Origin of the sequence: Bradyrhizobium sp. BRP56 (assembly GCF_020194035.1) — a bacterium.
GTDB lineage: Bacteria > Pseudomonadota > Alphaproteobacteria > Rhizobiales > Xanthobacteraceae > Bradyrhizobium > Bradyrhizobium australafricanum.
In genome coordinates, this window is record NZ_JADYVV010000024.1 from 1 (window position 1) to 108346 (window position 108346).

109 protein-coding genes and 1 riboswitch are annotated in these 108346 nt (G+C 64.7%); of the genes, 40 read left to right on the forward strand and 69 right to left on the reverse strand.

Translation table 11 applies throughout. From position 1 onward, the window contains the following. Positions 1 to 300 precede the first annotated feature (300 nt). Positions 301 to 1176 carry a UTP--glucose-1-phosphate uridylyltransferase GalU gene (galU, locus tag I6F38_RS18185; protein ID WP_028334743.1) on the reverse strand — a complete coding sequence of 292 codons (876 nt, stop codon included), beginning with the start codon at positions 1174 to 1176 and terminating at the stop codon, positions 301 to 303. A gap of 223 nt (positions 1177 to 1399) precedes the next feature. Between galU and I6F38_RS18190 the strand changes: the two genes are divergently transcribed. Together I6F38_RS18190 and I6F38_RS18195 are read left to right on the forward strand one after the other, a co-directional pair. Next, positions 1400 to 2779 (forward strand): lytic murein transglycosylase, encoded by a 1380-nt coding sequence (locus I6F38_RS18190; RefSeq protein WP_092086503.1) that lies wholly within the window; start codon positions 1400 to 1402, stop codon positions 2777 to 2779. A 325-nt stretch (positions 2780 to 3104) separates the two neighbouring features. Beyond that, a complete protein-coding gene (locus tag I6F38_RS18195; RefSeq protein WP_225161291.1) occupies positions 3105 to 4814 on the forward strand; it encodes an SGNH family hydrolase in 1710 nt (569 codons plus the stop codon). A gap of 234 nt (positions 4815 to 5048) precedes the next feature. Here I6F38_RS18195 and I6F38_RS18200 read toward each other — a convergent pair whose 3' ends face one another. After that, a complete protein-coding gene (locus I6F38_RS18200) occupies positions 5049 to 5426 on the reverse strand; it encodes a CsbD family protein (RefSeq protein WP_050387227.1) in 378 nt (125 codons plus the stop codon). 59 nt (positions 5427 to 5485) lie between these two features. Then, a complete protein-coding gene (locus I6F38_RS18205) occupies positions 5486 to 6220 on the reverse strand; it encodes an SDR family oxidoreductase (RefSeq protein WP_225161292.1) in 735 nt (244 codons plus the stop codon). A gap of 181 nt (positions 6221 to 6401) precedes the next feature. Here I6F38_RS18205 and I6F38_RS18210 point away from each other — a divergent pair, with 181 nt between their 5' ends. Together I6F38_RS18210 and I6F38_RS18215 are read left to right on the forward strand one after the other, a co-directional pair. Next, positions 6402 to 7181: an SDR family NAD(P)-dependent oxidoreductase gene (locus I6F38_RS18210; RefSeq protein ID WP_225161293.1), complete on the forward strand. Its 780-nt coding sequence runs from the start codon at positions 6402 to 6404 to the stop codon at positions 7179 to 7181. A gap of 101 nt (positions 7182 to 7282) precedes the next feature. Continuing rightward, positions 7283 to 8170 carry a TauD/TfdA family dioxygenase gene (locus tag I6F38_RS18215; RefSeq protein ID WP_225161294.1) on the forward strand — a complete coding sequence of 296 codons (888 nt, stop codon included), beginning with the start codon at positions 7283 to 7285 and terminating at the stop codon, positions 8168 to 8170. A gap of 455 nt (positions 8171 to 8625) precedes the next feature. Here the strand turns inward: I6F38_RS18215 and I6F38_RS18220 are convergent, their stop codons facing one another. Continuing rightward, on the reverse strand, positions 8626 to 9285 hold the full coding sequence (locus I6F38_RS18220) for a YqgE/AlgH family protein (protein ID WP_076824945.1): 660 nt from the start codon (positions 9283 to 9285) through the stop codon (positions 8626 to 8628). A 136-nt stretch (positions 9286 to 9421) separates the two neighbouring features. Between I6F38_RS18220 and I6F38_RS18225 the strand changes: the two genes are divergently transcribed. Next, complete coding sequence (locus tag I6F38_RS18225) at positions 9422 to 10261, forward strand: protein-disulfide reductase DsbD domain-containing protein (protein ID WP_225161295.1); 840 nt, start codon at positions 9422 to 9424, stop codon at positions 10259 to 10261. A 180-nt stretch (positions 10262 to 10441) separates the two neighbouring features. After that, positions 10442 to 11833: an oligosaccharide flippase family protein gene (locus tag I6F38_RS18230; RefSeq protein ID WP_225161296.1), complete on the forward strand. Its 1392-nt coding sequence runs from the start codon at positions 10442 to 10444 to the stop codon at positions 11831 to 11833. A gap of 82 nt (positions 11834 to 11915) precedes the next feature. Here the strand turns inward: I6F38_RS18230 and I6F38_RS18235 are convergent, their stop codons facing one another. From I6F38_RS18235 to cysG, 14 genes are all read right to left on the reverse strand, one after another. Beyond that, entirely contained in the window at positions 11916 to 13097 is a 1182-nt protein-coding gene (locus tag I6F38_RS18235) for an MFS transporter (RefSeq protein ID WP_225161297.1), read from the reverse strand. A 24-nt stretch (positions 13098 to 13121) separates the two neighbouring features. After that, a complete protein-coding gene (locus I6F38_RS18240; RefSeq protein WP_225161298.1) occupies positions 13122 to 14513 on the reverse strand; it encodes an FAD-binding oxidoreductase in 1392 nt (463 codons plus the stop codon). Between the two features lie 203 nt (positions 14514 to 14716). Further along, entirely contained in the window at positions 14717 to 15505 is a 789-nt protein-coding gene (locus I6F38_RS18245; RefSeq protein WP_137476689.1) for a 3-hydroxybutyrate dehydrogenase, read from the reverse strand. A 12-nt stretch (positions 15506 to 15517) separates the two neighbouring features. Further along, the gene (locus I6F38_RS18250; protein WP_092086525.1) at positions 15518 to 16687 is read right to left on the reverse strand and encodes a patatin-like phospholipase family protein; all 1170 of its coding nucleotides are present in this window, start codon (positions 16685 to 16687) and stop codon (positions 15518 to 15520) included. A gap of 106 nt (positions 16688 to 16793) precedes the next feature. Further along, the gene (locus I6F38_RS18255) at positions 16794 to 17291 is read right to left on the reverse strand and encodes a CAP domain-containing protein (protein ID WP_028334729.1); all 498 of its coding nucleotides are present in this window, start codon (positions 17289 to 17291) and stop codon (positions 16794 to 16796) included. Between the two features lie 295 nt (positions 17292 to 17586). Beyond that, positions 17587 to 18636 (reverse strand): sulfate ABC transporter ATP-binding protein, encoded by a 1050-nt coding sequence (locus I6F38_RS18260; RefSeq protein WP_225161299.1) that lies wholly within the window; start codon positions 18634 to 18636, stop codon positions 17587 to 17589. Beyond that, entirely contained in the window at positions 18626 to 19588 is a 963-nt protein-coding gene (gene cysW, locus I6F38_RS18265; RefSeq protein WP_225161300.1) for a sulfate ABC transporter permease subunit CysW, read from the reverse strand. Before cysW ends, I6F38_RS18260 begins: the two co-directional genes overlap by 11 nt. Before the next feature lie 7 nt (positions 19589 to 19595). Continuing rightward, positions 19596 to 20402 (reverse strand): sulfate ABC transporter permease subunit CysT, encoded by an 807-nt coding sequence (gene cysT / locus I6F38_RS18270; RefSeq protein ID WP_028334726.1) that lies wholly within the window; start codon positions 20400 to 20402, stop codon positions 19596 to 19598. Positions 20403 to 20452: 50 nt separating this feature from the next. After that, complete coding sequence (locus I6F38_RS18275; RefSeq protein WP_225161301.1) at positions 20453 to 21442, reverse strand: sulfate ABC transporter substrate-binding protein; 990 nt, start codon at positions 21440 to 21442, stop codon at positions 20453 to 20455. Between the two features lie 204 nt (positions 21443 to 21646). Further along, positions 21647 to 22375 (reverse strand): phosphoadenylyl-sulfate reductase, encoded by a 729-nt coding sequence (locus tag I6F38_RS18280; protein WP_225161302.1) that lies wholly within the window; start codon positions 22373 to 22375, stop codon positions 21647 to 21649. Continuing rightward, positions 22372 to 22884 carry a DUF934 domain-containing protein gene (locus I6F38_RS18285; RefSeq protein ID WP_225161303.1) on the reverse strand — a complete coding sequence of 171 codons (513 nt, stop codon included), beginning with the start codon at positions 22882 to 22884 and terminating at the stop codon, positions 22372 to 22374. The genes I6F38_RS18280 and I6F38_RS18285 overlap by 4 nt, the downstream gene beginning before the upstream one ends. Next, positions 22871 to 24526, reverse strand: coding sequence for a nitrite/sulfite reductase (locus I6F38_RS18290; RefSeq protein WP_225161304.1), 1656 nt, complete (start codon positions 24524 to 24526; stop codon positions 22871 to 22873). The genes I6F38_RS18285 and I6F38_RS18290 overlap by 14 nt, the downstream gene beginning before the upstream one ends. A 12-nt stretch (positions 24527 to 24538) precedes the next feature. Further along, complete coding sequence (locus I6F38_RS18295; RefSeq protein WP_028334721.1) at positions 24539 to 24856, reverse strand: DUF2849 domain-containing protein; 318 nt, start codon at positions 24854 to 24856, stop codon at positions 24539 to 24541. Further along, a complete protein-coding gene (cysG, locus tag I6F38_RS18300) occupies positions 24853 to 26304 on the reverse strand; it encodes a siroheme synthase CysG (protein WP_225161305.1) in 1452 nt (483 codons plus the stop codon). Before cysG ends, I6F38_RS18295 begins: the two co-directional genes overlap by 4 nt. A gap of 247 nt (positions 26305 to 26551) precedes the next feature. Between cysG and cysD the strand changes: the two genes are divergently transcribed. Together cysD and cysC are read left to right on the forward strand one after the other, a co-directional pair. Next, the gene (gene cysD / locus I6F38_RS18305; protein ID WP_225161306.1) at positions 26552 to 27346 is read left to right on the forward strand and encodes a sulfate adenylyltransferase subunit CysD; all 795 of its coding nucleotides are present in this window, start codon (positions 26552 to 26554) and stop codon (positions 27344 to 27346) included. A gap of 41 nt (positions 27347 to 27387) precedes the next feature. After that, on the forward strand, positions 27388 to 29307 hold the full coding sequence (cysC, locus tag I6F38_RS18310) for an adenylyl-sulfate kinase (RefSeq protein ID WP_225161307.1): 1920 nt from the start codon (positions 27388 to 27390) through the stop codon (positions 29305 to 29307). Between the two features lie 128 nt (positions 29308 to 29435). Here cysC and I6F38_RS18315 read toward each other — a convergent pair whose 3' ends face one another. Beyond that, positions 29436 to 30434, reverse strand: coding sequence for an AraC family transcriptional regulator (locus tag I6F38_RS18315; RefSeq protein WP_225161308.1), 999 nt, complete (start codon positions 30432 to 30434; stop codon positions 29436 to 29438). A 79-nt stretch (positions 30435 to 30513) separates the two neighbouring features. Between I6F38_RS18315 and I6F38_RS18320 the strand changes: the two genes are divergently transcribed. The 3 genes from I6F38_RS18320 (at position 30514) to I6F38_RS18330 (ending at position 34035) form a co-directional block, all read left to right on the forward strand. Beyond that, entirely contained in the window at positions 30514 to 30711 is a 198-nt protein-coding gene (locus I6F38_RS18320; RefSeq protein WP_225161309.1) for a hypothetical protein, read from the forward strand. Between the two features lie 23 nt (positions 30712 to 30734). Next, complete coding sequence (locus I6F38_RS18325; RefSeq protein ID WP_346657119.1) at positions 30735 to 31667, forward strand: MFS transporter; 933 nt, start codon at positions 30735 to 30737, stop codon at positions 31665 to 31667. A 205-nt stretch (positions 31668 to 31872) separates the two neighbouring features. Then, positions 31873 to 34035 (forward strand): malate synthase G, encoded by a 2163-nt coding sequence (locus I6F38_RS18330; protein WP_225161310.1) that lies wholly within the window; start codon positions 31873 to 31875, stop codon positions 34033 to 34035. Positions 34036 to 34424: 389 nt separating this feature from the next. Here the strand turns inward: I6F38_RS18330 and I6F38_RS18335 are convergent, their stop codons facing one another. The 3 genes from I6F38_RS18335 to I6F38_RS18345 form a co-directional block, all read right to left on the reverse strand. Then, on the reverse strand, positions 34425 to 34580 hold the full coding sequence (locus I6F38_RS18335; protein ID WP_016842974.1) for a Thivi_2564 family membrane protein: 156 nt from the start codon (positions 34578 to 34580) through the stop codon (positions 34425 to 34427). 112 nt (positions 34581 to 34692) lie between these two features. Beyond that, entirely contained in the window at positions 34693 to 35322 is a 630-nt protein-coding gene (locus I6F38_RS18340; protein WP_225161311.1) for a DUF2865 domain-containing protein, read from the reverse strand. Between the two features lie 27 nt (positions 35323 to 35349). After that, complete coding sequence (locus I6F38_RS18345; protein WP_225161312.1) at positions 35350 to 36162, reverse strand: L,D-transpeptidase; 813 nt, start codon at positions 36160 to 36162, stop codon at positions 35350 to 35352. A 227-nt stretch (positions 36163 to 36389) separates the two neighbouring features. Between I6F38_RS18345 and I6F38_RS18350 the strand changes: the two genes are divergently transcribed. From I6F38_RS18350 to I6F38_RS18360, 3 genes are all read left to right on the forward strand, one after another. Then, positions 36390 to 37502 (forward strand): AI-2E family transporter, encoded by a 1113-nt coding sequence (locus I6F38_RS18350; RefSeq protein ID WP_225161313.1) that lies wholly within the window; start codon positions 36390 to 36392, stop codon positions 37500 to 37502. Between the two features lie 113 nt (positions 37503 to 37615). Further along, on the forward strand, positions 37616 to 37987 hold the full coding sequence (locus I6F38_RS18355; RefSeq protein WP_016842979.1) for a DUF883 family protein: 372 nt from the start codon (positions 37616 to 37618) through the stop codon (positions 37985 to 37987). Positions 37988 to 38152: 165 nt separating this feature from the next. Next, positions 38153 to 38596 (forward strand): hypothetical protein, encoded by a 444-nt coding sequence (locus I6F38_RS18360; protein ID WP_225161314.1) that lies wholly within the window; start codon positions 38153 to 38155, stop codon positions 38594 to 38596. Between the two features lie 136 nt (positions 38597 to 38732). Here I6F38_RS18360 and I6F38_RS18365 read toward each other — a convergent pair whose 3' ends face one another. From I6F38_RS18365 to I6F38_RS18390, 6 genes are all read right to left on the reverse strand, one after another. Continuing rightward, entirely contained in the window at positions 38733 to 39125 is a 393-nt protein-coding gene (locus I6F38_RS18365; RefSeq protein WP_225161315.1) for a hypothetical protein, read from the reverse strand. A 351-nt stretch (positions 39126 to 39476) separates the two neighbouring features. Further along, positions 39477 to 39650: a hypothetical protein gene (locus I6F38_RS18370; RefSeq protein WP_168857994.1), complete on the reverse strand. Its 174-nt coding sequence runs from the start codon at positions 39648 to 39650 to the stop codon at positions 39477 to 39479. A 136-nt stretch (positions 39651 to 39786) separates the two neighbouring features. Further along, positions 39787 to 39969 carry a hypothetical protein gene (locus tag I6F38_RS18375; protein ID WP_225161316.1) on the reverse strand — a complete coding sequence of 61 codons (183 nt, stop codon included), beginning with the start codon at positions 39967 to 39969 and terminating at the stop codon, positions 39787 to 39789. 83 nt (positions 39970 to 40052) lie between these two features. Continuing rightward, positions 40053 to 40979, reverse strand: a complete 927-nt coding sequence (locus I6F38_RS18380) for a DMT family transporter (RefSeq protein WP_225161317.1) — start codon at positions 40977 to 40979, stop codon at positions 40053 to 40055. Between the two features lie 41 nt (positions 40980 to 41020). Beyond that, entirely contained in the window at positions 41021 to 41701 is a 681-nt protein-coding gene (locus tag I6F38_RS18385) for a transglutaminase family protein (RefSeq protein WP_225161318.1), read from the reverse strand. 159 nt (positions 41702 to 41860) lie between these two features. After that, the gene (locus tag I6F38_RS18390) at positions 41861 to 42082 is read right to left on the reverse strand and encodes a hypothetical protein (RefSeq protein WP_225161319.1); all 222 of its coding nucleotides are present in this window, start codon (positions 42080 to 42082) and stop codon (positions 41861 to 41863) included. A 202-nt stretch (positions 42083 to 42284) separates the two neighbouring features. On the opposite strand from I6F38_RS18390, the gene I6F38_RS18395 reads away from it, so the two are divergent. After that, a complete protein-coding gene (locus tag I6F38_RS18395; RefSeq protein WP_092086578.1) occupies positions 42285 to 42539 on the forward strand; it encodes a hypothetical protein in 255 nt (84 codons plus the stop codon). 187 nt (positions 42540 to 42726) lie between these two features. Here the strand turns inward: I6F38_RS18395 and crcB are convergent, their stop codons facing one another. Both crcB and I6F38_RS18405 read right to left on the reverse strand, forming a co-directional pair. Further along, complete coding sequence (gene crcB / locus I6F38_RS18400) at positions 42727 to 43113, reverse strand: fluoride efflux transporter CrcB (RefSeq protein WP_225161320.1); 387 nt, start codon at positions 43111 to 43113, stop codon at positions 42727 to 42729. Beyond that, positions 43110 to 43283: a hypothetical protein gene (locus tag I6F38_RS18405; RefSeq protein WP_225161321.1), complete on the reverse strand. Its 174-nt coding sequence runs from the start codon at positions 43281 to 43283 to the stop codon at positions 43110 to 43112. Before I6F38_RS18405 ends, crcB begins: the two co-directional genes overlap by 4 nt. A gap of 68 nt (positions 43284 to 43351) precedes the next feature. Then, positions 43352 to 43412, reverse strand: a riboswitch (Fluoride riboswitch). Between the two features lie 151 nt (positions 43413 to 43563). Here I6F38_RS18405 and I6F38_RS18410 point away from each other — a divergent pair. Next, entirely contained in the window at positions 43564 to 44031 is a 468-nt protein-coding gene (locus I6F38_RS18410; RefSeq protein ID WP_225161322.1) for an energy transducer TonB, read from the forward strand. Between the two features lie 22 nt (positions 44032 to 44053). Here I6F38_RS18410 and I6F38_RS44000 read toward each other — a convergent pair whose 3' ends face one another. After that, entirely contained in the window at positions 44054 to 44176 is a 123-nt protein-coding gene (locus I6F38_RS44000; protein ID WP_276573497.1) for a hypothetical protein, read from the reverse strand. A gap of 37 nt (positions 44177 to 44213) precedes the next feature. Then, positions 44214 to 44390 carry a hypothetical protein gene (locus I6F38_RS18415; protein ID WP_167350454.1) on the reverse strand — a complete coding sequence of 59 codons (177 nt, stop codon included), beginning with the start codon at positions 44388 to 44390 and terminating at the stop codon, positions 44214 to 44216. Between the two features lie 179 nt (positions 44391 to 44569). Here I6F38_RS18415 and I6F38_RS18420 point away from each other — a divergent pair, with 179 nt between their 5' ends. Then, positions 44570 to 44821 (forward strand): hypothetical protein, encoded by a 252-nt coding sequence (locus tag I6F38_RS18420; protein WP_225161323.1) that lies wholly within the window; start codon positions 44570 to 44572, stop codon positions 44819 to 44821. Between the two features lie 26 nt (positions 44822 to 44847). On the opposite strand, the gene I6F38_RS18425 is transcribed toward I6F38_RS18420, so the two are convergent. From I6F38_RS18425 to I6F38_RS18435, 3 genes are all read right to left on the reverse strand, one after another. Next, positions 44848 to 44988 carry a hypothetical protein gene (locus tag I6F38_RS18425; RefSeq protein ID WP_157347178.1) on the reverse strand — a complete coding sequence of 47 codons (141 nt, stop codon included), beginning with the start codon at positions 44986 to 44988 and terminating at the stop codon, positions 44848 to 44850. Positions 44989 to 45045: 57 nt separating this feature from the next. Next, complete coding sequence (locus tag I6F38_RS18430; protein ID WP_225161324.1) at positions 45046 to 45927, reverse strand: DMT family transporter; 882 nt, start codon at positions 45925 to 45927, stop codon at positions 45046 to 45048. 91 nt (positions 45928 to 46018) lie between these two features. After that, entirely contained in the window at positions 46019 to 46741 is a 723-nt protein-coding gene (locus tag I6F38_RS18435) for a TetR/AcrR family transcriptional regulator (RefSeq protein ID WP_225161359.1), read from the reverse strand. A gap of 115 nt (positions 46742 to 46856) precedes the next feature. On the opposite strand from I6F38_RS18435, the gene I6F38_RS18440 reads away from it, so the two are divergent. After that, positions 46857 to 48068, forward strand: a complete 1212-nt coding sequence (locus tag I6F38_RS18440; protein WP_225161325.1) for a cytochrome P450 — start codon at positions 46857 to 46859, stop codon at positions 48066 to 48068. An 81-nt stretch (positions 48069 to 48149) separates the two neighbouring features. On the opposite strand, the gene I6F38_RS18445 is transcribed toward I6F38_RS18440, so the two are convergent. Then, entirely contained in the window at positions 48150 to 48962 is an 813-nt protein-coding gene (locus I6F38_RS18445) for a response regulator (RefSeq protein WP_016847263.1), read from the reverse strand. 270 nt (positions 48963 to 49232) lie between these two features. Here I6F38_RS18445 and I6F38_RS18450 point away from each other — a divergent pair, with 270 nt between their 5' ends. Then, positions 49233 to 49436, forward strand: coding sequence for a NepR family anti-sigma factor (locus tag I6F38_RS18450; RefSeq protein WP_018269610.1), 204 nt, complete (start codon positions 49233 to 49235; stop codon positions 49434 to 49436). Next, a complete protein-coding gene (locus I6F38_RS18455; RefSeq protein WP_016847265.1) occupies positions 49436 to 49984 on the forward strand; it encodes a sigma-70 family RNA polymerase sigma factor in 549 nt (182 codons plus the stop codon). The genes I6F38_RS18450 and I6F38_RS18455 overlap by 1 nt, the downstream gene beginning before the upstream one ends. An 83-nt stretch (positions 49985 to 50067) precedes the next feature. Here I6F38_RS18455 and I6F38_RS18460 read toward each other — a convergent pair whose 3' ends face one another. Then, complete coding sequence (locus tag I6F38_RS18460) at positions 50068 to 52974, reverse strand: EAL domain-containing protein (protein ID WP_225161326.1); 2907 nt, start codon at positions 52972 to 52974, stop codon at positions 50068 to 50070. Positions 52975 to 53191: 217 nt separating this feature from the next. On the opposite strand from I6F38_RS18460, the gene I6F38_RS18465 reads away from it, so the two are divergent. Next, positions 53192 to 53557, forward strand: a complete 366-nt coding sequence (locus tag I6F38_RS18465; protein ID WP_028334698.1) for a methylamine utilization protein — start codon at positions 53192 to 53194, stop codon at positions 53555 to 53557. A gap of 20 nt (positions 53558 to 53577) precedes the next feature. Here I6F38_RS18465 and I6F38_RS18470 read toward each other — a convergent pair whose 3' ends face one another. The 19 genes from I6F38_RS18470 to urtA all read right to left on the reverse strand — a co-directional run bounded on the left by I6F38_RS18470 (position 53578) and on the right by urtA (position 70825). Beyond that, positions 53578 to 54561, reverse strand: coding sequence for a hypothetical protein (locus tag I6F38_RS18470; protein ID WP_092086697.1), 984 nt, complete (start codon positions 54559 to 54561; stop codon positions 53578 to 53580). Positions 54562 to 55065: 504 nt separating this feature from the next. After that, on the reverse strand, positions 55066 to 56094 hold the full coding sequence (locus I6F38_RS18475; protein WP_225161327.1) for a cytochrome c peroxidase: 1029 nt from the start codon (positions 56092 to 56094) through the stop codon (positions 55066 to 55068). Positions 56095 to 56273: 179 nt separating this feature from the next. Further along, a complete protein-coding gene (locus I6F38_RS18480) occupies positions 56274 to 57935 on the reverse strand; it encodes an HWE histidine kinase domain-containing protein (RefSeq protein WP_225161328.1) in 1662 nt (553 codons plus the stop codon). Positions 57936 to 57939: 4 nt separating this feature from the next. Beyond that, positions 57940 to 58194, reverse strand: a complete 255-nt coding sequence (locus I6F38_RS18485) for a hypothetical protein (RefSeq protein ID WP_225161329.1) — start codon at positions 58192 to 58194, stop codon at positions 57940 to 57942. Positions 58195 to 58335: 141 nt separating this feature from the next. Continuing rightward, positions 58336 to 58974, reverse strand: coding sequence for an urease accessory protein UreG (ureG, locus tag I6F38_RS18490; RefSeq protein ID WP_028334695.1), 639 nt, complete (start codon positions 58972 to 58974; stop codon positions 58336 to 58338). A 183-nt stretch (positions 58975 to 59157) separates the two neighbouring features. Beyond that, positions 59158 to 59895 (reverse strand): urease accessory protein UreF, encoded by a 738-nt coding sequence (locus I6F38_RS18495; RefSeq protein ID WP_225161360.1) that lies wholly within the window; start codon positions 59893 to 59895, stop codon positions 59158 to 59160. After that, a complete protein-coding gene (locus I6F38_RS18500; RefSeq protein ID WP_225161330.1) occupies positions 59876 to 60493 on the reverse strand; it encodes an urease accessory protein UreE in 618 nt (205 codons plus the stop codon). The genes I6F38_RS18495 and I6F38_RS18500 overlap by 20 nt, the downstream gene beginning before the upstream one ends. 7 nt (positions 60494 to 60500) lie before the next feature. After that, positions 60501 to 60800 (reverse strand): putative quinol monooxygenase, encoded by a 300-nt coding sequence (locus tag I6F38_RS18505; RefSeq protein WP_028342270.1) that lies wholly within the window; start codon positions 60798 to 60800, stop codon positions 60501 to 60503. Positions 60801 to 60824: 24 nt separating this feature from the next. Further along, entirely contained in the window at positions 60825 to 61124 is a 300-nt protein-coding gene (locus I6F38_RS18510) for a putative quinol monooxygenase (RefSeq protein ID WP_024581875.1), read from the reverse strand. A 111-nt stretch (positions 61125 to 61235) separates the two neighbouring features. Then, on the reverse strand, positions 61236 to 62951 hold the full coding sequence (gene ureC, locus I6F38_RS18515; protein ID WP_225161331.1) for an urease subunit alpha: 1716 nt from the start codon (positions 62949 to 62951) through the stop codon (positions 61236 to 61238). Between the two features lies 1 nt (position 62952). After that, complete coding sequence (locus tag I6F38_RS18520; RefSeq protein WP_225161332.1) at positions 62953 to 63507, reverse strand: HD domain-containing protein; 555 nt, start codon at positions 63505 to 63507, stop codon at positions 62953 to 62955. Between the two features lie 4 nt (positions 63508 to 63511). Beyond that, positions 63512 to 63817, reverse strand: a complete 306-nt coding sequence (locus tag I6F38_RS18525) for an urease subunit beta (protein ID WP_139480290.1) — start codon at positions 63815 to 63817, stop codon at positions 63512 to 63514. A 110-nt stretch (positions 63818 to 63927) separates the two neighbouring features. Then, the gene (locus I6F38_RS18530; RefSeq protein WP_028334687.1) at positions 63928 to 64230 is read right to left on the reverse strand and encodes an urease subunit gamma; all 303 of its coding nucleotides are present in this window, start codon (positions 64228 to 64230) and stop codon (positions 63928 to 63930) included. A gap of 28 nt (positions 64231 to 64258) precedes the next feature. Then, entirely contained in the window at positions 64259 to 65095 is an 837-nt protein-coding gene (locus tag I6F38_RS18535; protein WP_225161333.1) for an urease accessory protein UreD, read from the reverse strand. A gap of 49 nt (positions 65096 to 65144) precedes the next feature. Further along, positions 65145 to 65840: an urea ABC transporter ATP-binding subunit UrtE gene (gene urtE, locus I6F38_RS18540; RefSeq protein ID WP_057016124.1), complete on the reverse strand. Its 696-nt coding sequence runs from the start codon at positions 65838 to 65840 to the stop codon at positions 65145 to 65147. Between the two features lie 4 nt (positions 65841 to 65844). Beyond that, positions 65845 to 66606 carry an urea ABC transporter ATP-binding protein UrtD gene (gene urtD, locus I6F38_RS18545; protein WP_016842654.1) on the reverse strand — a complete coding sequence of 254 codons (762 nt, stop codon included), beginning with the start codon at positions 66604 to 66606 and terminating at the stop codon, positions 65845 to 65847. Positions 66607 to 66610: 4 nt separating this feature from the next. Beyond that, positions 66611 to 67780: an urea ABC transporter permease subunit UrtC gene (urtC, locus tag I6F38_RS18550; RefSeq protein WP_168858008.1), complete on the reverse strand. Its 1170-nt coding sequence runs from the start codon at positions 67778 to 67780 to the stop codon at positions 66611 to 66613. Continuing rightward, entirely contained in the window at positions 67777 to 69390 is a 1614-nt protein-coding gene (urtB, locus tag I6F38_RS18555) for an urea ABC transporter permease subunit UrtB (protein WP_225161334.1), read from the reverse strand. The genes urtC and urtB overlap by 4 nt, the downstream gene beginning before the upstream one ends. 106 nt (positions 69391 to 69496) lie before the next feature. Next, on the reverse strand, positions 69497 to 70825 hold the full coding sequence (gene urtA / locus I6F38_RS18560) for an urea ABC transporter substrate-binding protein (RefSeq protein ID WP_057016121.1): 1329 nt from the start codon (positions 70823 to 70825) through the stop codon (positions 69497 to 69499). 531 nt (positions 70826 to 71356) lie between these two features. On the opposite strand from urtA, the gene I6F38_RS18565 reads away from it, so the two are divergent. The 3 genes from I6F38_RS18565 to I6F38_RS18575 all read left to right on the forward strand — a co-directional run bounded on the left by I6F38_RS18565 (position 71357) and on the right by I6F38_RS18575 (position 73585). Continuing rightward, entirely contained in the window at positions 71357 to 72775 is a 1419-nt protein-coding gene (locus tag I6F38_RS18565) for a DEAD/DEAH box helicase (protein ID WP_225161335.1), read from the forward strand. 24 nt (positions 72776 to 72799) lie between these two features. Continuing rightward, positions 72800 to 73093, forward strand: coding sequence for a translation initiation factor IF-1 (infA, locus tag I6F38_RS18570; protein WP_016842649.1), 294 nt, complete (start codon positions 72800 to 72802; stop codon positions 73091 to 73093). 279 nt (positions 73094 to 73372) lie between these two features. After that, positions 73373 to 73585 (forward strand): cold-shock protein, encoded by a 213-nt coding sequence (locus I6F38_RS18575; protein ID WP_016842648.1) that lies wholly within the window; start codon positions 73373 to 73375, stop codon positions 73583 to 73585. 221 nt (positions 73586 to 73806) lie between these two features. Here the strand turns inward: I6F38_RS18575 and I6F38_RS18580 are convergent, their stop codons facing one another. The 5 genes from I6F38_RS18580 to I6F38_RS18600 form a co-directional block, all read right to left on the reverse strand. After that, on the reverse strand, positions 73807 to 74454 hold the full coding sequence (locus tag I6F38_RS18580) for a TadE/TadG family type IV pilus assembly protein (RefSeq protein WP_057016120.1): 648 nt from the start codon (positions 74452 to 74454) through the stop codon (positions 73807 to 73809). Beyond that, positions 74445 to 75014 (reverse strand): TadE/TadG family type IV pilus assembly protein, encoded by a 570-nt coding sequence (locus tag I6F38_RS18585; protein ID WP_225161336.1) that lies wholly within the window; start codon positions 75012 to 75014, stop codon positions 74445 to 74447. Before I6F38_RS18585 ends, I6F38_RS18580 begins: the two co-directional genes overlap by 10 nt. A 171-nt stretch (positions 75015 to 75185) precedes the next feature. Then, entirely contained in the window at positions 75186 to 75692 is a 507-nt protein-coding gene (locus I6F38_RS18590; RefSeq protein WP_057016118.1) for a pilus assembly protein N-terminal domain-containing protein, read from the reverse strand. A gap of 196 nt (positions 75693 to 75888) precedes the next feature. Continuing rightward, complete coding sequence (locus tag I6F38_RS18595) at positions 75889 to 77334, reverse strand: hypothetical protein (RefSeq protein WP_225161337.1); 1446 nt, start codon at positions 77332 to 77334, stop codon at positions 75889 to 75891. A 15-nt stretch (positions 77335 to 77349) separates the two neighbouring features. Further along, positions 77350 to 78180 (reverse strand): sterol desaturase family protein, encoded by an 831-nt coding sequence (locus tag I6F38_RS18600; protein ID WP_026192176.1) that lies wholly within the window; start codon positions 78178 to 78180, stop codon positions 77350 to 77352. 280 nt (positions 78181 to 78460) lie between these two features. Between I6F38_RS18600 and I6F38_RS18605 the strand changes: the two genes are divergently transcribed. From I6F38_RS18605 to I6F38_RS18645, 9 genes are all read left to right on the forward strand, one after another. Continuing rightward, positions 78461 to 78625: a Flp family type IVb pilin gene (locus I6F38_RS18605; RefSeq protein ID WP_016842642.1), complete on the forward strand. Its 165-nt coding sequence runs from the start codon at positions 78461 to 78463 to the stop codon at positions 78623 to 78625. Between the two features lie 172 nt (positions 78626 to 78797). Then, complete coding sequence (locus tag I6F38_RS18610) at positions 78798 to 79322, forward strand: prepilin peptidase (RefSeq protein ID WP_225161338.1); 525 nt, start codon at positions 78798 to 78800, stop codon at positions 79320 to 79322. Positions 79323 to 79449: 127 nt separating this feature from the next. Continuing rightward, a complete protein-coding gene (gene cpaB, locus I6F38_RS18615; protein ID WP_225161339.1) occupies positions 79450 to 80244 on the forward strand; it encodes a Flp pilus assembly protein CpaB in 795 nt (264 codons plus the stop codon). 2 nt (positions 80245 to 80246) lie between these two features. Further along, positions 80247 to 81725, forward strand: a complete 1479-nt coding sequence (locus tag I6F38_RS18620; RefSeq protein ID WP_225161340.1) for a type II and III secretion system protein family protein — start codon at positions 80247 to 80249, stop codon at positions 81723 to 81725. An 8-nt stretch (positions 81726 to 81733) separates the two neighbouring features. After that, the gene (locus I6F38_RS18625; protein ID WP_225161341.1) at positions 81734 to 82486 is read left to right on the forward strand and encodes a CpaD family pilus assembly protein; all 753 of its coding nucleotides are present in this window, start codon (positions 81734 to 81736) and stop codon (positions 82484 to 82486) included. Beyond that, positions 82483 to 83751, forward strand: coding sequence for an AAA family ATPase (locus I6F38_RS18630; protein ID WP_018269598.1), 1269 nt, complete (start codon positions 82483 to 82485; stop codon positions 83749 to 83751). The genes I6F38_RS18625 and I6F38_RS18630 overlap by 4 nt, the downstream gene beginning before the upstream one ends. A 24-nt stretch (positions 83752 to 83775) precedes the next feature. After that, positions 83776 to 85239: a CpaF family protein gene (locus I6F38_RS18635; RefSeq protein WP_225161342.1), complete on the forward strand. Its 1464-nt coding sequence runs from the start codon at positions 83776 to 83778 to the stop codon at positions 85237 to 85239. A gap of 11 nt (positions 85240 to 85250) precedes the next feature. Next, positions 85251 to 86228, forward strand: coding sequence for a type II secretion system F family protein (locus I6F38_RS18640; RefSeq protein ID WP_092086635.1), 978 nt, complete (start codon positions 85251 to 85253; stop codon positions 86226 to 86228). Between the two features lie 9 nt (positions 86229 to 86237). Continuing rightward, a complete protein-coding gene (locus tag I6F38_RS18645) occupies positions 86238 to 87212 on the forward strand; it encodes a type II secretion system F family protein (protein ID WP_225161343.1) in 975 nt (324 codons plus the stop codon). Between the two features lie 171 nt (positions 87213 to 87383). Here the strand turns inward: I6F38_RS18645 and I6F38_RS18650 are convergent, their stop codons facing one another. Next, on the reverse strand, positions 87384 to 88181 hold the full coding sequence (locus I6F38_RS18650) for a tetratricopeptide repeat protein (protein ID WP_225161344.1): 798 nt from the start codon (positions 88179 to 88181) through the stop codon (positions 87384 to 87386). A gap of 207 nt (positions 88182 to 88388) precedes the next feature. Here I6F38_RS18650 and I6F38_RS18655 point away from each other — a divergent pair, with 207 nt between their 5' ends. After that, complete coding sequence (locus I6F38_RS18655; protein ID WP_225161345.1) at positions 88389 to 89768, forward strand: leucyl aminopeptidase family protein; 1380 nt, start codon at positions 88389 to 88391, stop codon at positions 89766 to 89768. Continuing rightward, the gene (locus I6F38_RS18660) at positions 89761 to 90603 is read left to right on the forward strand and encodes an NlpC/P60 family protein (RefSeq protein ID WP_225161346.1); all 843 of its coding nucleotides are present in this window, start codon (positions 89761 to 89763) and stop codon (positions 90601 to 90603) included. Before I6F38_RS18655 ends, I6F38_RS18660 begins: the two co-directional genes overlap by 8 nt. A gap of 101 nt (positions 90604 to 90704) precedes the next feature. Here I6F38_RS18660 and I6F38_RS18665 read toward each other — a convergent pair whose 3' ends face one another. The 6 genes from I6F38_RS18665 to I6F38_RS18690 form a co-directional block, all read right to left on the reverse strand. Beyond that, positions 90705 to 92330: an ABC transporter ATP-binding protein gene (locus I6F38_RS18665; RefSeq protein WP_225161347.1), complete on the reverse strand. Its 1626-nt coding sequence runs from the start codon at positions 92328 to 92330 to the stop codon at positions 90705 to 90707. Between the two features lie 3 nt (positions 92331 to 92333). Next, positions 92334 to 93518 (reverse strand): ABC transporter permease, encoded by a 1185-nt coding sequence (locus I6F38_RS18670; protein ID WP_225161348.1) that lies wholly within the window; start codon positions 93516 to 93518, stop codon positions 92334 to 92336. Further along, on the reverse strand, positions 93518 to 94627 hold the full coding sequence (locus I6F38_RS18675) for a microcin C ABC transporter permease YejB (protein WP_225161349.1): 1110 nt from the start codon (positions 94625 to 94627) through the stop codon (positions 93518 to 93520). Before I6F38_RS18675 ends, I6F38_RS18670 begins: the two co-directional genes overlap by 1 nt. 3 nt (positions 94628 to 94630) lie before the next feature. After that, positions 94631 to 96499: an extracellular solute-binding protein gene (locus I6F38_RS18680; RefSeq protein ID WP_225161350.1), complete on the reverse strand. Its 1869-nt coding sequence runs from the start codon at positions 96497 to 96499 to the stop codon at positions 94631 to 94633. A 17-nt stretch (positions 96500 to 96516) separates the two neighbouring features. Next, complete coding sequence (locus tag I6F38_RS18685) at positions 96517 to 98418, reverse strand: extracellular solute-binding protein (RefSeq protein WP_225161351.1); 1902 nt, start codon at positions 98416 to 98418, stop codon at positions 96517 to 96519. Between the two features lie 227 nt (positions 98419 to 98645). Further along, complete coding sequence (locus I6F38_RS18690) at positions 98646 to 99194, reverse strand: cytochrome c family protein (protein ID WP_028342300.1); 549 nt, start codon at positions 99192 to 99194, stop codon at positions 98646 to 98648. 200 nt (positions 99195 to 99394) lie between these two features. On the opposite strand from I6F38_RS18690, the gene I6F38_RS18695 reads away from it, so the two are divergent. Together I6F38_RS18695 and I6F38_RS18700 are read left to right on the forward strand one after the other, a co-directional pair. Then, entirely contained in the window at positions 99395 to 100135 is a 741-nt protein-coding gene (locus I6F38_RS18695; protein ID WP_225161352.1) for a 3-deoxy-manno-octulosonate cytidylyltransferase, read from the forward strand. A gap of 21 nt (positions 100136 to 100156) precedes the next feature. After that, a complete protein-coding gene (locus I6F38_RS18700; RefSeq protein ID WP_225161353.1) occupies positions 100157 to 101017 on the forward strand; it encodes a prephenate dehydratase in 861 nt (286 codons plus the stop codon). Positions 101018 to 101169: 152 nt separating this feature from the next. On the opposite strand, the gene I6F38_RS18705 is transcribed toward I6F38_RS18700, so the two are convergent. Next, positions 101170 to 102189: an LLM class flavin-dependent oxidoreductase gene (locus I6F38_RS18705; RefSeq protein WP_225161354.1), complete on the reverse strand. Its 1020-nt coding sequence runs from the start codon at positions 102187 to 102189 to the stop codon at positions 101170 to 101172. Between the two features lie 391 nt (positions 102190 to 102580). On the opposite strand from I6F38_RS18705, the gene metF reads away from it, so the two are divergent. The 3 genes from metF (at position 102581) to I6F38_RS18720 (ending at position 108241) form a co-directional block, all read left to right on the forward strand. Next, entirely contained in the window at positions 102581 to 103495 is a 915-nt protein-coding gene (metF, locus tag I6F38_RS18710; protein ID WP_225161355.1) for a methylenetetrahydrofolate reductase [NAD(P)H], read from the forward strand. Positions 103496 to 103498: 3 nt separating this feature from the next. Further along, entirely contained in the window at positions 103499 to 107353 is a 3855-nt protein-coding gene (gene metH / locus I6F38_RS18715) for a methionine synthase (RefSeq protein ID WP_225161356.1), read from the forward strand. A 381-nt stretch (positions 107354 to 107734) separates the two neighbouring features. After that, positions 107735 to 108241, forward strand: a complete 507-nt coding sequence (locus tag I6F38_RS18720; RefSeq protein WP_225161357.1) for a glutathione S-transferase N-terminal domain-containing protein — start codon at positions 107735 to 107737, stop codon at positions 108239 to 108241. Positions 108242 to 108346 lie beyond the last annotated feature (105 nt).

Genomic DNA, 108346 nt, shown 5'->3' on the forward strand with positions numbered 1-108346 from the left:
CGGACCGAGCTGCCATTGGCCGATAGGCAGGCAATCTCGCATCGGTCGTCCAGAGAGAGCTGCTTGTAAGTCCGCCCCATGGCAACACCTCCTCAAGGAAGTGTTGCACTTCGTTTGTGAACTCAGGGGACCCATAACCACCGCGTTTGATTGTGAACGGGATCGTGGCTCCAGCTTCGCTCAACAACTGATGGTCAGGGTAATGGGTCCTGGTTTTCGCCATGACGACATCGAATATGTTGCGCGGTCTGCGAATCATACGTCCGCATTCTCGCGGCGAATGACAAGATGAGGCGGCCCCTACTTCTCCAGGTACTTCTTCATCTCGGCGATCAGGCCGTCGCGCAGTTCGGGGCGCTTGAGGCCGAAGGCGATGTTGGCGCGGAGGAAGCCGGGCTTGGAGCCGCAATCGTGGCGCTCGCCCTCGAACTCGACGCCGTAGAACTTCTGCGTCTTCGCAAGACCGATCATCGCATCGGTGAGCTGGATCTCGCCGCCGGCGCCGCGCTCCTGGGTGGCCAGGATGTTGAAGATCTCCGGCTGCAGGATGTAGCGGCCGGTGATCGACAGGTTGGACGGCGCGGTGCCCTGCGGCGGCTTCTCGACCATGCGGTCGACCTCGAAGATGTTGCCGGTGCGTTTGCCGACGCTGCAGATGCCGTATTGATGGGTGAGTTCGTCGGGCACCGCCTCGACCGCGATCAGGTTCGACTTGTCACCAAGCCTGCTCGCGGCGTCGATCATCTGCTTGAGGCAGCCCGGCGTGTTCAGCACCAGCTCGTCCGGCAGCACTACCGCGAACGGCTCGTTGCCGATGATATCGCGCGCGCACCACACGGCGTGGCCGAGCCCGAGCGGCGCCTGCTGCCGGGTGAAGCTCATCGCGCCGGCCTCCGGCTGGTTCTGCGCCAGGATATCCTGCTCGGTCTTCTTGCCGCGCTGCGCCAGCGTGGTGTCGAGCTCGAACATGCGGTCGAAGTGATCCTCGATGACACCCTTGTTGCGGCCGGTGACGAACACGAAATGCTCGATGCCGGCTTCCCGGGCCTCGTCGACCACGTACTGGATCAGGGGCTTGTCGACGATCGTCAGCATCTCCTTCGGCATCGCCTTGGTAGCGGGCAGCACGCGGGTACCGAGACCGGCGACGGGGAATACGGCTTTGCGGATCTTCATGGGATTATCGGAAGCCTTGAAATGGGTGGGACGGCGGCACGAAATGAATCATGCCTTTGGTACCCCGTTTTGCAGCCGCCAACAAAGGCGGATGTGTGGTGCGGCTTAATTCCGCCGTTCCCGTCAGCCAATGCGAGCCGCAACAAAATCTCGCCCTTGTTAAGTTGTTGGAAACCGTGCCGGGGCCTTCTGGAACAGCACGATTTTGACAGGCACACGACAAATGCGCGCGATGGGAACATCAAGGACCAAGCTTTTCGGCGCGAGCCTGATCGCGCTGGCCCTGCTGCTGCCCGGCAGCACGCAAGCCCAGTCGGCGGGCAACGGCCTGACCAACCTGATCGACAGCATCTTTTCCGGACCGAACGCGACGCCGCCGCAGGCCGCAACCGGACAGGACGGCGCGGCACCGCCGTGGAGCGGTGAAGACGGCGCCTCCGGCCATCCGCTGATGACCGCAGCGGCGATCCGCCAGGCCGCGTCGGACTTCCCGAACTGCGTCGCAGCGATGTGGCCAGATGCCGCACGACGCAACATCACCCAAGAGAATTTCGAGCGCTTCACTGCCGGCCTGACGCCCGATCTGCGCATCATGGATCTGATGGATTCGCAGCCGGAGTTCACCAAGGCGATCTGGGATTATCTCGACATCCTGGTCAGCGACACCAGGCTCGCCAAGGGCCGCGAGATCCTTGCGAAATACAAGCCGCAGTTCGACGCCACCGAGAAGGCCTATGGCGTCGACCGCTACATCATCGCGGCGATCTGGGGCATCGAGTCGAACTACTCGACCCAGATGGGCGATCGCAACGTGGTGCAGTCGACCGCGACGCTCGCCTGCATCGGCCGCCGTCAGGCCTATTTCAAGGACGAGTTCCTGTCGGCGCTGGAAATCCTCAACCGCGGCGACCTCAGGCCCGAGCAGATGCGCGGCTCCTGGGCCGGCGCGTTCGGCCCGACCCAGTTCATGCCGACCGCGTTCAAGCGCTATGCCGTCGATGGCGACGGCGACGGCCGCCGCGACGTCGTCGACAATCCGAGCGACCTGATCGCCTCGACCGCCAACAATCTGAAGAAGGACGGCTGGCAGACCGGCGCGAGCTGGGGCTACGAGGTCGTGCTGCCGCAAGGCCTCAATTACATGCTGGCCGACCGCGCCAAGGCCATGCCGCTGTCGCAATGGGAGCATCTCGGCCTCAAGCGGCCGAACGGCCAGCCGTTCCCGCGGCCGTCCGACAAGGCCTATCTGCTGGCGCCGGCCGGCGCCGAGGGGCCGGGCTTCCTGATGCTGCAGAATTTCCGGGTGATCATGAAGTACAACCCGGCCGAGGCCTACGCACTCGCCATCGGCCATTTCGCGGACCGCCTGCGCGGCGGCCAGCCCTTCGCGCAGCCTTGGCCGCGCCAGGAGCGGGTGCTGTCGCGCGCGGAGCGGCTGGAACTACAGCAGCTGCTGGCCCAGCGCGGCTTCTACAAGGGCACGCCCGACGGCCAGTTCGGCGGCCAGACCCGCGAGGCGCTGCGCGGCTTCCAGGTGTCGATCGGGGCACCGGCCGACGGCTTTGCCACCTCCGAGGTGCTGGAGCGGCTCAGGGGGCGGTAGGGCTGAAGCCGCAGGGCTGCCGCCCGTAGCCCGGATGCAGCGCAGCGAAATCCGGGGTTCTCGCCGTGCGGCTGGTCTGGTCCCGGATTACGCTTCGCTCCATCCGGGCTACGGCTCTCCCTCCCCTCGCAAGCGGGAGAGGGGGCACGGTTCCGTCGCCGCGACGGCCGGGCCCTCCACCCCAAAAGTAACCGTGAAATCCGATATTTGCCGCCTGCCTTGACGCCGGCCGGAGGCACCCGATTTATGGTGGAAAAGCTGCCCGCTTGCGGCCCGATTCCGCTAGTATGCTCACGTACTTCCAGATCATTTGCGACCGAACGCGATGCGAGAGCCAAAGTCCTTTTTGCGCATATTCACCGAAGCCGGTCCGCTGGTCGCGCTGACGGTGGCGCTTGCGCTGTTGATCGGCATCGCCCAGCCCGCCTCGGCGCAATTCTTCGGCTTCCCCGGCTTCGGCGGCGGACCGCCGCAACCGCAGCGCCGCGCTCCGCCGCAGCATGGCGGTGGCGGCTGGTTCGGCGGTGATTTCTTCGCGCCGTTCCAGCAGCAGCAACCGCAATCATCGCAGCCGCAGCGGCCGCGCGAGGATTTCTCGCGTGCTCCGGCACCGGCCAAGCGCGAGGCGGCCGCCGAGCGCAACGTGCTCGTCATCGGCGACGCCATGGCCGACTGGCTCGGCTATGGCCTGGAAGATGCCTATTCCGACCAGCCCGACATGGGCGTGATCCGCAAGCACAAGACGGTCTCCGGCCTGATCCGCTATCAGCCCAAGGGCGATCCGGCGGATTGGGCCGCGGCCGCGAAGGGCATTCTCGCCACCGAGAACCCCGACGCCATCGTCGTGATGCTCGGTCTCAACGACCGCACCGCGATCCGCGAATCTGTCGTGGAGAAGAAGGTCGACAAGAAGGACGAGAAAAAGGACGCGCGCGGCAAGCCCGAGGCCAAGCCGGGCGACAAGCCCGATGCCGCCGCCAAAACTGATGGCAAGCCGGTCGAGGCCGAGCCGCCGGCCGACGACGCCGACAATGATCAGCAGGCCGCGCCGGAAAAGACTGCGCGTTCGCCGAACGGCCTCTATGAATTCCGCGACGACCGCTGGGTCGAGCTCTACGGCAAGAAGATCGAGGAGTTGATCAACGTGCTGAAGAGCAAGGGCGTGCCGGTGCTGTGGGTCGGCCTGCCCGCGATCCGCGGCCAAAAGGGCACGTCGGACATGCTGTTCCTCGACGCGCTCTATCGCGACGGCGCCGGCAAGGCCGGCATCACCTATGTCGACGTCTGGGACGGCTTTGTCGACGAGGCCGGCCGCTTCATGCAGAAGGGCCCGGACTTCGAAGGCCAGCCCCGCAAGCTGCGTACCGATGACGGCGTGTTCTTCACCAAGGCCGGCGCGCGCAAGCTCGCGCATTATGTCGAGCGCGAGGTGACGCGCCTGCTTGCCGTGCGCTCCGGGCCGATCGCGCTGCCCAGCGAACCGGCGACGCCGGATACCAGCGCCGAGCCCGGCAAGCCCGCGCCGCGGCCGCTGGCAGGCCCGGTGCTGCCGCTGGTCGCCTCCACGGTCGGCACCGACCAATTGCTCGGCGGACCGGGCTCGCGGCCCGCCGCCGTCGATGCGCTCGCCGCGCGCACGCTGGTGAAGGGCGAGGCGCTGGCGCCGCCCGCCGGCCGCGCCGATGATTTCGTCTGGCCGCGCCGCGAGATGGGCCGCGAGCAAGCCAAGGGCGATGTGCCGGTTGCCGCGACCACGCCGGCCGCGCCGGCGGGCGGACCGGCCAATCCGCCGCCCTCGACCACGGCGATCGCGCCCGACGGCTCGATCATCACCGCGCCGAAGCCGCCAAGGCGCGTGTTCCGTCCGGCTCAGACGCAGGCCCAGCCGCAACAACAGCAGCCGCAGACGCAGCCCTGGCTGCGCGATCTGTTCGGGTTCGGCGCGCCGCAGCAGCGCCCGCTGGTCGCTCCGCCGCCGCGCCCGCCGCGCGGTGTCGGACAGCGGGCCGCGGTGCCCGGGAGTCCGTGGCAGTAAGGATTTCTGCCAGGCTCTTCAGACGACGAAACGGGCAGGCTCCGTCATTGCGAGCAAAGCGAAGCAATCCATCGATCCGCACGCGCGGACAGATGGTTTGCTTCGTCGCTTCGCTCCTCGCAATGACGACAGGTGGGTTTGCAAGTCAGGCGAAGCCGTAACCCGCCGATGTCTTGCGCGGCGAGATGGCGGGTTACGCTGTTGCCAACCCGCTCTGCGATTTCATCGTGTGGCTCAACCGTAATAGCGCCAGCGCGACGGCGGCGGGCGGCGCGGCTGGCGCGTCATCAGGAGCGCCAGCGCAAAGCCGATGCCGCCGGCGATCAGCAGCGATCCCAGCGGGTTCTCCTGCACCGCATGCGCCATCGCCTTTTGTCCGCTGCGAACGGTCTCGCCGCGGTGCTCATAGGCGTCCTTGGCGTAGTTGACCGCGGTGTCGGCGGCGTCGCGCGCGGCGTCCTTGGCCTGGCCGTAGAGATCCTGCACCGAGCCCGCGGCTTCGCGCGCGCGGCCCGAGGCCTGGGTCTGCGCATCGCCGGTCGCGTCGCCGACAGCACCTTCAGCCTTGCCCGCGAACTCCTTCGCCGTTCCGAAAATCCGATCCTTGTCCATCGTCACGCTCCCTGATCTGTCCGGGAGCTAACCGGGAAACGGCGCGCAGGTTCCTGCGGTTACAGGATCAGCCCGCCGTCGACGACGATGGTCTGGCCGACGATGTAGGAGGCGAGCGGCGAGGCCAGGAACAGCGCGGCGCCGGCCATGTCGGCGGGCGTGCCGAGACGCTTCAGCGGAATGCGCTCGAGCGCGCCTTCGAGACGCTTCGGATTGGCCGTCGTCGCCTTGGTCATCTTGGTGTCGACGAGGCCGGGCGCAATGCCGTTGACCCGGATGCCGTTCTCCGCCCAGGCCTCGCCGAGCGTGCGCGTCAGCCCGACGGCGCCGGTCTTCGAGGCGTTGTAGGCCGGATTGCCCATGGTGGAATGATAGGCCGCGGTCGAGCTCACGATGATCAGCGAGCCTTTGCTCGCGCTCAGCATCGCCTGGAATTTGGTCGCGCAGGCCATCAGGCTCATCAGGTTGACCTCGAGCACCTTGCGAAAACCCTCCATCTCGAATTCCCCGCGGCGGTAAATCACCGCGCCCTGCGCCAGCACCAGCACGTCGAGCCGATCGAACGACGGCTTGAAGGCCTCGATCGCCTGCGGGTTGCTGACATCGAGCTGCGCGTAGGCGAGGCCCTCGAGATGCGAGCCCTCTTCGGTGGAATAGTCGCTCGCCTGCGCACGGGTGCCGCAGATCGCGACGCGCGCGCCCCTGGCGCGGAACGCCTGCGCGATGCCGTTGCCGATGCCGCTGGAGCCGCCGACCACCAATACTTGCTTGCCGCCGAAATCGAGCTCGTTCATCGCGCGTTCCTCTCTCGTGCTGTTGTCTTGATTGAGCATGATCCTTCTCGGAAAGCCAACCGGGAAACTTGCGTTAACGCGCTGCGCGCATGCCGATATCGGATCAGTGGTTTGACGTATCTTGCGATCGGTGCCAGCGTTGCCGTCTCTCACAACGCAGAAAATCAACGGGGGGTCCGTCATGTCCGAATACAAGCAGCTCAGCCGTTCGGTGAAGGGCCTCACCGTTCTCGTCACCGGCGCCGCCAGCGGCATGGGCCGCGCCACCGCGCGGGTGTTTGCCGATGAAGGCGCCAATGTCGCGGTCACCGACCTCACCGAAGAAGGCACGCAGACGGTAGCGAAGGAGATTTCCGCAGGCGGCGGCTCGGCGAAGGCCTGGACGCTCGACGTCGGCGATCGCGACGCCATCACCAAAGTCGTCAACGACGTCGCCGCGCATTTCGGCGGGCTCGACATCATCGTCAACAATGCCGGCATCTCGGTGCGGGTGCCGATCGACGATCCCGCGTACGAGGACGCTTGGGCCAAGGGCATCGCGGTGATGCTCACGGCGCATCCGCGCATCATCCGCGCGGCACTGCCATACCTGCGCAAGTCGCGCTCGCCACGCATCGTCAACATCGCCTCGACCGAGGCGCTCGGCGCGACCGCGCTGCACAGCCCCTACTCCGCGGCCAAGGGCGGCGTCACCAGCCTGACCCGCTCGCTCGCGGTGGAACTGGGACGCGAGGGCATCACCGTGAACTGCATCTGCCCGGGCCCGATCCGCACCGCCATCACCGACCGCATCTCCGAGGAGCACAAGACGCTCTACGCCAAGCGCCGCACCGCGCTCGCCCGTTACGGCGATCCGGAAGAGGTCGCGCACATGACGCTGAGCCTGTGCCTGCCCGCCGCATCGTTCCTGACCGGCGCGGTGATTCCGGTCGACGGCGGGTTGATGGCGCGGAATGCCTGACCCGCGCACGGTCCGCGAGCGTTGACAGCGCGCGCGCGTCGAGTAGCCTTCCCGTCAAATGAAGCGGGAAAACCGCCCGCGATAGACGGGGAGATACGCCAATGACGGTCCTGATCCGGCAGCTTCACAAGCATTTCGTCGGCGAGGTTTCCGGCGTCGATCTGCGCAAGCCGCTGACGAAGCAGGAAGCGATCGACATCGAGGCCGGCATGGACAAATACGCGGTGCTTGTGTTCCACGGCCAGGACATCTCCGACGAGCAGCAGATGGCATTCGCGCTGAATTTCGGCGAGCGCGAAGATGCGCGCGGCGGCACGGTGACAAAGAAGCAGGACTACCGCCTCGCCTCCGGGCTGAACGACGTCAGCAATCTCGGCAAGGACGGCAAGCCGCTGCCGAAGGACCACCGCACCCATCTGTTCAACCTCGGCAACTGCCTGTGGCATTCCGACAGCTCGTTCCGGCCGATCCCGGCGAAATTCTCGCTGCTGTCGGCGCGCGTGGTGAACCCGAAGGGCGGCAACACCGAGTTCGCCGACATGCGCGCCGCCTATGACGCGCTCGACGACGAGACCAAGGCCGAGATCGAGGACATGATCTGCGAGCACTCGCTGATGTATTCGCGCGGCTCGCTCGGCTTCCTCGACTACACCGACGAGGAGAAGCAGATGTTCAAGCCGGTGCTGCAGCGCCTGGTGCGGACGCATCCGGTGCATGGCCGCAAGTCGCTGTATCTGTCCTCGCACGCCGGCGCCATCAGGGGCATGAGCATGCCGGAGGCGCGGCTGCTGCTGCGCGATCTGACCGAGCACGCGACGCAGCCCGAATTCGTCTATGTGCACAAATGGACGGTGCATGACCTCGTGATGTGGGACAACCGCCAGACCGTGCACCGCGTCCGCCGCTACGACCAGTCGCAGCCCCGCGACATGCGCCGCGCCACGGTGGCTGGCACCCTGCCGACGGTCGCGCAGGAAGCGGCGGAGTAGCGTGCGCGAAGGCTGTCGTAGCCAAACCACCGCTGTCGTAGTCGAACCCACAGCCGTCGTCCCGGGCAAGCCAACGGGTCGGCGCGAAGCGCCGCCCGATGACAGGCTCCGCGCGACCCGGGACCCATAACCACGGAGCGCCGTTGTTGCGCGACGCTGTGGCCCCAGCGCGGTGCCGCAACTGCATACGGTGGTTATGGGTCCCTGCTTTCGCACTAGGGCATTTACACATCTCTTCGAGGCTAGAAAACCGACTCATCATCAAGGGGTTAGCTACTAGGCGAGAGCCGAAATCGGCGGGCGCAACCCTAGTGCAGATGAGTAAGTTCTCTGCGGTTTTCGGCCAACTCTTTGAGAAGACTCCGGAAAGACTGCGGAGGATATGTATATACGCTAGTGCTTTCGCTGGGACGACACCGTGAATGTGGACAAATCGTCGACGACGTCAGCGCGGCCTACGCGTGGCCCGCGTCGTTTGACAGCATGCCGGCCTCGATGCCGATCTTGCGCAAGGCGCGCGCGTATTTCTCGTCGACGTCGGTACCGAAGATCAATTCCGGATCGGCGTCGCAATGCAGCCAGCCATTGTGCTGGATCTCGTTCTCGAGCTGGCCCGGCGCCCAGCCGGCATAGCCGAGCGCGAGGATCGCGTGCTTCGGCCCGGCGCCCTTGGCGATCGCCTTCAGGATATCGACGGTCGCGGTGAGCGAGATGCCGTCGTCGATGTTCAGCGTCGCATCCTGAATGTAGAAGTCGCTGGAATGCAGCACGAAGCCGCGGCCGGTGTCGACCGGGCCGCCCTTCATCACCTTCATCATCTCGGCATTCTCGGGCAGCTGGATCTGGTCCGACTTCTCGATGATGTCGAGCTGCACCAGTAGCCCGGGGAAATCGATGCTGCCGGCGGGACGGTTGACGATGATGCCCATCGCGCCCTCGGAGGAATGCGCGCACATGTAGATCACGGAGCGTTCGAAGCGGGGGTCGTTCATGACAGGCATCGCGATCAGCATCTGGCCGTCGAGATAGCCACCTTCGGCGGCATGGGCACCGACGGCCGGGCTTCTGCCGGCGGCGGTTTTGCGAGTCTTGCCTGTTTTGCCTTCAGGGCGCATCCGCAAAGGCCTTTCCTGCTGATTTGGCATCCTGATATCGGGTGGCGGTTCTGTCAATCAACCATCGACCGCCGTGCGGCGATGCATCACAAGCAATTCAATGGTTTGCACCGAAAGTTGCGGGTAAAGACGTCTCATGATCGTCATAGTTCCCTTGCGTGCCGCATTTGGCGTTGCCGCCCTGTTTTCCGTCGCATCTATGGCAACGGAGGTCCGCGCCGACGACGCCTCGCCGTGGCAACAGGACACGCATTCGGCGGTGCGGCTGCTCGCCGGATCGCGCAGCGGCGCGGTGCTGCTTGGCGGCATTGCGTTCCAGTTGCAGGACGGCTGGAAGACCTATTGGCGGACGCCCGGCGATTCCGGCGTGCCGCCGCGGTTCGATTTCTCCAGGTCGGATAACGTCGAGGCGGTCACCGTGATGTGGCCGGCGCCGCGGCAATTCGACGACGGCGCCGGCGGCACCTCGCTCGGCTACAAGCACCAGGTGGTGCTGCCGCTGCGCATCGTGGCGAAGAATCCCGACAAGCCGCTGGTGCTGCGCGCCGACATCAACTACGCGGTGTGCGAGAAGCTGTGCGTACCGGTGGAGGCGAAGGCCGAGCTGGCGTTCGCGAGCGTCGCCTCGACCGAGGACGCCGCGCTTTCGGAAGCGCTCAACGCGGTGCCGAAGCCCGCCAATATCGGCGACCCGATCCCGTTTTCGATCCGCGACGTCAAGCGCGACGGCAAGAACAGCGTGCTGGTCGATGTCAGCGCGCCCGAGAGCCGCGACCTCAGCCTGTTCGTCGAGGGGCCGACGCCCGACTGGGCGCTGCCGGTGCCCAAGCTCGTCGAACACGCGCCGCCGGGCGTGAAGCGCTTCACCTTCGAGCTCGACGGCCTGCCGCCCGGCGCCAAGGCCGACGGCGCCGCGCTGAAGCTGACGCTGGTCGGCGGCGACAAAAGCTACGAATTCAATATCAATTTGAATTGAGCCGTAGGGTCATTCCGGGGCGATGCAGCGCATCGAACCCGGAATCTCGAGCTCCCGGGTTCAGTGCTTCGCACTGCCCCGCGACGACCCCGAAGGGGTGCGTCGCCGAACCCAATCTTAACGTTTCGTTGATAGATTGGAGGCCATTGCCGCCACGCGGCGCTTTAGGAATTTTCCGCCTTGGCTGTGATGGAGACACAATCCGCAACCTCTGCGCCATTGGGCCGGGCCGCACGCCTGCGCGGCTTCGCCGCGCGCGCGCTCGGCGGCACCAACGAGGCGTCGGTCACCAAGCGCCTCGCCGGCATGATCTTCGTCATCCGCGTCATCAGCGCCGGCATCGCCTATCTCGCGCAGATCCTGCTGGCGCGCTGGATGAGCGGCTCGGACTACGGCATCTATGTCTATGTCTGGACCTGGGTGCTGCTGCTCGGCAGCACCATGGATTTCGGCATCGCGCCCTCCGCGCAGAAGATCATTCCGGAATACCGCGCGCGCGGCGACCTTGCGGCGCTGCGCGGCTTCCTCTCCGGCGGCCGCTGGGTGGTGCTGGCGACGTCCAGCATGGTCGCGCTGCTGCTCGCCGGCGTGATCCACCTCGCCTCGCCCTGGATCGATCCCAACGCCGTGGTGCCGCTCTATATCGGTTGCCTGACCTTGCCGCCCTTCGTCGTCGCCAACACCCAGGACGGCATCTCCCGCGCGCATGATTGGATGCAGCTCGGCCTGATGCCGCAGTTCATCGTTCGGCAGGGGCTGATCATCGCGCTGACCGCCGGCGCGCTGGCGCTCGGCCTCAATCTCGGCGCCACCGCGGCGATGATCGCGAGCGCGGCCGCGGTGTACATCGCGGCGATCGGCCAGATGGTCGTGCTCAACCGCCGCCTCGCCGCCCATCTCGGGGTGGGTGAGAAGAGCTACGACGTCAAGGGCTGGTTCGCGATCTCGCTGCCGATCATGCTGGTCGAGAGCTTCTATCTGCTGCTCGGCTACACCGACGTGCTGATGCTGCAGCAATTCCGCTCGTCCGAGGAGGTCGGCATCTATTTCGCCGTGGTGAAGACGCTGGCGCTGGTGTCGTTCGTGCACTACGCGATGGCGGCGACCACGGCCCACCGCTTCGCCGAATACAACGCGCTCGGCGACAAGGACCGGCTGTCGGCCTATGTCGCGCACGCCATCAGCTGGACGTTCTGGCCCTCGCTGTTCGCGACCGTCGCCCTGCTGGCGTTCGGCAAGCCGCTGCTGTGGCTGTTCGGCCCGAAATTCGTCGACGGCTACAGCATCATGTTCGTCGCCGCGATCGGCCTCGTGGTCCGCTCGGCGATCGGGCCGGTGGAGCGCCTGTTGAACATGCTCGGCCATCAGAGCATCTGCGCGACCGCCTATGCGGTGTCGTTCCTGATGAATGTCGGGCTCTGCATCGCCCTCGTCCCGCGCTACGGCGGGATGGGCGCCGCAGCCTCGACCTCGCTGTCGCTGACCTTCGAGACGATCCTCTTGTTCTATGTCGTGCGCTCGCGCCTCGGGCTGCACGTGCTGGCGTTCGGCAAGCGGCGGACGGCGCCGTAGCATTCGGCCGGCGCGGCATCATGCGATGCATGACCGCCGCCGGACTGAGAAACCTGCCTGACCGCGTTCAGCCTTGCGCCGGTCAGGCGCGCCTGATGTCCGCCTGCTTCCAAGAGTGGCCGGCAACCATACGGCGGAAGAACCACAGAACGGCCGGGCAAGCCAGCAGCATGGCGGCGCCGAAGTCGAGCGCCGCGCTCGCGGAGCCGACCGTGGTGGAGAGCTTTCCTCCGATCGCAGGTCCAGCCAGCATGCCGGCGTAAAAGACGGTGTAGAATAATCCCATTCCGATCGGCCGCGTCTTCTGCTCGAGCGCGCGCGCAGGCAGGCTCATGATCGGACCGGCAGGCAGGCCGCAGAGGATTCCAAGAGCAATGACGACGGGAAGCACCGTGCCGCTGCGCGACAGAAGCAGTGTCAGGAGCGCGAAGGCGATGCAACCCGTGACCAGGATGACCTCGCCGCGCTTGGTCCGATCGGCGAGGAAGCCGCCCAACGGCACCGAAAGGGCGGCGAGCCAGAGCACGATACTGATGGTTGATCCGGCTGCGGCGCCGGACCAGCCTTGCTCGACCAGCATCGATGGACCGAAACTGAAGATCATCGCAAAGCCGATGTTGTAGAGACACCAGATCAGGCCGGCGGCAATCACGGCGCAGATCGTGTCGGCGGTCAGGCTGCTAGGCTCGCCTTCAACCGCGACGGCCGCATCTGGCGCGCGATAAACCAGAGCGATGAGGCCGAGACCGATCAGGATCACCCCGGCGACGGCGAGATTGACGGCATGGAGCCCGAGCGTGGCTCCGATTGCCGGCAACAGCATGAGAGCGACTGCGATGCCGGCCGGCCATGAGTTGATGAAAATAGCCATCGCGGTGGCGATTTCCCGGCCGGCAAACCAGTCCGCGACCATCTTGGTCATCAGGACATTCAGGAGGACGCCGCCGATGCCGGCAGTCAGTCGGCCTGCGATCTGCACGCTCCACGACGTTGACGTGGTCATCAGCAGTTCGCCTGCCAGCATCATCAGGAGACCGGCAAGGACCACCACCTTGTCGCCATAGCGGCGGCCGATCGCGCCGCCAGGCAAGGCAAGCAAGGCGCCCGGCGCAAAGTAGAGCCCGATCAGAACGCCGATATCGGCCAGGCTCGCGCCCAGACCCTGGCTGAGCTGTGGCGCGATGGCCGCGACGCTCTGAAACTGAAAGGCGATGGTGGCACGAGCGACGAACAGAGCAGCAAGAATGGTCCAGCGGCTTCGCATTTGGATTTTCTCCGATGCCCAGAACTATGTCGTCGGCTTGATGTTCTGGTTCAGGCGGAAGAAATTCGTCGGATCGTATTTGTTCTTGAGTGCGACGAGACGTGCGTAATTTTCGCCGTAGGCGTCGCGCACCCGGTCTTCGCCCTCGTCCCCCAGGTTGTTGGCATAGACACCGCCGGTCGAATAGGGCCTGACGGCACTCCACAGCTCGCGCGCCCAACGCATGTTCGCCTCGTCACCGGCTGGATCGTCCCAGATCGCCACGGGAAAACAGTCGAACGCCGCATCACGGTTTGCGTAAGGCGAGCCCGACACCGGAACCCGTGCGATTGCGCCGCCGACATGCTGGAGAACCAGCAAGGACGAGGTGTTGGGGGCTCTCGCATAGGCGTCGAGCAGCGCGTCGATCGCGCCTGCACCGATCTCGCGCAGAAATAGCGCCTTCCAGTAATAGCGACGTCCCCGCGGAAACAGGGCATCGCCGCCTGACTGAATCTCGAGATAGGGAACGGTTGCGAGGCGCGTCTCGACGGGCGAGCCGAACTTGACGATCGGCGACAGGGCGCGCTCACCGTCATGATGCGAGCCGACATAGCAACCGGAGATATTGAAGAACCGGTCGCCCGACGGCAGCGTCACAAGGGCGGCATCGACGTTGACCTCATCGGCAGCGTTGCGGGCGAATTCATCGTAGAACTGCATGGCCTCGCGCGCCTGATCGTAAGGATAAAGCGCTGACGCGACGGGCAACGACGTGCCGATCGCATGCAACTGGTATTCGAACGCAGTCACGATGCCGAAATTGCCACCGCCGCCTCTCAAGCCCCAGAGCAGGTCGGGGTGTTCGGTCGCGCTGGCCCTTAAAACCTGTCCCTCGGCTGTCACCACTTCGGCGGCAATCAGGTTGTCGCAGGTCAACCCGTATTTTCGCCCGAGCTTGCCGAAGCCGCCGCCAAGCGTGAGCCCGGCGATGCCGGTGTCGCTATTGACCCCCATGGTGGTCGCCAGGCCGTGCGCCTGCGTGGCACGATCGAATTCGCCGAGATCGAGGCCGGCCTCCGCGCGCGCGGTGCGCCTGACCGGATCGACATCGATGCGTTTCATCCGCGACAGGTCGATGACCATGCCGCCGTCACAGACCGAGAGGCCGGCGACATTGTGGCCTCCGCTGCGAACGGCCACCGGGAACGTGCGGGACCTCGCGAACGTCACCGCCTCGACCACATCCCGGGTATCCGCGCAGTAGGCGATCATGGCCGGCCGCCTGTCGACGGCGCCGTTCCAGACCTTGCGCGCCTCGTCGTAACCGGCGCTCCCGGCGAGGACCACCTCCCCCTTGAGCCGTAGCTGGGAGCTGGGCCGAAGCTCGGAATGCGGTTCGCCCATCACCAAGTTATTTGCCTGCCGCTGCTCCATCCGATTTGCTCCTCGCCAGGAATGCCCATGCCATCATCCCACGGCGCGCCAAATCGTCCTGAATCCGATCGGAAAAAGTTGCAAAATTTCGCCAAAAGCGATGGCTCCAGGCGATGGCGACGCCTGCAGCCCCAAAACAAAAGCCGGCCCTGATCCAATCAGGGCCGGCTTGTTTCTTAGGCCGCCAAATCCCGCCGGAAAAATTACTCCGCGGTCCAGCCGCCGTCGATCGAGTAGTTGGAGCCGGTGATCTGCGCGGCGTCGTCGCTGCACAGGAACAGCGCAAGCGCCGCGACCTGATCGGAGGTCACGAACTCCTTGGTCGGCTGGGCGGCGAGCAGCACGTCCTTGATGACCTGCTCCTTGGTCATGTTGCGCGCCTTCATGGTCTCCGGGATCTGGTGCTCGACCAGCGGGGTCCAGACATAGCCCGGGCTGATGCAGTTGCAGGTGATCTTGTGCTGCGCGAGCTCCAGCGCCACCGTCTTGGTGAGGCCGGCGATGCCGTGCTTGGCCGAGACATAGGCCGACTTGAACGGCGAAGCGACCAGCGAGTGCGCCGAGGCGGTGTTGATGATGCGGCCCCAGCCGCGCTTCTTCATGCCGGGCACCGCGGCGCGGATGCCGTAGAACGCGGACGACAGATTGATCGCGATGATCGCTTCCCACTTCTCGGGCGGGAATTCCTCGATCGGCGCAACGAACTGGATGCCGGCATTGTTGACGAGGATATCCACCGAACCGAAGGTCTTCTCGCCGAGCGCAATCATGTCGGCGATCTCGGCCGGCTTGGTCATGTCGGCCGGCGAATGCACGGCCTTGACCTTGAAGTCGGTCTCGATGCCGGAACGCTCCTTCTCGATATCGGCCGGAACGCCCATGCCGTTGAGAACGATATTGGCGCCGGCGCCGGCGAAGGCGCGCGCGATCGCCAATCCGATGCCGCTGGTCGAGCCGGTCACAACGGCGGTCTTGCCTGTCAACGTACCCATTATCGGTCGCTCCTATTTGCTTGCGGGAGGTGTGGGTTCATCCCCCGTGAGGTCGTAAGTCACCATGGTCTCCCCGGACTGCGGCCGTTCTAGCCATTCTTTGTGACGCATCGACAAATGCACGTCGCGGACGCCCGCGCCCCAGTGCTCGACCATCGCAACATGGGAGAAGTCGTAGTCCTTCGAGGAGCTCTCGTAGTTCTTGCTCTTGTAGATCAGGTGAACCACCGTGACGGTGTTCTCCTTGGACGCCTTGCGCAGCAGCTCGACCGACGGATCGTTCTTCAGGTAATCGGGCAGCTTGCCGATCAGGTCGCGCACCGCCATGCGGGCGTTGTGGATCTGCCGGTTCTTGTCGGTGTTCATCCGCGTCCGGCTGGAATAGCGGATATCCTTTTCGCGCTCGGCGGCCTCCAGCAACGTCTCCGGCAACGGCCCGCGCGCGCTGAACAGATCGACCTGGAAGATCAGCAGATCACGGTTGACCTCCTCGTCGAGCACGAAGTCGAGCGGGGTGTTGGAGGCGATGCCGCCGTCCCAGTAATGCTCGCCCTCGATGACGACGGACGGAAAGCCCGGCGGCAGCGCGCCCGAGGCCATGATGTGCTCGGGGCCTATCTTCTTGCCGAGCTTCCTGAACTCGTAATTGTCGAAATAGCGGAAATTGCCCGAGGTGACGCTGACCGCGCCGACCGACAGGCGCGTCTTCAGATCGTTGATGCGGTCGAAATCAACGAGGCGCTCCAGCGTCTTCTTCAGGGGCCCGGTGTCGTAATAGCTCAGCGATTGCGAGCTGCCGGGCGGCCACAGCGGCGCCGGCGGAATCCGCGGCGTGAAGAAGCCGGGCACGCCGAAGGTCGCGATGATGGCGGCGCTGGTCTCGTTGAACAGCGAGCGGGCGCGTTCATGCTTCGAGACCGGATTCCAAGGCACCGGCGCCGACACCATCTCCCAGAATTCCTTCAGCCGCGGCACGCGCTCGGCCGGCTCGTTGCCGGCGATGATCGCGGCGTTGATGGCGCCGATCGAGATGCCGGCGATCCATTCCGGCTCGAAGCCTGCGTGGCAGAGCGCCTGAAAGGCGCCGGCCTGATAGGAGCCGAGCGCGCCGCCGCCCTGAAGAACCAGCACGCGCTGCGCTTGCGCCGGCGTCGAGGCAGGCGCGGTGTCGGAAGTATCCATTCGTAACCGTTCGCTCAAAAACGACTTGAGCCGCAACCGTGGCGACAGTTCGCCGCGGCGTCAATCAGCGAGATTATGGGGTTAGATCACGCGGAATTTATCGAGATCAGGTTGCCGCCAAAATGAGCGTCCAGAACACCTTGTACTTGGTGTTGGGAGCATAGACGGCCGCGATGCCCATTTTTGTGACACCGCTCTTCAGCATATTGGCCTTGTGCGGCGGTGAATCACGCCAGCCCGAAAAGGCTTCCGCCAGCGTGTGATAGCCGGCCGAGATGTTCTCGACCGCGACGGTGGCGGGATAGCCTCCGGCCTGCAGCCGCTTGCCGAGCGGGGCCTTCACGTCGTGGTCCATCTTGTTGCGGGCGGCCATCGCCTGCGACTGCTGCTCGGCGAGCTTGGTCAGGTCCGGATCCACCACGACGGTGCCAAGGCCATTGTTCTGGCGATACTGCGAAAACATGATCGCGGCCGCCTGGCTATCCAGGACAGCGCCGGGTTGGGCCATGTTGAGATACATGGTCGGTTCTTCCGGGATTTTGGTGTCCGTGCCGCAGCCGGCAAGCAGCAGAAGCCCGAACAGGGCGACCGTCGTCCGTTTCACTGTAAGAAAACCCCCAAAGATTGGCCCGCCGTTGTTGCATACCAACCGTGGCTGAATGGTGAACAGGGGCTAACTTTTGGCTGCGAAATGCCGTCATTCCGGGGCGCGAAGCGAGCCCGGAATCTCGAGATTCCGGGCTCGGTCCTACGGACCGCCCCGGAATGACAGGTGGGATTGTTGGCCCCGTAGCCCGGATGGAGCGGAGCGCAATCCGGGGCGGCCCATCCGCGGAGCGAAGTCCCGGATTTCGCTGCGCTTCATCCGGGCTACGGGCACTCCACGCGGGGCTACCTCCCTACTCCTGGGCGGCAAAGATCCGGTAGCGGCGGGGCTGCAGGGAGACAATTTCGCCGGCCTGGAGCTCGCGGTCGCGGGGGGCGTCGATCTCGATCACGGTCTTGCCCTCGCTCCCCGACAGGGCCACCTCGGCGCGCTGGATCGGACCGAATGAACGGACATGCCGGATGGCGCCTTCCAGGGCGCCGGTTCCGGCCGGGCCGACCGCCATGTCGTGGCGGCGGACGAACAGTTTTGCCGCGCCCGATGCCGCGCCGAGCGCCGGAATGTTCAGGGGACGGCCGTCCAGCCGCACCGCATCGCCGGCGACGTCGACCGGCAGCACGATGGATTCGCCGATGAAGCCATGCACGAAGGCGGTCGCCGGATTGTCATAGACCTCGCCGGGCGAGCCGATCTGCTCGATCTTGCCCTTGTCCATCACCACGACGCGGTTGGCGACTTCGAGCGCTTCCTCCTGGTCATGGGTGACGAAGATCGAGGTGACGTGGATCTCGTTGTGCAGCGAGCGCAGCCATTGCCTGAGCTCCTTGCGCACCTTGGCATCGAGCGCGCCGAACGGCTCGTCGAGCAGGAGGATCCGCGGCTCGATCGCGAGCGCGCGCGCCAGTGCGATGCGCTGGCGCTGGCCGCCGGACAACTGGCTGGGATAGCGGTTGGCCAGCCAATCGAGCTGCACCAGGTCGAGCAGGTTCTTGACGCGGGCGCGGATCGTCGCTTCGTCCTTGCGGACCGCGCGCGGCTGCACGCGCAGGCCGAAGGCGACGTTCTCGAACACCGTCATGTGACGGAACAGCGCGTAGTGCTGGAACACGAAGCCGACCTGGCGCTCGCTGGCGCCGCGCGAGAGCGCATTCTCGCCGTCGATCGCGACCTCGCCCGAGTCAGGCCAGTCCAGGCCCGCGATGATGCGCAGCAGCGTCGTCTTGCCGGAGCCGGACGGACCGAGCAGGGCCAGCAACTCGCCGTCGGCGACCTTGAGATCGACATTGTCGAGCGCGGCAAAGCTGCCGAACGTCTTTACGATATTCTTGACTTCAATCGCCATCGGGCACCTCTGCCTCGTCGAGCCGCCGCTCGAGAACGGTTTTCGCCACCAGGGTGATTAGCGCCAGCATCGCAAGCAACGACGCGATCGCGAACGAGGCGACGAACTGATATTCGTTGTAGAGAATCTCGACCAGCAGCGGCATCGTGTTGGTCTCGCCGCGGATGTGGCCGGACACGACCGACACCGCGCCGAACTCGCCCATCGCGCGCGCGTTGCAGAGCAGGACGCCGTACAGCAGGCCCCATTTGATGTTGGGCAGCGTGACGCGGAAGAAGGTCTGCAGGCCGGAGGCGCCGAGCGAGATCGCCGCCTCCTCTTCCTGGGTGCCCTGCTCCTGCATCAGCGGGATCAGCGCGCGCGCCACGAACGGGAAGGTGACGAAGATCGTCGCCAGCGCGATGCCGGGTACCGCGAACAGGATGTGGACATTGTGCGCCTGAAGCCACGGCCCGAAATAGCCCTGCGCGCCGAACAGCAGCACGAAAACCAGGCCCGAGATCACCGGCGAGACCGAGAACGGCAGGTCGATCAGCGTGATCAGGAAGGTCTTGCCGGTGAATTCGAACTTCGAGATCGCCCAGGCCGCGATCACGCCGAACACGAGGTTGAGCGTGACCGAGATCGCGGCGATCAAGAGCGTCAGCTTGATCGCCGCGAGCGCCTCAGGCTCCGCCAGCGCCGCGAGATACGCGCCGATCCCCTTCGAGAAGGCCGACGCAAACACCACGACCAGCGGCAGCACGACGAAGATGCTGAGGAAGGCGATCGCGAGCGCGATGATGATGAAGCGGATCGGGCCGGGCTCGGTGCGCAAATTGCGCTGCGCCGTCCCCGGCTCCGCACGACCGATCTCGAGCCGCGGCGCCGGCGCCGCGACGTTGACATCGGTCGCGGGTGCGTAGGTCCGCAGTTGCGTGGTCGAGGTCACCAATCCCGTCTGCATCGACATCTCGACCTCAATGCACGGGGATGCGGGCTTGCGCCCAGCGTTGCAGCCGGTTGATCAGGAAGATGATCAGGAACGAGGCCACCAGCATCACGACCGCGATCGCGGTGGCATCGGCATAACGGAATTCGGACAGCCGGATCACGATCAACAGCGGCGCGATCTCGGAGACATTGGGCAGATTGCCGGCGATGAAGATCACCGAACCGTATTCACCGATGGCGCGGGCGAAGGCGAGCGCAAAGCCGGTGAGCAGCGCCGGGATCAAACTCGGCAGGATGACGCGAAACACCGTGTGCCAGCGATTGGCGCCCAGGCTCGCCGCCGCCTCCTCGATCTCGGGATCGAGATCGATCAGCACCGGCTGCACCGTGCGCACCACGAACGGAATGCCGATGAAGATCATCGCGATGAAGATCCCGATCGGCGTGAACGCGACCTTGATGCCGAGCTCGGCGAGCGGCGCGCCGAGCCAGCCCTTCTGCGCGAACAGCTGCGTCAGCGCGACGCCGGCGACCGCCGTCGGCAAGGCAAACGGAATATCGACGATGGCGTCGAACAGCCGCCGGCCCGGAAAGCGGTAGCGCACCAGCGCCCAGACGATGACGGTGCCCATCACCAGATTGACGCAGGCGGCCGCAAACGAAAGCCCAAACGAAATCTTCAGGGCGTTCAGGGTGCGGCGGCTGGTGATGATGCCCCAGAACTGGTCGAGGCTGAGCTCGAACGTCTTGAGGAACAGCGCAGCTAGCGGAATCAGGATGATAACGGAGAGCCATGTCAGGGTCAGTCCCATGGTGAGACCGAACCCCGGCAGGGTACTGCGCCGTGCAACTGCTGTGCTCACATATCCCCCTGATAATCCGATCAGTTCTTGTAGATCTGATCGAAGATGCCGCCCTCGGCGAAGTGCTCCTTCTGGGCCTTAGTCCAACCACCGAAAACGTCGTCGATGGTGAAAAGTTCAACCTTGGCGAAGGATTTTTCGTACTCCTTGGCGATCTCGGGATCGCGCGGCCGGTAGGAGTTGCGCGCGGCGATCTCCTGGCCTTCCTTGGTGTACCAGTACTTCAGATAGGCCTCGGCGACGGCGCGGGTGCCCTTCTTGTCGGCCACCTTGTCGACCACGGCGACCGGCGGCTCGGCCAGGATCGACTGCGGCGGGGCCACGATCTCGAACTTGTCCGCGCCGAATTCGCGCAGCGCCAGAAAAGCTTCGTTCTCCCACGCCAGCAGCACGTCGCCGACGCCGCGCTCGACGAAGGTCACGGTCGAGCCGCGCGCGCCGGTGTCGAGCACCGGCACGTTCTGATAGAGATCGGCGACGAACTTCTTCGCCTTGTCCGCCGAGCCGAACTTCTTCTGCGCATAGCCCCAGGCGGCAAGATAATTCCAGCGCGCGCCGCCCGAGGTCTTCGGGTTCGGCGTGATGACGCTGACGCCGGGCTTGATCAAATCGTCCCAATCCTTGATGCCCTTGGGATTGCCCTTGCGCACCAGGAACACGATGGTCGAGGTGTAGGGCGAGGCATTGAGCGGCAGCCGCTTCTGCCAGTCGGCGGCGATCAGGCCCTTGCCCGCGATCGCATCGATGTCATAGGCAAGCGCCAGCGTGACGACATCGGCCTGCAATCCGTCGATCACCGAGCGCGCTTGCGAGCCGGAGCCGCCATGCGACTGCTTGATCTCGACGCTCTTACCGGTTTCCTTCTGATAGGCCGCGGCGAACGCCTTGTTGAAATCGACATAGAGCTCGCGCGTCGGATCGTAGGACACGTTCAGCAGCGAATAGTCGGCCGCAAAGGCCGAGCTCGCCCACAACAATCCCGCGACCAGCGGCAGGATACGACGGATCATTTCTGTCTCCATTCAACCTGAGAAATGTCAGGGAACACGCAAGACATAACTCACGGCGAAGTGGTCTTAAGTCAACGAAACCGGTTTTCTTTGTTTTCGGCGGCGCAGCGCGCTTGTGCTACGAAGTCGCGGCACTGCGAAGGCTTTGTCGCGTCGCCAAATCACGATGAAGACTCATCGCGATCGAGCGCCCTGCTCCATGCCCTATGACATCTTCATCGTATGGATGCCGCATTCCGTCTTGCCCCGGCCGCGCCAGCGGCCGTCGCGCGCATCCTCGCCGGCAGCGGACCGGCTGCTGCAAGGCATACACCCGACCGACTGATATCCCGATGCGACAAGTGGATGCGGCGGCAGCTTGCCGAGCGTGTAGATCGCCTCGATCTCCTCGCGGGAGACGTTGGCGAACGGATTGAATTTCAGCCTGACGCCGTCATCCTCGACAACCGGGATGTCGGCGCGGGCACCGCCCTGGAAACGCTTGCGGCCGTTGATCCAGCCGGCGAACGGCTTCAGCGCACGCGCCAGCGGCTCGACCTTGCGGATGCGGCAGCAGGCGTCGGGATCGGTGAACCACAATTCGCGGTCCGGATCCTGGCGCGACAGCGCTTCCTCATCCGGCTTGATCGAGCGCACGTCGGTGAGGCCGAGCGTCTTGATCAGCGTGTCACGATAAGCCAGCGTCTCCTCGAACAGCCAGCCGGTATCGAGAAACACCACCGGGATCGCCGGATCGACATCCGCCATCACCTTGAGCAGCGCGGCGGACTCGGTGCCGAACGACGACACCAGTGCCACCTTCTCGCGGCCGAGCGTCCTGACCGCGGCCGCGATCACCTCGGCGGGTGACGCTGTGCGCAGCGCGCGATCGAGTGCATCGGCCGCGGGCAATGCGGCCGGCGCCGCCGCGAGCTCTGGTGCAAGCGTGCTCACTGGCCGGCGCTCTCCGAGTGACGCAGCTGCATGCGGCGGTTGAGCGCCGTGACGCGGCCGTCGCCGGTCGGCTGGTAGAACACCGAATAGCGCTTCATGGTCGCGGCAAACGCGTCGGCGTCGGCGTCCTTCTTCACCTCGAAGGCGTCGAAGCCGGCGCGCGTCATGAACACGAACTGGTCGCGCAGGATCTGGCCGGTGGCGCGCAGCTCGCCGTCATAACCGTAACGCTCGCGTAGCAGGCGCGCCTGGCTGTAGGCGCGGCCATCGCGGAAGGTCGGAAACACCAGCGCGACCGAGGCCAGCCGATCGAGATGCGGCACGAGATCGTCGAGGTTGCGGTTGTTCGGCCAGATCACGCCTAGCTTGCCGGGACGGCGCAGCGCCTCCGGATCGGCGAGAAAGCGCTCGGCGCTCACCAGCACCGCGCCGTCGCCTGGCAGCTCGGCGCCGTCGGCGACATGCACGAACAGATCGGTGGTGATTCTTCCCTGCTTAACGAGTGGCATAGACCCGCTCCCTGATAGGCTCGACGCCCAGACGCTTCACCGTATCGACGAACAGTTCCTCGGGACGGTCGCGCAGCGCGAGATAGGCTTCGACAATGTCTTCGATCACATCGGCGACTTCTGCATAGGGAACGGCCGGGCCGATCAGCGTGCCCAACTGCGCGTTCTCGTCGGCGCGGCCGCCGATCGTGATCTGGTAGAATTCCTCGCCGTTCTTCTCGACGCCGAGAATGCCGATGTGGCCGACATGGTGATGGCCGCAGGCATTGATGCAGCCGGAGATGTTGATGTGCAGCCGCCCGATCAGATCGGCGGTGTCGTGGTTGGCGAAACGGCGCGTCAGCTCCTGCGCGATCGGGATCGAGCGCGCATTGGCCAGCGAGCAGTAGTCCAGCCCCGGGCAGGCGATGATGTCGGTGACGAGGTTGACGTTCGGCGTCGCGAGGCCGAGGCGGTCGAGCGCCTTGAACAGTTGCGGCAGGTCGCGCTTGGCGACGTGCGGCAGCGCCAGGTTCTGCTCGTGGCCGACGCGGATCTCGCCGAACGAATATTTGTCGGCGAGGTCGGCGACTGCGTCCATCTGCTCCGCGGTGGCATCGCCCGGAGGGCCACCGACTGGCTTCAGCGACAGCGTCACGATCGAGTAGCCCTGCACCTTGTGCGGCGCGACCGAGTTCTTGCGCCAGCGCTCGAACAGCTTGTCATGCGCGGCCTGCTTCAGCTCGTCCGGCATGTGCGGCAGCTTCTCGTAAGGCGGATAGGAGAAGCGCGAGCGGACCTCCTCGATGGCGGTGTGATCGAGCGTCAGCCCGACATCGCCCATCGCCTTCCACTCCTCCTCGACTTCCCTGGCGAACTTCTCGATGCCGAGCTCGTGCACCAGGATCTTGATGCGCGCCTTGTAGATGTTGTCGCGGCGGCCGTACTGGTTGTAGACGCGCAGGATCGCCTCGATGTAGCTCAGGATATCGCGGCCCGAAACGAACGGCTTGATGGTCTTGGCGATGAATGGCGTGCGGCCGAGGCCGCCGCCGACCAGCACCTCGAAGCCGGTCTCGCCGTCGGCATTCTTGTGCAGGCGCAGCCCGATATCGTGGATCTTGATCGCGGCGCGATCGTGCTCGGCGGCCGTGATCGCGATCTTGAACTTGCGCGGCAGGAACGAGAATTCCGGATGCAGCGTGGTGTGCTGGCGGATCAGCTCCGACCAGATCCGCGGATCTTCGATCTCGCCCGGCGCGACGCCGGCCCACTGGTCCGAGGTGACGTTGCGCATGTTGTTGCCGGAGGTCTGCATCGCGTGGATGCCGACTTCCGCAAGATCGGCCAGCGCGTCGGGCAGCTCGGCGAGCTTGATCCAGTTGAACTGGATGTTCTGCCGCGTGGTGAAGTGGCCATAGCCGCGATCGTAGCGGCGCGCCACATGGGCGAGCCGGCGCAGCTGCTTCGACGACAGCGTGCCGTAGGGGATCGCGACGCGGAACATGTAGGCGTGCAGCTGCAGGTACACGCCGTTCTGCAAGCGCAGGATCTTGAATTCGTCCTCGGTGAGCTCGCCGGAAAGGCGGCGCTTCACCTGGTCGCGGAATTCCGAAACACGCTCGTTGATCAGCGTGCGGTCGAGTTCGTCATATGCATACATGATGGATGAGCCTTACGCCGGCACCTGAAGATCGATCGTGACGCCCTTGGCGCGGATGTGTTCGCGAAGATTGCCCGGCTTGAGCTTGCCGCCGTCCTTGAGCTCGACCGGCGCGATGTAGGGGCCGACCGCGCCGACATCGTCGGCGGTGGCTTCGGCCAAAAGCGCACGTGCGTCGTCGGAGGTGCTGACGACGGCGGAATCGGACAGTTCGGTGGACCAGCCTTGCTTGGCGGTTCGGTACACCACGGCACCATCCCAGGTGCGGTTGGCGGTCACCACCGAGGGGCCCGTGATCCTGATTTTCTTCTGTTCAAGCGGAGAGGTCATTCGGCAGCTTTCAGCAGTTCGGAGAACATCTGGTTGGAGAAGAGTTGGGTGACGTTGGACCGGCTCCACGGCGCGGAATGCGCAACCACGTCGCCGATGATGAGAATTGCGGGACCGCCATCGACCTGTTTGACGAGTTCGGGCAGCCGCGCCAGCGTGCCGACCGCGGCCTTGGCATCCGGCCGGGTCACGCGCGCGAACACGCCGACCGGCGTCTCCGGCGAGCGGCCCGCGGCAAGCATGCCTTCGCGGATCGAAGGCGCCGCGGTCATGCCCATATAGACGACGACGGTCATCTTCTTGTCCGTCAGCACCGACCAGTCGACGACCTCGGCATCGCGCGCCTTGTGAGCGGTGAGGAAGGTGATGCGCAGCGCCTCGTGCCTGAAGGTCAGCGGCACTTCGAATTGCGCGGCCGCGCCCAGACCGGCAGAGACGCCCGGAATGATGGAGTAAGCGACGCCGGCGTCACGCAGCGCCTCGATTTCCTCGCCGCCGCGGCCGAAGATAAAGGGATCGCCGCCCTTCAGACGCACTGCGCGCTGGCCGGACTGCGCGGCCTCGATCATCAATGCATTGATGGCGTCCTGGCCGATGCCGGGCTTGCCGACACGGCGGCCGACCGGGATCCGCGTCGCATCGCGCCGGATGCGGTCAAGAATTTCGGACGACACCAATTCGTCATAGAACACGACGTCGGCATCCTGCAGCGCGCGCAACGCTTTCACCGTGAGCAGATCCGGATCGCCGGGACCGGCGCCGACCAGCGTCACGTGACCGATGGCTTTGCCTTCCGCGCTGGCGCCGGCGAATGCGGCGGGATCGGTGATCGCGTTCAGCGCCTGCTCGGCCTCGTCCTTGCGGCCGGCCAGCACCAGCGCGCCGATCGGGCCGTCGACAATGCGCTCCCAGAAGCGGCGACGCAGCGGAAACTCCTCGATGCGGGCGTGGATCGATTTGCGGACGCCGCCGATGAAGCCGGCGAGATCGCCGATCCGCGCCGGCAGCACCGCCTCGATCTTCTCGCGGATGCGGCGCGCCACCACCGGCGACGTGCCGCCGGTGCCGACCGCGACCACGACATCGCCGCGATCGACGATCGCCGGCATGATGAAGGTGGAGTGCACGAGGTCGTCCATCACGTTGACCGGCAGGCCGATCGCTTTGGCGCGCACCGACATCGCAACACCGATCTCGCCTGCGCCGGCACAGAGGACGGCGATGACATCGGAAAGATCGGCGGTGAGCGGATCGCCTTCGGCGCGCTCGATCCGCGCGGCGTCCTCCGCCGCAAGACCGGCAATGTCATGATCACCGTCGGTCGCGTACCAGCGCACCGCGGCGCCGGCGGCTGCGAGCAGCCGCAACTTGGCGCGCGCGAGGTCGCCCGCTCCAACGAGCAGCACCTTGCCGCTTTGCAGATCCAGAAACACCGGCAGATATCGCATCAGACACTCGCTTCCCCAACTTGGGGGTTGACTGAAATTATTTTCTATTTATCTCTCGATCAAGGCCAGCAAAGAGAAAATTATTTCTTCTCTATTGCAGCGCAACTTTAGAATTTTCAACTCCACAGGCCAAGGCCAAGAGATGCATCTTCTCGACAACGAATCCGTCGCCGCCAGGACGCGGTCCGCAGCGCTTAGCAATGCATCTTCCGTGCCGGGGATTCCCGCCAATCAGGCGCCTCCGTCGATGGATCATCTCGACGAGCTGGAGGCGCAGAGCATCTACATTCTGCGCGAAGCGTTCGCCCGGCTAAAAAAGCTCGCGCTGCTGTGGTCGCTCGGCAAGGATTCCAACGTGATGATCTGGCTGGCGCGCAAGGCATTCTTCGGCCGCGTCCCGTTCCCAGCGCTGCATGTCGATACCGGCAAGAAATTTCCGGAGATGTACGCGTTCCGCGACCGCTTCGGAAGGGAATGGGATCTCGACCTGCGCGTCGAGCCCTGCCCGCCGATCGACAGCGTCGACCCGACCCTGCCGCCGGCCGCACGTTCCGCCGCGCGCAAGACCGAGGGCCTGAAGCTCGCGCTCAACAAGTTCGGCTTTGACGGATTGATCGCCGGCATCCGCCGCGACGAGGAGGCAACCCGCGCCAAGGAGCGCGTGTTCTCGCCGCGCGGCCTCGAGGGCGAATGGGACGTCCGCGACCAGCCGCCGGAGTTCTGGGACCAGTTCAACGCCTCGCCGCCCCAAGGCGCGCACTTGCGCATCCATCCGATCCTGCATTGGACCGAGGCCGACATCTGGGCCTACACCAAGCGCGAAGGCATTCCGATCATCCCGCTCTATCTCGCCAAGGACGGCAAGCGCTACCGCTCGCTGGGCGATTCCGACATCACCTTCCCGGTCGCCTCCACTGCGTCCAACATCGACGAGATCCTCACCGAGCTCGACGGCACCAAGATCCCGGAGCGCGCCGGCCGCGCGCTTGACCACGAGACCGAGGATGCGTTCGAGCGGCTGCGCGTCGCCGGCTATCTCTGATCAACACTTCAAGCAACACCAAGCTTCGTGCGAGCGTTCCGATGAACATGATCCTTCCTACCGCCTCGATCTCGGCAACGCCCAACGGCACGACGCGGCCGCAGGTGCGCATCGTCATCGTCGGCCACGTCGATCACGGCAAGTCGACGCTGGTCGGGCGCCTGCTGCACGAGACCGGCAGCCTGCCCGACGGCAAGCTGGAAATGCTGAAGGCGGTGAGCGCGCGGCGCGGCATGCCGTTCGAGTGGTCGTTCCTGCTCGATGCGCTGCAGACCGAGCGCGACCAGGGCATCACCATCGACACCACCCAGATCCGCTTCCGCACCCGCTCGCGCGACGTCGTGCTGATCGACGCGCCCGGCCACGCAGAGTTCTTGCGCAACATGATCACCGGCGCCTCGCAGGCCGACGGTGCCGTGCTGATCATCGATGCGCTGGAAGGCGTGCGCGACCAGACCAGGCGGCACGGCTATCTCCTGCATCTGCTCGGCGTGAAGCAGGTCGCGGTCGTGGTCAACAAGATGGACCGCGTCGAGTTCAGCGCCGACCGCTTCAAGGAGATCAGCGACGAGATTTCCGCGCATCTGATCGGCCTCGGCGTGACGCCCACGGCGGTGATCCCGATCTCGGCGCGCGACGGCGATGGTGTTGCCGAGCGCACGGCGCGGATCGACTGGTACAAGGGACCGACCGTGGTCGAGGCGCTCGATGCGCTCGAGCCGGCACGCCCGCTGGCCGAGCTGCCGCTGCGGTTGCCGGTGCAGGCGATCTACAAGTTCGACGACCGCCGCATCGTGGCGGGCCGCATCGAGTCCGGCAGCCTGAAGGCCGGCGACGAGATCGTGATCATGCCGACCGGCAAGATCGCGCGGATCAAGACCGTCGAGAGCTGGCCGGTGACGCCGGTGAACGCCCCGCAGGGCGCTGGGCGCTCGGTCGGCATCACGCTCGACCGCGAGCTGTTCCTCGAGCGCGGCGACATCATCGGACATTCCGGGCAGAGCCCGCGCGACACCCGCCGCATCCGCGCCCGGATCTTCTGGCTGCACGACAAGCCGCTGACCAAGGGCGAGCAGATCCTGATCCGGCTCGGCACCAAGGAAAGCCGCGCCACCGTGGTCGCGATCGAGAAGGCGGTCGATCCCGGCGCGCTGTCCAACGAAGAGAACACCGCGATCGCGCGCAACCATGTCGGCGAGATCGACATCTCGCTGGCGCAGCCGGTTGCAACCGATCCCTACACCGACAATCCGCGCACCGGCCGCCTCGTGATCGAGGTCAACGGCCGTATCGCCGGCGGCGGTCTCGTGCTGTCGGTCGACGCCGGCCGGCCGGCGGTGCCGGTCGATATCGTGCCGGTGGAGTCCGCGCTGCGGCCGGACGAGCGCTCGGCGCGCTACCACCACAACGGCGCAGTGATCTGGCTGACCGGCCTGCCCGGCTCGGGCAAGTCGACCCTGGCGCGGGCGCTGGAACGGCGCCTGTTCGGCAATGGCGGCTCGCCGATCCTGCTCGATGGCGACACGCTGCGTGCCGGGCTGAACGGCGATCTTGGCTTCTCGCCGCAAGACCGCGCCGAAAACATCCGCCGCCTCGCCGAAGTCGCGACCCACCTGGCGCGCAACGGCCATATCGCCATCGTCGCCGCGGTGTCGCCATCGACCTCCGACCGTGCGGCAGCTCGCCGCATCGCCGACAGTGCGTTCCGCGAAATCTATGTCGCGACGCCGGCCGAAGTCTGCGAGACCCGCGACCCCAAGGGCCATTACGCCAAGGCCCGCTCCGGCGGATTGCCGTCTTTCACCGGCATCACCAATGACTACCAGCCGCCGACCGGCAACGAACTGACCATCGACACCTCGAACCGTTCGGTCAGCGATGCCACCGACGAGATCGAGCGGATGCTGGCCACGACCGGCATCCTGTTCGACGAACTGACCGACCTGGCGGCGAATATTTAGCTTCTCTTGCTGTCATCGCGCGGCTTGTCCGGGCGATCCAGTATTCCAGAGACAGCAATTATTGAGCCGATAGGCCGCGGCGTACCGGATGCCGCGCTTGAAGCGGGGCATAACGGCGGTGTTGAGGCCTATTCCGCCGCGCGGCTTTCGGCCCCGTGCCGTACCATCCCCGGCGATTGCCCGGTGACACGCTTGAACGCGCGGCTGAACGCCGCCTGTGACGCATAGCCAAGCCGCTGCGCGATCACATCGATCGGCTGGCGTTCATGCTTGATCCACTGTGTCGCGAGACGCATGCGCAGCTCGACAAGATAGCGCAGCGGCGATTGCCCGGTCATGGCCTGGAAGCGCTCGGCGAACAGCGAACGCGAGCAACCCGCCTCCGCCGCCAATTCAGCAACAGTCCAGTTGCGGCCGGGCGCGCGATGCAGCGCGCCGATCGCGCGGCCGAGACGCGGATCACGCAAGGCCTCGAACCAGCCCATGGCGTTGTCGCCGCCGCATTCGACCCAGCCACGCACGATCGACGCGGCGAGCACATCGGCGAGCCGCGCCATCACGCCGACGGAGCCGGCCCGCGGCGTGCAGGTCTCCCGCTCCATGGCCTTCAGCATCGGTTCGATTTCCGGCTGGCGCGCAAGCAACGTGTCGGCCCGCATCACCTCCGGCATCAGCGCGATCAGCGGGCGCATGCCGCCAAGATCGAAATTCATGCAGGCGCTGAAGACCAGGACGGACTCGTCCTGCGGGCATCCTTCAGGGCAGGCCGATGTCACATCGACATTGCCGCACAGCGTCTCGGTCTCGAAACGCTCGACGTCGCAACTCGGCTCATCCGGGGCCGAGACAAGATCATGCGCGCCGCCGCGCGGCAGGAAAATCGCGTCACCGCATCCAAGGGGAAGCAGCGTCGCATCGGCGTAGCGCAGAAGTGCCGTGCCATGTGCAACGAAGTGGAATTGCGCGCGTCCGTACGGCGTTTCGAACCGAAACCCGAAGGGCGCCCGCGTCTCGACCCGACGGTAGTGAACGCCCTCAAGCCGCATGCCGAGCAGCAACTCGCTCACCAGATCGACGGCGGCGTCGGTCGTATCGGCGGTGGACGATCTGGACGAATGATCAAACATTGGAGCGTTTATGGCATAGATCGTCCAAAACCTCCAGCCTATGTCTGCGGCGGTGCAACATAGATGGAAGGTTCGGCCAATGGATCAAGAAGTGGACCCCGCTCTGGCGCACGCCGATGCCGTTGCGCTGATGCCGGGCGACGCCGCACTCAAGGTTGGTGACAAGCCGGCCTCACCGGAAAGGCCCGCCTGGGGCGCCGTCGCGGCCATGATGCTGGGCGTCACCGCACTTCTGACGGCCGAGTTCCTGCCGTCCGGTCTGTTGCGCCGACACTGACGCGCAGGTTCAATCGAAAGCCGGTGCTGCTCAGCTTTTCGATTCTCCTGGTGATCTCCAATCTGCTGGTGGCGCTGGCGCCGAGCATCACGTTCCTGCTGGCGGCGCGGATCGTGCTCGGCCTTGCCATCGGCGGGTTTTGGGCGATGGCGGCAGCGACGACGATCAGGCTGGTACCGCCGTCGCTGGTTGCCCGGGCCTTGTCGATCGTGATGAGCGGCATTCCCGCCGCGATGATCATTGCCGTTCCGCTCGGCAGCTATCTCGGCGAGGTGGCGAGCTGGCGCTCCGTGTTCCTGCTCGCGACGGCATTGGGCGCAGCGGTATTCGTCATCCAGGCACTCGCTCTGCCGCGTTTGGCCCCAAGAGGAGAAGCCGGGCTCGACACCCTGATCGACATCCTGACACGGCCGGGGATCGGCGCCGGCATCTTGGCGGCAACGTTGGTCTTCACCGGACACTTCGGCTATTTCGGCTATATCCGTCCATTCCTTGAAAGCGTGACCGGGCTGGGCGCCGCCGGAGTTGCGGCGACCTTGCTTGTCTTCGGCGTCGCCAACTACCTCGGCTCGTTCGCGAGCGGGCTGATGGCCGAGCGCAAACTCAAGCTCACGCTGATCGCGATGCCGCTGGCGATCAGCGTGATCGGTCTGTTGCTCTCGGTCTTTGGCAAGGACGTCATTCCAGCTCTGGTGCTGGTCGCACTCTGGGGATTTGCCTTTAGTGGCGTACCGGTCGCGACCACGACCTGGATCACCCGCATGGTGCCCGACGAGACCGAGAGCGGGACCGGACTGACCGTGGCCTCGATCTTCCTCGGCATCACCATGGGCGCGGCCGGCGGCGGGCTGGTGCTTGATCTGATGGGCGCAGCCGCTGTGTTCGTAGCGGGCGCAATTCCCCTGGTGCTCGCTGCATTGCTGATCGCCAGCAAGGTACGCACCGGGGCGCCCTGACGGGTCTTTCCGGGAGCGAACCCCGGCGTTTGGAGAATTCAGGGTGACCGCCCGCGTGACGGTGCGCGTGGGGCCGGAAAGGGGGCCTTCTCAGAACCGGGACTTTAGGGCTAAAAGGGCCGTGAACGCGGCCCATTGGCGCGTTTTTTGCTGATTTCTTCTGAAAACAGCCCCTAAACGCCCCATTTCTTTGAGAAAGCCCATCATGACTCGTGTCGATGCCCATGGATTGAAGATCGCCCCTGTCCTGTTCGATTTCATCGCCAAGGAGGCGACGCCGAAAACCGGGATCGCCCCGGATGCGTTCTGGGCCGGACTTGCCGCCATCATCCAGAAGCTCGGACCGAAGAACCGCGAGTTGCTCGCGGTCCGCGACACGCTGCAGGCCAAGATCGACGACTGGCATCGCGCCAACAAGGGCAAGGCGTTTGACATCAACGCCTACACCGCGTTCCTCAAGGACATCGGCTACCTGCTGCCCGAGCCCGCGACCCACAAGGTCGAGACATCAAATGTCGACGAGGAAATCGGCAAGATCTGCGGCCCGCAGCTGGTGGTGCCTCTCACCAACGCCCGCTACGCGCTGAACGCCGCCAACGCGCGCTGGGGTTCGCTGTACGACGCGTTCTACGGCACCGACGCGATCCCGCACGATCCGAGCGAAGCTGGCCGTGGCTACAACAAGGCTCGCGGCGACAAGGTGATCGCGAAGGCGAAGGCCTTCCTCGATGCCGCCGTACCGCTCGCGACCGGAAGCCACACCGACGTCACCTCCTACGCCGTGATCGCGGGCCACCTCTCGGTCAAGCTGAAGAGCGGCAACTCGACCGCGCTGAAGAATGCCGCCCAGTTCGCCGGCTATCAGGGCGACGCCGCCCAGCCTTCCGCGATCCTGCTCGTCAACAACGGCATGCATGTCGAGGTCAAGATCGACCGCAACAACGTGATCGGCAAGGATGACCCGGCCGGCGTCGCCGACATGATCCTGGAATCGGCGGTCTCCACCATTCTCGACATGGAGGACTCGGTCGCCGCCGTTGACGCCGAGGACAAGGTGCTGGTCTATCGCAACACGCTCGGCCTGATGAACGGCACGCTGTCGGCCGATTTCGAGAAGGGCGGCAAGACGCTGACCCGCTCGCTCAATGCCGACCGCGTCTACAAGAAGCCCGACGGCAGCGAGCTGAAGCTGCACGGCCGCAGCCTGCTGTTGATGCGCAATGTCGGCCACCACATGTTCACCGACGCCGTGCTCGACGCCAAGGGTGAGGAAATCCCGGAAGGCATCCTGGATGCCGCGGTCGCCGGCCTGCTCGCGATCCACGACCTCAAGGGCAATTCCAAGGTCAGGAACAGCCGCACCGGCTCGGCCTATATCGTCAAGCCGAAGATGCACGGCCCCGACGAGGTGACGCTGACCTGCGACCTGTTCGCCGAGGTCGAGAAGATGCTGGGCCTGCCGGAGAACACGCTGAAGGTCGGCATCATGGACGAGGAGCGCCGCACCACGGTCAACCTCAAGGCCTGCATCCAGCGCGCCTCCAAGCGCATCATGTTCATCAACACCGGCTTCCTCGACCGTACCGGCGACGAGATCCACACCTCGATGGAAGCGGGTCCGATGATCCGCAAGAACGACATGAAGGCGCAGCCGTGGATCAAGGCCTATGAGGACTGGAACGTCGACAACGGCCTGATCGACGGCCTGCCCGGCCATGCCCAGATCGGCAAGGGCATGTGGGCTGCGCCCGACAAGATGGCCGACATGCTGGCGCAGAAGATCGGCCATCCGCAGGCCGGCGCCACCACCGCCTGGGTGCCGTCGCCGACCGCGGCCACGCTGCACGCGCTGCACTATCACCAGGTCAACGTGATCGCCCGGCAGCAGGAACTCGCCAAGGGTGGGCCGCGTGCAAAGCTCTCCGACATCCTCACCATTCCGGTGTCGCAGTCGAACTGGGCGCCCGACGATGTGAAGCAGGAGATCGACAACAACTGCCAGGGCATCCTCGGCTACGTCGTGCGCTGGATCGATCAGGGCGTCGGCTGCTCCAAGGTGCCCGACATCCACGATGTCGGCCTGATGGAGGACCGCGCCACGCTGCGCATCTCGAGCCAGCACCTCGCGAACTGGCTGCATCAGGGCGTCATCACCAGGGACCAGGTGATGGAGTCGCTGAAGCGCATGGCTGTCGTCGTCGACAAGCAGAATGCCGGCGATGCGCTCTACAAGCCAATGGCGCCGGCGTTCGATGGCGTGGCCTTCAAGGCGGCTTGCGACCTCGTGTTCGAAGGACGTACGCAGCCGAACGGCTATACCGAATACATCCTCACCGCGCGCCGCCGCGAGGCCAAGGCCGCGGGCTGATCCAATAGCCCGACGACAAGCAAAAGCCCCGGCGATCAGCCGGGGCTTTTTTGTGGGCGCCGCGAGTGAAGCCGGAATAGCCGGATGCGATCGCCCGCCGTCGCAAGGGCGCACTGCCAAAATATCGAAAACAACCCCATGCAAAGGTGCCGGCGGCGGCAACTTGACTCGTCGGGCAAATCAGCTCTACATTTCCATTATCCCGAAATCGTGCAGACGCCCTCGCCGTGTCATCACCCGCTCATGCATGCGCGGGTGACGACACCGAGAAGCTGTTTGACAACTTGAATCACGACCACCGTCATTGTCGTCCCTGCCTAGTGCGCAATTGCGCACCAGGCAGGGACGACGATGAGGATGGTTACGCTTCGCTCCTCGCAATGACGAACCTAGAACACCGCCAAATACTTCAGCAGCGAGACGATGCCGATGATGATGACGACGGCGCGCGCGATCTGCTTGGCGCGGCCGTCGAGCGGCAGCATGTTGATGAGATAAAGAACAAGAATAACGACAAGGAAGGTGACGAGTACGCCGACGAGCATGCGGAGCCCCCTGATGGCATCGGTGAATGTGCTGTTCGCCCTTTGCTAACGTGCGGGAGGCAGGCCGGTTCCGCGCCAGGAACCGAAGGCGGCCGCCCGCATGTGATCGACGCTACTCGCGCGCCACCACCGCCGGCCGGCCATATTTGGCGCGGATGCGATCCGGCGCCGGCGTGAAGTTGAGCTGCGCCCCGCGCCGGTCCGGACGGCTCACCGACATCAGCCCGTCCTTGCCGGCGACAATGTCGCCCTTGCGCAAGGTCGGATCGTCCTCGATTTTCACCGCGGCGAGGCCGACAGAGTCCTTGCCGTTGCAGGTGCAGCCCGAGACCAGCTCGTCGCGATAGCGGAACGCGTTCGGCAGCTCGGAATACGGCTTGCCGTCTTCCGTCGCGGCGTTGTCGATATTGCCGCCATAGACCACTTCGGTCGCGCTCGCCGGACAGAAGCTGTTGCAGCTTTCCGCCTTGCTCTGGTTGCCGGTCGCAGCAAGCGGGAAATAGCGGCCGTCGCAGGTCCGCACGCAATAGGCCTGGCCGACGTCATAGCGCGGACGGCGCTCGACCCGCGGCATCACAGGCGGGCCATCGTCGAACGGCATCCGGATCATCGGCGGGCGGCCCTGCATCAAGCCGCCGAACAGTTGCGAGAAGAAATCCTGGGCTTGCGCCGCAGGCGCAAGGGACAGGCCAAGCACTGCCGCGGTCCCGAACGCCCACCGCCTGGAGTATCGCGTCACCATCACCGGCCCTCAGTACAACATCGATCGTCAGTACAACGAGGAAGCCGGCGGGATGTTCATTGCTTGACGGCCGGACGGCAGCGTCGTCACCGCAGGCCGCGGTTGTGCCGGGCGGACCGAGATCTGCGTCGTGGTCGGGCCGATCTCGCGCGCGGCGAGGTGCGGCGCGTTCTTCGGCAGCACCACGACCCTGGTGCCGACGTCGACCCGGCTGAACAGGTCGGAAACGTCTTCATTGGTCAGGCGGATGCAACCGGACGAGACGAACTTGCCGATCGTCGAGGGATCGTTGGTGCCGTGGATGCGATATTCGCTGGAGCCGAGATACATCGCGCGCGCACCGAGCGGGTTGCCCGGGCCGCCGGCCATGAAGCGCGGCAGATAAGGCTGGCGCCTGATCATCTCGGCCGGCGGATGCCAGTCCGGCCATTCGGCCTTGCGGCTGATGGTCTGTGTGCCGGCCCAGGTGAACCCCTCGCGGCCGACGCCGACGCCGTAGCGGATCGCCCGGCCGCCGCCGAGCACGTAATAGAGCGCGGTGTTGCCGGTATCGATGATGATGGTGCCGGGCGCCTCGGTCGTGTTGAGCGCGACGGTGGTCCGGCGCAGCCGCTCCGGCAGCGCGCCGTCCTCGCCGGCCCCACTCGAGGGGTCGTTCATCACCTCGTCGGCGGGAAATGCGCCCGGCTGCGTCGACGCATAGCCGAGCGCGGAAGAACGGACCTGGGCGCTGGCCGACGTGGTGACGACAAACGGCGTCGCAAACAGGACGCTGGCGAGGGCAAGGGTGCGCGCGGCGCGCGACGCAAGCCGGCGGCTGGAAACAGACTGCTGTGTCATGTGCTGCCCCTGGACGGGATGCGCATCGTGGTGATGCGATGCCGGGCCAACGCGCATGGTCGCGAGTCGGTTCCGCCGCGAATCGTCGCGAAGCCGCGATTGTCAACCCGTCACGTCTCACGAACGCGCGACGGAACTTTCCGGGGAGCGGCCCGTTGTCATCGCGCCATTCGACGCGCGGGGCGACCACGCGACGGGTTTGTTCGTCCTCACGCCGGAGGAGTTCGGTGCGCGCCTTTCCAAGTGAAGACCTGCTTGGCAAAGCGCCCGAAGGCACGCCAGTCCCCGACAGCAAGATCGAACTGCCGCCGGTTGTCAGCCGCGCCGAGGCCGTCGCTTTCGCATTGATGGCCCTGCTGGTTATCGTCATTGTCGCGGTGCTCTATTTCGCACGCGCCTTCTTCCTCCCGATCACCATGGCCTTCATCGTCGGCACCATGCTGTCGCCGGCGGCGAGCTTGCTCGAACGCTATCGGATTCCGCGCGCGCTCGGCGCGGTCGTCATCGTGATCGCGGTCGGCGCCGCCGTCAGCTTCATGGTGGGGCTGATCGCCTCGCCGGTGATGGAGTGGAGCTCGCGGCTGCCCGAGCTCGGCGCGATCCTGAAGGAGAAGCTGCACGTGTTCGACCGGCCGCTCGCGCTGTGGCAGGAATTGCAGACCATGGTCGGCGGCTCCGATACGCTGGCTACGCTCCAACTGCCGAAATTCGAATGGGTGCAGCCGACGCTGGAATTCCTGTCGCCAACCTTCGCCGAATTCCTGCTGTTCATCGCGACGCTGATCCTGTTCATCGCAAGCTGGAAGGATCTGCGCCGCGCACTGGTGATGGCATTCAGCGAACGCACGGCGCGGCTGCGTACGCTGCGCATCCTCAACGAGGTCGAGACCCATCTCGGCAATTATCTTCTGATGGTGACCATGATCAATGTCGGCGTGGGCATCGTCACCGGCGCGATCTGCGCGGCAACGGGCATGCCAAACCCGGCCGGGCTCGGAGCGCTCGCCGCGACGCTGAACTTCGTTCCGATCATCGGGCCGATCGCGATGTTCGTCGTGCTGGTCGCGGTCGGCATCATCGCCTCGCCGACCATCGGCGCCGGGCTGATCGCGCCGGCATGTTTTGCGGTTGTGACCTTCATGGAAGGACATTTCGTCACGCCGACGATCGTCGGCCGCAGGCTGTCGCTGAACGCGCTGGCAGTCTTCCTGGCGCTGGCGTTCTGGACCTGGCTATGGGGCCCGATGGGCGCCTTCCTGTCGTCGCCGCTCCTGATCGTGGCACTGATCGTCAAGGAGCATTTGATGCCGGTCAATTCGCCGCAGCTGCCGGAGGAGTAGCAAGGCGTTCTCGAGCGAAGCCGGCACCGTTTGAAAGCCCGGTTTCACGGCTGGAACCATGCACCGCGCGGCGCGTTTTTGTTCCAGCACGCAAGTTCTCCGGGAGCTTTTCGATGTCGAGCACGGACAGCGCATTTGGGATCAAGAACATGACGGACAAAGCGACCTACGAACGCCTTGAAAAGGATGTCACCGCCGTGAAGAACGATATCGCCGCCCTCACCGAACAGATCACCGACGCGCTGAACTCGTTTGCCAACAACGCGGGCAAGCAGGCCCGCCGCCGCTACAAGGATGCGCGCGCCAGTGCGGAAGATACACTCGACGACATGTCGGAGCGCGGCAGCGCGATGATGGGCGCGGCGCAGGATGCCGCATCCTCGATCGAGGAATCGCTGGAAGATATGATCACGCAGCGGCCGCTGGCGACGGTCGGCCTTGCGCTCGGTCTCGGCTTCCTGATCGGCGTCACCTGGCGTCGCTAGGCAATCTGCGGTCTCCGGGGGATGAGCCCCATGGTGGCGATCACGCGGAAACCACCCCTCTGGATGCGATGCGGCGCTGGCGCGCCGCCGCCGCGTTTGTCGACGCGCTCTTCAGGGCAAGGCTCAAGGCAAGATTCAGGGCAAGATTCAGGGCAGGGCTGGTCGATGCTTCAGCGGCTGATCAATGACGTCAAGGATTCCACCGGCAACGCGCTGCGGCTGACGTCGCTGGCCGCGGCCGCCGCGATCGCGCTGTTCATCACCATCGGCTTTCTGTGCGCCGCCGCCTTCGTCTACGTGCTGCAGCATTACGGGCCGGTGGAAGCGTGCCTCGCCGGCGCCGCGCTGTTCCTTGTCGTCACGCTGATCGCCGCCAGCGTCTACATCATGCGCAAGCGCGAGATGCGCCGCCGCGCCGAGAAGGCGGCAAAGGCCGCCGCGGCCAATGTGTTCGCCGATCCGGTGGTGGTCGCCACCGGCCTGCAGATCGTGCGGGCCATCGGTGTGAAGCGGCTGATCCCGATCCTGGCGATCGGCGGCCTCGCACTCGGGCTGATGGCAAGCCGCAGCGCCGCCAGCAGCGGCGAGGCGGACGAGGAGGAGAAGTAGGCTACCGGGCCAGCTACCAAGCTCCGCCGTCATCGCCCGCGACGGCGATCCGGCACGCCGCGCCCTATCGGCTCAATAACGGCTGTCTCTGGAATACTGGATCGCCCGGACAAACAAGCCGGGCGATGACACCTACTCAGGTCACGCAGCGGCCGGGCTGCAGCAGCTTGGCCACTTCGGTCAGCACGCTGACCACGGGCTCGCAGGCCACCTTGCGGGTGTCGCCGGGCCGTGCCCGAGCCGGCACTGCGGGGCGATGGCGCGCCTCTTCCTTGGCCACGGGGACGCGGACCAGCACCGACGTATCGGGAAGCCGCTCGACCTTCAGCGCAACGGTCCGGCTCGGCAGGCCGGTGATTGGAACCGTGGCACGGTCGGTCTTGGCGGCGCGATTGACGGCGCTCTCCGGCGCCAGTGCGGTGGTGACCTGCTGGCGGCCGATGAGATCGTGGCCAGATGCCAGCTGGACGGCGCCAAGCGTCAGCCCAGCCGCCAGCGCAGCGAAAATTCCCATCTGAATCTTTGACATGGTGATGTCCCTCGCCCCATGGAAATTCGCTCGACGATCCCTTGGCGATCCCGGACACAACGCGAACGAAACCCGCGGGGTTCTCGCGTCCGGCCATCACTTAACCGTGTACGAAAATATTTTCGCTTGTGCGGAACGACTCAGGGGGTCTGCGAGTCTTTGGAAGAGCCGGTTATTCCCCCTGCCCCATTGACCGGCGACGTAGGGCGCGACCGTGGTGATGCCGGTCGCGCCCTGCTCTTTTTCTGGTGTGCCGCGAACGATGCGTCAGCCGGCCTGTCGCTCACCGGTCGCAATCGAAAAATCTGAAACCAAAGCCGGTCCTGCCACTCGCGAGAGGACCGTCCCGCGTCAGGCATTGTCGTTCGATGGCATGTCCTGGGATCGAACAACCGTCACTTCACGGCATGACGGGCAACGACCGACGTGAAACTTGATTCCGGTTGTCTGGTCGTCGACGAGCATCAATTCGCTCAAGGGCTCACCGCATTTGCAGGTGACCGTTTTCTGATCGGCAAAGTACATCTGACGTCCTCCATAAGCCTGGAGATTTCTCGTCTTCGGGGCGAGCTTGTTTGCGCCGTGCTCGCCCCCTCGCTTCCGCTCCTTCTCGGTCGATCAGATCCGGGCCATCCGGATTGGTGGGTGTGACTCCAAGCGCTTATTTCGAAGCGGATTTCGTCTTCCGTGACTCCGCGGCTTCGCGCGCCTGCCGCTCGGCCTTGAGGCGCTGGAAGTTGTCGTAGAACGCCTTCTCGCTGGCGCGATGCTCCTTCATCGCCTGCGATGCGTCTTGCTGACGCTGCGCATCACGGTCCTTGCGCTGCTGGGGAGTAAGATTCATGCGACCTCCGACTAAGCTCTTGAATCAACGCTGGATTCAACGCACGAGGCCGGAAAAGGTTGCACCTTGGCAAGGAACTGGATCTATTTGCGCAGGCTCGCCCAGACGCCGCCGAGGATCAAAAGGCCGCCAACCAGATGGATCAGCTTCGGCGGCTCGCCAAGGATGATCCAGGACAGCAGCGCGCTCGCGATCGGTGCGACGTAGAGCACCAGCGAGCTCCGCACCGAGCCGAATCTCGCGCCGAGCCGGGCGAAGCCGGCATAGGCCATCAGGCCGGGCACGAGGCCGGCGAAGACATAGGCCTCGAACGCCCGGGTGTTGAACACCTCCGCCGGCATGGCCCACATCTCCCGGAGCGCCGGCGGCAGCGAGCACAGCGCGCCGGCCGCCGAGAACAGGCTGACCCGCGCCAGCAGCGAAGCGCGCGGCGCGACGCGCGACTGCAGCAGCGTGTAGCCGGACCAGCCGAGCATCGCGCATACCACCAGGAGATCGCCCCAGGCCGCGCTCGATTGCGTCAGCGTTTCCAGATGACCGCCCGAGACGATCAGGAGCGCGCCGCCGAGCGCCAGCGCCGTGCCGAGCCATTGCAGCGGACCGATATGCTCGATGCCGAGCGCCGCCGAGATCAGCAGCACCATGATCGGCGACAGCGCGAAGATCAGCGCGATGTGGATCGCCGTGGTCGTGATGCCGGCGATGTAGACCGGGCCGCCGCACAGGAACATGCCGAGGAAGCCGGCGGCGAAGATCGGCCAGAGGTTCTGCGCCAGCGGGATCTTTCCGTCGCGGATCGCTGCGATCGCAAACGGCGCGAGGCCGATGGCGATGATGCTCCAGCGAAAGAAGGCCAGCGAGAACGGCGGCACCGAGCCGGCAAGCCCGCGCGCCAGAACCTGGTTGGAGGCCTGCCCGACCGCGACCAGGATGAAGCCGGTCAGCGCGACCGCGTCCTCCCAGCCTTTGGCGGGGCGGCTGACCTGCGCTTTCGGCGGTTCCGCATCCATGACACCGCCCCCTGCCGGCGCGCGATCGGCTCACACGTCCGCTACTGCTCGGCCGCCTCGCGCTCCATGTCGCGGCCGGCGAGATCCTCGCCCTGCATGTTGGCGTATTCGCGCGCCATCTCGCGCATCAGGAATTTGGCGGGGACGTCGTGATAGCTGCCGTGGTCGTTGACATACTGCATGTAGGCGCGCCCTTCGCCGTCGAAGGGATGCAGCAGCGCGTCGGCGTGGCCGTCGAAATCGAGCGGCTTGACGCCGAGCTTGGCGCACAGCGTGTCGTTGAAAGTCGGGGTCGCCTTGCGCCAGGCGCCATCGACGAACACGTCGGTGAAGCCGTGCCAGGTGAACAGGTCCGAGCCCATGCTCTGGCGCAGCTTCTCGGTGGTGAGATGGTTGCGCACATCGGCAAAGCCGACGCGCGCCGGGATGCCGTGGACCCGGCAGGCCGCGGCATAGAGCGCCGCCTTGCCGACGCAATAGCCGTTGCCGGCGGCGAGCACGCTGGAGGCCCGGTAGCTCTCGGGCGAGCGCATGCTGACATAGGGGTTGTAGCGGATGCCGTCGCGCACCGCGGTGTAGAGCCGGCGCGCCTTGTCGCGCGCGCTGGCGTCAGACGGAACGGCGGCGCGGGCGAACGCCTCGACGGCGGGATGGTCGCTGTCGACATATTCGCCAGGGTCGGTGTAGAGGCGGCTGATCGTATCGGGGAGATGCTCGGTCATGGCACAAGCTTAGCAAGCCATGTGGGCAGTTCAATGCAGCACGTGCAGCCCGTCCCGCAGCCCTGCCCCGCTCCGATTGAATCGAAACGGGGGCCTGGATTTCAGTTTTGACACGCGTTTTCTTCACGCGAACCGGTGCCCACGTCGCTCGAAAACGCGCTAGTTCTTGAAGTGTTCGTCCAACTGCGGCGGCGGGTAGCTGCGCCGCCTCGCCTTGAAATATTCACGTGCGAAATGGATGCCGATCCCGATCAGAAACGGCGGCGCAAGCGCGGAGGCGATCATCAGCGCGGTGATCGACTTCGGCGTCAGAATGTCCAGCACCATCGACGCCAGCAGCCACAGCGTGGCAGCAATCACCGCGACGTCGACGTGCTTCATTCCCCGGTCTTCCCTTGGTTCCTGGCTGCCATCCGGGTTCCATCCTACCGGCTGGTCCCGGACGCGCCAAGGATTCCGGGCGGCAGACGGTACCTCCGGCCCTTCACTTTTTTGGAACGGCGCTTGCGCCGGCCACGTTGGTGCAGAAGTCCTGGATCCAGGATCAAATCTTGATCCGGATCAGCCGAGCACGGAGGCCGCGATGGGCAACTCCAGTGACATCCACAGCGGCGTCGACCATCCCGCCAGCCGGAACGGCGTCAACGATCCCGTCGACGGCGTCGATGTGAAGCGAACCTTCAACGACAACCAGACGCCGCACGAACGTGCGCAATGGGCCGCCGATGTGCGTGCCGACGCCTCGCCTCGGCGGGGCGAACCGTTCCTGCCCGAAGCGCTGCGACGGCCGCCAACCGCACCGCTCAATCCACGCACCGGCCGCCGCGCGACTGATTAGCGCCTAGCGAGACTGGTATATCCATTCGTCAATTTCGCCCCGTCATCCTGAGGTGCGAGCCTTGCGGCGCAATTGCGCCGCTGGGCGAGCCTCGAAGGATGTACGGCCACTAGCCTGGCCGTGCATCCTTCGAGACGCGCGTTCCGCGCTCCTCAGGATGACGGAAAAGCGACCGCTTAGCTGACCATCAAGTCGTGAACGCCCGCACCAGCAGCAGGCCGCCGAACAGCGCGAGAATCGAAAGCGCAACGGAGGCTGCCATGTAGGCGCCGGCCGGCCATAGCTCGCCCCGCTGCATCAGCACGATCGCATCGAGCGAGAAGGTCGAGAAGGTGGTGAAGCCGCCGCAAATGCCGACGGTGAGAAACACCCGCATCGCCTGGCTGGAATTCCAGCTCAGCGCAAACGCCTCCGCGAAGACGCCGATCAGGAATGAACCCACGATATTGATCACCAGCGTGCCCCAGGGAAATTCCGTGCCGACCAGGCGCCCGGCGCCGATCGCCACCAGATAGCGCGCGACCGATCCCAGCGAACCGCCGATCGCGACCGCCGCCAACACCTGAACGTTCAATGCTCCACCTTTCCGGCTCGCCATTCGACGAAGCCCGCCACCAACCCAAGCACGAAGGTCGCGGCCACCAGTTCGCCTGGCGCGCCGACCAGCAGGGCGACGACACCGACGAGCCAGATCGACCCGACCAGCGACAATGCGATTGAGAGTGAACCAGGAAGACCCGTCATGCGCTGTCCCTTCTCATTCGCGGGACACGGCGGGTCGGCGGTGGCGCATGCTCCTACCGACGCTGTCGCGCCCGGTAGGAGTCATCAGCCTTACGGCGGTTATCGGGGGACTCCATCCCCATCAACGTGGCGATGCTACGGTGCACGGCGGATGCGGGCAAGCTGTTTTCGGGAGCAGATGCTTGATTGATCTCCGGCGCATAACGAGTTGTACGCCTTGCAATCAACCAAAGCGCGAATAGAATGAATTGCTGATTATGAAAGTGGACCAATTCGCTAGATGTTGAGACGGCTTGTTGTTTGTATTGCTTTGCTCGTTGCTGCCACAGCTCCCGCAATCGCTGAGGACAGTGCAGCCCCGCAGGTCACCCCTTCAGTCGCGGCATGGAAGCAGGATATCTCCATCCGTCTGCGCCTGGCCCGGCGTTATCCACCGACACTCGCGCGTGGGCAGGGTGGCACCGCTACAGTCGCCTTCAGGATCGACCGCGCAGGTCATCTCGTGTCGAGTTGGCTTATCGAGAGCAGCGGTATCCCTGTGATAGACGCAGAGGCATTGGCAATCGTTGAACGGGCTCAACCCTTTGCTGCGTTGCCCGCGGATGTGAGAGACGATACTGCCGTTCTGACTGTGCCGTTCAATTTCGGAGCGATGCCGGCGCCCTCCTTGACGGAAAGCAATCCGGTTCCGCCACGGGACGATCCCGCCCTCAAGGCAAAGCTGAATTCAATCTGCCGCGGATGCTGAGCGACCTGCACGGCGCGGCCGCTCACGCCTGTTGCGACAGCATCGCGTTCAGCTCGACGGCTGTTCGCAGTTGCTCGATGCGCGCGACAATCTGCTCGCGCTCGGCTCCGCGCGGCAATTGCGCGAGCTGGCTTTCAAGTCGCACGCGATGTTCCTCGAGGCGCTGCTCGAATGTGTGGGGTTCAGATCGCTTCCGCTTTTGAATCGTCCTCTGCATTATCGACCTTTGGCGGTTGAAGACCGGGGCTGTTGGCCCAGCGGTCCAGTTGCTCGATGACTTTCGCGTGGCTCGGGCGCCGCGGTTTCGGGGCTTCCGGCTCCTCGGACAGCTTGCGGGGAAGCTTGACGTGGTTGGCCATGGCATCTCTCCACCGACATAACGAGATGGGCAGCCGGATCGTTCCTTTATTTTTTATCTAAGTTATTGATTTCATTTGATAATTCTACTAAATTGGCGTTTTTATCTCAACCGATGGAACCCCAGGCGAGTTTGGCAGTTTAGCAAATTACTCAACAAGCTAAGTCTGGGTGTTTTGCGATGAATGAGCTTCGCGCTGAACGGCTTCAGGTCATGCTGTCGCCAGAGGAGTTGGCAGCCCTCGACGATTTCCGCTTCAAGCACCGCATGCCGACCCGCGCCGCGGCGGTCCGCGAGCTGCTCAAGCTCGGTCTGGCCGAAGGTGGCACCGATGGGGCGGCAGGAGTGAAATCGAGCGACTACGGGGTGTTCAACCGGGGGCCGGATGGACATACCCAGAGCGATGCGCCGCAAGAGGCGCAAGAGGATTGACGGCGCGTTGGCGCTGACGTCGCGGTTCAGCCTGCGGCGAACAGGTCGACAATCGCCTTCAGGCTGCAGACCACGAGGGCCGACGTGAACATCGCCGTGCCGAGATCTGCGAGATAAAGCAGTTGCGCCCTCTGCTCCGCATCAAGCCGCGCGATCGCCTTGCGCATGGCCAAGCTCCCTTTTCGGGAGAACGCGATGCACCGATGTCCGTTCCCTGCCTCGCATCAGGCTCGCTGCAGCGCCAGCGTCACGCCGCCGAGCGTCAGTGCCATGGCGCCGATCTCGCGCAGGCCCAGCGGCTCACCAAGAATGATCGCGGCCGACACCACGCCGATGACCGGCACCAGCAGCATGCCCGTTGACGCCGAGGTCGGCGGCAGGCGGCGCAGCGTCTCGAACCAGGTGAGATAGCAGATGCCCATCGGCATCAGCGTCATGTAGGCAAAGCAGCCGAGGCCGAGCGGCGTGATCGCGGCGTAATTCGGATGCTCGAAGAGGATGCCGAGCAGGAGCATCACGAGGCAGCCGATGCCGACCTGCCAGGCCACCACCGCGAGCGGCGGCATCGGCAGCGGCTTGCGATTCAGCACGTTGCCGAGCGCGAACAGGATGGCGCAGGCGAGCGCCAGCGCGATACCGGTGAGCTTGTCGGCGCTGAACGCAAAGCCATTGCCGCCGAGCAGGAGCGCAACGCCGGCGACGCCGAGCACCAGCGCCGCGAGGTCGCGCAATGTCGGGCGGCTGTGCAGCAGCGGCCAGGCAAACAGCATCGCCCAGATCGGCATGGTGTAGGCGAGCAGCGCGCCCTCGCCGACCGTGACGAATTTCATCGCGATGGTGCCAAAGCCCATCCAGGCGAAGACATTGGTGAAGGAGGCAAACAGCAGCCGCGGGATCGCCTCGCGCGGCACGGCGAGCGACTGTCCGCGGGCCAGCGCCAGCGTGGCCAGGATCACCGCCGCGCAGGTGCCGGCAAGCCCACGGGCGAACAGCGGCGGCCATTGCTGCAGCAACAGCTTCATCAGCGGCCAGTTCAGGGCCCAGCCGAAGGCCGTCACCACCAGGCAGAGAAAGCCCACCGTTCGATCGCGCTGCGTCGTATCCATGGGCCGCGCTTAGCAGGCGAACGCACGGGATTCCACATCGCTTCGCGTATGAGGGGCGCGGCGCGTATGCGGGGACGCGCGGCACGCTCCGTCAGGCGAAGGTGCCGATCGTGATCCGCGGCCAGCCGTCGTTTTTCCGAGCGGCGGCAAGCCTGGCCGTCCAGGCATCGATCAGGCTTGCGATGAGCAGGCGGCCGGTGCCGCGCATGTCGGGCAGTTTCATGGTCGGCGTGCCGAGCGTGAGCGCGATCACGCCGTGGGTTGCCGCCAGCAGCGCGGTTGCGAGCCGCTGCGGCAGGCCAGGCGCCGGCTCGGCGCCATGTGCCGCCAGATATTCCCGCACCGAGATCACGAACAATTCGTAGCTGCGGCGCGCAATCTCGGTCTCGCCGAAATAGACACCGTCGGGAAAACGGCGGTCCTCGATCGTACCGGACATCGAGAACAGTGAGCGGAAGTGATCGGGATTGTCGGCCCAGTAATCGAGATAGGTTTCCATCACGCGCCGCAGCCGCAGATCGCTGTCGGCCGTCTCCGCGCGGACCCGCTCGAGGCGTTCGGCGACCGCCTCGAGATTCTGCTGCTTCACCGCGAGCAGCAGCAGCAGCTTGGTCGGGTAATATTTGAGGACGGTGCCTTTCGAATAGCCGATCGCGTCGGCGATCTTCTGGATCGATACGGTCTCCAGCGTGCCGGCGGCGAACTCCTTGCGCGCGGTCTTAAGGATCAGCGCCTTCAGCGTCTCCTTGTCGGCCTCCTGGCGCGCCCTGCGCTGAAAGCGCCGTGCGCCTTTGGCTCGCTCCACGATCGACATCCCCATCTGCCTCGCGCCTCCATGCCGCGCACCCGCCCCGATGGCAACCCCGCCCTTGCAATATGCAAGTTAATTGACTATGGTCAATTAACTCATGACAAGACGGGAGGATCCGATGAGCCCCCTTGCGAGCCCCTTTGCCGGCGAAATGGTCCGCAGCGATTTCGATCCGTTCAGCGCGGCGACGCGGGCCGATCCCTACGGCACCTATGCGGAGCTGCGTGCCGCGGCGCCGGTCATCCGCCTGACCAGATACGACATCTGGGCGGTGCCGCGCTTTGCCGAGGTCAAGACGATCTTCGGGGACCATGTCAATTTCAGCAACGCCGGCGGCGCGGGACTTGCGAACCACTTCAAGGAAAAGCCGTGGCGGCCGCCAAGCATCGTGCTGGAAGCCGATCCGCCGCTGCACACCCGAACCCGTGCGGTGCTGGCGCGGATCCTCTCGCCCGGCGCGATGCGGCGGCTTGCCGACGATTTCAAGTCAACGGCGACGCGGCTGATCGACGGGCTGGTCGAGCGCGGATCGTTTGACGCCATCAGGGACATCGCCGAGGTGTTTCCGGTCAGCGTGTTTCCCGACGCGCTCGGCATCGACCAGGAGGGCCGCGAGAACTTCCTGACCTATGGCGCGATGGTGTTCGCCGGCTTCGGGCCCGAGAACGACTATTTTCGCGATTTGATGCAGCAGGCGCCCCGCGTGCTGCCCTGGGTAGCGGCGCGCTGCCAGCGCGAGGCGCTGCGCCCGGGCAGCTTTGGCGCGCAGGTCTATGAGGCGGCCGACGCCGGGGAGATCAGCGCGGAGGAAGCGCCATTGCTGGTGCGTTCGCTGCTCTCGGCCGGGCTCGACACCACGATCAGCGCGATCGGCATGGCGCTGTACACGCTTGCGCGCCATCCCGGGCAATGGTCGCTGCTTGCGGAAGATCCGTCGTTGTCGCGCGCGGCATTCGACGAGACGCTGCGCTTCGATTCACCGGCGCCGTTCGTGTTCCGCACCACGCCGCATGACACCGAGATTGCAGGCGTCGGGATCGGCAAGCACGAGAAGGTGCTGCTGCTGCTCGCCTCCGCCAACCGCGACGAGACGCGCTGGGAGCATGCCGACCAATTCGACGTCAGACGGCGGCTCTCCGGACACATGGGCTTCGGCGTCGGCATCCACGGCTGCGTCGGGCAGATGGTGGCGCGGCTGGAAGCCGAGGCCGTGATCGCAGCGCTCGCCAGCAGCGTCAAACGGCTCGAGATTGCAGGCCCCACAGCCTTCCGCGACAGCTCGGGCCTGCGGGCACTCAGCACAATGCCGGTCCGCGTGACGCCGAAGTAACGTCGGATCGAAGGCTCAAAAAAAAGCCGGCGCACCTTTCGGCACGCCGGTCTGGATTTTGCTCCCTTGCGTAAACTCAGATCATGCCGATGCCGCGCGCGGCGTGCGGTTGCGCGAGTTGCGCTGGAAGAACAGCGCCTGGCTCGCCACCGCCGACACCATCGCCGGCTGGAACGGCTTGGAGATCAGGAATGCCGGCTCCGGCCGCTCGCCGGTCAGGAAGCGCTCGGGATAGGCGGTGATGAACACCACCGGCACCTCGAAGGTCCGCAGCAACTCGTTCACGGCATCGAGGCCCGACGAGCCGTCGGCGAGCTGGATGTCGGCGAGGATCAGGCCGGGCTTCTTGTTCTTGGCAAGCGCCACCGCGTCGGAATGCGTGCGGGCAACGCCGATGACGTTGTGACCGAGATTCTTCACCAGGCTCTCGAGGTCCATGGCGATGAAGGTCTCGTCCTCAATGATCAGGACGTCGGTGGCGATCTCGGCGGCCATCTCGCGGCCGGCGGCATCGGTGAGCTTCCGCGTCTCGGCGATATCGGTGCCGAGAATGTAGCCGACCTCCTCTTCCGAGAAGCCCTCCAGCGACAGCAGCAGGAAGGCCTGGCGCGGCAGCGGCGTGATGTTCGACAGCCGCCGCTCCGGCGGCAGCGACAGCGTCGCCACGTCGGCATTGTCGTTGTTGTTCACCGACACCGAATTCCAGATCTGGGTGAACAGCCGAAACAGGCCGGCGCGCGGCCCGTGGGTCTGATCCAGCAACGATCCATCCTGCAACAGGGCCTCGAGCATGGCCCCGACATAGGCGTCCCCCGACGCCTGATTTCCGGTCAGTGCGCGAGCGTAACGGCGCAACAGCGGAAGGTGTTCGGCAACGATCTGCGATCGGGACATTCCCACTCCATCCTTGTTCGTGAGGCCTGGCGGCCTGAAACCCGTTGTCTGGGGGCGGCAGAATCCAGTTCTGGGACGACCCCGGTTCCCCTGCATGGCCGACTACGCGCGAAAGCCGAAAAAGTTCCGCGAAATAGTTCCAACATTCCGGAACTTTCTGCGCAACTTTGCATTAGCTCCTGACCGACGAGGCAACGCGGCCAGCCTCTTTTTTCGAGGAAACGACTTGGAAATCAGAGACTTAACTCCCGGGGAAGCGTGGATCACATCATGAAGGAAGTAAAGAAGCAGGGCGGTCTCAACGCCGAGATTCAATCGAGAATCGGCCACCAGCTTCGCGCCATGTACGATGACGTGGTGCGACAGGGCGTACCCGACCGCTTTGCGGAGCTGATCCGCAAACTCGACGGGCCGGAGGCTGCGGCGGCTGCCGTCGCCGGGGGCGATACCGACAAGAACAATGGAGGGGACTAATGCCTCTCACGAATGAACTTCGCGACGATATCCTTGCGTCGGTCCCGAGCCTGCGCGCGTTCGCGATCTCGCTGTCCGGTAATGGTGACCGCGCCGACGATCTGGTGCAGGAGACCCTGCTGCGCGCGATCGCCAACATCGACTCGTTCCAGCCCGGCTCGAACCTCCCCGCGTGGCTGTTCACCATCCTGCGCAACCTGTTTCGCTCCGACTACCGGAAGCGGCGCCGCGAGGTCGAGGATGCCGAGGGCAATTATGCCAAGACGCTGAAGAGCCAGCCTTCGCAGGCGGCGCATCTGGAGTTCGAGGAATTCCGCGCCGCGCTCGAAAAGCTGCCGCAGGACCAGCGCGAGGCACTGATTTTGGTCGGCGCATCCGGCTTCTCCTACGAGGATGCCGCGGCAATCTGCGGCTGCGCGGTCGGTACCATCAAGAGCCGCGTCAACCGCGCGCGATCGAAGCTCTCCGCGCTGCTCTATGTCGACAGCGCCGAGGATTTCGGCCCCGACAACACCGTGCGCGCCGTGATCGGCGGCAATGGCGGCTAAGCGCGACCACGGCGATAAATAGGAAAAGGCGGCCGCGGGCCGCCTTTTTCATGTTGGCCTGCAAGGCCACGCTCAGCGCGCCGTCAGCTGGCCATCGCCTTGACGGACGCCGGCTTGAAGCCGTTTCTCAACTCGAGGATCTTGGCTGCGATTTCGGTCACCGGGACCGGGTGACTGAACAGGAAGCCCTGCGCCTCGTTGCAGCCTTCGGCCCGCATATGATCCAGCTGCTCGACGGTCTCGATGCCCTCCGCGATCGTGGTCATGCCGAGGCTTCTGCCGAGGCTGATGACGGCGCGGACGATCGATTTCGATCCATGCGTCGCGGTCGCATCGCGCACGAAGGATTTGTCGATCTTGAGCTTGTCGAAGGGGAAGCTGCGCAGATAGCTCAGCGAGGAATAGCCGGTACCGAAATCATCCAGCGCGATGCGCACTCCTTGCGCCTTCAGCTTGTGCAGCGTTGCAAGCGTCTCGTTGCTGTTCGCGAGAAAGACGGATTCGGTGATTTCGAGCTCCAGCCGGCGCGGCGACAATTTTGACGTCGCGAGCGCGCCGACGACGACGTCGGTGAAGTCGGCATCGCGAAACTGGACCGCCGAGACGTTGACCGCGAGCTTCATCTCGCTTGGCCAGGTCGTCGCCTGTTCGCAGGCGCGATTGAGCACCCATTCTCCCAGCGGGCCGATCAGGCCGATCTCTTCCGCGATCGGGATGAACTGGTCCGGCGGCACCAGCCCGCGCTTGGGGTGATGCCAGCGCAGCAACGCCTCGAAGCCGCAGATGCGGTCGAGATGGAGATCGTAGAGCGGCTGGTAGAACAACGAGAACTCGTCCTTGACCATCGCCTCGCGAAGGTCGAGCTCGATGGCCCGACGCCGCTGCAGGCTGGCGTCCATCGCAGGCTCGAAGAAGCGCCAGGTGCCGCGGCCTTCCATCTTGGCGCGGTACAAAGCGACGTCAGCGTTCTTCAGCAGCTTCTCGCCGGTGGTGCCGTCACCCGGCGACATCGAGATGCCGACGCTGCATCCGACGACGACGCGATGCCCGTTCAGCTCGTACGGCGCACCCACGCATTCCACGATGCGGCGCGCGAGGCGTTCGGCCTCGTCTCCGCCCTGAACACCGCACTGGATGACCGCGAACTCGTCGCCGCCCAAACGCGCGACGGTGTCGACCTCACGGACGCAGGCGTTGAGCCGGTCCGCGACCGCGCACAGCAATTCGTCGCCGACCGGATGCCCGAGCGTGTCGTTGACCTGCTTGAAATTATCGAGATCGAGGCAGAACACCGCGAAGCCGAGTCCGCGGCCGACCTGCGCAACCGCCAGCTCGATCCGCTCGGCCAGCAACGTCCGGTTCGGCAGCTTGGTCAGGGCATCGTGCCGGGCCATGAACGCGATCTGCGATTCCGCCCGTTGCTGTTCGGTGACGTCCTCGCAGGTGACGAGCCAGCCGCCATCGGATGTCGGCCGTTGCGCGATCGCAATGATCCGTCCATCGCTGAGATGTTGCAGATAGTTGCCGTCGTGCTGGGCCATCGACCGCTCGCGCTCCGCTAGCAGGTCGGTGACGGTCCGCTCGCCGTGATTGCCCGCGGCGATGCTCAGGTCGAGCACCTCTTCCATGGTCATTCCGGGAACGACAAGCTCCGGCGATATATCGAAGATCTCGCAGAACCGGCGGTTGGCGACCTGCAGCCGCGCCTCGCTGTTGTAGAGGCACAACCCTTGCGACATGTGCGTGAGCGCCGCGTCGAGCCGCAGATTGGTTTCATGCAGCTCGGCCTTCTGCTGCTTCAGCGCGGAGATGTCGCTGTAGACGAGGACGACGCCGCCCTCCTGCGTCTCGCTGCGGCTGACGCGCAGCCAGCGTCCATCCGCAAGCTGCGCCTCGCTCGCAAAGCCATCGATGTCACCGTCGGCAGGCGCCAGCCTGGCGGCATCGAGCGGATTCGACTGCAGAAGCTGCGGCGAGAGACGGATGAATTCACTCGCGCGCGAGTTGGCCAGTGCCACCTGGCCATCCGCGTCGAGCAGCACGACGCCCTCACGCGACGTTTCGAGCGCATCGGAAAGCCGTGCCTGCGCCGAGCGGCGTTGCGATACTTCTTGATTGACCATCCGCCGGATGTTGTCGCGCATCGTTTCCATGGCGGTCAGAAGCGTGCCAAGCTCGTCGGTCCCGCCCTTGGGGATGGTCGCGTCGAGGTCGCCGCCGGCGATGCTTCGCGCGGCCCGCGATGCGATCGCGACCGGTCCGATGATGCGGCGCGCCAGCAGCCACGAAAACAAGGCGGACAGAAACAGCGCGATGGTCAGCCCAGCGACGTTGAGCTGCAGGTCCCGCTTGATCGTCGAGAGCGCCTTTTGCCTGAACAGGAAGCCATCGCCGGCCGTATAATTGACCAGCAGCTCGACCTGCTGACTGACGATCTTGGAGTAGCGATCGACATCGCCGACCGTCGCACCTGGTGCGCGCGGATCGGCCGCCGCGCTGCCCTCCGTGGACGATCCGATCGCGCGCCGGTGCAGCGCCATCCAGGCGTCGGCGGCTTCCTGAACCCTTGCGGCGGCCTGCGCTGCGCGCGAGGATTGCGACCGATCGGCAGCAATCGCCAGGTCTTCCGAGAGCGTCTTCCCGAGCTTTTCAATCTGGCCATCGAGATTGGCGCGAATCTCCGGATCCGTGGTCAGCAGGCGTTGCGACGAGGCGACCCGCATCGCGGCGAAATCCGCACCGGCCGCGCGTGCATAGTTGATCGACATCAGGGATTCGTCGAACGTCTTGGCCACCAGATCGCCGGCATGTCGGATGCCGAGGATGGAGTACCCGCCGAGGGCGACCGCAACGGCGCTCATCGCAAGGCAAAAAATCAGAATCTGGCTGCGGATCGAACCCTTGGTCAAGGCAAGACGCGAAAGGCGGCCGGTTGCGAACCGAAAGGCCGCACCGCTCTTTACCTTGAGGTTGCCAAATAGGCTGTCCATGCCCGCGTTTCGCCGTAGTGCTCGATACTCAAGCTACGCAGAAACGCGCAGCACTGCGGAAAATAACTGTCTGCTCAAAATTGCTTTAGTAGTGACTGGAACTCATGCTGAAATCGTTAAGATCAGCTGGCGATAATCACCCTTACAGGTGATCCGGGAGCCACATTTGCAGCCCGGGATAGCCGATATTTGGTGTTCGAGGTTCAGCGGGGGTCTCATGCAGTCAGGCTTGTTGCGCGCCTTGCGCCTGGGCCAGTTCGGCCGCGTGCCGTTTGCGGCGGCGATCGTCACTGGAGCGCTTATTGGTGCAGCTTTGGGCGCAGCCCCTTATGTCATCTCGCAGAAGGATCGTGAATTCAAACCCGCGCAGATCTCGATCAAGCGGGGTGAGGTTTTACGATTCGTTAACGATGACGGCGAACTGCTGCATCACGCTTATTTGAGCACTGATACGTTCAGCTTCGACTCGGGCGACCAGCAGCCGGGCAGCAAGTTCGACGTCACCTTCTCGGTGCCCGGCGACTACACCGTGCTGTGCGGCATTCACCCGAAGATGAAGCTCGCCGTCCACGTCGCCAAATAGCCGCCCCAGGCGGCGGCGATCTAGAGGACCGACGTCTTGAAGATCGCGGCGTGGCCGAAATAGTAGACGAACAAGGTCACCGACAGCGCGGCACAGAGCGCGACCGGGGCGAGCCACGGCGCACGACGGTCGCGCGACAACACCTTGTTGTCGGCGACAATCGCAAGCAGGACAGCGATGATCGCCGAGTGTCCGATCGTGTCGATCTTGCCGAATTCGAAGCACGCGCTGATGAACATCCCCGTCAGCACGGTGGCGGCGCAGCGCCGGATCAGCGGCGTCCAGATCAAGGCAAAGGCAAGCGTGAATTCCACCATGCCGGCGGCGCGCATGTAGAACTCGTTGTCGAAGCCCAGCGTCATCGCGGAATGCTCGATCAGCAGCGGGAAGCTCCACTCCGGATAGGCCCATTTTTCAACCGAGGCCCACATCAACGTCACCGCGGCGGCGTAGCGCATCACGTCGATCGGCCGGACTCCGAACAAATCCTTGTTCAGCCCAACCAGTGCAAAATAGGCGGCAACACCGAGAAAGATCGGATAATCGGCGAGGTGAAAGAGACCGTAATCGCGCACACCGATCCCGAACAGGACCACCATCCCCGCCGCCGACAGCGGCAGCGTGCGTCGTGACAGCATCCCGGCAGCGATCGCAAGCTGCAACGCGCCGACATACGGCGACGTCGTCTTCAACTCGGGCGTCAGCAGGATGCCGCCCACGGCCCAGATCGAGATGAAGAAGAACCCGCACACGGCGCGCATCATCAATTCGGTGCGCAGCCGCAGTCCCTCGGTGACGCGGTCCATGACCCGGATCGTGGCGTCACCCAGCGAGGTGGGCTCGATCAGGCAACCGGCAAACAGCCAGAAGATGGCGACACCGAGCAGCAGCTCGAAATCCAGGCAAAGGACATTCTCGAGTCCGCGGGGCTGGCCGGCGACATCGTAGGCACAAAACCATTTGACATGTGCCTCGGCACTGCGCGCGGCGACGACACAAAACAGAACCGCTGCAAGGCACGTGGCGAAAAAGGAGCGCACCGCCGAGACGGTATCTCGCGCCCATCCACTAAACATTGAACCAACCGCCCACACACTAAAGGACTTGTTTAACTTATATCAAATTTTAAGCTTTGCGCCTGCCGGGACACCCCGTGGTTGCATTGTGGTTAATCGTGGCGGGCGAGCCCCCGGCCTGTCCCTTAGTGCAGTCTTTACAGCCGGTTGCCTCAAATTTTAGCTAATTCCGGCACGGGAGCTCAATTCAACTGTCGTAGTGAAATCCGGACAAATCGGATCGGGAGGCCGGTACAGTGTTCGGAGCGTTGAGCGTCGTAAGTATCGGGGTGGGGTCGGCCCTCGCCTATGTGACAAGATCGTCCGCTGCGCGCACAGCGACCCTCGAGACCTGCGCGGGCGCATTCGTGATCGTGGGGCTCGGCCTCCTGGGCGCGGCGCTGCCGCACCTGTCCTGAAACGAACCTCGTTCTGAACCGCGTTGAGCCGAGGTCAGCGCGGCAGTTTGGGGACGCCTGCCACCGGCGGGGCCGTTGCGGTCAGGGTTTGCAGGAAGGCGATGAGGTCGTTCTTCTCGTCTGCCGTCAGGGACAGCGGCTTGATGTCGGGCGATCGGCTCGGCCGATCGATCCCACCCTTGTTGTAAAGCTCGATGACATCTTCCAGCGTCGCCACCGATCCGTCGTGCATATAGGGCGCGCGACGCGCGACGTCGCGCAATGTCGGCGTCTTGAACGCATATTTCAGCTTCGCCGAGGTCGGAAAGAAACGACCGCGCCCGATGTCATGGCCCTTGGCGGTGCCGATATCCTGGAAGGATCCGTCGGAAAACGACGGGCCGCTGTGGCAAGCCGAGCAACGCGCTTTGCCGTTGAAAAGCTCAAAGCCGTGCTGGGCTGATTTGCTGATGGCGGTGTCGTCGCCCTTGATCCAACGGTCGAACGGAGCCTCGCCTGCAACGATGGAGCGCTCGAAGGTCGCCAACGACGCCTCGATCCTCGGCCGCGTGATCGCACCGTCTCCGAATGCGTGGGCGAAGGCATCGACATAGCCGGGGATCGCCGAAAGTCGCGCGATCAATTCCGGCTCGGTCATGTTCAGGTTCGCCGGACTGAGGATCGGCCCGAACGCAACGGATTCCAGATCCCTGAACTTGCCGTCCCATCCCAGCGGCTCGAAGAAGGCCACATCGATCAATGTCGGCGAGCGGATCGGCAGGCCCTTGGGATCCTCACCGATGGCGCGCGGAAGGCCATCGGCCCATGAAAGGGATGGCCTGTGGCAACTCGCGCAGGAGTGTGTCTTTGACCTCGACAGCAGCGGATCGAAGAACAGCAGTTGCCCAAGCGCGGATTTCGCCTCCGAATAGGGATTGCTGCTCGGGAACGGAACGACGTCCGGCCTCCGATAGCTGGCACGGATTGTCGCAGGGTCGCCGGGCGCCGCTGCCGGAGTCAAGGCAAGCGACAGCCCTACCGGCAAAACTGCCGCGAGCAAGGTCAGGCTGACCCAAAGCCTCATCGGGGTCCTCAGACGGTATCCTGCTCGGTATATGCCCAAGCATGTTCAACGAAGTTTTAACAATCGGTTGCGGTCTATTACTGATAGCGGGCATTGGTCACGATGACGCCGGCGCATGCTTGCGCGCGTGATTTCGATCAATCCGCGCGTCGGCCTGAACACACAACCTGAGGCAGCCGCTACTTCTTCACCGGGCGCAGCGGCGCGGAGAACTGCTCGGTGCGGTCGCGCTCGGTCATGTCGACGACGGTGTCCATCGGCGCGGTCAGTTCATAGACATAGGAGACGTCGGTGAAGTAGCGCTTCGCGGTGCCGCCGAGCGCCTCGGGCGCGACGCGGTCGAGCAGGATCAGGCCGAAATCACTGTCGGCTCGCCGCGTCGCCTGGCTGGTGTTGAACTCTTCCCAGCGGAAATGAAAGACCAAGTCCGCATCCTCGCCGACGACCTCCCAATTGGCGACGATGTGCGGGTGCTTGCCGACCAGCGACAGCCCTTCGTCGGAATGCGAGGCGAGCTCGAAGAACAGCAGCGACAGCGATTGGGCGGCGCGGGCGCTGACCGTGATGTCGGGACCGTTCACCGCGATCCGGTCGGCATGCGGGATCGCGCGCGATTCGAACAGGCCCTTCAGCTTGACGCCCTGCCACTGGCTCTCGCTGAGCAGCGTGACCACGTTCGACATCGCGTGGATGCGCCCGATCAAGAGCTCGCGCGCGACATCGATATCGGCGCCGTGCCGCAGCGTGCGGGTCACGATCGACTGGATCACCGCGAGGATGTTCTTGACGCGATGGTTGAGCTCGTCGATCACGGCGGTCAACCGGCGCTCGAAGCCGATGCGGACCTCGATCTCGCGGCTGAGGCGCAAATTGTTGTAGGCGACATAGCCGAACAGGCCGCAGACGATGCCGGTCAGCGCGAGGCCGATCGCCGCGACGATGGTCGCGGTCTGCTGCGCACGCACCGTGGCGTTGCTCTTGGCGTAATAGTCGAGCGACCAGTCACGGCCGCCGAACGTCACCGTGCGCACCATCGACGGCAGCGGGCCGTCCTGGCGCACCGCGCGCGAGGTGACGATGCCCTGCTCGTTGGCGGTGAACTCGTCGTTGGAGTCGCGCGGATCCTTCAACGCCACCGCGAACAGCGAGCTGTCGTCGTTGGTCAGCATCAGCGACGACAGCTCATAGGAGAAGGTGATGAAGCCGGCCGGCTCGGATGCGCCCTCCTGGAACACCGGCGCGGCGAGCACGACCCCGACCGGGCCGTTCTGCCGCAACAGTGGCACCGGGTCGGAGGCCACGGGCTTGGCGTTGGCCATCGCTCGCGCCAGCATCGGGCCCACCACCGAGTGGCGGTCGAAGGCGCGGCCTGGAATGCTCAAGGTCTCCGGATTGCGCGGCTCGACGTCCATCAACACGTTGATCGGCTTGTCGAGCGCCTTGAGGTCGAGCGCCTGGTCGTCGAAATCCCGGATGGTCGGATTGGTGAAGCCGTTGGCCTTCAGCTCGGCCTCCGCCGCGGCCAGCTCGTCCGGCTTGAGCCGCGCGATCCAGGCGGCGACGACGAAATCGGTCTTGAAGGCGTAGATCGCCGAGCGCAGCGGCTGCAGCATGTTGGCCTTCACCATCGACGGCGCCCGGAACAGCCCCGAGGCGACCCGCGCCAGCAGCTCGCGCTCGGTCAGGCGGTCCTGCACCAGGCTGGCATGGACGTCGATCGCCCGCGCCAGCGCGATGCCGTCGATCGCGAGCTCCTGATCGTGCACCCGATAGGCGGCAAGACCGGAGAGCAGAACTCCGATCAGCGCAATCAAGGCAACGATGAAGCCCAGTCGAACCACACGCTTACTCGGCAATCAGGGGGTGGCGAAAGGGGACGGAAGTCATCTGGCTTCTGCAAGGGCGGCGACAAATCAGGATGCGATGAAAGCCCGCCGCAAAGGAATATGGAATAGCGATCATCGGTCCGCAACAGGAGCCGGTCGGCAGCATTAACGACGACGCCACCCGGCGGTCTTTGGCGGCGCCAAAGGTTGCTAATCGGCAAAGTTGGAAATTGTTCCGGCGATTGCGCAGCTTTTTTGCGGCGGCCAGCGACATCCAGCCAAGTGCCTCACCGTCATCCTGAGGAGCGCGCAGCGCGTCTCGAAGGATGAACGGCCCACCGGTGGCCGTTCATCCTTCGAGGCTCGCTCCTCAGGATGACGGGGATAAGGGTTCGCACCGCCACAATGATTAACGTCAGCCTGCCTTGACCTTGCCCTGCGACCGAAGGCCGCCCTTGGTCTCGATGAAGCTGATGATGCGATCGAGGCCGTCGCTCTTCTTCAGGTTGGTCATCACGAAGGGCCGCTCGCCGCGCATCCGCCTGGCGTCGGTGTCCATCTTCTCGAGCGACGCACCGACATGGGGTGCGAGATCGATCTTGTTGATCACCAGGAGGTCGGATCGCGTGATGCCGGGGCCGCCCTTGGAGGGGATCTTGTCGCCGGCGGCAACGTCGATGACGTAGATCGTCAGATCGGCCAATTCCGGCGAGAAGGTCGCCGCCAGATTGTCGCCGCCGGATTCGATCAGCACCAGATCGAGGTCGGGGAATTTTGCCCGCATGTCGGCGACCGCGGCGAGATTCATCGAAGCGTCCTCGCGGATCGCGGTATGCGGGCAGCCGCCGGTCTCGACACCGGCGATGCGGTCCGGCGTCAGCGAACCGGAGCGCACCAGAAACTCGGCATCCCATTTGGTGTAAATGTCGTTGGTGATCGCGGCGATGTCGTAGCGCTCGCGCATCGACTTGCAGAGCAGGTCCATCAGCGCGGTCTTGCCGGAGCCGACCGGACCGCCGACGCCGACGCGAAGTGGGCCGTGGGAAGTGGGCATATCAATCCATCCATCGTCGTCCCGGCGAAGGCCGGGACCCATTACCACCGAACTGAATTGGTGCGACGCGCTGGGGCCACAGCCCTGCACAACCACAGAAGCCTGTGGTTATGGGTCCCGGCCTTCGCCGGGACGACGGCTGAGGACGCGAACGCGGAACCAGCATCGTCGCTTCACTGCGCCTCATGACCGGAACAGCCTCGTGTATTGCGTCTCGTGACACAGGCTAGCGAGATCGGCGCGAAAGGTCGCGCCGCCGAGATCGTCGAGCGAGGCCGCATTGGCCCGCGCCGCGGTTGCTGCCACGACCGGCTCGAGATCGGCCAGCACGCGCTGACTGGCGGTCTGCCCGAGCGGGATCAGCCGGCTGCCCGCGGAAATCCAGTTGGAGGTCACTGCATGCAGGAAGGCGTGCAGCACAGGCGGAAGCCGAATGCCGTGCGCGGCGCTGACGATGCCGACCGCCACGGGGTAGACGACAGGGCCGTCGCAAGCCGCAATCATCGCGTCGAGGCCGGGCGAATTCCACGCGGCACGGGCAATCTCGATGAAAGCGCGCCCCTGCGTCGTGGTCTCGAGCTGCCGCTCGCGCGACGGCACGAAGGCCGCGGCGAGCTCGGCGACCTCCTCCAGCCCGGCATGATTGGGCTGCAACGCCGCACGAAAACTCTGCGCGAGAAACACAGCGTCGCAAAATCCGCTGCCGTCGGAAAGCATCGCGGCGAGCCAGCCGCGCAGCGACGCGGCATCCGTGATGTCGCCGGCCTCGACCGCCCATTCGATGCCGCTGGAATAGGCGAATGCCCCCACCGGAAAGGACGGCGACAGCCACGTCATCAGCCGGTACAGCGCGGCCGCCTCGTCCTCCGCCATCCCGCCGCGCAGCACGGCGGGATCAGGCTCATTTGTGGTCATGAGCATGGGAGTGATCGTGGTGATGATGAGCATGCTCGCAATGCTCATCATGATGATGGTGGTGATCATGGTCAGGCCCATGATCATGGCCATGGTGATGACCGTGATCATGCGCATGGCTGTCGGCATGATCGTGCCCGGTGTGACCATGCGCGTGCTCGTCGGCATGCGCATGCTCGGCATAGGCGCCGCCCTCGGGATCGAACGGTGCCTCGATCTCGATGACACGGGCCCCCAACCCCTTCACCATCGCCTCGATCACGTGATCCCTGCGGATGCGCAATCCCTTCGGCATGATCTGCGTCGGCAGATGGCGGTTGCCGAGATGCCAGGCGACGCGGATCAGATGATGCGGATCGCTGCCGCGGATTTCCGCCAGCGGCTCGGGAGCTGCGACCACCTCGACGAGGCGGCCGTCCTCCAGCACCAGGGCATCGCCGCCGCGCAGCGCGACGGCGTTTTCGAGATCAAGCAAGAATTCGAGCCCGCGCGTCCCTGACATCACCATCCGCCGCCGGTGCCGGTCGTCGAAATCGAGCACGACGGTATCGGCTGCCGCTTCCGTCCAGCGGTGCTGTCCCAGGACTTTGGTGGCGCGGATCATCGATGCCTCAGAGCTTCTCGACCTTGGCGTCGCTGATGATCTCGATCACCGTCGGCCCGGTCTTCATGTTAGCGGAATATTCGCGCCATACCTTCATGTGCGGCGCCCTGGCATGGCCGTTGAGATCTTCGCGGCTCTCCCAGCGCTCGACCACCACATAGAGGTTGGGATCGTTGACGCTGACATTGCCGTCATAGGAGATGCAACCCTTCTCCTTGCGGGTCTCGACCGTGCAGGCCTTGTGCCCCTTGATGAAGTCGTCCTTGTTCTCCGGCTTCATCGGCGTGGTGGCGATGACATAGATCATGCTGTTGCTCCCGTTCTTCTTATTCTAGCGGACGTCGACCTTCTCGGGCGTGATCACCTCGATCTTCGGCGGCGCGGCCATGCATTTCACCGCGACCCGGCCGAACGTCTTCATGTGCTCGGCGGTGCGATGCGGCACCAGCGCCTCCGCGTTCTCCCACTGCTCGACGAACACCATCTTGCTGTGGTCGGTGACGCTCTCATGCAAATCGTAGGCGATGTTGCCGGGCTCCTTGCGGGTTTCCTTGATGCAGGCCGTCGCGGCGGCGATGAATTCGGCGCGGGTCTCGGGCTTGATGGTCAGCGTAGCAACGACGTAAATCACGGAAATTCCTCCCGGTTTTCTGTTTTGGCTTGAGTCTTGTTTTGACGCGTTTTCTTTCCGCGAACCGGAAATCCACTTCGCTCGAAAACGCTCTGGTTACCGGGAGCGGTTTTAGAACATAAAATAGCGCTGTGCCATGGGCAGCACCTCGGCCGGCGCGCAGGTCAGCAGCTCGCCGTCTGCGCGTACCTCATAGGTCTCCGGATCGACCTCGATCTCGGGCGTCGCGTCGTTGTGGATCATGCTCTTCTTGGAGATCTTGCCGCGTGTGTTCTGCACCGCGTAGAGTTTCTTGGCTGTGCCGAGCTTGCGGGCGAGACCGCCGCTCGCAGCGGCCTTCGAGGTGAACACCACGGAGGAGGCGGTGAGCGACTTGCCGAAGGCGGCGAACATCGGCTGGTAATGCACCGGCTGCGGCGTCGGGATCGAGGCGTTGGGATCGCCCATCGGCGCCGCCACGATCGAGCCGCCCTTGATGATACAGTCCGGCTTGACGCCGAAGAACGCCGGCGACCACAGCACGAGGTCGGCGAGCTTGCCCTTCTCGACCGAACCGATCAGCTTCGACACGCCGTGCGCGATCGCGGGGTTGATGGTGTATTTGGCGATGTAGCGCTTGACGCGGAAATTGTCGTTGTCGTTGCCCTTGTCCTGCGGCAGCGACCCGCGCTGCTTCTTCATCTTGTCGGCGGTCTGCCAGGTGCGGATGATGACCTCACCCAACCGGCCCATCGCCTGCGAGTCCGACGACATCATCGAGAGCGCGCCGAGATCGTGCAGGATGTCCTCGGCGGCGATGGTCTCCTTGCGGATCCGGCTTTCGGCGAAGGCGAGGTCTTCGGCGATCGACGGATCGAGGTGATGGCACACCATCAGCATGTCGAGATGCTCGTCGATGGTGTTGCGGGTGAACGGCCTTGTCGGATTGGTGGAGGACGGCAGCACGTTCTTCAGGCCGGCAATTTTAATGATATCCGGCGCATGGCCGCCGCCGGCGCCTTCGGTATGGAAGGCATGGATGGTGCGGCCCTTGAACGCCTTGATTGTATCCTCCACGAAGCCGGATTCGTTCAGCGTGTCCGAATGCAGCATCACCTGGACGTCGTAATCGTCGGCCACCGAGAGACAGGTGTCGATCGCCGACGGCGTCGTGCCCCAGTCCTCGTGCAGCTTCAGCGCGCAGGCGCCGCCCTTGATCATCTCGACCAGCGCCGCCGGACGCGACGCGTTGCCCTTGCCCGAAATGCCGAGATTGACCGGGAAGGCGTCGAACGACTGGATCATCCGCCCCATATGCCACGGGCCGGGCGTGCAGGTGGTGGCGAAGGTGCCGTGCGAGGGGCCGGTGCCGCCCCCTAACATCGAGGTGACGCCAGACATCAGCGCGTGCTCGATCTGCTGCGGGCAGATGAAATGGATGTGGCTGTCGAAGCCGCCGGCGGTGAGGATCTTTCCTTCGCCGGCGATCACGTCGGTGCCGGGACCGATGATGATGGTGACATTGGGCTGGATGTCGGGATTACCGGCCTTGCCGATCGCCGCGATCATGCCCTCCTTGATCGCGACGTCGGCCTTCACGATTCCCCAGTGATCGACGATCAGCGCGTTGGTGATCACAGTATCGGCCGCGCCCTGCGCGTTGGTCACCTGCGACTGCCCCATGCCGTCGCGGATCACCTTGCCGCCGCCGAACTTCACCTCCTCGCCATAGGTGGTGAGATCCTTCTCGACCTCGATGATCAGATCGGTGTCGGCGAGCCGGACCCTGTCACCGGTGGTCGGACCGAACATGTCGGCATAGACGGAACGCTTGATCTTCACGGACATGTCAGCCCCCAGTTTCAGCCAGCGCGGCCTTGGCGCGCGCAATCGTGTCGTCGAAAATGCGGTCCAGCCGCGGATTGATGCCCCGGCAACCGGCAACGACCTTGTCGGCCCAGGCCGCATAGTCGGCGAGATCGTCGCGCTCGTCCTTGCTTGGGTGCGGCACGATCCGCGCGCCGATATTGCTGATCTTGTCGGCGGCCTTGATCAGCTTTGCACCAGGAGATTTGTGCGGAGCGTCCTCGATCTGCTTTTGCCGGCGGGCAGGCTTTGGCAGGCTCATGTCATCGGTGCACTCGACAACGAGATCGGCAATGCGCGCGGTGAACTTCTGCGCGAGCTCCTCGCGCGTGGTCTCGGTGTCCTCGATGGTGTCGTGCAGCCAGCCTGCCGCCACCAGTTCGGCGTCGGTGCCATCGGTCACCTGCGCGAGCAGGTTCGCGACCTCGGCAAGATGGTTGATGTAAGGCTCACTCCCCCGCCCCTTGCGCGCCATCCCGTTGTGACGGTGCGCGGCAAGCTCGGCAGCTTCGGAGACCATGCGGACAGCGGGAAGCATGGTGCTACAGCTTCCCCTTCACCTCGGCGCGAAAGCCGTAGATCACGCGCTTGCCGGCGAGTGCGACGAGTTGGACGTCGCGGGTCTGGCCGGGTTCGAAGCGGACGGCGGTGCCGGCCGCGATGTCGAGGCGCATGCCGCGGGCCTTCTTGCGGTCGAATTTCAGCGCCGGATTGGTTTCGAAGAAGTGGTAGTGCGAGCCGACCTGGATCGGACGGTCGCCGGTGTTGGCGACCGAGAGCGTCACGGTCTTGCGGCCGGCATTGAGCTCGATCTCGCCGTCCTTGATGAAGCGTTCGCCGGGGATCATTCGTCTCTCCTGTCATTCCGGGGCATGCGAAGCATGAACCCGAAATCTCGATCAACAATCTCTGGATTCCGGGTTCGGCCGCTCCGGCCGCCCCGGAATGACGCTCGTGGCTAGCGGATCGGCTCGTGCACGGTGACGAGCTTGGTGCCGTCGGGGAATGTCGCCTCGACCTGGATGTCGTGGATCATCTCCGGGATGCCATCCATCACCTGCGCGCGGGTCAGGACCTTGGCGCCGGCCTGCATCAGCTCGGCGACGGTGCGGCCGTCGCGCGCGCCCTCGACGATGAAGTCGGTAATCAACGCGACAGCTTCGGGATGGTTCAGCTTGACGCCGCGCTCGAGCCGGCGCCGCGCCACCATGGCCGCCATCGATACCAGGAGCTTGTCCTTTTCGCGGGGAGACAAATTCATGCGAGCACTCTGATCGTTCTCGAAAGGTTTAGTTGAGCCACAGCCGCGGCAGCGGGACCGTGGAGGCGCGGCCGAGCACCGTCATCATGTCGGCGCGCAGCCGGGCCGCATCTTGGGCACAGAAGCGGGCCATTGCAAAGCCATTCCAAGCGGAGATGCCGACCTCGCCGCCGAAGCTTTCCGACGCCTCGCGGATGCGCTCGACCAGGGCTTCGTCGCCCGGCACGATCAGCGCCGTGCCGATCGCGCAGCCGCCGCCCGCGATCGCGGGTTGCGCGAGCTTCTCGCCGATCTCGCCGTCGAGCCTGACGGTCTCGGCAAACACCAACCTGCCGCCACGCCGCATCCGCCAGCGATCGACAAATTCGCCGTGGCGCATGGTCTCGCCCATCGCGGCGCGGCCGAACACCACGATCTCGCAGAGCAGGAGCGAGGCACCCTCGGCAAGGTCGATGTCGAAGCCGCGGTGAATGCGGGCACGATCGAACAGGATGGTTTCCTGCGGCAGCCAGGCGAGATGCGCGCCTGCGGCAACGGTCAGCGCGATGTCGAGCCGTGCCGCCGCTGCCGGTGCACGGTAGACTTTCTCAGCCGCCGCGGTGGTCAGCGTCAAACGCGCGCCCTCGCCGGCCGCGATCGCGATCTCGAAGCGGTCCCCGCCGGCAATGCCGCCGGCGGTGTTGACGAACATGGCCGAGAGACCGTCGTCCTCCGGCGATGGGAAGCGGACGCGCAGCGAGCCGGACTCATGCAGGTCGCCGCGGCGGGTGGCGCCGTCTTTCAGATGCACGCCGAACCTGACAGCACCCTGGGCGCGGTTTGCCGCAAACGTCGCCGCTGCCGCGCCTGCGATCCCGGTCCGCATTCCCCCGACGCTCCCTTCGCGCGCCACAACAGGCGGCGTCACATCCTGTTCACAGCGCCATCTGGCGGCTGATCTCGGCGGGATCGAGGCTTGCGCGGTCGCAGGCATATTTCACCGCACCCCGGTCCATCACGGCAAAACTGTCGCCGAGTTCGCAGGCAAAGTCGAGATATTGTTCGACCAGCACGATCGCGATGTTGCCGAGGTTGCGCAGATAGGAGATGGCGCGGCCGATATCCTTGATGATCGAGGGCTGGATGCCCTCGGTCGGCTCGTCGAGCAGCAGGAGCTTTGGCCGCATCACCAGCGCGCGGCCGATCGCAAGCTGCTGCTGCTGGCCGCCGGAAAGGTCGCCGCCGCGGCGGCCCAGCATGGTCTCCAACACCGGAAACAGCGAGAACACGTCGTTGGGAATGTTGCGGTCTTCGCGCTTGAGCGGACCGAAGCCGGTCTTGAGGTTCTCTTCCACCGTCAGCAGCGGAAAGATCTCGCGGCCCTGCGGCACGAAGCCGATGCCGCGCCGCGCCCGCTCATAGGGCTTTAGCGCGGTGATGTCCTTGCCGTCGAAATTGATCGTGCCGGAAGCGATCGGATACTGGCCGACCATGGCGCGCAGCAGCGAAGTCTTGCCGACGCCGTTGCGGCCGAGCACGCAGGTGACCTTGCCCGGCTCGGCGGTCAGCGACACGCCGCGCAGCGCCTGCGCCGCACCGTAATAGAGATTGATGTTGTCGATCTTCAGCATCGCGCTAGCGCCCCAGATACACTTCGACCACCCGCTCGTTCGACGACACCTGGTCGATCGAACCTTCGGCGAGCACCGAGCCCTCATGCAGGCAGGTCACCTTGACGCCGAGCTCGCGCACGAAGGTCATGTCGTGCTCGACCACCATGATGGTGTGGTTCCTGTTGATCTCCTTCAGGAGCTCCGCGGTCAGATGGGTCTCGACGTCGGTCATCCCTGCGACCGGCTCGTCGACCAGGAGCACTTTCGGGTCCTGCGCCAGCAGCATGCCGATTTCGAGCCACTGCTTCTGGCCGTGCGACAGGCTGCCGGCAAGGCGGTTGCGCGCATCGGTCAGGCGGATGGTCTCGAGCACCTTGTCGATACGCTCGGACTCGGCCTTGCTGCCGCGCCAGAACAGCGTGCCGCGCACGGAATGATCGACATTGAGCGCGAGCAGCAGATTGTCCTGCACGGTCTGGCTCTCGAACACCGTCGGCTTCTGGAATTTGCGGCCGATGCCGAGCTCGGCGATCCGGGTCTCGTCGAGCCGGGTCAGGTCGACTGTGCCGTCGAACAGCACAGTGCCCTCGTCCGGCTTGGTCTTGCCGGTGATGATGTCCATCATCGTGGTCTTGCCGGCGCCGTTCGGGCCGATGATGGCACGCATCTCGCCGGGCTCGAGCGCCAGCGACAGATTGTTGATGGCGTGGAAGCCGTCGAACGAGACATGCACGCCGTCGAGGTAGAGCATGGCCGAGGTGGCGCGGGTGTCCATGACGTTCATCTGCCTACTCCGCCGGGTTCGGTGCGCCGATGCCGTCTTCGCGCGCGGCACTCTCGGCGTCGGGTGAGTTGCGCCGCGCTTTCAGCGGCTCCCACCAGGCGTTGAAGGTACCGACGATGCCCTTGGGCAACAGCAGCGTGACCAGGATGAACAGCGCGCCCAGCATGAACAGCCAGTACGGTGCGAGCGGCCCCGAGGTGAAGAACGTCTTGGCGTAGTTGACGACGACGGCTCCGAGCGCCGCACCGATCAGCGTGCCGCGGCCGCCGACCGCGACCCAGATCACCGCTTCGATCGAATTCGCCGGCGCGAACTCGCTGGGATTGATGATGCCGACCTGCGGCACGTACAGCGCACCGGCGACGCCGGCCATGCACGCCGACAGCGTGAACACGAACAGCTTGTAGGATTCGACACGATAGCCAAGGAAGCGGGTCCGGCTTTCGGCGTCACGCACTGCGATCAGGACCTTGCCGAGCTTCGAGGTCACGATCGCGCGGCAGATCAGGAACGCGATGATCAGCGCAAGGCAGCTCAGCAGGAACAGCGCGGCGCGGGTGCCTTCGGCCTGCACGTTGAAGCCGATGATGTCCTTGAAGTCGGTCAGCCCGTTATTGCCGCCGAAGCCGAAATCGTTGCGGAAGAACGCCAGCAGCAGCGCATAGGTCATCGCCTGCGTGATGATCGACAGATACACGCCGGTGACGCGCGAGCGGAAGGCGAGCCAGCCGAAGCAGAAGGCGAGCAGACCCGGCACCAGCAGCACCATCAGTGCCGCGAACCAGAACTTGTCGAAGCCGTACCAGTACCAGGGCAGCTTGCTCCAGTTCAGGAACACCATGAAGTCGGGCAAGATCGGATTGCCGTAGACGCCGCGGCTGCCGATCTGGCGCATCAGGTACATGCCCATCGCGTAGCCGCCCAGCGCGAAGAACGCGCCGTGGCCGAGCGAGAGGATGCCGCAATAGCCCCAGATCAGATCGATCGAGAGCGCGAGGATGGCGTAGCAGACATATTTGCCCCACAGCGCGACCAGATAGGTCGGCACCTGGAACATCGAGCCCTGCGGCAGCAGCAGGTTCGAAAGCGGGATCAGCACGCCGATCGCGGCGACGATCAGGACGAACGCGGTCGCGGCGCGATCGAGCGAACGGGTGAGGATGTGCGGCGTCATGCTTCCACCGCCCGACCCTTGAGCGCGAACAGGCCGCGCGGCCGCTTCTGGATGAACAGGATGATCAGCACCAGGATGGCGATCTTGCCGAGCACCGCGCCTGCGACAGGCTCGAGGAACTTGTTGGCGATGCCGAGCGTGAAGGCGCCGACCAGCGTGCCCCAGAGATTGCCGACGCCGCCGAACACCACGACCATGAAGCTGTCGATGATATAGCTCTGGCCGAGATTCGGGCTGACATTGTCGATCTGCGACAGCGCCACGCCGGCAATGCCGGCGATCCCCGAGCCGAGACCGAAGGTCAGCGCATCGACGCGCGAGGTGGCGATCCCCATCGAGGCCGCCATGCGGCGGTTCTGGGTCACCGCGCGCATCTCGAGGCCAAGCGCGGTGTAGCGCAGCATCGCCAGCAGGATGGCAAACACCGCGAGCGTGAAGCAGAGGATCCACAGCCGGTTATAGGTGATGGTGATCTGGCCGAGCTCGAAGGCACCGCTCATCCAGGAGGGGTTGCCGACCTCGCGGTTGGTCGGGCCGAACGCGGTGCGCACCGCCTGCTGCAACACCAGCGACAGGCCCCAGGTCGCGAGCAGCGTCTCCAGCGGACGGCCGTAGAGGAAGCGGATGATGGTGCGCTCGATCACGACACCGATCAAGCCGGCGACCAGGAAGGCGAGCGGCACCGCGATCAGCAGCGAGTAGTCGAACAGCGCAGGATAGCGGCTGCGGATCACCTCCTGCACCACGAAGGTGGTGTAGGCCCCGAGCATCACCATCTCGCCATGCGCCATGTTGATGACGCCCATCACGCCGAAGGTGATGGCAAGCCCGATCGCGGCGAGCAGCAGCACCGAGCCGAGTGACAGGCCGTACCACGCATTCTGCACCATCGACCACATCGCCAGATTGCTCTGGATCGAGGACACCGCGCTCGCGGCGGCGTTGGCGACCAGCGGCGGCTGGTCGGCGCCGAGGGCGGTGAGCAGCGCCAGCGCCTCCTGATCGCCGCGCGCCTTGACCACGGCGACGGCGTCGAGCTTGTCGCTGTCGGATGCGTCCGACTTGAACAGGATGATGGCGGCGCGCGCCTCGGCGAAGGCCTGCTTGACCGGCTTGACGCTCTCCTTGGCGAGCGCGCTCTCCACCGTCGGCAGCACATTCTCCTCGTGGCTCTTGAACACCGACTGCGCGGCGGCGAGCCGCTTGGCCGGATCCGGCGACAGCAGCGTCAGGCCGCCGAGCGCGGCCTCCACGGTGCGGCGCAGGCGATTGTTGAGGCGGACGGCGGCGGCGTTGTCGGGCAGCTTGTCGACCGCAGCACCCGTGGCGGCGTCGACGATCTTGCCGTCGGTCCGCGTGATGAAGACCTTCTTGCTGTCGGGATCGGCCGAGAGCCGGCCGTCCTGCAGCGCGCTGATGATGGGCGAGGCCAGCGCATTGCCCGACGCGGCGACCTCACCGATCGCAGCCTCGGTGTCGGAGAACTCGTCATTGGCGAATTTGGCGACCGAATCCTCGAACGGACCGGCCAGCGCCGGCACTGTGAGGCAGCTCAGCAGCAGGATCGAGAGAAACAGCGCACGAAAACGATCAATACAATTGGCGAACACGTCAGTACCCCGGCAGGAGTGTGAGGAGAAGGCGGCGAGCTGTGCCGCCTTCTCCAGGTTCTTGGATGGTTGTGTTGTGTCGTTGATCAGCTCAGGAGCCCTGTTGTCAGGAACCCTGGCCGCCGCACTTGTTGGTCTTGGTGTTGAAGTTGCCGCACTTCTTGCCGACCCAATCGCCGATCAGGTCCTTGGAGCCCTCGAGCTCCTTCGACCAGGCGTCGCCGGCCACCAGGCCCGGGGTCTTCCAGACCACGTCGAACTGGCCGTTGCCCTTGATCTCGCCGATGAACACCGGCTTGGTGATGTGATGGTTCGGCAGCATCTGCGACACGCCGCCGGTCAGGTTCGGCGCCTCGATGCCGGGAAGCGCATCGATCACCTTGTCCGGATCGGTCGACTTCACCTTCTCGACCGCCTTCACCCACATGTTGAAGCCGATGTAGTGCGCTTCCATCGGATCGTTGGTCACGCGCTTCGGGTTCTTGGTGTAGGCCTGCCACTCCTTGATGAACTTCTCGTTCGCCGGGGTCTTGATCGACTCGAAGTAGTTCCAGGCGGCGAGATGGCCGAGCAGCGGCTTGGTGTCGATGCCGGCGAGCTCTTCCTCGCCGACCGAGAACGCGACCACCGGGATCTCGGTCGCCTTGATGCCCTGGTTGCCGAGCTCCTTGTAGAACGGAACGTTGGCGTCGCCGTTGATGGTCGAGACCACCGCGGTCTTCTTGCCGGCCGAGCCGAACTTCTTGATGTCGGCCACGATCGTCTGCCAGTCGGAGTGACCGAACGGCGTGTAGTTGATCATGATGTCGTCCTGGGCGACGCCCTTCGACTTCAGATAGGCTTCCAGGATCTTGTTGGTGGTGCGCGGATAGACGTAGTCGGTGCCGGCCAGCACCCAGCGCTTCACCTTCTCTTCCTTCATCAGATAGTCGACCGCCGGGATCGCCTGCTGGTTCGGCGCCGCGCCGGTGTAGAACACGTTGCGCTCGGACTCCTCGCCCTCATACTGTACCGGGTAGAACAGGATGTTGTTCAGCTCCTTGAACACCGGGAGCACGGATTTGCGCGACACCGAGGTCCAGCAGCCGAACACGACCGCGACCTTGTCCTTGGTGATCAGCTCGCGGGCCTTTTCGGCGAACAGCGGCCAGTTCGAAGCGGGGTCGACCACGACGGGCTCGAGCTTCTTGCCGAGCACGCCGCCCTTCTTGTTCTGCTCGTCGATCAGGAAAAGGATCGTGTCCTTCAGCGTGGTTTCGCTGATGGCCATGGTGCCCGACAGCGAGTGAAGGATGCCAACCTTGATGGTGTCGTCGGCCGCTTGCGCGGGCGCGAGGGACGAGGACGCAGCCAGGCCCAAAACCAGGCCGGCCGTCGCCGCGAGCGCGCGGCGGCGGGTCATCGTCGTTATTTTGTGAGAAAGCTGAGTAAGCATGAAATGTCGTCTCCCTGACGCAGGCGTGGAACGCTGCGAACGGCCGCTTGGCCGCCTGCGGTTAATGGAATCGCAAGAACTGTGCCACGGTGCGCGGGCACCGTAAGCCGATGAACCGGCTGGATAATTTCATCGGTTCCGGGCAAATACGGAAGCCGACTGCTCAATCATTGAGCCGCCAACTTGACTGCCGAAAGAGCAATCAGATTATTTTGTAGGCAAAATCGCCGTCTTGGCTAAATTTACGGCATCGATTTGTGACAGTTTGCGCGATGGTTCAGCGAACTCCAGGCACCAAAGACGGCGATCTCATCTTGAAACCGCCCAGTTCCTGGTCCATATCCTCGCCATGCCCGCGACATCGCGGTGCCTTCGCGAGCTGCGTGTTCAAGCTGCCCCAAGCGGCTTCTGGCTCGCCTTTCAGCTAACCCAGCTTGACGCCCCAGACACGCGGGTGTCCCCGAATGCCTTCCTGCGCTTCCGGCCGATATGGGCCGGGACGACGACGGCTTTTATGGAAAGAACCACCTTTTGACCTCCTTTCAGGATTTCGGCCTCGCCGATCCCATCGCCCGCGCGCTCCGAGAAGAAAATTATCTCACGCCGACCCCCATCCAGGCCCAGACCATCCCGCTAGCCCTTGCCGGCCGCGACGTCGTCGGCATCGCCCAGACCGGTACCGGCAAGACCGCCTCCTTCGCGCTGCCGATCCTGCACCGGCTGCTCGAGAACCGCGTCCGCCCGCAGCCCAAGAGCTGCCGCGTGCTGGTGCTCTCGCCGACCCGCGAACTGTCCGGGCAGATCCTCGACAGTTTCAACACCTATGGCCGCCACATCCGGCTGTCCTCGACGCTCGCCATCGGCGGCGTGCCGATGGGCCGCCAGGTCCGTTCCCTGATGCAGGGCGTCGAGGTGCTGGTCGCCACCCCCGGCCGCCTGCTCGATCTCGTGCAGAGCAACGGGCTGAAGCTCAACCAGGTCGAGTTCCTGGTGCTCGATGAAGCCGACCGCATGCTCGACATGGGGTTCATCAACGACATCCGGAAAATCGTCGCCAAGCTGCCGATCCGGCGCCAGACGCTGTTCTTCTCGGCCACCATGCCCAAGGACATCGCCGAGCTCGCCGAGGCAATGCTGCGCGACCCGGCCCGCGTGGCGGTGACGCCGGTGGCCTCGACGGTGGATCGCATCGCCCAGCGCGCGATCCAGGTCGATTTCGCGGCCAAGCCGACGGTTCTCGCCCAGTTGCTGAAGCAGGAGCCGGTCAACCGCGCCCTGGTCTTCACCCGCACCAAGCACGGCGCCGACAAGGTGGTGAAAAGCCTTGCCAAGGCCGGCATCGAGGCCAATGCGATCCACGGCAACAAGTCGCAGAACCACCGCGAGCGCACGCTGGCGGCGTTCCGTTCCGGCGAGATCCGCACGCTGGTGGCGACCGATATCGCCGCCCGCGGCATCGACGTCGACGGCGTCAGCCACGTGGTGAATTTCGACCTGCCCAATATCCCGGAGACCTACGTCCACCGCATCGGCCGCACGGCGCGCGCCGGCGCCGACGGCGTCGCGATCTCGCTGATCGCCGGTGCCGAGGAGATGGGCTATCTGCGCGATATCGAGCGGCTGATCCGGATTACCGTGCCGCGGGAAGACCGCCGCACACAGGGCGGCCGCGAGGCCGCCGCGCCGGCGCAGGCCACCCACCCGCACCGGGGCGGCCGCTCTGCGCCCCGTGCGCATAATGTCCGTGGGAATGAGGCCGCTCCGGGCGCAAAAGGCCCTCGCCGCCGCCGCCGTCGAGGTGGTAATAATGGCGCGCCGCAGACGAGCCGGGGCGAGTCGCCGCGTCCGTCGCAGGCCGGCAACAGCGAAGGCATTCAGGGCGTCGCCTTCTTGCATCGCGAGAGCCGGCCGAATCCGCAATCCAACCGCAACAACCGACCGAAGCACTAGCCGTCGCTCGATCTGGAGAAACATATGGCTAAGGAAGAGCTGATCCAGTTCGAAGGACTGGTGACCGAAATCCTCCCCGACGCTCGTTACCGGGTGCAACTCGATGCCGGGCACGAGATCGTCGCCTACACCGCCGGCAAGATGAAGAAAAACCGCATCAAGACGCTGGCCGGCGACCGCGTTACGATCGAAATGTCGCCCTACGATCTCGAAAAAGGGCGCCTGATCTTCCGGCACAAGGACGAACGTCCGAGCGGCGCGCCCGGCGGCCCGCCGCGGGGCGGAGCCCAGCGCGGCGGCCAGTTCCGCCGCCGATAAGCGGGGTATTGCAACCGCTGCGGGCATGACGTCCTGATGTCCTGCGCACAATTGGCCGGCGGCTGCGCCGGCCAAAAAATCGCGCACGTCAGGATTGTTTTCAGGATTGTTTTGAAGCCTTCTATCGAATAATATCCTACCCATCGATTTTCGGCCGGACGACATTAGCCAATACCGGTACAGCCGGTTCAGACGCTGACGACCCTTCCAAAAATTCGATCTCACCACCCCGCCGATCAGCGGGTCTTGAACTTGTATATCTGAGAAGGGACTACCCACGTGAGCATGGGAACCGTGAAGTGGTTTAACGCGACCAAGGGCTACGGCTTCATCCAGCCGGATGAAGGCGGGAACGACGTGTTCGTGCACATCAGTGCAGTCGAGCGCGCCGGCCTTGGCACTCTGCGTGAAGGCCAGAAGATCTCCTACGAGATCGTGGCTGACCGCCGTTCCGGCAAATCCTCGGCCGACAATCTGCGCGCCGCCGGATAAGCCGATTTCCCGGGAGCGCGAAGCTCCAGGAAATTGTCGCTAAAGCATCAAGGGCCGCACCTTCGGGTGCGGCCCTTTTTGTCTGGATTGCCAACCGGCGTCCGCGTCGTTCGAAAGCTCTAGAGCTTTTCCCGTTCCGATGGAATCGGAACGGGGCTCTAGATTCTTGTTTTGACGCGTTTTCTCCACGCGAACCGGCATCCACTTCGCTCGAAAACGCTCTAATAGGTCGAGCAGGTCGTCGGCATGGTGGCGGACGTCGGGGCATAGAACACGCAAACCGACTGCCGCGGCCTTGTGAAGGCGACATCGGTGAGATTGATGCCGCTCTTGGCCATCACATAGCCGACCGTCGGAACGTATTTGTAGCTGACTTCGCTGAAGATCAGATATGTGCCCGCAACCAGCAGCGCCGCCGGAACGACGCTGGTCACGACATCACCCTGGCTGCGGCTTGAGGCCGTCAATGTGGCCTGGGTGGCGCCCGTCGCCATCACCCCCGCCTTGCTCCACTGGATCCGGGCGACCTTCGAGGCATCGACGTAGATTTCCGACAAGGTGACCTTGGTCGGCGTCGGATCGTACGGCGTCATGATGCCGACGCTGGCACTGAAGAAGTTCTGCAGGTCGGCATCCACCACCTGCGTCGACTGCGAGGTCAGGTCCGACGCGGCGCGCGCCATAAGCGTGACCTTGCGGTCGACCGCGACACCGGATGAAAACTCGACGGTGCCGAAGAACAGCACCAGCATCAGCGGCAGGACGAAAGCGAACTCGACGGCAGCAAGGCCCCGGCGGTCATTGCAGAGGGCCGCGACGGAGCGCAGCAAGGCCGCGGCCTGGGTTTTCATGACGTTGCTCATGAGCATGTCGCCCCGGCGGTCCCGGATGGCTCGTTCTTGAATGTCGCGGTCGCGGTCAGCAGCCGCTTGCCGTTGGCGAGGTTGGCGACATTGAAGCCAAGCTTGGTGACGAACAACGGCCACTGATAGAACAGCCGGACCACCACGACGTCGCCGTCCTTGCCGGGACACCATTTCATGGCCGGAATGAATGCGTTGTTGGAATCGATTGGAGGCGCGATGTTGACGCTGCTGAAGCCCGTTGCCGCGGGGTAGCTGCGCACGTCGACCGATATGCCGTTGGCGCAATCGAACAGCGGGTTGACCTGGCCGCAGACGAAGTCCTTGAACTGCTGCTGGGTATAGCTGGCGCCCTGCGCCTGACCGGTCATGATCATGCGCGCCGAATCCTGCGTCACCGTCTCCAGCACCTGGCTCGCAAAGAAGATCATCGCCACTTCGATGATCGCAAACAGCAGTCCGAAAAACAGCGGCGCGACCATCGCGAATTCGACCGCGGTCGCGCCACGGCGGTTTCTGCGAAAGCGATGGAGGAGGCGCGTGAAGGAATGAGCGGGCAGCGGCATCAACGACCCCGGATCAACATAGCGGCAACAACTACCCAAGACTCATTGTCGAAGTATTTCGCCGGATCGAGACAGGGCGACCCGATCCGTCAGGCTTTTCTTAACCATGTCGGATGAACCGCCTGCGGCCGGCGGCTGCCCCGGCGTGCGAAGCGCCGGCGCGGACACGCGCTAGTTCTGCGGCTTCGCGGCCGCGCCCGAGCCGGAGGCCTGGCTGTTGAGCGAGCCGGCCTGGTCCATGGTCGACTTGAAGTAGGTCTCGCCGTCGCCGAGGGTGATGCGGCGCTGGCAGACCGGCATGCAGCTGTAGGTCTCGCGATCGACGCCGCGATAGACGGTGACAAGCTGGTCGGTCGGACCTTCGACCTGGATCTGGCGATCCACCAGCACCTGGCCGGTGCGGTCGAGTGCGATGAAGTTGGTCGCGCCGTAGCCCTTGCCGGTCACGACGACAACGCCGCCATTCTGCAGGGTGACGTCGGCGATCAGCGGGTTGCCGACCACGATGGTGGAGATGCCGCCGGGCAGCTTGACGAGCTTGGCCTGATCGACATTGACCGCAATCCGGTCCGGATCCGGCGCGGCCGTTGCGAATGCGGGCCACAGCAGAACGGCTGCGGCCAGCGAGATGAATCCAATGCGCGCGACGGCGCCAATACGCTGGAATTGAAACGACATACCTTACCCCGGGACGTTAACAAGCCGGCAAAAGCGATACGCAGCGGACCGGCGCCCGACGCAGGCAAATCTGACGGCAATTCATTTAAGAAGAGCAAAAATCGACCGCTGAATTGCGCGGATGTCACGACTTCTGGAACGGATCGACCAACGGCCCGGTGATCCCGCGGAAAAACGCCCCCGCGGGGACCGCCGCCTAGCCGGCACCACGCACATGCACCACCACGCGATCGTCGGCGTAGAGGCGCTGCCATCCATCGATGTGATCGAGAAACTTGGAGGCGGGCGTTGCCGGATCGAGCATCACCGCATCGATTCTGTAGGTCTTGAGCAGGTCGAGGAAGCCGTTGACGTCCTTGAGCTGGAGCGCACGGTAATACGCCATCTCGAATTTCTCGCCGTAAAGCTCGGCACGGCCGTCGATGAACACCGGCACCTGGCGCCAGATCAGATAGCCGCCGAACTGCAGATCATTGAGCACGCGCTGCACGTTGTGCGCCTTCAGCGCGTCGACGGCGGCAGCGGGCGAATGGATCGTCGGCGGCGACATGTCCCGACGCGCCGCGATGAACCAGGTCGCGGCGCAGAGCACGGCGATCAGCATCACGGCCGGCGTGGCCTTCAACCGGACCACGCTTGCGGCACGCAGGCCGAACTGGGTTGCCACCGGCGTCAGCACAGCCAGCGGCAACAGCAGGGCGAAGAGCTCGAGATTCCTGACATGGGATAGCGCCATGTGCAGCAGGCCCAGCGCCAGGGCGATCCGCGGCAGGGGCAGCTTCACCCCGCAATAGAGCGCCCCGCCGATCAGGCCGAGAATGGCCAGCTCGAACGCATCGACGTGGCTGAAACTCGCCGGCATCCACTCCGTGATGAGATGCAGCAGTTCACCGAGGCTGAGAATCTTCAGCGAGGCGAGGATCGTTCCCCAGCCATAGGGCGTCACGCAGCACGCGGCCAGCGCGCCGAGGCCGAATGCGGCCCAGCGCAGCGCCAGCGGCAATCTTTGCGCCGGCGCGGCGTTCCACAGCGCATCGAGCGCGAAGGCGCCGGCCAGCACCAGGCCAAACAGAAAGCCGCCATGCAGATTGGCCCAGAGCGCGATCAGCGGCAGCAGCCAGAACGAGGGGGCCTCGCGGCGTTCGCTGGCGACCATCAGGCCGTTCGCCCAGACCATCATGATCGGCAGCGCAAGCACATGCGGACGGGCCAGCAGATGCGCGCATGTCAGCACCAGCGCCGCCAGCGCGATCAGGCTGGCGTAGATCGCCGGCAGCGCGCGGCTGAGGATCGCGGTGAGCAGTGCGAAGGTGGCGGCGCCGCAGCCCGCGGCCAGCGCCGCGGGCCCGGTCCACCCGGCAAGGTCGTAGGCCTTCGCGAACAGGACCTGCGCCAGCCACGACGACGACACCCAAGGCTCACCCGCTTTGGTGAAGGAATAGATATCGACCGACGGCAATGCGCGGTGGTCGAGGATCCACCGGCCGACGGCAATCTGCCAGTAGGTGTCGGAATCGGCGAGCAGCCTGTCGCCGACGACCAGCAGCAGCGCATAGACGCCGCACGCCATCCAGAACCAGGCCGGGACTTCGGCGAACACCGAGGCCCGCGCCTGTGGGATGGTTGCGGTCTCAGCACTCATGCGCGCGCAGTCCGGTCAATGACGGAACGGATAGGCCAGCTGTCCGCCGATTTCGGCCGGCACGCCCTGCTCGGCGTCGACGCCGTAATCATCCGGAAGCTTGCCTTCGGGCATGCGGAATGTCCCGAACAGAATGTCCCATAGCGGAAACGTGCCGGCGAAATTGGTGTCGCCCCCCTCCTCGAGCGCGGTGTGATGCCAGCGATGAAACACCGGCGTGGCGATCACATATTTGAACGGGCCGAGCGTCCAGTTCAGGTTGGCGTGCACGAAGGCGGAGTGGAAGGTGGTGAAGGGACCGACCCACAGCATGATGTTCGGCGAGATGCCGGCCATCAGCAGGATCACATCGACCGAGATCGTGCCGATCAGCAGATTGACGGGATGGAAGCGCGCCGCCGAGATCCATTCGAGATCCTCGGAGGAATGATGAATGGCGTGGTACTTCCAGAAGCCGCCGCCGTGAAACATCCGGTGCAGCCAGTACAGCATGAAGTCGGAGGCGACCAGGAAAATAATCGATTGCAGCCAGAGCGGCAGCTGCGCCAGCGGGCCGTGTCCGTTCTCGTAGAACGAGATCAGCTCGTCGGCACCGTGCACATCGAACACCGCGGCCGCGCCCACCACCAGCAGCCCGATGCGCAGCACGCGGGCGAATACCGGCACGAAGAACCAGTAGCAGATGTCCGTGACCAGCTCGCGCTTCTGCCACCACGGCTTGCCGGGATTGCAGGCCCAGAAGTGGGTCAGCACCGTGAAGAACAGCGCGAGGCCGATCGTGATCGGCACCACCCTCATCATCGTCTGGCCGAGCATCTCGATGACTTCGATCGGAAGGGTGGACATGGCAGCCTCATACTACGGAAGCCCCATGGGTATAGATGTGCGCTTAAGGAGCCGTGAATAGGCGCCGGACGCCGGGTCTCAGCAACAATCTGCAATCCTAGCGATCGGCTTAATGCCAAATTTACTGTGCGCAACATCAGCGGGTTCCCGCAGAGTTTATGCGATCAAATTAACTGCGCCGAAATCGTCCAACACTAGGGTGCCGCAATGGTCACGGTGCTGAGAACGCCGGCGAGACCAAATCTAGTTCGACCAGCCACGTGTACACAGGAGTGATTTTATGAAGAACCTCGTTTCGCGCTTCGTGAAGGACGAATCGGGCGCGACCGCCATCGAGTACGGCCTGATCGCCACCGGTATCGCCATCGCGATCATCGCTGCAGTCAACGGCGTCGGCACGAAGCTCTCGGGTACCTTCAACTCGATCTCGGGCTCGCTGAAGTAAGCCGGCTTCGACGAATTCGCATCAAAGGTCCCGGCAATCCCGGGACCTTTGCTATTTGTCGGGGGCCGATCGGCAGCCTCTGTGGAAGGTGCCGGCAATCCTTTTCCGATTGTTCACCATTGGCCGCTAGCGTCGGGTCTCGACCGCAGCTCCAGCTTGACGGCATGAATTCATGATCCTCGACATCGCACGCTTGATGCTGTTTCCGGCCCTGATGGCCTTTGCGGCGGCGAGCGATCTCCTGACCATGACGATCCCGAACCGGATTTCGCTGGCACTGGTGGCGGGCTTCTTTGTCCTGGCGCCGCTGACCGGGATGGGCGTCCACGAGATGCTCACCCATGCCGGCGCAGGCGCGCTGGTTCTGGTGGTGGCGTTCGGCATGTTCGCGATGGGCTGGGTCGGCGGCGGAGACGCCAAGGTCGCGGCCGCCGCCAGCCTGTGGTTCGGGTTCGAGCACCTGCTGCCCTATCTGGTCTTTGCCTCGCTGTTCGGCGGTGCGCTGACCGTGCTCTTGCTGCAGCTGCGGCAATGGCCATTGCCCTACCCGCTCGCGTCCCAGGCCTGGCTCAGCCGCCTGCACGACAAGCAGACCGGAATTCCCTACGGCATCGCACTAGCCCTCGGCGCCCTCCTGATCTATCCCGAGACGGACTGGATCAAGACGATCGATCTCGCGCACTTCGCCATGCGCTGAGAAAGCAGCGGTAACCGCCCGTTAAGGCGATTTAGATACGCCTCATTAACCATGCTTTGACGAATAGCTGGTCAACTCCCATCACGGCGGCGGCAGCGTCGCGGCGTCATGTGGAAAGTGAAGCGTAATGGATAAGGCCCGCATTCTGGTCCTGGCAATTGCAGGCTGCGCCGGCCTTGCGGCGCTTTATTTGGCGAGCGGAAGCGACGACAAGCCGGCGGCTCCTCCGCCAGTTGCGCAGCTGCCGACCGTCGACATCCTGGTCGCGCGCTCCGACATCGGCCTCGGCCAGGCAGTGAAGGCCGAAGATCTGCAGTGGCAGACCTGGCCGGCGGCGACCGCCAGCGCCAGCTTCATGCGCAAGGACAGCCACGCCGACGCCATCAAGGACGTCACCGGCTCGATCGCGCGCGCCCCGTTCATCCAGGGCGAGCCGATCCGCGAGCAGAAGCTCGTCAAGGCCGACGGAAGCGGCTTCATGGCCGCGATCCTGCCGACCGGCATGCGGGCGGTATCGACTGAAATCTCTCCCGAGACCGGTGCCGGCGGCTTCATCCTGCCGAACGACCGGGTCGACGTCCTGCTGTCGAAGCGGGACAAGAATCCCGACCGCAACGGCGCCGACATCGTCAATTCCGAGGTCATCCTGACCAATATCCGCGTCCTTGCGATCGACCAGGCGCCGAAGGAGAAGGACGGCACCAACGCACTGATCGGCAAGACGGTGACGCTGGAGCTGAAGCCTGACCAGACCGAGACGCTGGCGCGCGCGCGCCAGAGCGGCGTCCTGTCGCTGGCGCTGCGCAGCATCGCCGACAACAACGGGACCGACGTCAGGACCGAAGACAACCACCAGAGACGCGGTGAGACGATCAACGTCATCCGCTTTGGCGTTGCCAACCAGGCAACGATGCAGAAGTGACCATGAGGACACAGGTGATGAAGGGCGGGGCAACTCAACGGACGATGCGGGCCTTCATGGTCCGCGCATTGTCGTTCTCGGCCGTCGCGGCGCTCACGCTCAACCCGGCTCTGACGCCGGTGGTGGCGGGCGACTACCGCGCCGCGCCCGCCGCGGCCGACGGCCAGATGAATGCCCGCTTCCTCTCACTCGGCGTCGGCAAATCGGTGGTGATCGATCTGCCGAGGGACATCAAGGATGTGCTGGTCGCCGATCCCAAGATCGCCAATGCCGTGGTCCGCTCGGCGCAGCGCGCCTACATCATCGGCGCGACGGTCGGCCAGACCAACATCGTGTTCTTCGACGCCGCCGGCCAGCAGATCGCGGCCTATGACATCGCGGTCAAGCGCGACCTCAACGGCGTGCGCGCGGCCCTGCGCGCAGCCCTGCCGAATGCCGATATCCAGATCGAGGGTGTCGGCGAAGGCGTCATGCTGACCGGAAGCGCGGCGAGCCCGATCGAAGCGCAGCAGGCCGGCGAGATCGCCACGCGGCTGGTCGGCAGCGCCGACAAGGTCGTGAACTCCATCACGATTCGCGGCCGCGACCAGGTGATGCTGAAGGTGACGGTCGCCGAAGTCTCGCGCAGCCTGATCAAGCAGCTCGGCATCGACCTCACCGCGAACCTCAACTACGGCACCACCGTGGTGAAGTTCACCAACAACAACCCGTTCACGGCGAACAACGCACCGCTGGTGCCCGGCAACGCCCTCACCACTTCGTTCGGCGCGGCCCCATCGGTGTCGGCGACGCTCCGCGCCATGGAAAGCGCAGGCGTGGTGCGGACACTCGCCGAGCCGAACCTGACCGCGATCTCCGGCGAATCGGCGACCTTCATCTCGGGCGGCGAATTTCCAATTCCGACCGGCGTGACCTGTCAGACGACGACGGGAGGCGCGATCGGGAATTGCGTTCAGACCGTCAGCTTCAAGAAATTCGGCATTTCGCTCAACTTCACGCCCGTGGTGCTGACCGAGGGACGGATCAGCCTGCGCGTGATGACGGAAGTGTCGGAAGTCTCGACCGAGAACTCGCTGACCGGCGGCGCCGGCGGAACAACGATCCCCTCGATCAAGACCCGGCGCGCCGAGACCACGCTGGAAATTCCCTCGGGCGGCTCGATGGCGATGGCCGGCCTGATCCAGGACCAGACCAAGCAGGCAATCAATGGCCTTCCCGGACTGGCGTCGCTGCCGGTGCTCGGAACGCTGTTCCGCAGCCGGGACTTCGTCAACAACCAGACCGAGATGATGGTGCTGGTGACGCCCTATGTCGTTCGCGCGGTGGCGCAGAAGGACCTGTCGCGTCCGGATGACGGCTTCGCCAACGCGTCCGATCCGCAGGCCGACCTGCTCGGCAGCATCAATCGCGTCTACGGCGTGCCCGGCCGCACCGAGCCGGCGCGGAATTACCGCGGCACCTACGGCTTCATTACGGACTGAGGCGGACGATGACACAGACCACATCCAGGACATCCGCCGGTTACCAGCGCGGCATCGCTATCGCCGGAGCGCTCGTCAGCCTCGCGATGACGCTCGGCGCCTGCCAGCACGCCGCCGACAACAGTTTCGCGATGGTGAACGCGCCGGCCGACTATCGCCAGCGTCACCCGATCGCGGTCACCGAGGCTGATCGCTCGATCGTGGTCTTCGTCGGCCGCAGCCGCGGCGGCCTGACCGCCGAGCAGCGCGCCGAGGTGATGGGGATGGCGCAGGACTGGATGCGCGAGGGGACCGGCGCCGTCACCATCGACGTTCCCGCCGACACGCCGAACGCACGGACCGCCCAGGAATCGCTGCGCGAGATCCAGGCCACGTTCGCCGCCGCCGGCGTGCCGCCGCGCGGGATCCTCGTTCGCAAATACCATCCCGAGGATCCGCGCCAGATGCCCGCGATCCGCGTGAACTATCCAAAGATGAAAGCGGTCGCCGGGCCGTGCGGCCTCTGGCCGGAAGATCTCGGCCCGTCGATCCACAACGGGTCCTACATCGAGAACAAGCAGTACTACAATTTCGGCTGCGCCAATCAGCGCAACCTCGCAGCCATGGTCGAAGACCCGACCGACCTCGTGCAGCCGCGCGCGGAGACCCCTGCCTATACGTCGCGTCGTAACATCGCCTTCGACAAGTATCGCAAGGGCACCACCACCGCCACGAGTTATCCCGAGTCCGACAGGGCCAAGCTAAGCGACACAGGAAAATGATCACCTACGCGCAGCAAAACTCCGAAGAGCAGACGGACGCCCCGCCGCAGGCCGTGGACGACCATATTGCTCCGGCGCCACGGGTTTCGGTCCAGGCGTTCTGCGAAACGGTCGAGACCGCTGCCGCCGTCCAGTCGGCCGGCGAGGATCGCCGGCTGGCCAAGGCTCACCTCAAGATCCAGATGGGCGGCATGGCGGCTGCCATCGAGGCCTATCGCTCGGCGCCGACGCCCAATGTCATCATCCTCGAGACCGAGGGCCGCGGCGACATCCTGGCCGGCCTCGATCAGCTCGCAACGGTGTGCGACGCCGGCACCCGCGTGGTCGTGATCGGCCGCGTCAACGACGTGACGCTGTATCGCGAGCTGGTGCGCCGCGGCGTCAGCGACTACGTGATCGCGCCGGCCCATGCGATCGACGTGGTGCGCGCGGTCTGCAACCTGTTCTCGGCGCCGGAAGCCAAGGCGGTCGGCCGCATCGTCGCCGTCGTCGGTGCCAAGGGCGGCGTCGGCGCCTCGACCATCGCCCACAATGTCGCCTGGGCGATTGCCCGCGATCTGGCGCTTGATTCCGTGGTCGCCGACCTCGACCTCGCCTTCGGCACCGCCGGCCTCAACTACAACCAGGATCCCGCGCAGGGCATCGCCGATGCCGTGTTCTCGCCGGACCGCGTCGATACCGCCTTCGTCGACCGCCTGCTGTCGAAATGCACCGACCATCTGAGCCTGCTGGCGGCGCCGGCCACGCTCGACAAGGTCTACGATTTCGGCGCCGAGGCGTTCGATGCGATCTTCGATACGCTGCGGACCACGATGCCCTGCATCGTGCTCGACGTGCCGCATCAATGGTCCGGCTGGACCAAGCGCGCGTTGATCGCGGCCGACGACATCCTGATCGTGGCGGCGCCCGACCTCGCCAATCTGCGCAATGCCAAGAACATGTTCGACCTGCTGAAGGCGTCGCGGCCCAACGACCGCGCGCCGCTGTACTGCCTGAACCAGGTCGGCGTGCCGAAGCGTCCCGAGATCGCGGCCGGTGAGTTCGCCAAGGCGATCGAAAGCCAGCCGATCGCCGCCATCCCGTTCGATCCGCAGATCTTCGGTTCGGCCGCCAATAACGGCCAGATGATCGCCGAGATTTCCGCCAATCACCGCGCGGTCGAGATGTTTCTGCAGATGGCGCAGCGGCTGACAGGCCGCGGCGAGACCAAGAAGCCGAGGGGGTCCTTCCTGTCGCCCCTGCTCGAAAAGCTGCGGTCCAAATAGTGGTCCGCGTGGAGTCACGACGTCGTGTTTGGTAAGCGTAGCGGAAACGATGGGGACGTGCGGGCACCCAAGCCCGCGTTTCAGGCGCCGGAACCTGCCGGCGCGCCGGCGATGTCGCGCGAGTCCGCTGCACCGGCGATCTCGTCGCCGCCGCTGGCACCTAGCAAGCCACCGCCTGCCCCCGCCGTCGAAGCCCGCCGCTCGGACAACTACTACCAGGTCAAGGCGACGATCTTCGGCGCCCTGATCGAGGCGATCGACCTTGCCCAACTCGCCAAGCTGGACAGCGAATCGGCGCGCGAGGAAATCCGCGACATCGTCAACGAGATCATCGCGATCAAGAACATCGTGATGTCGATCGCCGAGCAGGAGGAGCTGCTCGACGACATCTGCAACGACGTGCTCGGCTACGGCCCGCTGGAGCCGCTGCTGTCGCGCGACGACATCGCCGACATCATGGTCAACGGCGCAGGCACCGTGTTCATCGAAGTCGCCGGCAAGATCCAGCGCACCGGCATCCGCTTTCGCGACAACCAGCAGCTGCTCAACATCTGCCAGCGTATCGTCAGCCAGGTCGGCCGGCGCGTCGACGAATCCTCGCCGATCTGCGACGCCCGCCTCGCCGACGGTTCGCGCGTCAACGCCATCGTGCCGCCGCTGGCGATCGACGGGCCCGCGCTCACCATCCGCAAATTCAAGAAGGACAAGCTGACGCTGGAGCAGCTCGTCAAGTTCGGCGCGATCACCCCCGAAGGGGCGACCATCCTGCAGATCATCGGCCGCGTCCGCTGCAACGTGATCATCTCCGGCGGCACCGGCTCGGGCAAGACCACGCTGCTGAACTGCCTGACCAACTATATCGAGCACGACGAACGCATCATCACCTGCGAAGACGCCGCCGAGCTTCAGCTGCAGCAGCCGCATGTGGTGCGGCTGGAAACCCGGCCGCCGAACATCGAAGGCGAGGGCCAGGTGACGATGCGCGAACTGGTCCGCAACTGCCTGCGTATGCGCCCGGAGCGCATCATCGTCGGCGAAGTCCGCGGACCCGAAGCGTTCGACCTGTTGCAGGCCATGAATACCGGCCACGACGGCTCGATGGGCACGCTGCACGCCAACAATCCCCGCGAAGCACTGTCGCGCTGCGAATCCATGATCACCATGGGCGGCTTCTCGCTTCCGTCACGCACCATTCGCGAGATGATCTGCGCCTCGGTCGACATCATCGTGCAGGCCGCGCGCCTGCGCGACGGTTCGCGCCGCATCACGCACATCACCGAGGTGATGGGCATGGAAGGCGATACCATCATCACCCAGGATATCTTCCTCTACGACGTGGTCGGGGAAGACGCCAACGGCAAGATCATCGGCAAGCACCGCTCGACCGGCATCGGCCGGCCGCGCTTCTGGGAACGTGCGCGCTACTACAATGAAGAGAAGCGGCTTGCGACGGCGCTGGATGCCTCCGACGCGCCGGCGCCGGTCTAGGGGAACGCAGGATGCAGATGCAAACTCTGGCTCTCGCCTTCCTCGCCGCCACGACGGTGGGCGGCATCGCCTGGGTCTTCCTGTATCCCTACCTTTCGGGGGAGAAGAAGGCCGAGTCGCGGCGCGCATCGGTGGCGCGCAGCGAACCCACGACGACACGAAACGCCGACCGCACGCAGCGCTCCCGCCGCGAGCAGGTCGAAGGATCGTTGAAGGAGCTCGAGGCACGGCGGCAGAAGGACAAGAGGGTTCCGCTCGGCGTGCGGATCTCGCAGGCCGGACTGGGGTGGTCGGAGCAGAAGTTCTGGATGATCTCCGGCGCTCTCGGCCTGTTCGGGTTCGGCGCGGCGTTCCTGGCCGGCGGCGGCATGCTCGGCGCGGCCGGCATCGGCTTTGCCATGGGTCTCGGCGCGCCGCGCTGGCTGCTCGGCTTCCTGAAGAAGCGGCGGGAAAAGGCTTTCCTGAAGGCGCTGCCTGACGCCGTCGACGTCATCGTGCGCGGCATCAAGGCCGGCCTGCCGCTGTTCGAATCGCTCAAGGCGGTCGTCAACGACGCGCCGGAGCCGCTGCGCAGCGAATTTCTCGCCATCATCGAGACCCAGGCGATCGGCATGCCGCTCGGCGAAGCCTGCTCCCGGCTCTACGAGCGGATGCCGCTGCCGGAGGCCAACTTCTTCGGCATCGTGATCGCGATCCAGCAGAAGTCCGGCGGCAATTTGTCGGAAGCGCTCGGCAACCTGTCGAGGGTACTGCGCGACCGCAAGAAGATGGCCGAGAAGATCCAGGCGATGTCGATGGAAGCGAAGGCCTCCGCCGCCATCATCGGCTCACTGCCGCCGATCGTGATGATCCTCGTGTTCCTGACGACGCCGGACTACATCGCCCTGCTGTGGACGAATTCGATGGGCCAGCTCATGCTGGTCGCCTGCGCGATCTGGATGTCGATGGGCGTGCTGGTGATGAAGAAGATGATCAATTTCGATTTCTGACGGTGCAGCATGATTGATTTTCTGGTCGCCAAGCTCCACGACGTCAGGTTCATGACCATGCTGCTTGCCTTCTTCGCGGCAAGCGCGACGGTCTACACGCTGGTGATGCCGCTGCTCGCCGGCGGCGATCTCAACAAGCGCATGAAGGCGGTCGCCAGCGAGCGCGAGCGTCTGCGGCAGCGCGAGCGCGAACGTCTCTCCAAGACCGAGAAGGTGGCGCTGCGGCAGTCGCCGAAGCAGGTCGTCTCCCGGGTGGTGGACGATCTCAACCTCACCAAATGGCTGGCCCAGGAAGCGGCGCTCGAGAAGCTGGTGATGGCGGGCTATCGCGGCCACGCTCCCTACGTCACCTTCCTGTTCGCCCGCGCGGTGACGCCGATCGTGATGCTGCTCGGCGCGATCATCTATACGTTCTTCATTGCCGGCGCGAACTGGTCGCTCACGCTCAAGATCGGCATTTGCGTCGGCGCGGCCTATGCCGGCCTGCAGGCGCCGATGCTGTTCCTGAAGAACGCGATCGCCAAGCGCCAGCTCCAGATCAAGCGCGCCTTCCCGGATTCGCTCGATCTGCTGCTGATCTGCATCGAGTCGGGCATGTCGGTCGAGGTCGCGTTCCGGAAAGTGGCCAACGAGATCGCCGGCCAATCGGTCGCGCTGTCGGAGGAGTTTGCGCTGACGACCGCGGAACTGTCCTATTTGCAGGATCGCAAGACCGCCTACGAGAACCTGGCGCGCCGCACCGGCCTCGAAGGCGTGAAGTCGGTGTGCATGGCCTTGCAGCAATCCGAACGCTACGGCACGCCGCTCGGCCAGAGCTTGCGCGTGATGGCGCAGGAGAACCGCGACATGCGGATGAACGAGGCCGAGAAGAAGGCCGCAGCACTGCCGCCGAAGCTGACGGTGCCGATGATCCTGTTCTTCCTGCCCTGCCTGTTCATCGTGATCCTCGGGCCGTCCTACATCAAGATCGCCACGATGCATTGAGTTGCCTCGCCTGCGCCGGCTGCCTCTCTCCTTCCCCCTGAAAGGGGGAAGGCCGGGATGGGGGTCAGCCGCAGACACCGCTCCTCGTGGAGAGATGATCCCCACCCGCTTTGCTCTCACGAGCAAAGCGACCTCCCCTTTTCAAGGGGAGGTGGAGCTGCCGCGTTTGGTTTAGTCGTCCTTGGCGACGACCGGCGCCGCACGCGACGCGGTCCGCGGGCCGTCCTTGCGGTTCAGCATGTCGCGGAGATAGGCGACGTTGGCCGCGGCCTCATCCGACGGCAGGTCGGCCTTGACGATCGTTTCCGCCTCCGCGAAGCGGCCCTGCAGGCCGACGACCAGCGCAAGGTTCTGCCGGATCCGGGTGTCGGCGCGAGCGCTGGCATAGGCCTGGCGCAGCGTCTCTTCCGCTTTCGGCAAATCCTTGGTCAGCATGTAGGACAGGCCGAGATTGGACAGCACCGACGGCTCGTCCGGAGCCAGCCTGAGCGCACTGGCGTAATAGCGCCGCGCCTCCTCGTGCCGGTTCATCTTGTCGAGCGTGGTGCCCTGCACCGACAGGATCCGCCAGTCCGGATTGTCCGGGCTGTGCGCGCGGCTCAGCACGTCGAATGCAGCCTGCGAATTGCCGTTGTCGGCCAGCGCGCGGCCATAGGCGGCGAGCAGCGCCTTGTTGCCGGGGTTGGCGATCGTGGCCTGCTCGAGCACGGCGCAGGCCTGCGAGCGCTGGCCGGTCATGCGCAGGGCCTGGCCATAGCCGACCGCGGCGGCGACATCCTTGGGATTCTTGCGATAGCGCTCGCCATAGGCCTCTACAGCGCGGCGCGGATCATCGGGCGTGGGATCGGACCGGGACGTGATCGATCCCGCCACGTCGGACATGGTCTGGCAACCGCCAAGCCCGGCGGCCAGGACCGCCAGAAAGGCTGCGGAAGCGAGATGCCGGGTCAGATTGGACTGTCGACACATGGCACTGTGACTCACGAAATCGGGCGAACGGTTCCAGCCGAGCGTGCCAGCAATAGACTGTTAACCCTAACGTCTGGTTAACTGGCGGCGCCGGCAGCCGACGCACCGGTTCCGGCCCTGCACGTCGCGTGAACCGTTGGCGCGCTACCATCCGCGGCGAAAGCCGTGTAGTAGCCCACCAACGACGCCAGAACAGCCGAGAGCCGCATGCCATCCGTGTTCGAGACCGCCCCCACGACCGCCGCCACGCCGATCACCTTCGTCACCAAGGCGACATGGGATGCGATTCAGGGCGAGCTGCCGGCGCCGGCGCGCCAGTTCGCGGCGGCCAATGGCTTTGCCGCCAAGCCCGGCAAATTGCTCGTCCTGCCGGCGGCAGACGGCGGCATCGCGCAGGTGCTGTTCGGTCTCGAGGACGCCGACCACAAGGCGTGCGATCCGTTCCGGCCCGGCGCCCTGCCCGGCCTGCTGCCGCCGGGCGTCTACCGCTTCGCCAATGCACCGCACGACACCAGGCTTGCCGCACTCGCCTTCGCGCTCGGCTGCTATCGCTTCGGCCGCTATCGCGCGAACAAGGTCCCCGAGGTCCGCCTGGTGCCGCCCGACGGCGTCGACACGGCGGAGATCACCCGGATGGCGGATGCCGCGGCGCTGGCGCGCGACCTCATCAACACGCCGTCCAACGACATGGGACCGGCCGAGCTCGCCGAGGTGGCGCGCGACCTCGCGACGCGGTTCGGTGCGGCCTTCAATTGCATCGACGGCGACGAGCTCGCGCAGAACTTTCCGCTGATCCACGCCGTCGGCATGGCATCGACTCGCGCGCCGCGGCTGATCGAGCTGAGCTGGGGCGACCCCGCCCATCCGAAGGTGACGCTGGTCGGCAAGGGCGTCTGCTTCGACACCGGCGGGCTCGATCTCAAGCCTTCGAGCGGCATGCTCATCATGAAGAAGGACATGGGCGGCGCCGCCAACGTGCTGGCGCTGGCCCAGATGGTGATGGACGCGAAGCTCAAGCTGCGGCTGCGCGTGCTGATCCCGGCGGTCGAGAACGCGGTTGCCGGCAACGCGTTCCGCCCGCTCGACATCTTCAAGTCGCGCAAGGGCATCACCGTCGAGATCGGCAACACCGACGCCGAAGGGCGGCTGGTGCTCGCCGACGCGCTGGCGCTCGCCGACGAGGAGACGCCCGATCTTTTGGTCGATCTGGGCACGCTGACCGGCGCCGCGCGGGTGGCGCTGGGCCCGGATCTGCCGCCGTTCTACACCAATGACGAGGCGCTTGCCGGCGACGTCGCATCTTGTGCGACGAGCGAGAACGACCCGCTCTGGCGGATGCCGCTGTGGCCGGCCTACGACGCCTGGCTCGACTCCAAGACCGCCGACATCACCAATGCACCGTCAGGCGGTTTCGCGGGCTCGATCACCTGCGCGCTGTTCCTGCAGCGCTTCGTCGAGCACGCGAGGAGCTGGCTGCACGTCGACATCTACGGCTGGACGCCATCGGCAAAGCCCGGCCGTCCCGAGGGCGGCGAGTGCCAGGCGGCGCGCGCGATCTACAAATTGCTAAGCCAACGCTATGCATGACCCCCGTCTGACGCCGGCCCGCGACGACCTCGCGGCGAAATATCTCGAGGGCAAGGTCAAGGCGTTGCGTTTCGTCGAAGGCGAAGTGCTCGAGGTCGGCGAGGCCATCGCGCCGCTGCGCCAGGCGCCGGCGAGCGATGCCGAACAGATGACGCAGGCGCTCCGGGGGGAGCGCGTCACGGTGTATGATCGCAACGGCGAAGGCTGGGCCTGGGGCCAGCTCGCCGATGACGGCTATGTCGGCTGGATTCCCGAGGCCGCGCTGGCCAAGCCCGGCGCCGCCTCGACGCACAAGGTCACGGCGCTGCGCACGCTGGCGTTTCCGGGCCCGTCGATCAAGCTGCCGCCGGTCGAGGCACTGGCGATGGGGACAAAGGTCGCCATCGTCCGCGAGGACGGTGCGTTCGCGGTGACTCGCGAGGGCTGGCACCTGCCACGCCGGCATCTCGCGCCGCTCGACACGATGGCAGGTGATTTCGTTGCGATCGCCGAGCAATTCGTCGGCGCACCCTATCTGTGGGGCGGCAAATCGAGCCTCGGCATCGATTGCTCCGGCCTGGTGCAGATCGCGCTGACCGCCGCCGGCACCGGCTGCCCGCGCGACAGCGACATGCAGCAGGAAGGCCTCGGCCGCGAATTGACGACCGCGGAATCCAAACAGCTACAGCGCGGCGACCTGATGTTCTGGAAGGGCCACGTGGCTATTGTGCGCGACGCGACAACGATCGTGCACGCCAACGCGCATCACATGGCAACGGTGGTGGAGAACACGCAGGCTGCCATCGCCAGGATCAAGGCCGCCGGCAGCGAACTCCTCGCGATCAAGCGGCTTTAGCCGATCTTGTAGGATGGGTAGAGCGAAGCGAAACCCATCAAGCTGCTACCGCGCGGAGCAATGATGGGTTTCGCTGCGCTCTACCCATCCTACGAAGCTCGCTACGTCGCCACTGCACCGTCGCCGGCCGCTTCGATGCGGAATGCAGCGGCGAACAGCGCGCGGGTGTAGTCGCTCTTCGGATTCTTGAACAGCTCGGAGGCCGGTCCCTCCTCCTCGACCTTGCCCGATTTCATCACGATCAGATGGCTCGCCAGCGAGGCGACCACGCGCAGATCGTGCGAGATGAACATGTAGGTGAGGTCGCGCTTGCGCTGCAGGTCGCGCAACAGGTCGACCATCTGGGCCTGCAGCAGCATGTCGAGCGCGCTGGTCGGCTCGTCCAGCACGACGAAGTTCGGCTCCAGCACGACCGCGCGCGCGATCGAGATGCGCTGGCGCTGGCCGCCGGAGAATTCGTGCGGATAGCGGAAGCGCCAGTCGGGATCGAGCCCGACATCCTTCATTGCCTTGATCACCCGCGCCTCGCGCTCCTCGCGCGACAGCTGCTTCTGATGCACCTCAAGGCCCTCGGCAATGATGTCGGCCACCGACATGCGCGGGCTGAGCGAGCCGAACGGGTCCTGGAACACGATCTGCATGTCGCGGCGGAACGGCCGCATCTGCTTGAAGCGCAGGCCCTGGATGTCGTTGCCGAGGAACACGATCGGACCATCGGACGAAATCAGCCGGAGCAGCGCGAGCCCGAGCGTGGTCTTGCCGGAGCCGGATTCGCCGACCACGCCGAGGGTCTCGCCCTTGCGCACCGCGAGGCTGACGCCATCGACCGCCTTGATGTGGCCGACGGTCGAGCGGAGCAGCCCGCGCTTGATCGGAAACCAGACCTTGAGATTGTCCGCCGACATCACGACCGCTGCGCCCGGCTGCGGCGGCGCCGGATCGGGCTTCGGCTCGGCCGCGAGCAGCGCCTGGGTATAGGCGTGCTTCGGCGCGGTGAAGACCTGCTCGACCGGCCCCTGCTCGACGATCTTGCCGTTGTTCATCACGCAGACCGTGTCGGCGATGCGGCGGACGATGCCGAGGTCGTGGGTGATGAACAACAGGCTCATGCCGAGCCGCGCGCGGATCTCGGCCAGCAGCGCCAGGATCTGCGCCTGCACGGTGACGTCAAGCGCGGTGGTCGGCTCGTCCGCGATCAACAGATCGGGCTCGTTGGCGAGCGCCATCGCGATCATCACGCGCTGGCGCTGGCCACCGGACAATTGATGCGGATAGCTCTTGAGCCGGGTCTCCGGCTCGGGGATGCCGACCTGGCCCAATAGCTCCAGCGTCCGCGCCCGCGCCGCCGCGCCACTGACGCCCCTGTGCAGCGACAGGATCTCGCCGATCTGGGTCTCGATGGTCTGGAGCGGATTGAGCGAGGTCATCGGCTCCTGGAAGATGATCGAGATGTCGTTGCCGCGAACCTCGCGCATCTCCCGATCGGACGCGGTCAGGAGGTCGCGGCCGCGGAAGCGGATCGCGCCGGTGGGATGCGATGCCGTCGGATAGGGCAGCAGCTTCAGCACCGACAGCGCGCTGACGGATTTTCCCGAGCCGGATTCGCCGACTAGCGCGACGCACTCGCCGCGCTTGATCGAGAACGAGATGCCGTCGACCGCAAGCGAGCGGCCGAAGGCGACCGAGAGGTCGCGGACATCGAGCAAAGGCTGGTTGATCGCGTCCATGCCTCAGCCCTTCGAGAACGTCTTGCGTGGATCGAAGGCGTCGCGCGCGGCTTCGCCGATGAAGATCAGCAGCGACAGCATGATCGCGACCGAGAAGAAGCCGGTGAGGCCGAGCCACGGCGCCTGCACATTGGCCTTGCCCTGCGACAGCAACTCGCCGAGCGAGGGCGAGCCGGGCGGCAGGCCGAAGCCGAGGAAATCCAGCGCCGTCAGCGTCATCACCGAGGACGAGACGATGAAGGGCAGGAAGGTCATGGTCGCGACCATCGCGTTCGGCAGCAGATGGCGGAACATGATCACGCCGTTGGAGACGCCGAGCGCGCGCGCCGCCTGGATGTATTCGAAATTGCGGCCGCGCAGGAACTCGGCGCGCACCAGCCCGACCAGCGAGACCCACGAGAATAGCAGGAGGATGCCGAGCAGGATGAAGAAGCCCGGCGGCAGCACCGCCGAGATGATCAACAGCAGATAGAGCGAGGGGATCGCGGTCCAGATCTCGATCAGCCGCTGGAAGATGAGATCGGTCCAGCCACCGAAATAGCCCTGCACGCCGCCGGCGGCGATGCCGATGATCGAGGACAGGATGGTCAGCGTCAGGCCGAACAGCACCGAGATGCGGAAGCCGTAGATCAGCCGCGCGACCACGTCGCGGCCCTGATCGTCGGTGCCGAGCCAGTTGTATTCGAGGTCGCGGCAGCCGGTCAGGCCCTTGCGCTTCACCACGTCCTTGCACTGCTCTTCGGTAAAGAGCCAGGTCGGCTTCGACGGCACCGCCGTCGGCGGGTCGAGGTTGCGGCTGTCGTAGGAGTAGCGGATCGGCGGCCAGATCATGCTGCCGCCCTTGGCGGCGATCTGCTTCTGCAAGTATGGATCGCGATAATCGGCCGCGGTCTCGAAGTCGCCGCCGAAGGTGGTCTCGGCATAGGTGAACACCACCGGCCAGTAGAGACGGCCGTCATATTTGACGACCAGCGGCTTGTCGTTGGCGATGAAATTGGCGAACAGCGACGCCACGAACAGCACGAGGAAGATCCAGAACGACCAGTAGCCGCGGCGATTGGCCTTGAAGTTCTGCCAGCGTCGCTTGTTCAGCGGCGACGGCGAAAAGGCGTGGTGCGTGGCGGGCACCGCTTCGCCGAGCGGCGATTGCGTCGTGGTCTCGACCGGCTGGGGCGCGAGCATCGTCATCAGACCTCCCGCGCTTCGAAATCGATCCGCGGATCGATCCACATATAGGCGAGATCGGAGAGCAGATTGACCACCAGTCCGACCAGCGAGAAGATGAACAGCGTCCCGAACACCACCGGATAGTCGCGGTTCAACACGCTCTCGAAGCCAAGCAGGCCGAGCCCGTCGAGCGAGAAGATGGTTTCGATCAGCAGCGAGCCGGAGAAGAACGCGTGAATGAACGCGCCCGGGAAGCCTGCGATCACGATCAGCATGGCGTTGCGGAAGATGTGGCCGTACAGCACCTGGCGCTCGCTGCAACCCTTGGCGCGCGCGGTCATCACATATTGCTTGCGGATCTCGTCGAGAAACGAATTCTTGGTCAGCAGGGTCATGGTGGCGAAGGCGCCGAGCGCCATCGACACCAGCGGCAGCGTCAGATGCCAGAAATAATCGATGATCTTCCAGTACCAGGGGAATTGCGACCAGCCGTCCGAGGTCAGGCCGCGCAGCGGGAAGATGTTGAGGAACGAGCCGCCGGCGAACAGCACGATCAGGAGGATCGCGAACAGGAAGCCCGGGATCGCAAAGCCGACGATGATCACCGCCGAGGTCCAGGTATCGAACCGCGAGCCGTCCTGCACCGCCTTGCGGATGCCGAGCGGGATCGAGATCAGGTAGGTCAGCAGCGTCATCCAGATGCCGAGCGACATCGAGACCGGCAGCTTCTCCTTGATCAGCTGCAGCACGCTGACACTGCGGAAATAGCTGTTGCCGAAATCGAACCGCGCGAAATTCCAGACCATCAACGCGAACCGCTCCGGCGCCGGCTTGTCGAAGCCGAACTGCACCTCGAGCTTCTTGATGAAATCGGGATCGAGGCCCTGCGCGCCGCGGTATTTCGAGTTGATGGCCGCGCCTGCGCCCGCGCCCTGGCCGCGCTGCGCGCCGAAATCGCCGCCGCCTCCCGACACGCGCGACGTGCCGCCGGTGTCGGCGCCGTTGATCTGCGCGATGACGCGCTCGACCGGACCGCCGGGGGCAAACTGCACGACCACGAAGGAGACGAACAGGATGCCAAGCAGCGTCGGCAGCATCAGGAAAATACGTCGGGCGATATAGGCGCTCATCGGCTACTTCGCCTGCTCGAGCTTCGCGGCCTTGGCCGCATCATACCACCAGTTCTCCGGGGCGCCGACGCCCGCATATTTCGCCGGCTTCTCCGGATGCCCGAACTGGTCCCAATAGGCGACACGGTGCTTGTTAGAATACCATTGCGGCACCCAATAGCGGCCGGCACGGAAGACGCGATCGAGCGCGCGGCAGGCAAAGGTTAAGTCCGCCCGCGTCTCGGCAGCGATAGCTTTTTCGATCAATGCGTCGATCGCCGGGTTGGCAACGCCCGCCAGATTGTAGGAGCCCTTGGTGGTCGCAGCCTGGGACGAGAAGTAAGGCCTCAGGCTGTCACCCGGCGTCGCCGACATGGATATACGCTGGGTCGTCACCTCAAAATCGAAAGCCTCAACACGCGCACGATACTGCACTGCGTCGATCTGCCTGATGTTGGCATCGATGCCAAGCGGCTTGAGATTCTTGATGAAGCTGGCGTGATGCGGCTGGAAAGTCGGCTCATCTAGCAGGAACTCGATCGTAAGCGGGTCGCCGTTAGGCAATCGCCGCTTGCCATCCTTGACGACGCATCCTGCATCGTTGAGCAACTGCGTCGCCTTTCGCAGCAGTGCGCGGTCCTGTCCCGATCCATCCGACACCGGCGGCACAAAGGTCTCGCCGAACACCTCATCCGGCACTTGGCCGCGGAATGGTTCGAGCAGTTTCAATTCCTCGGGCGAAGGTAGTCCACTAGCCACCATGTCCGAATTCTGGAAAGGCGAGACGCTGCGCGCGTAAGCGTCGTACATGATGGTCTTGTTGGTCCATTCGAAATCGAAGGCATAGATTAGCGCTTCGCGAACGCGCGGGTCTTTGAACTTGTCGAGACGGGTGTTAATGAACCAACCCTGCCCACCGGACGGTGTTTCGTCCGGCAATGTCTCGCGCTTGACCCGCCCGTCCTTGATAGCCGGGAAATCGTACCGCGTCGCCCAGACACGGGACGTGAATTCCTCGCGAAACAGATAATTTTTGCCTGTGAAGCCTTCGAACGCGACATCGCGATCACGGTAGAACTCGTAGCGCACGGTGTCGAAATTGTAACTGCCGCGATTGACCGGCAAGTCGGCTGCCCACCAATCCTTGAGGCGGTTATACTCGACGTAACGATTGACCTCGAACTTGCCGACCATGTACGGCCCGGAGCCCAGCGGGACTTCGAGCGTGGACTCATCAAACTGCCGCTTCGCGTAATAGGCCTTCGAGAAGATCGGCAGACCCGCAACATAAAGCGGCACGTCGCGCGCGCGATTAGGCGCGAAGGTCACGATCACGGTGCCGTCGTCGGGCGCCTCGGCCTTCACGAAATCGCGCAGTTGCACCACGATCAACGGATGCCCCTTCTCCTTCAGCGTATTGAGCGAGAACGCGACATCCTGCGCAGTCAGCTTCGAGCCGTCGTGAAAGCGAGCCTCGGGCCGCATCGTGAAGCGGTAGGTGAGCTTGTCGGGAGAAATCGAGACCGATCTTGCGGCCAGGCCGTACATCGCGTCCGGCTCATCACCCGCGCGTGCCATCAACGAATCGAAGGTCAACTCCATGCCCTTCGCGCCTTCACCCTTGAGGATGAACGCGTTGAACGAACTGAACGTAAAGAAGGACTGGTTGTAGGCACGGGTCGAAGGGATCATTGAGAACGCCCCGCCCTTCGGCGCCTTCGGATTGACGTAGTCGAAGATCCTGAAATCCGCCGGATATTTCAGGTCGCCGAACACCGACATGCCGTGCATCTCGGTTCCGTTGTCGGCCACTGCCGGCGCAGCACGCAAGCCTGCAGCACTCAACGCACCGATGCCGAGACCGAGTGCGTGCCGACGGGAGAATAGCGCCATGCGCGGATCCTTGAGCTTTATGAACGCTTGAGCTTGCCCGCCTTGTCGGCGTCGTACCACCAAATCGCTGGAAACCCCGATTGTCCATATTTGGGCAACTCGGCCGGACGGCCGAAGCGATCCCAGCGGGCTGTACGGACCTTCGGGTAGTTCCACTGCGGGACGACGTAATGGTTCCACAATAACACGCGATCGAGCGCTTTCGTCGCCGCGACGAGATCTTCGCGATCCGTCGCAAAAATCACGCGCTCGATCAGCTTGTCGATTATCGGGTTCTTGATGCCGGCAAGATTGCGCGATCCGGCCGTATCCGCAGCTTTCGATCCCCAGTATTCACGCTGCTCGTTTCCGGGTGACAAGGATTCCCCCCAGGACCCGATGACGACGTCAAAATCCCAATTGCGAATCCGGTTCTCGTATTGGATTGGATCGATCGTGCGTACCGTGACCGAAAATCCGAGCCGCTCGAGTGCTGGCTTGTAAGCCAGCATGATCCTTTCGAAATTCGGATCCTCGCTCAACAATTCGATGGAGAACGGCTCTCCGCTCTTTGGATCCACGAGCTTCCTGTCTCGTACCTCGTACCCAGCCTCCTTGAGCAGACGAGATGCTTCACGGAGATTTTCGCGCACTGCTTCTGGATTGCCGCCGACCGGATTCGCATAGACCGTCGTGAACACTTCGGCAGGCACTTGATCACGCATGGATTCAAGAATCGCGAGTTCCTTGCCTTGCGGCAGCCCAGTCGCCATCAACTCCTCGGCGCCATCAAAGTAGCTAATGATGCGCTTGTATTGGCCGAAGAAGAGCAGCTTGTTGACCTCCTCGAAGTCGAACGCATAGTTCAGGGCGCGGCGAACACGCGGATCCTTGAATTTGGCGCGCCGCTGGTTCGGGACAAAGGCCTGCATGATGCCCGAACTGCGGTTCGGAAACTCTTCCAGCACCACGCGCTTGTCGGTGACAGCCGGAAAATTATAGGCGGTCGCCCATGCCTTCGCGCTGTTCTCCAAACGCCAATCGATCTGATCGCCCTTGAATGCCTCGATCGCAACCGTCGGATCCCTGAAGTATTCGTAGCGAAGTTCGTCGAAGTTATTGCGCCCCACATTGATCGCGAGATCCCGCGCCCAATGGTCCTTGACGCGCTCCAAAGTCACAGTCCGCCCTGCGACAAATTCCTTGATCCGATACGGTCCCGACCCTAGCGGCTGCTCCAGCGTTGTCGCGGAGATATCGCGTTTGCGTCCTTGGCTATCGGTGCCTTCCCACCAATGCTTGGGCAAGATCGTAAGCTGGCCTACGATCTGTGGCAGTTCGCGGTTGCCCGGCATATCGAAGACAAATTTCACTTCGCGATCACTAAGCTTCTCCGCCCTCACGACATGGCTGTAATAGGCGGAAAACATCGGGTGATGCGTCTTGAAGGCGTCGAGCGAGAAGATCACGTCTTCTGGAGTAACCGGTGCTCCGTCATGCCATTTTGCCTGAGGGCGCAGACGGTAAACGACAGAGGAGAAGTCGTCCGGGTAACTTGCGGCCTCCGCTAGCGATCCGTACTCCGTTGAGACTTCGTCGAGCGATGGCGTCGTCAGCGATTCATAAATCAAGGCGACAGCGCCCGCGATGGAGCCTTTCACACCCGAGACAACAATGTTGAAATTATCGAAAGTGCCGATTGCGATTTGCCGAACAAGGCCCCCCTTCGGTGCATCCGGATTGACGTAGTCAAATCGCTTGAAGTCAGCCGGGTATTTGACGTTACCGAAGAGCGACAGGCCGTGCCGCCACTTGAGCCCACTGGGGACGTTATCGGCGAGTACCGGCGTTATCGCTGACACGCCAGAGTTCAATCCGAGTGCCGGAGCCACTGCTGCCAGTGCGCTGCCCTGAAGGAGGTGTCGTCGGGTGATTGCCAAATCCGGAATTCCTGTTGCTGACCCCGCCTAGATGGACCTCAATATACGGCAACGGTTCGACCACTTACGTTGCTTTTTCCTAATGATAGCCGGTCCGGAACCGATCCGCTGCGGCGAAACGTCTCGATAACAACCCCTGCAACCCCAAAGGGGACGACCGTTCCCCATGCGAAAACGGCCAGGCATTGCCTGGCCGTTTCATCCGCATGCTTGCGCGAAGCAAGTCGTTACTTCGAGGCGGTCGGGAGCGGAGCCGGGTGCTCTGAGTTCGAATTCAGATAGGCGATGATGTCGGCGCGCTCGCTGTCCTTCGGCACGCCGGCAAAGCCCATCGCGGTGCCGGGGATGAAGCCCTTCGGGTTGGTCAGGAACTTGTTGAGGTCGTCGAAGGACCATTCGCCGCCCTTGCCCTTCATCGCGGCCGAGAAATTGAAGCCACGGCCCTCGCCCTTCTTCTCGCCGACGACGCCGAACAGGTTCGGACCGACGCGGTTGGGACCGCCCTTCTCGAAGGTGTGGCAGGCCTGGCACTTCTTGGCGGCCGCCGCGCCCTTCTCGACGGAAGCGGTCTGCAGCAGCTTCTCGATCGGCTCGGATGCGGCCGCAGCGGCCTCGCCGCCGCCGCCATGGGACTCTTCCTTCACAGCGATCTCAAAACCCGGCTTCTCCGGCAGCTTCGGCGCGAATTTCGCGCTGGCGGCAAAGCTCATCACCAGGACGACGATGCAGGTGCCGAGAACCGCACCGAGGATTTTGTTGAGTTCGAAGGAGTCCATTTTGGGTCAGGCTCCGGGCCTTGAATGTCGACTTCAGGCCGGGAATACGGCCGCGGGGAAAGACCTGGGAATCGGCCTCATCGCACCGCCCCAAGCAGGGTTGAGATATCGGTTTGCCCGCGCTCTGGCAACCCGTATAAACGCGCCGAATTCAACCTCCTCCCCGGCAATTTCCGCAGGCCGGACGGGCCCCGACACGAATGACCGATCCCCGTACCTTGGTGCTGATTCCGGCCCGCATGGCCGCCACCCGCCTTCCGGGAAAGCCGCTGCTCGAGATCGCCGGCGTGCCGATGATCGTCCATGTGCTGCGGCGGGCCGAGGCGGCAGGCATCGGCCGGGTTGCGGTTGCGACCGACACGGCCGAGATCGCGGCGGCGGTGAAGGCTGCCGGCGGCGAGGTCGTGATGACCCGTCCCGACCATCCGTCCGGCTCGGACCGGATTTATGAAGCGATGACGACCCTCGACCCGGCGGGCCATGCCGAGATCGTGGTCAATCTGCAGGGCGATTTCCCGACCATCAGCCCCGAGACCATCCGCAGCGTGATGCCGGCGCTCGACGATCCCGCGGTCGACATTTCGACCCTGGCCTCGCGCATCCATAGCGAGGAGGAGGATCAGGCCCCCAGCGTCGTCAAGGCAGTCGGCTCGCCGATCGGGCCGAACCGGTTGCGCGCGCTGTATTTCACCCGCGCCACCGCGCCTTATGGCGACGGGCCGCGCTACCATCATATCGGCCTCTACGCCTACCGCCGCGCCGCGCTGGAGCGGTTCGTGGCGCTGCCGCCCTCGCCGCTGGAGCAGCAGGAAAAGCTCGAGCAACTCCGCGCGCTGGAGGCCGGGATGCGGATCGACGTCACCATCGTCGACACCGTCCCGCGCGGCGTCGACACCCCGGCCGATCTCGAAACCGCCCGCAGAATACTTTCCAAAGCCTGACCGGCTGGTAAAAGGCCACCCATGACCAAGAAGATGAAAATCGCGTTCCAGGGCGAGCCTGGCGCCAATTCCCATATCGCGATCGTCGAGGCCTATCCCGACGCCGAGCCGATGCCCTGCCCGACCTTCGAGGACGCGCTGGCGGCGATTTCCTTGGGCGAGGCCGATCTCGGTATGATCCCGATCGAGAATTCGGTCGCCGGCCGCGTCGCCGACATCCACCATCTCTTGCCCGCCTCGGGCCTGTTCATCGTCGGCGAATGGTTCTTGCCGATCCGCCATCAGCTGATGGCGATCAAGGGCACCAAACTCGCCGACATCAAGAGCGTGGAGAGCCACGTCCACGCGCTCGGCCAGTGCCGCCGCGTCATCCGCAAGCTCGGCATCAAGCCGATCGTCGCCGCCGACACCGCCGGCAGCGCCCGCGACATCTCCGAGCGCGGCGACATGAGCGTGGCGGCGATCGCCTCCCGCCTCGCCGCCGATATTTACGGCCTCGACATTCTCGCCGAGGACATCGAGGACGAGGCCCACAACACCACCCGCTTCGTGGTGCTGGCACGCGAGGCCAAATGGGCCGCGCAGGGCTCGGGGCCGCTGGTCACGACTTTCGTGTTCCGGGTGCGCAACTTGCCCGCCGCGCTGTACAAGGCGCTCGGCGGCTTTGCCACCAACGGCGTCAACATGACCAAGCTCGAAAGCTACATGGTCGACGGCAATTTCTTCGCCACGCAATTCTATGCCGATGTCGACGGTCACCCCGATGACCGCGGCCTCGCCTTCGCGATCGAGGAATTGAAATTCTTCTCGCGCGAATTCCGCATCGTCGGCGTCTATCCCGGCCATCCGTTCCGCGCGACTTTCAGCGAGACGCAGGATTGACCGGGCGAGCGCAGCCTCTCTACGGGGTCGTCCCGGCGAAAGCCGGGACCCATAACCACCGGCTTGGGTTGTGGGAGCGATAGCGGCCCCAGCGAAGTGTAACAACTTTCATTCGTGGTAATGGGTCCCGGCCTGCGCCGGGACGACAATCATTACGCCGCCGCCGTCTTCGCAAGCCCGAACGCCTCGGCGAGCAGGCTGTACGACTTCTTCCGCGCGGCATGGTCGTAGACCGCTGATATCACCATCAGCTCGTCGGCCTGGGTCGCCGCGATCAGCGGCTCCAGCTTCGTCATTACGGTTGCGGGGCCGCCGACGAAGAGGCGGGCGCGGTTGCGCGCGATCGAGGCGCGCTCGGCGTCGGTGTAGGGATAGGCCTCTGCCTCCTCGACACTCGGCAGCGGCAGATACTGGCCGCGGTCGCGGCGCAGCCGATTGAGGTCCATCGACAGCGCAAGCCGCTCGGCTTCCGCGTCGGTCTCCGCCGCAACAACCGCAACCGCCAGGATCGCCTGCGGCGTCGCGCGCCAACCCGACGGCTTGAAATGCGCGCGGTAGTTCGTCATCGCCGCAATTGCATCGTGAGTGGCAAAATGATGCGCGAATGCAAAGCCCATCCCGATCTGGGCCGCGAGTTCGGCGGAATAGTCGCTCGAGCCGAGCAACCAGATCGGCGGCAGCGGCGAATCATCCGGCATCGCCACCACATTGTTGTAGGGATGGCCGGGCGGGAAATCGCGCGTCTCCCACAAGGTCAGCTCGTGCAGCCGCTCGAGGAAATCATCGCCTTCGCGGCGATCGAGCCGGCTGCGCAGTGCGTAGGCAGTGGCGCCGTCGGTGCCGGGCGCGCGGCCGAGGCCGAGATCGATGCGGCCGGGAAACAGCGCCTCCAGCATCTTGAAGCGCTCGGCGACGACCAGCGGCGCATGGTTGGGCAGCATCACGCCGCCGGAGCCGACACGGATATGCGACGTCACCGCCGCGATCTGCCCGATCATCAGATCGGGCGCCGGGCTCGCCACGGAAGCGAGGTTGTGGTGCTCGGCGAGCCAGTAGCGGACGTAGCCAAGGCCATCGACATGGCGTGCCAGGTCGATGCTGTTGCGGAGCGCAGCGGCCGGCCTGGCGCCAGTGGTAACGACGGACAGGTCGAGGACGGAGAGCGGAATCATGGCCGTCAACCTAGTGTGGCGCCACGAGGCGACAAAGGCCCCGGCCGCGCAGACCAGTCCCGCGGCGGAACGCCGGCGCCGGCGGCCGTCGGCTTTGGGACGATATGCAATGATTCATCTTTGTACCACACTACCCACAATCGATTTCGCTCTCCAATCAATTGCACATCATTTCCTTTATTTATATTTTTCAATATGTTAATATCATTTTCGGCGAAGTCGGCGGACCGCCCACCGAACGTTCCAGATAGTCAATTTTTGCCGAATCTGTACAGCGAATGGGCAATTTCCCATATCCGATGGGCTGTTTGAGCCAACGCGTTTGGCTTATCTTAGGGCCTGCATATCCAGGCCGGACGTCTGCCCTCCAGTTGCGGAGCCCTTGCGTATCATGACCGAGACCATTTCCTCCGTGCCGAACGCACTGCGTGCGCCCAAGGCGCCGAAAATCTCCTTCGAGTTCTTCCCGCCGAAGACCGAGGAGATGGAGCGCAATCTCTGGGAGACCATCAATCGCCTGGCGCCGCTGACCCCGAACTTCGTCTCGGTCACTTACGGCGCCGGCGGCTCGACCCGCGAGCGCACCCATTCGACCATCACACGCATCCTGCGCGAGACCGATCTGCTGCCGGCCGCGCATCTGACCTGCGTCAGCGCCTCGCGCGGCGAGATCGACGACATCGTCGACCGCTATCATGAGGTCGGCGTCCGTCACATCGTCGCGCTGCGCGGCGATCCGCCCGGCGGCATCGGCACGCCCTACTTCACCCATCCGGACGGCTACCAGAGTTCGGCTGAACTCGTCGCCGGGATCAAGAGGCGCCACGCCGACATCGAGATCTCGGTGTCCGCCTATCCCGAGAAGCATCCGGAAGCGAAGGATTTCGACGCCGACATCGACACGCTGAAGGCCAAGGTCGACGCCGGCGCGACGCGCGCGATCACCCAGGTGTTCTTCGACAACGACCTGTACCACCGCTATGTCGACCGGGTGCGCGCGCGCGGCATCGAGATTCCGATCGTGCCGGGCATCATGCCGATGCACAATTTCAAGCAGGCCCGCAATTTCGTGACGCGTGCCGGCACCAGCGTGCCGGACTGGCTCGCCGAGAAGTTCGAGGGCCTCGACAACGACGCCGAGACCCGCAAGCTGGTCGCCGCCACCGTCGCCGCCGGCCAGGTGCAGAAGCTGTTCAAGCACGGCGTCGACACCTTCCACTTCTACACCATGAACCGCGCGGACCTCGTGTTCGCGATCAGCCACCTGCTCGGCATCCGGCCGAACGGTGCCCAGAAAGCTGCCTGACACATGTCCGTTCCCGTTTCCCCCAAGCGTAACGCTTTGCTCGCGGCTGCCCGCGAGCGCATCCTGGTGCTCGACGGCGCCATGGGCACGATGATCCAGGGCCTTCAGTTCGACGAAGCCGCTTTCCGCGGCGCGCGCTTTGCGGACTTCCACCGCGACATCAAGGGCAACAACGATCTACTGATCCTGACCCAGCCCGATGCGATCACGGACATCCACGCCGCATATCTGCGCGCCGGCGCCGACATCGTCGCGACCAACACCTTCTCCTCGACCTCGATCGCGCAGGCCGACTACGACATGTCGGACCTCGCCTATGAGCTGAACCTGCAGGGCGCCCGCCTGGCGCGCACCGCCGCCGAGCGGGTGAGCGCCGAGGACGGCAAGCCACGCTTCGTCGCCGGCGCGCTCGGCCCGACCAACCGCACCGCCTCGATCTCGCCCGACGTTTCCAATCCCGGCTATCGCGCGGTGACCTTCGACGATCTGCGCAAGGCCTATGGCGAACAGGCCAAGGGCCTGCTCGACGGCGGCGCCGACCTGCTGCTGGTCGAGACCATCTTCGACACGCTGAACGCCAAGGCTGCGCTGTACGCGATTTCCGAGATCATCGAGGAGCGCGGCATCGACGTGCCCGTGATGATTTCCGGCACCATCACCGACAAGTCCGGCCGCCTGCTCTCCGGCCAGTTGCCGGAGGCGTTCTGGCATTCGGTGCGGCACGCAAGGCCGATCACGATCGGCTTCAACTGCGCGCTCGGCGCCGAAGATCTGCGCGCGCATATCGCCGATATCGGCCGCGTCGCCGACACGCTGGTCTGCGCATATCCTAACGCTGGCCTGCCCAACGAATTCGGCCAGTATGACGAGACGCCGGACTACATGGCGCGGCTGATCGGCGAGTTCGCCGCCGCCGGGCTCGTCAACATCGTCGGCGGCTGCTGCGGCACCACACCCGACCATATCGCCGCAATCGCCAAGGCGGTCGCCCCGCACAAGCCGCGCGTGGTGCCCGAGATCGCACCGCGGCTCAGGCTGTCCGGCCTCGAGCCGTTCACGCTGACCGACGCGATCCCGTTCGTGAATGTCGGCGAGCGCACCAACGTCACCGGCTCCGCACGCTTCCGCAAGCTGATCACCGCCGGCGACTACACCGCTGCGCTGCAGGTCGCGCGCGACCAGGTCGAGAACGGCGCCCAGGTCATCGACGTCAACATGGACGAGGGCCTGCTCGATTCCGAAGCGGCGATGGTGACGTTCCTCAACCTCGTCGCCGCCGAGCCCGACATCGCGCGCGTGCCCGTGATGGTCGATTCCTCGAAGTTCCACGTCATCGAGGCCGGCCTGAAATGCATCCAGGGCAAGCCGATCGTGAACTCGATCTCGCTCAAGGAAGGCGAGGAGAAGTTCATCCACGAGGCGACCGTCGCCAAGCGCCACGGCGCCGCCGTGGTGGTGATGGCGTTCGACGAAACCGGCCAGGCCGACACGTTCAAGCGCAAGACCGAGATCAGCAAGCGCGCCTACGACATCCTGGTCGGCCGGCTCGACTTCCCGCCCGAGGACATCATCTTCGATCCGAATATCTTTGCGATCGCGACCGGCCTCGAGGAGCACAACAATTACGGCGTCGACTTCATCGAGGCGACGCGCTGGATCCGGGCGAACCTGCCGGGCGCCCACATCTCCGGCGGCGTCTCCAACCTGTCGTTCTCGTTCCGCGGCAACGAACCGGTGCGCGAGGCGATGCACTCGGTGTTCCTGTATCACGCCATCCATGCCGGCATGGACATGGGCATCGTCAATGCCGGGCAGATGATCGTCTATGACGACATCGACCCCGAGCTGCGCCAGACCTGCGAGGACGTGATCCTCAACCGCGATCCCGGCGCCTCCGAGCGGCTCCTGGCGCTGGCCGAGAAATTCCGCGGCAAGGAGAAGCAGACCAAGGAAGCCGATCTCGCCTGGCGCGAATGGCCGGTCGAGAAGCGGCTGTCGCACGCGTTGGTGCACGGCATCACCGAGTTCATCGAGCAGGATACCGAGGCCGCCCGCCAGAACGCGTCCCGTCCGCTCGACGTCATCGAGGGGCCGCTGATGGCCGGCATGAACGTGGTCGGCGACCTGTTCGGCGACGGCAAGATGTTCCTGCCGCAAGTCGTGAAGTCGGCCCGCGTGATGAAGCAGGCGGTCGCCTATCTGATGCCGTTCATGGAGGAGGAGAAGGCGCGCAACCTCGCCAACGGCATCACCGGCGGCCGCAACGCCGCGGGCAAGATCGTGCTCGCGACGGTGAAGGGCGACGTCCACGACATCGGCAAGAACATCGTCGGCATCGTGCTCCAGTGCAACAATTTCGAGGTCATCGACCTCGGCGTCATGGTGCCTGCCAACAAGATCATCGAGACCGCGAAGGCCGAGGGCGCCGACATCATCGGCCTGTCCGGCCTGATCACGCCCTCGCTCGACGAGATGAGCTTCCTCGCCGGCGAGCTGCAACGGCAGGGCATGAACCTGCCGCTTTTGATCGGCGGCGCCACCACGAGCCGCGTGCACACCGCCGTGAAGATCGACCCGAACTATCCGGGCGGCCCGGTCGTGCATGTCAATGACGCGAGCCGCGCCGTCGGTGTCGCGTCCTCGCTGCTGTCGGCCGAGAAGAAGCAGGCCTACGCCGCCGAGGTGCGGGCCGAATACGCAAAAATCTCGACGGCGCATTTCCGCGCCCAGGCCGACAAGAAGCGGCTGAAGCTTGGCGAGGCCCGCGCCAACAAGGTCGCGATCGACTTCGCCGCGGCGCCGCCGAAGAAGCCGGCTTTCTTCGGGCTGAAGAGCTTCGACGCCTACGATCTTGCCGAGCTCGCCGACTACATCGACTGGACGCCATTCTTCCAGACCTGGGAGCTGACCGGCCGCTTCCCGGCGATCCTCGACGACCCCAAGGTCGGCGAAGTCGCCCGCTCGCTCTATGCCGACGCGCGCAAGATGCTGGACACCATCATCAAGGAGAAGTGGTTCACCGCCCGCGCCACCATCGGCTTCTGGCCGGCCAACGCAGTCGGCGACGACATCGAGGTCTATGCCGACGAGACGCGAAAGCAGAAAATCGCGACCTTCCACACCCTGCGCCAGCAACTCGAGAAGCGCGAGGGCCGCTTCAATGCCGCGCTGTCCGACTTCATCGCGCCTGCCGGGTCCGGCGTGCCCGACTATGTCGGCGGCTTCGTCGTCACCGCGGGGATCGGCGAGGATGCGGTCGCCGACCGCTTCAAGAACGCCAATGACGACTACTCCTCGATCCTGTGCAAGGCGCTGGCCGATCGCCTGGCCGAAGCCTTCGCCGAGCGCATGCACCAGCGCGTGCGCAAGGAGTTCTGGGCCTATGCGCCCGACGAGACCTGGTCGGCCGACGAACTGATCCTCGAGAAATATGACGGCATCCGCCCGGCGCCCGGCTATCCGGCGCAACCCGACCACACCGAGAAGCGGACGCTGTTCGCGCTGCTCGACGCCGAGAACACCGCCGGCGTGAAGCTGACCGAGAGCTTTGCGATGTGGCCGGGCTCGTCGGTCTCGGGCCTGTACTTCTCGCATCCCGAAAGCTTCTACTTCGGCGTCGGCAAGATCGAACGTGACCAGGTCGAGGACTACGCCGCGCGCAAGGCCATGACGGTCGCCGAGATCGAGCGCTGGCTGGCGCCGGTGCTGAACTACATCCCCTCGCAGGACGGCGCCAAGGGATCGGCGATCGCGCCCGCCGCGACGCCTGCCAACGACGCGGAGCTGGCCTCGCATCCGCAGGGCTGCACCTGCGCCGTGCATCTCGCCTGGCGCAAGAAGAAGGTGGGGGCTGGGTAGGCCTCCTCGACACGTGTCATCGCCGGGCTTGACCCGGCGATCCATCTTCAAAAACACTTCCGAAGATTGATGGATGCCCGGGTCAAGCCCGGGCATGACGTATTGGAGTGCCGTAGCCCGGATGCAGCGAAGCGTAATCCGGGATAGACTGCGACGGAACGACGGACCGGCCCCGGATTTCGCTTGCGCTTCATCCGGGCTACGGGTCTGGATAGACCTTTCTTCCCTTCTCCCCTTGTGGGAGAAGGTGTCGCGGACAAAGTCCGCGACGGATGAGGGGTCTTTATCCGCGGAGACAGACCCCTCACCCGTCCGCGATGCCTTGCATCGCGTCCACCCTCTCCCACAAGGGGAGAGGGGAAGAAATGCGGGGTGCACTCCATGCAGTTCTTCTCCTTCTGGCGCTCGCTGGCGAGCTTTCGGGTGCGGATTGCGCTCAGCCTCAAGGGCGTGGCCGCCGACGTCGTCTTCGTCGATCTCGATGCGGACGCGCATCGCACCGATGCCTATCGCAAGATCAATCCGCAGATGGCGCTGCCGGCGCTGGTGACCGACGACGGCACGGTGCTGTTCCAGTCGCTCGCGATCATCGACTGGCTCGACGAGACTTTTCCGACGCCGCCGCTGCTGCCGGCGGATGCGCTCGGCCGCGCCCGGGTGCGCGGGCTGGCGCTGATCGTCGCCTGCGAGGGCCATCCGCTGCTGACGCCGCGGGTGCGACGCTATCTCGACCGCGAGCTCGATCTGCGCGACAGCCGGCAGAACGCGTGGCGGCGGCACTGGACGGTCGAGACGCTGGCGGCGCTCGAGGGGCACCTCGCCGGCCACAAGGCGACCGGCCGGTTCTGTCACGGCGATGCACCCACGTCGTCCGTGAAGAAGGACTAAGCCACTGATCGGGAATCTCGATTTGGGCTAAGGGGCATTTCCAGATTGCAAGGTTTTGATGCTTTGGGCGTCAGAACCTTGCGATTTGGTTTTCGTGGATTCCCT

Bases quoted from the DNA above. Each gene is read 5' to 3' on its own strand.
- galU (WP_028334743.1), bottom strand. From the start codon at position 1,176: ATGAAGATCCGCAAAGCCGTATTCCCCGTCGCCGGTCTCGGTACCCGC.
- I6F38_RS18190 (WP_092086503.1), top strand. From the start codon at position 1,400: ATGCGCGCGATGGGAACATCAAGGACCAAGCTTTTCGGCGCGAGCCTG.
- I6F38_RS18195 (WP_225161291.1), top strand. From the start codon at position 3,105: ATGCGAGAGCCAAAGTCCTTTTTGCGCATATTCACCGAAGCCGGTCCG.
- I6F38_RS18200 (WP_050387227.1), bottom strand. From the start codon at position 5,426: ATGGACAAGGATCGGATTTTCGGAACGGCGAAGGAGTTCGCGGGCAAG.
- I6F38_RS18205 (WP_225161292.1), bottom strand. From the start codon at position 6,220: ATGAACGAGCTCGATTTCGGCGGCAAGCAAGTATTGGTGGTCGGCGGC.
- I6F38_RS18210 (WP_225161293.1), top strand. From the start codon at position 6,402: ATGTCCGAATACAAGCAGCTCAGCCGTTCGGTGAAGGGCCTCACCGTT.
- I6F38_RS18215 (WP_225161294.1), top strand. From the start codon at position 7,283: ATGACGGTCCTGATCCGGCAGCTTCACAAGCATTTCGTCGGCGAGGTT.
- I6F38_RS18220 (WP_076824945.1), bottom strand. From the start codon at position 9,285: ATGCGCCCTGAAGGCAAAACAGGCAAGACTCGCAAAACCGCCGCCGGC.
- I6F38_RS18225 (WP_225161295.1), top strand. From the start codon at position 9,422: ATGATCGTCATAGTTCCCTTGCGTGCCGCATTTGGCGTTGCCGCCCTG.
- I6F38_RS18235 (WP_225161297.1), bottom strand. From the start codon at position 13,097: ATGCGAAGCCGCTGGACCATTCTTGCTGCTCTGTTCGTCGCTCGTGCC.
- I6F38_RS18240 (WP_225161298.1), bottom strand. From the start codon at position 14,513: ATGGAGCAGCGGCAGGCAAATAACTTGGTGATGGGCGAACCGCATTCC.
- I6F38_RS18245 (WP_137476689.1), bottom strand. From the start codon at position 15,505: ATGGGTACGTTGACAGGCAAGACCGCCGTTGTGACCGGCTCGACCAGC.
- I6F38_RS18250 (WP_092086525.1), bottom strand. From the start codon at position 16,687: ATGGATACTTCCGACACCGCGCCTGCCTCGACGCCGGCGCAAGCGCAG.
- I6F38_RS18260 (WP_225161299.1), bottom strand. From the start codon at position 18,636: ATGGCGATTGAAGTCAAGAATATCGTAAAGACGTTCGGCAGCTTTGCC.
- cysW (WP_225161300.1), bottom strand. From the start codon at position 19,588: ATGTCGATGCAGACGGGATTGGTGACCTCGACCACGCAACTGCGGACC.
- I6F38_RS18275 (WP_225161301.1), bottom strand. From the start codon at position 21,442: ATGATCCGTCGTATCCTGCCGCTGGTCGCGGGATTGTTGTGGGCGAGC.
- I6F38_RS18285 (WP_225161303.1), bottom strand. From the start codon at position 22,884: ATGCCACTCGTTAAGCAGGGAAGAATCACCACCGATCTGTTCGTGCAT.
- I6F38_RS18290 (WP_225161304.1), bottom strand. From the start codon at position 24,526: ATGTATGCATATGACGAACTCGACCGCACGCTGATCAACGAGCGTGTT.
- I6F38_RS18295 (WP_028334721.1), bottom strand. From the start codon at position 24,856: ATGACCTCTCCGCTTGAACAGAAGAAAATCAGGATCACGGGCCCCTCG.
- cysG (WP_225161305.1), bottom strand. From the start codon at position 26,304: ATGCGATATCTGCCGGTGTTTCTGGATCTGCAAAGCGGCAAGGTGCTG.
- cysD (WP_225161306.1), top strand. From the start codon at position 26,552: ATGGATCATCTCGACGAGCTGGAGGCGCAGAGCATCTACATTCTGCGC.
- cysC (WP_225161307.1), top strand. From the start codon at position 27,388: ATGAACATGATCCTTCCTACCGCCTCGATCTCGGCAACGCCCAACGGC.
- I6F38_RS18315 (WP_225161308.1), bottom strand. From the start codon at position 30,434: ATGTTTGATCATTCGTCCAGATCGTCCACCGCCGATACGACCGACGCC.
- I6F38_RS18320 (WP_225161309.1), top strand. From the start codon at position 30,514: ATGGATCAAGAAGTGGACCCCGCTCTGGCGCACGCCGATGCCGTTGCG.
- I6F38_RS18330 (WP_225161310.1), top strand. From the start codon at position 31,873: ATGACTCGTGTCGATGCCCATGGATTGAAGATCGCCCCTGTCCTGTTC.
- I6F38_RS18335 (WP_016842974.1), bottom strand. From the start codon at position 34,580: ATGCTCGTCGGCGTACTCGTCACCTTCCTTGTCGTTATTCTTGTTCTT.
- I6F38_RS18340 (WP_225161311.1), bottom strand. From the start codon at position 35,322: ATGGTGACGCGATACTCCAGGCGGTGGGCGTTCGGGACCGCGGCAGTG.
- I6F38_RS18345 (WP_225161312.1), bottom strand. From the start codon at position 36,162: ATGACACAGCAGTCTGTTTCCAGCCGCCGGCTTGCGTCGCGCGCCGCG.
- I6F38_RS18355 (WP_016842979.1), top strand. From the start codon at position 37,616: ATGTCGAGCACGGACAGCGCATTTGGGATCAAGAACATGACGGACAAA.
- I6F38_RS18360 (WP_225161314.1), top strand. From the start codon at position 38,153: ATGCTTCAGCGGCTGATCAATGACGTCAAGGATTCCACCGGCAACGCG.
- I6F38_RS18365 (WP_225161315.1), bottom strand. From the start codon at position 39,125: ATGTCAAAGATTCAGATGGGAATTTTCGCTGCGCTGGCGGCTGGGCTG.
- I6F38_RS18370 (WP_168857994.1), bottom strand. From the start codon at position 39,650: ATGTACTTTGCCGATCAGAAAACGGTCACCTGCAAATGCGGTGAGCCC.
- I6F38_RS18375 (WP_225161316.1), bottom strand. From the start codon at position 39,969: ATGAATCTTACTCCCCAGCAGCGCAAGGACCGTGATGCGCAGCGTCAG.
- I6F38_RS18380 (WP_225161317.1), bottom strand. From the start codon at position 40,979: ATGGATGCGGAACCGCCGAAAGCGCAGGTCAGCCGCCCCGCCAAAGGC.
- I6F38_RS18385 (WP_225161318.1), bottom strand. From the start codon at position 41,701: ATGACCGAGCATCTCCCCGATACGATCAGCCGCCTCTACACCGACCCT.
- I6F38_RS18390 (WP_225161319.1), bottom strand. From the start codon at position 42,082: ATGAAGCACGTCGACGTCGCGGTGATTGCTGCCACGCTGTGGCTGCTG.
- I6F38_RS18395 (WP_092086578.1), top strand. From the start codon at position 42,285: ATGGGCAACTCCAGTGACATCCACAGCGGCGTCGACCATCCCGCCAGC.
- I6F38_RS18405 (WP_225161321.1), bottom strand. From the start codon at position 43,283: ATGACGGGTCTTCCTGGTTCACTCTCAATCGCATTGTCGCTGGTCGGG.
- I6F38_RS18410 (WP_225161322.1), top strand. From the start codon at position 43,564: ATGTTGAGACGGCTTGTTGTTTGTATTGCTTTGCTCGTTGCTGCCACA.
- I6F38_RS18415 (WP_167350454.1), bottom strand. From the start codon at position 44,390: ATGGCCAACCACGTCAAGCTTCCCCGCAAGCTGTCCGAGGAGCCGGAA.
- I6F38_RS18420 (WP_225161323.1), top strand. From the start codon at position 44,570: ATGAATGAGCTTCGCGCTGAACGGCTTCAGGTCATGCTGTCGCCAGAG.
- I6F38_RS18425 (WP_157347178.1), bottom strand. From the start codon at position 44,988: ATGCGCAAGGCGATCGCGCGGCTTGATGCGGAGCAGAGGGCGCAACTG.
- I6F38_RS18430 (WP_225161324.1), bottom strand. From the start codon at position 45,927: ATGGATACGACGCAGCGCGATCGAACGGTGGGCTTTCTCTGCCTGGTG.
- I6F38_RS18435 (WP_225161359.1), bottom strand. From the start codon at position 46,741: ATGTCGATCGTGGAGCGAGCCAAAGGCGCACGGCGCTTTCAGCGCAGG.
- I6F38_RS18440 (WP_225161325.1), top strand. From the start codon at position 46,857: ATGAGCCCCCTTGCGAGCCCCTTTGCCGGCGAAATGGTCCGCAGCGAT.
- I6F38_RS18445 (WP_016847263.1), bottom strand. From the start codon at position 48,962: ATGTCCCGATCGCAGATCGTTGCCGAACACCTTCCGCTGTTGCGCCGT.
- I6F38_RS18450 (WP_018269610.1), top strand. From the start codon at position 49,233: ATGAAGGAAGTAAAGAAGCAGGGCGGTCTCAACGCCGAGATTCAATCG.
- I6F38_RS18455 (WP_016847265.1), top strand. From the start codon at position 49,436: ATGCCTCTCACGAATGAACTTCGCGACGATATCCTTGCGTCGGTCCCG.
- I6F38_RS18460 (WP_225161326.1), bottom strand. From the start codon at position 52,974: ATGGACAGCCTATTTGGCAACCTCAAGGTAAAGAGCGGTGCGGCCTTT.
- I6F38_RS18465 (WP_028334698.1), top strand. From the start codon at position 53,192: ATGCAGTCAGGCTTGTTGCGCGCCTTGCGCCTGGGCCAGTTCGGCCGC.
- I6F38_RS18475 (WP_225161327.1), bottom strand. From the start codon at position 56,094: ATGAGGCTTTGGGTCAGCCTGACCTTGCTCGCGGCAGTTTTGCCGGTA.
- I6F38_RS18485 (WP_225161329.1), bottom strand. From the start codon at position 58,194: ATGTCGCTGGCCGCCGCAAAAAAGCTGCGCAATCGCCGGAACAATTTC.
- ureG (WP_028334695.1), bottom strand. From the start codon at position 58,974: ATGCCCACTTCCCACGGCCCACTTCGCGTCGGCGTCGGCGGTCCGGTC.
- I6F38_RS18495 (WP_225161360.1), bottom strand. From the start codon at position 59,895: ATGCTCATGACCACAAATGAGCCTGATCCCGCCGTGCTGCGCGGCGGG.
- I6F38_RS18500 (WP_225161330.1), bottom strand. From the start codon at position 60,493: ATGATCCGCGCCACCAAAGTCCTGGGACAGCACCGCTGGACGGAAGCG.
- I6F38_RS18505 (WP_028342270.1), bottom strand. From the start codon at position 60,800: ATGATCTATGTCATCGCCACCACGCCGATGAAGCCGGAGAACAAGGAC.
- ureC (WP_225161331.1), bottom strand. From the start codon at position 62,951: ATGTCCGTGAAGATCAAGCGTTCCGTCTATGCCGACATGTTCGGTCCG.
- I6F38_RS18520 (WP_225161332.1), bottom strand. From the start codon at position 63,507: ATGCTTCCCGCTGTCCGCATGGTCTCCGAAGCTGCCGAGCTTGCCGCG.
- I6F38_RS18525 (WP_139480290.1), bottom strand. From the start codon at position 63,817: ATGATCCCCGGCGAACGCTTCATCAAGGACGGCGAGATCGAGCTCAAT.
- I6F38_RS18530 (WP_028334687.1), bottom strand. From the start codon at position 64,230: ATGAATTTGTCTCCCCGCGAAAAGGACAAGCTCCTGGTATCGATGGCG.
- I6F38_RS18535 (WP_225161333.1), bottom strand. From the start codon at position 65,095: ATGCGGACCGGGATCGCAGGCGCGGCAGCGGCGACGTTTGCGGCAAAC.
- urtE (WP_057016124.1), bottom strand. From the start codon at position 65,840: ATGCTGAAGATCGACAACATCAATCTCTATTACGGTGCGGCGCAGGCG.
- urtD (WP_016842654.1), bottom strand. From the start codon at position 66,606: ATGAACGTCATGGACACCCGCGCCACCTCGGCCATGCTCTACCTCGAC.
- urtC (WP_168858008.1), bottom strand. From the start codon at position 67,780: ATGACGCCGCACATCCTCACCCGTTCGCTCGATCGCGCCGCGACCGCG.
- urtA (WP_057016121.1), bottom strand. From the start codon at position 70,825: ATGCTTACTCAGCTTTCTCACAAAATAACGACGATGACCCGCCGCCGC.
- infA (WP_016842649.1), top strand. From the start codon at position 72,800: ATGGCTAAGGAAGAGCTGATCCAGTTCGAAGGACTGGTGACCGAAATC.
- I6F38_RS18580 (WP_057016120.1), bottom strand. From the start codon at position 74,454: ATGCTCATGAGCAACGTCATGAAAACCCAGGCCGCGGCCTTGCTGCGC.
- I6F38_RS18585 (WP_225161336.1), bottom strand. From the start codon at position 75,014: ATGCCGCTGCCCGCTCATTCCTTCACGCGCCTCCTCCATCGCTTTCGC.
- I6F38_RS18590 (WP_057016118.1), bottom strand. From the start codon at position 75,692: ATGTCGTTTCAATTCCAGCGTATTGGCGCCGTCGCGCGCATTGGATTC.
- I6F38_RS18595 (WP_225161337.1), bottom strand. From the start codon at position 77,334: ATGAGTGCTGAGACCGCAACCATCCCACAGGCGCGGGCCTCGGTGTTC.
- I6F38_RS18600 (WP_026192176.1), bottom strand. From the start codon at position 78,180: ATGTCCACCCTTCCGATCGAAGTCATCGAGATGCTCGGCCAGACGATG.
- I6F38_RS18605 (WP_016842642.1), top strand. From the start codon at position 78,461: ATGAAGAACCTCGTTTCGCGCTTCGTGAAGGACGAATCGGGCGCGACC.
- I6F38_RS18610 (WP_225161338.1), top strand. From the start codon at position 78,798: ATGATCCTCGACATCGCACGCTTGATGCTGTTTCCGGCCCTGATGGCC.
- cpaB (WP_225161339.1), top strand. From the start codon at position 79,450: ATGGATAAGGCCCGCATTCTGGTCCTGGCAATTGCAGGCTGCGCCGGC.
- I6F38_RS18620 (WP_225161340.1), top strand. From the start codon at position 80,247: ATGAGGACACAGGTGATGAAGGGCGGGGCAACTCAACGGACGATGCGG.
- I6F38_RS18625 (WP_225161341.1), top strand. From the start codon at position 81,734: ATGACACAGACCACATCCAGGACATCCGCCGGTTACCAGCGCGGCATC.
- I6F38_RS18630 (WP_018269598.1), top strand. From the start codon at position 82,483: ATGATCACCTACGCGCAGCAAAACTCCGAAGAGCAGACGGACGCCCCG.
- I6F38_RS18640 (WP_092086635.1), top strand. From the start codon at position 85,251: ATGCAGATGCAAACTCTGGCTCTCGCCTTCCTCGCCGCCACGACGGTG.
- I6F38_RS18645 (WP_225161343.1), top strand. From the start codon at position 86,238: ATGATTGATTTTCTGGTCGCCAAGCTCCACGACGTCAGGTTCATGACC.
- I6F38_RS18650 (WP_225161344.1), bottom strand. From the start codon at position 88,181: ATGTGTCGACAGTCCAATCTGACCCGGCATCTCGCTTCCGCAGCCTTT.
- I6F38_RS18655 (WP_225161345.1), top strand. From the start codon at position 88,389: ATGCCATCCGTGTTCGAGACCGCCCCCACGACCGCCGCCACGCCGATC.
- I6F38_RS18660 (WP_225161346.1), top strand. From the start codon at position 89,761: ATGCATGACCCCCGTCTGACGCCGGCCCGCGACGACCTCGCGGCGAAA.
- I6F38_RS18665 (WP_225161347.1), bottom strand. From the start codon at position 92,330: ATGGACGCGATCAACCAGCCTTTGCTCGATGTCCGCGACCTCTCGGTC.
- I6F38_RS18670 (WP_225161348.1), bottom strand. From the start codon at position 93,518: ATGACGATGCTCGCGCCCCAGCCGGTCGAGACCACGACGCAATCGCCG.
- I6F38_RS18675 (WP_225161349.1), bottom strand. From the start codon at position 94,627: ATGAGCGCCTATATCGCCCGACGTATTTTCCTGATGCTGCCGACGCTG.
- I6F38_RS18680 (WP_225161350.1), bottom strand. From the start codon at position 96,499: ATGGCGCTATTCTCCCGTCGGCACGCACTCGGTCTCGGCATCGGTGCG.
- I6F38_RS18690 (WP_028342300.1), bottom strand. From the start codon at position 99,194: ATGGACTCCTTCGAACTCAACAAAATCCTCGGTGCGGTTCTCGGCACC.
- I6F38_RS18695 (WP_225161352.1), top strand. From the start codon at position 99,395: ATGACCGATCCCCGTACCTTGGTGCTGATTCCGGCCCGCATGGCCGCC.
- I6F38_RS18700 (WP_225161353.1), top strand. From the start codon at position 100,157: ATGACCAAGAAGATGAAAATCGCGTTCCAGGGCGAGCCTGGCGCCAAT.
- I6F38_RS18705 (WP_225161354.1), bottom strand. From the start codon at position 102,189: ATGATTCCGCTCTCCGTCCTCGACCTGTCCGTCGTTACCACTGGCGCC.
- metF (WP_225161355.1), top strand. From the start codon at position 102,581: ATGACCGAGACCATTTCCTCCGTGCCGAACGCACTGCGTGCGCCCAAG.
- metH (WP_225161356.1), top strand. From the start codon at position 103,499: ATGTCCGTTCCCGTTTCCCCCAAGCGTAACGCTTTGCTCGCGGCTGCC.
- I6F38_RS18720 (WP_225161357.1), top strand. From the start codon at position 107,735: ATGCAGTTCTTCTCCTTCTGGCGCTCGCTGGCGAGCTTTCGGGTGCGG.